This is a genomic window from Leptolyngbya sp. ST-U4 (assembly GCF_039962215.1).
In the GTDB taxonomy this organism is placed as follows: Bacteria; Cyanobacteriota; Cyanobacteriia; order Elainellales; family Elainellaceae; genus Leptolyngbya_A.
Genome location: NZ_JAMPKZ010000001.1, coordinates 1,095,347 through 1,208,155, shown reverse-complemented (window position 1 = coordinate 1,208,155; position 112,809 = coordinate 1,095,347). Strand labels below are relative to the sequence as shown.

Annotated in this window: 113 protein-coding genes, 1 tRNA gene and 3 pseudogenes (2 of these 117 only partly in view); 66 read left to right on the top strand and 51 right to left on the bottom strand. The window is 51.4% G+C overall.

Going from position 1 to position 112,809, the window contains the following annotated elements:
- On the bottom strand, nucleotides 1–422 hold the 5' portion of the coding sequence (locus tag NDA02_RS05320; RefSeq protein ID WP_190793746.1) for a hypothetical protein. The gene continues 31 nt to the left of window position 1, outside the view; only the first 422 of its 453 coding nucleotides appear in the window; it begins with the start codon at nucleotides 420–422; its stop codon lies off the left edge, out of view.
- Nucleotides 423–765: 343 nt separating this feature from the next.
- Between NDA02_RS05320 and NDA02_RS05315 the strand changes: the two genes are divergently transcribed.
- From NDA02_RS05315 to NDA02_RS05295, 5 genes are all read left to right on the top strand, one after another.
- A complete protein-coding gene (locus NDA02_RS05315; RefSeq protein WP_348247978.1) occupies nucleotides 766–1,029 on the top strand; it encodes a YkvA family protein in 264 nt (87 codons plus the stop codon).
- A gap of 69 nt (nucleotides 1,030–1,098) precedes the next feature.
- Nucleotides 1,099–1,665, top strand: coding sequence for a hypothetical protein (locus NDA02_RS05310; RefSeq protein WP_190793748.1), 567 nt, complete (start codon nucleotides 1,099–1,101; stop codon nucleotides 1,663–1,665).
- Nucleotides 1,666–1,713: 48 nt separating this feature from the next.
- Nucleotides 1,714–1,902 (top strand): YqaE/Pmp3 family membrane protein, encoded by a 189-nt coding sequence (locus tag NDA02_RS05305; protein WP_190793749.1) that lies wholly within the window; start codon nucleotides 1,714–1,716, stop codon nucleotides 1,900–1,902.
- A 130-nt stretch (nucleotides 1,903–2,032) separates the two neighbouring features.
- Nucleotides 2,033–2,431: a phage holin family protein gene (locus tag NDA02_RS05300; RefSeq protein ID WP_190793750.1), complete on the top strand. Its 399-nt coding sequence runs from the start codon at nucleotides 2,033–2,035 to the stop codon at nucleotides 2,429–2,431.
- 440 nt (nucleotides 2,432–2,871) lie between these two features.
- A complete protein-coding gene (locus NDA02_RS05295) occupies nucleotides 2,872–6,000 on the top strand; it encodes a response regulator (RefSeq protein WP_348254518.1) in 3,129 nt (1,042 codons plus the stop codon).
- On the opposite strand, the gene NDA02_RS05290 is transcribed toward NDA02_RS05295, so the two are convergent.
- Nucleotides 5,954–6,625 carry a cytochrome b N-terminal domain-containing protein gene (locus NDA02_RS05290; protein WP_348254516.1) on the bottom strand — a complete coding sequence of 224 codons (672 nt, stop codon included), beginning with the start codon at nucleotides 6,623–6,625 and terminating at the stop codon, nucleotides 5,954–5,956. The two genes, NDA02_RS05295 and NDA02_RS05290, sit on opposite strands and share 47 nt — an antisense overlap.
- Before the next feature lie 275 nt (nucleotides 6,626–6,900).
- Here NDA02_RS05290 and NDA02_RS05285 point away from each other — a divergent pair, with 275 nt between their 5' ends.
- From NDA02_RS05285 to ispD, 10 genes and pseudogenes are all read left to right on the top strand, one after another.
- The gene (locus NDA02_RS05285) at nucleotides 6,901–7,722 is read left to right on the top strand and encodes a DUF6671 family protein (RefSeq protein WP_190793472.1); all 822 of its coding nucleotides are present in this window, start codon (nucleotides 6,901–6,903) and stop codon (nucleotides 7,720–7,722) included.
- A gap of 11 nt (nucleotides 7,723–7,733) precedes the next feature.
- Nucleotides 7,734–8,429, top strand: a complete 696-nt coding sequence (locus NDA02_RS05280) for an aspartate/glutamate racemase family protein (RefSeq protein WP_348254515.1) — start codon at nucleotides 7,734–7,736, stop codon at nucleotides 8,427–8,429.
- A 134-nt stretch (nucleotides 8,430–8,563) separates the two neighbouring features.
- Nucleotides 8,564–10,003 carry a TldD/PmbA family protein gene (locus NDA02_RS05275; RefSeq protein WP_348254513.1) on the top strand — a complete coding sequence of 480 codons (1,440 nt, stop codon included), beginning with the start codon at nucleotides 8,564–8,566 and terminating at the stop codon, nucleotides 10,001–10,003.
- A 59-nt stretch (nucleotides 10,004–10,062) separates the two neighbouring features.
- Nucleotides 10,063–11,394: a TldD/PmbA family protein gene (locus NDA02_RS05270; protein ID WP_348254511.1), complete on the top strand. Its 1,332-nt coding sequence runs from the start codon at nucleotides 10,063–10,065 to the stop codon at nucleotides 11,392–11,394.
- Between the two features lie 17 nt (nucleotides 11,395–11,411).
- Nucleotides 11,412–11,552 (top strand): hypothetical protein, encoded by a 141-nt coding sequence (locus NDA02_RS05265; protein WP_348254509.1) that lies wholly within the window; start codon nucleotides 11,412–11,414, stop codon nucleotides 11,550–11,552.
- A gap of 3 nt (nucleotides 11,553–11,555) precedes the next feature.
- A pseudogene (locus NDA02_RS05260) lies at nucleotides 11,556–11,684 on the top strand (DUF29 family protein); the annotation flags it as partial.
- 59 nt (nucleotides 11,685–11,743) lie between these two features.
- Nucleotides 11,744–12,616: an MBL fold metallo-hydrolase gene (locus NDA02_RS05255; RefSeq protein WP_190790730.1), complete on the top strand. Its 873-nt coding sequence runs from the start codon at nucleotides 11,744–11,746 to the stop codon at nucleotides 12,614–12,616.
- The gene (locus tag NDA02_RS05250; RefSeq protein WP_190790731.1) at nucleotides 12,613–12,987 is read left to right on the top strand and encodes a hypothetical protein; all 375 of its coding nucleotides are present in this window, start codon (nucleotides 12,613–12,615) and stop codon (nucleotides 12,985–12,987) included. Before NDA02_RS05255 ends, NDA02_RS05250 begins: the two co-directional genes overlap by 4 nt.
- A gap of 91 nt (nucleotides 12,988–13,078) precedes the next feature.
- Nucleotides 13,079–13,345: a DUF2584 family protein gene (locus NDA02_RS05245; RefSeq protein WP_348247987.1), complete on the top strand. Its 267-nt coding sequence runs from the start codon at nucleotides 13,079–13,081 to the stop codon at nucleotides 13,343–13,345.
- An 80-nt stretch (nucleotides 13,346–13,425) separates the two neighbouring features.
- The gene (gene ispD / locus NDA02_RS05240; protein ID WP_190790733.1) at nucleotides 13,426–14,121 is read left to right on the top strand and encodes a 2-C-methyl-D-erythritol 4-phosphate cytidylyltransferase; all 696 of its coding nucleotides are present in this window, start codon (nucleotides 13,426–13,428) and stop codon (nucleotides 14,119–14,121) included.
- A 146-nt stretch (nucleotides 14,122–14,267) separates the two neighbouring features.
- Here ispD and NDA02_RS05235 read toward each other — a convergent pair whose 3' ends face one another.
- The 9 genes and pseudogenes from NDA02_RS05235 to NDA02_RS05195 all read right to left on the bottom strand — a co-directional run bounded on the left by NDA02_RS05235 (nucleotide 14,268) and on the right by NDA02_RS05195 (nucleotide 22,710).
- Nucleotides 14,268–14,948 (bottom strand): hypothetical protein, encoded by a 681-nt coding sequence (locus NDA02_RS05235; protein ID WP_190790734.1) that lies wholly within the window; start codon nucleotides 14,946–14,948, stop codon nucleotides 14,268–14,270.
- A gap of 287 nt (nucleotides 14,949–15,235) precedes the next feature.
- Nucleotides 15,236–15,760 (bottom strand): GrpB family protein, encoded by a 525-nt coding sequence (locus NDA02_RS05230; RefSeq protein WP_190790735.1) that lies wholly within the window; start codon nucleotides 15,758–15,760, stop codon nucleotides 15,236–15,238.
- A gap of 283 nt (nucleotides 15,761–16,043) precedes the next feature.
- Nucleotides 16,044–16,265, bottom strand: a pseudogene (locus NDA02_RS05225) (hypothetical protein).
- A gap of 128 nt (nucleotides 16,266–16,393) precedes the next feature.
- On the bottom strand, nucleotides 16,394–17,074 hold the full coding sequence (locus tag NDA02_RS05220) for a cold shock and DUF1294 domain-containing protein (protein WP_190790736.1): 681 nt from the start codon (nucleotides 17,072–17,074) through the stop codon (nucleotides 16,394–16,396).
- A gap of 401 nt (nucleotides 17,075–17,475) precedes the next feature.
- Entirely contained in the window at nucleotides 17,476–18,051 is a 576-nt protein-coding gene (locus NDA02_RS05215) for a TMEM175 family protein (RefSeq protein ID WP_348254507.1), read from the bottom strand.
- A gap of 128 nt (nucleotides 18,052–18,179) precedes the next feature.
- Nucleotides 18,180–19,001, bottom strand: coding sequence for an endonuclease VIII (nei, locus tag NDA02_RS05210; RefSeq protein ID WP_348254506.1), 822 nt, complete (start codon nucleotides 18,999–19,001; stop codon nucleotides 18,180–18,182).
- Nucleotides 19,002–19,171: 170 nt separating this feature from the next.
- Nucleotides 19,172–20,077: a hypothetical protein gene (locus tag NDA02_RS05205; RefSeq protein WP_348254504.1), complete on the bottom strand. Its 906-nt coding sequence runs from the start codon at nucleotides 20,075–20,077 to the stop codon at nucleotides 19,172–19,174.
- A 56-nt stretch (nucleotides 20,078–20,133) separates the two neighbouring features.
- Nucleotides 20,134–20,733, bottom strand: coding sequence for a DUF1517 domain-containing protein (locus tag NDA02_RS05200; protein ID WP_348249560.1), 600 nt, complete (start codon nucleotides 20,731–20,733; stop codon nucleotides 20,134–20,136).
- Between the two features lie 396 nt (nucleotides 20,734–21,129).
- Nucleotides 21,130–22,710, bottom strand: coding sequence for a protein kinase (locus NDA02_RS05195; RefSeq protein ID WP_348254502.1), 1,581 nt, complete (start codon nucleotides 22,708–22,710; stop codon nucleotides 21,130–21,132).
- A gap of 691 nt (nucleotides 22,711–23,401) precedes the next feature.
- Between NDA02_RS05195 and NDA02_RS05190 the strand changes: the two genes are divergently transcribed.
- From NDA02_RS05190 to NDA02_RS05180, 3 genes are all read left to right on the top strand, one after another.
- Nucleotides 23,402–24,745: a hypothetical protein gene (locus NDA02_RS05190; RefSeq protein ID WP_348254500.1), complete on the top strand. Its 1,344-nt coding sequence runs from the start codon at nucleotides 23,402–23,404 to the stop codon at nucleotides 24,743–24,745.
- Between the two features lie 136 nt (nucleotides 24,746–24,881).
- Complete coding sequence (locus NDA02_RS05185; RefSeq protein ID WP_348249557.1) at nucleotides 24,882–25,295, top strand: hypothetical protein; 414 nt, start codon at nucleotides 24,882–24,884, stop codon at nucleotides 25,293–25,295.
- 87 nt (nucleotides 25,296–25,382) lie between these two features.
- Nucleotides 25,383–26,540: a hypothetical protein gene (locus NDA02_RS05180; protein ID WP_348254499.1), complete on the top strand. Its 1,158-nt coding sequence runs from the start codon at nucleotides 25,383–25,385 to the stop codon at nucleotides 26,538–26,540.
- An 83-nt stretch (nucleotides 26,541–26,623) separates the two neighbouring features.
- Here the strand turns inward: NDA02_RS05180 and NDA02_RS05175 are convergent, their stop codons facing one another.
- Nucleotides 26,624–27,790 (bottom strand): pyridoxal phosphate-dependent aminotransferase, encoded by a 1,167-nt coding sequence (locus tag NDA02_RS05175; RefSeq protein WP_348249555.1) that lies wholly within the window; start codon nucleotides 27,788–27,790, stop codon nucleotides 26,624–26,626.
- Between the two features lie 371 nt (nucleotides 27,791–28,161).
- On the opposite strand from NDA02_RS05175, the gene NDA02_RS05170 reads away from it, so the two are divergent.
- A complete protein-coding gene (locus tag NDA02_RS05170; protein ID WP_190792382.1) occupies nucleotides 28,162–29,403 on the top strand; it encodes an aspartate aminotransferase family protein in 1,242 nt (413 codons plus the stop codon).
- Between the two features lie 209 nt (nucleotides 29,404–29,612).
- Here the strand turns inward: NDA02_RS05170 and NDA02_RS05165 are convergent, their stop codons facing one another.
- The 4 genes from NDA02_RS05165 to NDA02_RS05150 form a co-directional block, all read right to left on the bottom strand.
- Entirely contained in the window at nucleotides 29,613–30,329 is a 717-nt protein-coding gene (locus NDA02_RS05165; RefSeq protein ID WP_206755076.1) for a hypothetical protein, read from the bottom strand.
- 89 nt (nucleotides 30,330–30,418) lie between these two features.
- Complete coding sequence (locus NDA02_RS05160) at nucleotides 30,419–31,045, bottom strand: hypothetical protein (RefSeq protein WP_199296598.1); 627 nt, start codon at nucleotides 31,043–31,045, stop codon at nucleotides 30,419–30,421.
- A gap of 4 nt (nucleotides 31,046–31,049) precedes the next feature.
- On the bottom strand, nucleotides 31,050–31,841 hold the full coding sequence (locus NDA02_RS05155) for a TIGR04255 family protein (protein WP_190792377.1): 792 nt from the start codon (nucleotides 31,839–31,841) through the stop codon (nucleotides 31,050–31,052).
- A gap of 510 nt (nucleotides 31,842–32,351) precedes the next feature.
- A complete protein-coding gene (locus tag NDA02_RS05150; RefSeq protein WP_242067381.1) occupies nucleotides 32,352–33,344 on the bottom strand; it encodes a peptidoglycan recognition family protein in 993 nt (330 codons plus the stop codon).
- 396 nt (nucleotides 33,345–33,740) lie between these two features.
- Between NDA02_RS05150 and NDA02_RS05145 the strand changes: the two genes are divergently transcribed.
- From NDA02_RS05145 to NDA02_RS05095, 11 genes are all read left to right on the top strand, one after another.
- A complete protein-coding gene (locus tag NDA02_RS05145; RefSeq protein ID WP_190792376.1) occupies nucleotides 33,741–34,724 on the top strand; it encodes an alpha-ketoacid dehydrogenase subunit beta in 984 nt (327 codons plus the stop codon).
- A gap of 20 nt (nucleotides 34,725–34,744) precedes the next feature.
- Nucleotides 34,745–35,119: a GFA family protein gene (locus NDA02_RS05140; RefSeq protein WP_190792375.1), complete on the top strand. Its 375-nt coding sequence runs from the start codon at nucleotides 34,745–34,747 to the stop codon at nucleotides 35,117–35,119.
- A 227-nt stretch (nucleotides 35,120–35,346) separates the two neighbouring features.
- Nucleotides 35,347–37,146 (top strand): ATP-dependent DNA ligase, encoded by a 1,800-nt coding sequence (locus NDA02_RS05135; protein ID WP_190792374.1) that lies wholly within the window; start codon nucleotides 35,347–35,349, stop codon nucleotides 37,144–37,146.
- Nucleotides 37,147–37,703: 557 nt separating this feature from the next.
- Entirely contained in the window at nucleotides 37,704–37,907 is a 204-nt protein-coding gene (locus NDA02_RS05130) for a hypothetical protein (RefSeq protein ID WP_190792373.1), read from the top strand.
- Nucleotides 37,885–38,214 (top strand): type II toxin-antitoxin system PemK/MazF family toxin, encoded by a 330-nt coding sequence (locus NDA02_RS05125; RefSeq protein ID WP_190792372.1) that lies wholly within the window; start codon nucleotides 37,885–37,887, stop codon nucleotides 38,212–38,214. The genes NDA02_RS05130 and NDA02_RS05125 overlap by 23 nt, the downstream gene beginning before the upstream one ends.
- A 342-nt stretch (nucleotides 38,215–38,556) precedes the next feature.
- A complete protein-coding gene (locus tag NDA02_RS05120; protein ID WP_348254497.1) occupies nucleotides 38,557–38,883 on the top strand; it encodes a hypothetical protein in 327 nt (108 codons plus the stop codon).
- Nucleotides 38,884–39,180: 297 nt separating this feature from the next.
- Nucleotides 39,181–39,744 (top strand): Uma2 family endonuclease, encoded by a 564-nt coding sequence (locus NDA02_RS05115; RefSeq protein WP_190794395.1) that lies wholly within the window; start codon nucleotides 39,181–39,183, stop codon nucleotides 39,742–39,744.
- 94 nt (nucleotides 39,745–39,838) lie between these two features.
- Nucleotides 39,839–40,009 (top strand): Rho termination factor N-terminal domain-containing protein, encoded by a 171-nt coding sequence (locus NDA02_RS05110; RefSeq protein WP_199296840.1) that lies wholly within the window; start codon nucleotides 39,839–39,841, stop codon nucleotides 40,007–40,009.
- 269 nt (nucleotides 40,010–40,278) lie between these two features.
- Complete coding sequence (gene miaE / locus NDA02_RS05105) at nucleotides 40,279–40,878, top strand: tRNA isopentenyl-2-thiomethyl-A-37 hydroxylase MiaE (protein ID WP_190794396.1); 600 nt, start codon at nucleotides 40,279–40,281, stop codon at nucleotides 40,876–40,878.
- 126 nt (nucleotides 40,879–41,004) lie between these two features.
- Entirely contained in the window at nucleotides 41,005–41,412 is a 408-nt protein-coding gene (locus NDA02_RS05100) for a hypothetical protein (protein WP_190794397.1), read from the top strand.
- Between the two features lie 19 nt (nucleotides 41,413–41,431).
- On the top strand, nucleotides 41,432–42,064 hold the full coding sequence (locus NDA02_RS05095; RefSeq protein WP_190794398.1) for a GDYXXLXY domain-containing protein: 633 nt from the start codon (nucleotides 41,432–41,434) through the stop codon (nucleotides 42,062–42,064).
- Between the two features lie 49 nt (nucleotides 42,065–42,113).
- Here the strand turns inward: NDA02_RS05095 and NDA02_RS05090 are convergent, their stop codons facing one another.
- Nucleotides 42,114–43,034 (bottom strand): ABC transporter ATP-binding protein, encoded by a 921-nt coding sequence (locus tag NDA02_RS05090; RefSeq protein ID WP_190794399.1) that lies wholly within the window; start codon nucleotides 43,032–43,034, stop codon nucleotides 42,114–42,116.
- 545 nt (nucleotides 43,035–43,579) lie between these two features.
- Between NDA02_RS05090 and NDA02_RS05085 the strand changes: the two genes are divergently transcribed.
- From NDA02_RS05085 to NDA02_RS05075, 3 genes are all read left to right on the top strand, one after another.
- Nucleotides 43,580–44,032 (top strand): DUF2267 domain-containing protein, encoded by a 453-nt coding sequence (locus tag NDA02_RS05085; protein ID WP_190794400.1) that lies wholly within the window; start codon nucleotides 43,580–43,582, stop codon nucleotides 44,030–44,032.
- A 368-nt stretch (nucleotides 44,033–44,400) separates the two neighbouring features.
- Nucleotides 44,401–44,634, top strand: a complete 234-nt coding sequence (locus NDA02_RS05080; protein ID WP_190794401.1) for a DUF433 domain-containing protein — start codon at nucleotides 44,401–44,403, stop codon at nucleotides 44,632–44,634.
- Nucleotides 44,631–44,972, top strand: coding sequence for a DUF5615 family PIN-like protein (locus NDA02_RS05075; RefSeq protein ID WP_190794402.1), 342 nt, complete (start codon nucleotides 44,631–44,633; stop codon nucleotides 44,970–44,972). Before NDA02_RS05080 ends, NDA02_RS05075 begins: the two co-directional genes overlap by 4 nt.
- Before the next feature lie 215 nt (nucleotides 44,973–45,187).
- Here NDA02_RS05075 and NDA02_RS05070 read toward each other — a convergent pair whose 3' ends face one another.
- Both NDA02_RS05070 and NDA02_RS05065 read right to left on the bottom strand, forming a co-directional pair.
- Nucleotides 45,188–45,715: a DUF2867 domain-containing protein gene (locus NDA02_RS05070; RefSeq protein ID WP_190794403.1), complete on the bottom strand. Its 528-nt coding sequence runs from the start codon at nucleotides 45,713–45,715 to the stop codon at nucleotides 45,188–45,190.
- Nucleotides 45,716–45,951: 236 nt separating this feature from the next.
- Nucleotides 45,952–46,281, bottom strand: a complete 330-nt coding sequence (locus NDA02_RS05065; protein ID WP_190794404.1) for a hypothetical protein — start codon at nucleotides 46,279–46,281, stop codon at nucleotides 45,952–45,954.
- Between the two features lie 564 nt (nucleotides 46,282–46,845).
- Between NDA02_RS05065 and NDA02_RS05060 the strand changes: the two genes are divergently transcribed.
- The 3 genes from NDA02_RS05060 (at nucleotide 46,846) to NDA02_RS05050 (ending at nucleotide 49,710) form a co-directional block, all read left to right on the top strand.
- Nucleotides 46,846–47,115: a hypothetical protein gene (locus NDA02_RS05060; RefSeq protein WP_190794405.1), complete on the top strand. Its 270-nt coding sequence runs from the start codon at nucleotides 46,846–46,848 to the stop codon at nucleotides 47,113–47,115.
- Between the two features lie 211 nt (nucleotides 47,116–47,326).
- Entirely contained in the window at nucleotides 47,327–49,021 is a 1,695-nt protein-coding gene (locus tag NDA02_RS05055; RefSeq protein WP_348254496.1) for a transglutaminase family protein, read from the top strand.
- 140 nt (nucleotides 49,022–49,161) lie between these two features.
- Entirely contained in the window at nucleotides 49,162–49,710 is a 549-nt protein-coding gene (locus tag NDA02_RS05050; RefSeq protein ID WP_190794407.1) for a DUF6714 family protein, read from the top strand.
- 74 nt (nucleotides 49,711–49,784) lie between these two features.
- On the opposite strand, the gene NDA02_RS05045 is transcribed toward NDA02_RS05050, so the two are convergent.
- Both NDA02_RS05045 and NDA02_RS05040 read right to left on the bottom strand, forming a co-directional pair.
- Nucleotides 49,785–50,747 (bottom strand): SPFH domain-containing protein, encoded by a 963-nt coding sequence (locus NDA02_RS05045; protein ID WP_190794408.1) that lies wholly within the window; start codon nucleotides 50,745–50,747, stop codon nucleotides 49,785–49,787.
- Between the two features lie 340 nt (nucleotides 50,748–51,087).
- Nucleotides 51,088–51,525, bottom strand: coding sequence for an NfeD family protein (locus NDA02_RS05040; protein ID WP_190794409.1), 438 nt, complete (start codon nucleotides 51,523–51,525; stop codon nucleotides 51,088–51,090).
- Between the two features lie 223 nt (nucleotides 51,526–51,748).
- Between NDA02_RS05040 and NDA02_RS05035 the strand changes: the two genes are divergently transcribed.
- Nucleotides 51,749–53,713 carry a protein phosphatase 2C domain-containing protein gene (locus NDA02_RS05035; protein WP_199296841.1) on the top strand — a complete coding sequence of 655 codons (1,965 nt, stop codon included), beginning with the start codon at nucleotides 51,749–51,751 and terminating at the stop codon, nucleotides 53,711–53,713.
- A gap of 69 nt (nucleotides 53,714–53,782) precedes the next feature.
- Nucleotides 53,783–54,805: a phosphoribosylformylglycinamidine cyclo-ligase gene (gene purM / locus NDA02_RS05030; RefSeq protein ID WP_348254494.1), complete on the top strand. Its 1,023-nt coding sequence runs from the start codon at nucleotides 53,783–53,785 to the stop codon at nucleotides 54,803–54,805.
- A 220-nt stretch (nucleotides 54,806–55,025) separates the two neighbouring features.
- On the opposite strand, the gene NDA02_RS05025 is transcribed toward purM, so the two are convergent.
- The 5 genes from NDA02_RS05025 to NDA02_RS05005 form a co-directional block, all read right to left on the bottom strand.
- Nucleotides 55,026–55,271: a hypothetical protein gene (locus NDA02_RS05025; RefSeq protein WP_348248851.1), complete on the bottom strand. Its 246-nt coding sequence runs from the start codon at nucleotides 55,269–55,271 to the stop codon at nucleotides 55,026–55,028.
- 259 nt (nucleotides 55,272–55,530) lie between these two features.
- Nucleotides 55,531–56,493, bottom strand: a complete 963-nt coding sequence (locus NDA02_RS05020; protein WP_190794412.1) for a pentapeptide repeat-containing protein — start codon at nucleotides 56,491–56,493, stop codon at nucleotides 55,531–55,533.
- 629 nt (nucleotides 56,494–57,122) lie between these two features.
- A complete protein-coding gene (locus NDA02_RS05015; RefSeq protein ID WP_190790155.1) occupies nucleotides 57,123–58,343 on the bottom strand; it encodes a lipid-A-disaccharide synthase-related protein in 1,221 nt (406 codons plus the stop codon).
- Between the two features lie 51 nt (nucleotides 58,344–58,394).
- Nucleotides 58,395–59,480 (bottom strand): hypothetical protein, encoded by a 1,086-nt coding sequence (locus NDA02_RS05010; protein WP_190790154.1) that lies wholly within the window; start codon nucleotides 59,478–59,480, stop codon nucleotides 58,395–58,397.
- Between the two features lie 129 nt (nucleotides 59,481–59,609).
- Nucleotides 59,610–59,906 carry a hypothetical protein gene (locus NDA02_RS05005; RefSeq protein WP_190790153.1) on the bottom strand — a complete coding sequence of 99 codons (297 nt, stop codon included), beginning with the start codon at nucleotides 59,904–59,906 and terminating at the stop codon, nucleotides 59,610–59,612.
- A 240-nt stretch (nucleotides 59,907–60,146) separates the two neighbouring features.
- Here NDA02_RS05005 and NDA02_RS05000 point away from each other — a divergent pair, with 240 nt between their 5' ends.
- The 3 genes from NDA02_RS05000 (at nucleotide 60,147) to NDA02_RS04990 (ending at nucleotide 62,717) form a co-directional block, all read left to right on the top strand.
- On the top strand, nucleotides 60,147–60,941 hold the full coding sequence (locus NDA02_RS05000) for an MlaE family lipid ABC transporter permease subunit (RefSeq protein WP_190790152.1): 795 nt from the start codon (nucleotides 60,147–60,149) through the stop codon (nucleotides 60,939–60,941).
- Between the two features lie 194 nt (nucleotides 60,942–61,135).
- Nucleotides 61,136–61,552 (top strand): DUF3119 family protein, encoded by a 417-nt coding sequence (locus tag NDA02_RS04995; protein WP_190790151.1) that lies wholly within the window; start codon nucleotides 61,136–61,138, stop codon nucleotides 61,550–61,552.
- A gap of 49 nt (nucleotides 61,553–61,601) precedes the next feature.
- Entirely contained in the window at nucleotides 61,602–62,717 is a 1,116-nt protein-coding gene (locus tag NDA02_RS04990) for a DUF3086 domain-containing protein (RefSeq protein ID WP_190790150.1), read from the top strand.
- A gap of 8 nt (nucleotides 62,718–62,725) precedes the next feature.
- Here the strand turns inward: NDA02_RS04990 and NDA02_RS04985 are convergent, their stop codons facing one another.
- The 3 genes from NDA02_RS04985 to NDA02_RS04975 form a co-directional block, all read right to left on the bottom strand.
- Entirely contained in the window at nucleotides 62,726–64,435 is a 1,710-nt protein-coding gene (locus tag NDA02_RS04985; protein WP_348254492.1) for a glycoside hydrolase family 3 N-terminal domain-containing protein, read from the bottom strand.
- Nucleotides 64,432–64,947 carry a 30S ribosome-binding factor RbfA gene (gene rbfA, locus NDA02_RS04980; protein WP_190790719.1) on the bottom strand — a complete coding sequence of 172 codons (516 nt, stop codon included), beginning with the start codon at nucleotides 64,945–64,947 and terminating at the stop codon, nucleotides 64,432–64,434. The genes NDA02_RS04985 and rbfA overlap by 4 nt, the downstream gene beginning before the upstream one ends.
- Before the next feature lie 183 nt (nucleotides 64,948–65,130).
- Nucleotides 65,131–65,334, bottom strand: coding sequence for a DUF751 family protein (locus NDA02_RS04975; RefSeq protein WP_190790718.1), 204 nt, complete (start codon nucleotides 65,332–65,334; stop codon nucleotides 65,131–65,133).
- 250 nt (nucleotides 65,335–65,584) lie between these two features.
- Between NDA02_RS04975 and NDA02_RS04970 the strand changes: the two genes are divergently transcribed.
- Nucleotides 65,585–66,400, top strand: coding sequence for a Dam family site-specific DNA-(adenine-N6)-methyltransferase (locus NDA02_RS04970; RefSeq protein ID WP_190790717.1), 816 nt, complete (start codon nucleotides 65,585–65,587; stop codon nucleotides 66,398–66,400).
- A 190-nt stretch (nucleotides 66,401–66,590) separates the two neighbouring features.
- Complete coding sequence (locus NDA02_RS04965) at nucleotides 66,591–66,848, top strand: hypothetical protein (RefSeq protein WP_190790716.1); 258 nt, start codon at nucleotides 66,591–66,593, stop codon at nucleotides 66,846–66,848.
- Between the two features lie 77 nt (nucleotides 66,849–66,925).
- On the opposite strand, the gene NDA02_RS04960 is transcribed toward NDA02_RS04965, so the two are convergent.
- A complete protein-coding gene (locus tag NDA02_RS04960) occupies nucleotides 66,926–67,147 on the bottom strand; it encodes a hypothetical protein (RefSeq protein ID WP_190790715.1) in 222 nt (73 codons plus the stop codon).
- 125 nt (nucleotides 67,148–67,272) lie between these two features.
- Between NDA02_RS04960 and NDA02_RS04955 the strand changes: the two genes are divergently transcribed.
- From NDA02_RS04955 to NDA02_RS04935, 5 genes are all read left to right on the top strand, one after another.
- Entirely contained in the window at nucleotides 67,273–67,401 is a 129-nt protein-coding gene (locus tag NDA02_RS04955) for a hypothetical protein (protein WP_277879052.1), read from the top strand.
- 276 nt (nucleotides 67,402–67,677) lie between these two features.
- Nucleotides 67,678–68,964 carry a glycoside hydrolase family 10 protein gene (locus NDA02_RS04950; RefSeq protein WP_190790714.1) on the top strand — a complete coding sequence of 429 codons (1,287 nt, stop codon included), beginning with the start codon at nucleotides 67,678–67,680 and terminating at the stop codon, nucleotides 68,962–68,964.
- 151 nt (nucleotides 68,965–69,115) lie between these two features.
- The gene (locus NDA02_RS04945; protein WP_190790713.1) at nucleotides 69,116–69,385 is read left to right on the top strand and encodes a hypothetical protein; all 270 of its coding nucleotides are present in this window, start codon (nucleotides 69,116–69,118) and stop codon (nucleotides 69,383–69,385) included.
- A 4-nt stretch (nucleotides 69,386–69,389) separates the two neighbouring features.
- Complete coding sequence (locus NDA02_RS04940) at nucleotides 69,390–70,613, top strand: sulfite exporter TauE/SafE family protein (protein ID WP_190790712.1); 1,224 nt, start codon at nucleotides 69,390–69,392, stop codon at nucleotides 70,611–70,613.
- Complete coding sequence (locus NDA02_RS04935) at nucleotides 70,588–71,082, top strand: hypothetical protein (RefSeq protein WP_190790711.1); 495 nt, start codon at nucleotides 70,588–70,590, stop codon at nucleotides 71,080–71,082. Before NDA02_RS04940 ends, NDA02_RS04935 begins: the two co-directional genes overlap by 26 nt.
- A 183-nt stretch (nucleotides 71,083–71,265) precedes the next feature.
- Here NDA02_RS04935 and NDA02_RS04930 read toward each other — a convergent pair whose 3' ends face one another.
- Nucleotides 71,266–73,269, bottom strand: a complete 2,004-nt coding sequence (locus NDA02_RS04930) for an FAD-dependent oxidoreductase (protein WP_190790724.1) — start codon at nucleotides 73,267–73,269, stop codon at nucleotides 71,266–71,268.
- Nucleotides 73,270–73,576: 307 nt separating this feature from the next.
- Here NDA02_RS04930 and NDA02_RS04925 point away from each other — a divergent pair, with 307 nt between their 5' ends.
- On the top strand, nucleotides 73,577–74,140 hold the full coding sequence (locus NDA02_RS04925; protein ID WP_242067191.1) for a DM13 domain-containing protein: 564 nt from the start codon (nucleotides 73,577–73,579) through the stop codon (nucleotides 74,138–74,140).
- Nucleotides 74,141–74,199: 59 nt separating this feature from the next.
- Here NDA02_RS04925 and NDA02_RS04920 read toward each other — a convergent pair whose 3' ends face one another.
- From NDA02_RS04920 to NDA02_RS04905, 4 genes are all read right to left on the bottom strand, one after another.
- A complete protein-coding gene (locus NDA02_RS04920; protein WP_190790710.1) occupies nucleotides 74,200–74,625 on the bottom strand; it encodes a biopolymer transporter ExbD in 426 nt (141 codons plus the stop codon).
- 61 nt (nucleotides 74,626–74,686) lie between these two features.
- Complete coding sequence (locus NDA02_RS04915) at nucleotides 74,687–75,094, bottom strand: biopolymer transporter ExbD (RefSeq protein WP_190790709.1); 408 nt, start codon at nucleotides 75,092–75,094, stop codon at nucleotides 74,687–74,689.
- A gap of 15 nt (nucleotides 75,095–75,109) precedes the next feature.
- Nucleotides 75,110–75,811 (bottom strand): MotA/TolQ/ExbB proton channel family protein, encoded by a 702-nt coding sequence (locus NDA02_RS04910; protein ID WP_190790708.1) that lies wholly within the window; start codon nucleotides 75,809–75,811, stop codon nucleotides 75,110–75,112.
- A gap of 164 nt (nucleotides 75,812–75,975) precedes the next feature.
- A complete protein-coding gene (locus tag NDA02_RS04905; RefSeq protein ID WP_190790707.1) occupies nucleotides 75,976–77,253 on the bottom strand; it encodes a GTP cyclohydrolase II in 1,278 nt (425 codons plus the stop codon).
- A gap of 214 nt (nucleotides 77,254–77,467) precedes the next feature.
- On the opposite strand from NDA02_RS04905, the gene upp reads away from it, so the two are divergent.
- Together upp and NDA02_RS04895 are read left to right on the top strand one after the other, a co-directional pair.
- Nucleotides 77,468–78,103: a uracil phosphoribosyltransferase gene (gene upp, locus NDA02_RS04900; RefSeq protein ID WP_190790722.1), complete on the top strand. Its 636-nt coding sequence runs from the start codon at nucleotides 77,468–77,470 to the stop codon at nucleotides 78,101–78,103.
- A 56-nt stretch (nucleotides 78,104–78,159) separates the two neighbouring features.
- Nucleotides 78,160–79,410, top strand: coding sequence for a URC4/urg3 family protein (locus NDA02_RS04895; RefSeq protein WP_190790706.1), 1,251 nt, complete (start codon nucleotides 78,160–78,162; stop codon nucleotides 79,408–79,410).
- On the opposite strand, the gene glyQ is transcribed toward NDA02_RS04895, so the two are convergent.
- The 3 genes from glyQ to NDA02_RS04880 all read right to left on the bottom strand — a co-directional run bounded on the left by glyQ (nucleotide 79,407) and on the right by NDA02_RS04880 (nucleotide 82,412).
- A complete protein-coding gene (gene glyQ / locus NDA02_RS04890; RefSeq protein ID WP_190790721.1) occupies nucleotides 79,407–80,294 on the bottom strand; it encodes a glycine--tRNA ligase subunit alpha in 888 nt (295 codons plus the stop codon). The genes NDA02_RS04895 and glyQ overlap by 4 nt on opposite strands.
- A 247-nt stretch (nucleotides 80,295–80,541) precedes the next feature.
- A complete protein-coding gene (locus NDA02_RS04885) occupies nucleotides 80,542–80,988 on the bottom strand; it encodes a hypothetical protein (RefSeq protein ID WP_190790705.1) in 447 nt (148 codons plus the stop codon).
- Between the two features lie 11 nt (nucleotides 80,989–80,999).
- Entirely contained in the window at nucleotides 81,000–82,412 is a 1,413-nt protein-coding gene (locus NDA02_RS04880; RefSeq protein WP_190790704.1) for an ammonium transporter, read from the bottom strand.
- Nucleotides 82,413–83,287: 875 nt separating this feature from the next.
- On the opposite strand from NDA02_RS04880, the gene NDA02_RS04875 reads away from it, so the two are divergent.
- The 7 genes and pseudogenes from NDA02_RS04875 (at nucleotide 83,288) to NDA02_RS04845 (ending at nucleotide 90,252) form a co-directional block, all read left to right on the top strand.
- A complete protein-coding gene (locus NDA02_RS04875) occupies nucleotides 83,288–84,724 on the top strand; it encodes an acyl-CoA dehydrogenase family protein (RefSeq protein ID WP_190790703.1) in 1,437 nt (478 codons plus the stop codon).
- Between the two features lie 114 nt (nucleotides 84,725–84,838).
- Nucleotides 84,839–85,639: an MOSC domain-containing protein gene (locus NDA02_RS04870; protein WP_190790702.1), complete on the top strand. Its 801-nt coding sequence runs from the start codon at nucleotides 84,839–84,841 to the stop codon at nucleotides 85,637–85,639.
- Nucleotides 85,639–85,789: pseudogene (locus tag NDA02_RS04865) on the top strand (hypothetical protein). Before NDA02_RS04870 ends, NDA02_RS04865 begins: the two are co-directional and overlap by 1 nt.
- A 73-nt stretch (nucleotides 85,790–85,862) precedes the next feature.
- On the top strand, nucleotides 85,863–87,665 hold the full coding sequence (locus NDA02_RS04860; RefSeq protein ID WP_190790701.1) for a DUF1989 domain-containing protein: 1,803 nt from the start codon (nucleotides 85,863–85,865) through the stop codon (nucleotides 87,663–87,665).
- A gap of 8 nt (nucleotides 87,666–87,673) precedes the next feature.
- Complete coding sequence (locus tag NDA02_RS04855) at nucleotides 87,674–88,183, top strand: hypothetical protein (RefSeq protein WP_190790700.1); 510 nt, start codon at nucleotides 87,674–87,676, stop codon at nucleotides 88,181–88,183.
- A 20-nt stretch (nucleotides 88,184–88,203) separates the two neighbouring features.
- Nucleotides 88,204–88,941, top strand: coding sequence for a GntR family transcriptional regulator (locus NDA02_RS04850; RefSeq protein WP_190790699.1), 738 nt, complete (start codon nucleotides 88,204–88,206; stop codon nucleotides 88,939–88,941).
- A 201-nt stretch (nucleotides 88,942–89,142) separates the two neighbouring features.
- Nucleotides 89,143–90,252 carry an S-(hydroxymethyl)glutathione dehydrogenase/class III alcohol dehydrogenase gene (locus NDA02_RS04845; protein WP_190790698.1) on the top strand — a complete coding sequence of 370 codons (1,110 nt, stop codon included), beginning with the start codon at nucleotides 89,143–89,145 and terminating at the stop codon, nucleotides 90,250–90,252.
- Between the two features lie 199 nt (nucleotides 90,253–90,451).
- On the opposite strand, the gene NDA02_RS04840 is transcribed toward NDA02_RS04845, so the two are convergent.
- Both NDA02_RS04840 and NDA02_RS04835 read right to left on the bottom strand, forming a co-directional pair.
- Nucleotides 90,452–91,474, bottom strand: coding sequence for a glutathione S-transferase family protein (locus NDA02_RS04840; RefSeq protein ID WP_190790697.1), 1,023 nt, complete (start codon nucleotides 91,472–91,474; stop codon nucleotides 90,452–90,454).
- Complete coding sequence (locus NDA02_RS04835; protein ID WP_190790696.1) at nucleotides 91,471–92,775, bottom strand: cysteine desulfurase-like protein; 1,305 nt, start codon at nucleotides 92,773–92,775, stop codon at nucleotides 91,471–91,473. The genes NDA02_RS04840 and NDA02_RS04835 overlap by 4 nt, the downstream gene beginning before the upstream one ends.
- Nucleotides 92,776–92,901: 126 nt before the next feature.
- Here NDA02_RS04835 and NDA02_RS04830 point away from each other — a divergent pair, with 126 nt between their 5' ends.
- Both NDA02_RS04830 and NDA02_RS04825 read left to right on the top strand, forming a co-directional pair.
- Complete coding sequence (locus NDA02_RS04830; RefSeq protein ID WP_190790649.1) at nucleotides 92,902–93,534, top strand: rhomboid family intramembrane serine protease; 633 nt, start codon at nucleotides 92,902–92,904, stop codon at nucleotides 93,532–93,534.
- Between the two features lie 504 nt (nucleotides 93,535–94,038).
- Nucleotides 94,039–95,541 carry a helix-turn-helix transcriptional regulator gene (locus NDA02_RS04825; RefSeq protein ID WP_242067186.1) on the top strand — a complete coding sequence of 501 codons (1,503 nt, stop codon included), beginning with the start codon at nucleotides 94,039–94,041 and terminating at the stop codon, nucleotides 95,539–95,541.
- A gap of 184 nt (nucleotides 95,542–95,725) precedes the next feature.
- Here NDA02_RS04825 and NDA02_RS04820 read toward each other — a convergent pair whose 3' ends face one another.
- Both NDA02_RS04820 and moaC read right to left on the bottom strand, forming a co-directional pair.
- Nucleotides 95,726–96,385 (bottom strand): DUF4142 domain-containing protein, encoded by a 660-nt coding sequence (locus NDA02_RS04820; RefSeq protein WP_348254487.1) that lies wholly within the window; start codon nucleotides 96,383–96,385, stop codon nucleotides 95,726–95,728.
- Between the two features lie 251 nt (nucleotides 96,386–96,636).
- Nucleotides 96,637–97,161, bottom strand: a complete 525-nt coding sequence (moaC, locus tag NDA02_RS04815; RefSeq protein WP_190790646.1) for a cyclic pyranopterin monophosphate synthase MoaC — start codon at nucleotides 97,159–97,161, stop codon at nucleotides 96,637–96,639.
- A gap of 34 nt (nucleotides 97,162–97,195) precedes the next feature.
- Here moaC and NDA02_RS04810 point away from each other — a divergent pair.
- Nucleotides 97,196–97,269: transfer RNA gene (locus NDA02_RS04810), tRNA-Arg, on the top strand.
- Nucleotides 97,270–97,343: 74 nt separating this feature from the next.
- Here the strand turns inward: NDA02_RS04810 and NDA02_RS04805 are convergent.
- Nucleotides 97,344–98,591, bottom strand: coding sequence for an MFS transporter (locus NDA02_RS04805; RefSeq protein ID WP_190790645.1), 1,248 nt, complete (start codon nucleotides 98,589–98,591; stop codon nucleotides 97,344–97,346).
- Nucleotides 98,592–99,139: 548 nt separating this feature from the next.
- Here NDA02_RS04805 and NDA02_RS04800 point away from each other — a divergent pair.
- Nucleotides 99,140–100,657: a hypothetical protein gene (locus NDA02_RS04800; protein ID WP_190794287.1), complete on the top strand. Its 1,518-nt coding sequence runs from the start codon at nucleotides 99,140–99,142 to the stop codon at nucleotides 100,655–100,657.
- Here NDA02_RS04800 and NDA02_RS04795 read toward each other — a convergent pair.
- Nucleotides 100,644–101,843: a homocysteine biosynthesis protein gene (locus NDA02_RS04795; RefSeq protein WP_190794286.1), complete on the bottom strand. Its 1,200-nt coding sequence runs from the start codon at nucleotides 101,841–101,843 to the stop codon at nucleotides 100,644–100,646. The genes NDA02_RS04800 and NDA02_RS04795 overlap by 14 nt on opposite strands.
- Before the next feature lie 31 nt (nucleotides 101,844–101,874).
- Nucleotides 101,875–102,075, bottom strand: a complete 201-nt coding sequence (locus NDA02_RS04790; RefSeq protein ID WP_190794285.1) for a hypothetical protein — start codon at nucleotides 102,073–102,075, stop codon at nucleotides 101,875–101,877.
- A 78-nt stretch (nucleotides 102,076–102,153) separates the two neighbouring features.
- Here NDA02_RS04790 and thrB point away from each other — a divergent pair, with 78 nt between their 5' ends.
- Entirely contained in the window at nucleotides 102,154–103,080 is a 927-nt protein-coding gene (gene thrB / locus NDA02_RS04785; RefSeq protein WP_190794284.1) for a homoserine kinase, read from the top strand.
- 196 nt (nucleotides 103,081–103,276) lie between these two features.
- On the opposite strand, the gene NDA02_RS04780 is transcribed toward thrB, so the two are convergent.
- Both NDA02_RS04780 and holA read right to left on the bottom strand, forming a co-directional pair.
- Nucleotides 103,277–103,750 carry a DUF4168 domain-containing protein gene (locus tag NDA02_RS04780; protein WP_190794283.1) on the bottom strand — a complete coding sequence of 158 codons (474 nt, stop codon included), beginning with the start codon at nucleotides 103,748–103,750 and terminating at the stop codon, nucleotides 103,277–103,279.
- A 56-nt stretch (nucleotides 103,751–103,806) separates the two neighbouring features.
- Nucleotides 103,807–104,820: a DNA polymerase III subunit delta gene (gene holA, locus NDA02_RS04775; RefSeq protein ID WP_190794282.1), complete on the bottom strand. Its 1,014-nt coding sequence runs from the start codon at nucleotides 104,818–104,820 to the stop codon at nucleotides 103,807–103,809.
- Between the two features lie 84 nt (nucleotides 104,821–104,904).
- Between holA and NDA02_RS04770 the strand changes: the two genes are divergently transcribed.
- Together NDA02_RS04770 and NDA02_RS04765 are read left to right on the top strand one after the other, a co-directional pair.
- Entirely contained in the window at nucleotides 104,905–105,066 is a 162-nt protein-coding gene (locus NDA02_RS04770) for a hypothetical protein (protein ID WP_190794281.1), read from the top strand.
- Between the two features lies 1 nt (nucleotide 105,067).
- Nucleotides 105,068–105,856, top strand: a complete 789-nt coding sequence (locus NDA02_RS04765) for a DUF1868 domain-containing protein (RefSeq protein WP_190794280.1) — start codon at nucleotides 105,068–105,070, stop codon at nucleotides 105,854–105,856.
- Nucleotides 105,857–105,890: 34 nt separating this feature from the next.
- Here the strand turns inward: NDA02_RS04765 and NDA02_RS04760 are convergent, their stop codons facing one another.
- Genes NDA02_RS04760 through topA form a run of 3 tightly spaced genes read right to left on the bottom strand, consistent with a single transcriptional unit; the run spans nucleotide 105,891 to nucleotide 109,989 of the window.
- Nucleotides 105,891–106,616 carry a gamma-glutamyl-gamma-aminobutyrate hydrolase family protein gene (locus NDA02_RS04760; protein ID WP_347277925.1) on the bottom strand — a complete coding sequence of 242 codons (726 nt, stop codon included), beginning with the start codon at nucleotides 106,614–106,616 and terminating at the stop codon, nucleotides 105,891–105,893.
- A 21-nt stretch (nucleotides 106,617–106,637) separates the two neighbouring features.
- Nucleotides 106,638–107,207, bottom strand: a complete 570-nt coding sequence (locus tag NDA02_RS04755) for a 4a-hydroxytetrahydrobiopterin dehydratase (protein ID WP_348254484.1) — start codon at nucleotides 107,205–107,207, stop codon at nucleotides 106,638–106,640.
- 22 nt (nucleotides 107,208–107,229) lie between these two features.
- Nucleotides 107,230–109,989, bottom strand: a complete 2,760-nt coding sequence (topA, locus tag NDA02_RS04750) for a type I DNA topoisomerase (RefSeq protein WP_190794279.1) — start codon at nucleotides 109,987–109,989, stop codon at nucleotides 107,230–107,232.
- 478 nt (nucleotides 109,990–110,467) lie between these two features.
- On the opposite strand from topA, the gene NDA02_RS04745 reads away from it, so the two are divergent.
- Nucleotides 110,468–112,048, top strand: coding sequence for an NAD(P)H-quinone oxidoreductase subunit N (locus NDA02_RS04745; protein WP_190794278.1), 1,581 nt, complete (start codon nucleotides 110,468–110,470; stop codon nucleotides 112,046–112,048).
- A 440-nt stretch (nucleotides 112,049–112,488) separates the two neighbouring features.
- Here NDA02_RS04745 and NDA02_RS04740 read toward each other — a convergent pair whose 3' ends face one another.
- A protein-coding gene (locus NDA02_RS04740; RefSeq protein ID WP_348247822.1) for a hypothetical protein crosses the window boundary here: on the bottom strand, nucleotides 112,489–112,809 show its 3' portion. It continues 96 nt past the right edge of the window; 321 of the gene's 417 nt are visible here — the last part of the coding sequence; its start codon lies off the right edge, out of view; it ends in the stop codon at nucleotides 112,489–112,491.

Here is a 112,809-nt window from a genome sequence, read left to right as displayed (position 1 = left end):
AGTATCCAGTTAAGACTCAGCGCAACTGCGCCAAACAGCAGCAGACTCTCTGCAACCCAGATGCCCCCAGTCCACAGGGGCATTTTTTTGTCTAAACTTGCCTCAATCTGCGCAAACCCCCGCACCAGCCCAAACGCCCCAACTGCCCCCGACTGAAGCTGCGGATTGTTGTCCTGCCGCACTACGTATCGATACGTTACCCCAAACAGAAACCCTGAGAAGATTGCGATCGCAAACGAAATCAAAGCTTCCTTGTGCAGCAATGTTTCTCGCCAGTTTGCATTTTCAGATTGCAAGTAGTGATTTAGAAAAGCGATCGGCACAAATGCAGTAGCCGCAATTAGTTTACCGACAGTACCCGCTTTGAGCGACTCCAGACGTTCCGCGGTTTGGTTATTTTGATCAAATGAAAAGAGGGACATGAGGCGATTGAATAACTCCTGTTTCGTAGATTAGCCTGTTTCGTAGATCAACCTGAGTTTAGATTCAGGGCATGTTGAAGAACTGATAACTGCGATCGAACTCGTCTCCTATCTTTGGCTGCTGTGTAATGAGCTGAATGAGCTTTGTTGCAGGCTTTGCAGCCTCCTAAATCTCTCAACTCTGGAAAAACTTTGAACGGTTTACCTCACGATCGGTTGGGGATTCCGCACTCCCGTTTTTGAGCCAAAGTGGGACAGACAACACCGATCTATCGGTTCTCCACACCAGAAGTTTTGAGGGGAATTTGCGAGGATCATTGTGTCATCAGAGGATGCCCCGCAAATGAAACTCTTCATCAAGCCGCTCTACAACTGGTATCGCAATCTGCTCCGGAACTCCAAATATCGCTGGGTTGTGATTGCCGCAAGCCTACTTTACATTGTTAGCCCCGTTGATTTTGTCACCGATATGATTCCCATTGTGGGCTGGCTCGACGATGGATTGATTGCCTCGATTCTGGTGACTGAAGCTTCCCAACTTTTGCTGGAGCAGCTTAAAAACCGCAAGGCGAAGAACCAGGCAGAAGTTCAAAAAGCCTTGAGTTAGGCTTTAGCGACCAGAAGTTTTGAGGGAAACGCTCCTCACTCCCCATATTCCTAGATTGGAAGGTGCCCAATGACAGATTCTATGAAAGACCAGCTTGCGACTGACCTGGAAAAGGCAAAGACTGAAAGTGGAATGCGGGCAAATCGCCTCCGAGCAATCGCTAAAGCGGCAGCCGTTGAAGCGATCGCCGAAGTCAAAGCAGGCTCCAAAGAGCTGGGATCGATCGCAAAAAACAGCTTTTCAACCGTTGCAGCAAACTCGAATACTCCTGCTGAGAATCCTGCCGCTCACCCTGAGACAGACTCAACCGCTCAGCAAATAATCCGCTTCAAAACGCTAATCCTGAGCTTGATTAAAGGACTGCGTGAGCGTTTAGACACATTGGATACACAACTCGATGAACGGTATGGCGATCGCTACCAGGCAGCAAAGCGACAGCTTGAGCAAAGTGCAGTCTGGTACAGCACAACTTTGGAAAAGGCAAAAGCATCGCCTGCTGAACCAGCCCTGCTGGAGCAAAAGCAAAGTGAACTCACAGCACGGGCAGAAGCCGCTGGAGTTGTCGTCGCTCAGAAAGAGCAGCAGATCAAACAGCAGATTAAAACCATTCTGAAAACGATCAACTCGACTCGCTGAACTGTTTGCTGAACGATTCGCTGAAATTTCTCACCTTGAGGTGACACGATGAAACTTCTTCGCTACGCATTAGGACTCCTGGTTCCTCCGATCGGCGTTTTTCTGACCTATGGCTTCAGCACCACGCTGCTCGTCAATCTTCTCCTGACGCTGTTGGGGTGGGTTCCTGGAAGCATTCATGCCGTTTGGGCGATCGCCAAGTCTGACGAGAAAGCTAGCAATCGAGGAATTGCTTAGTTTGTTCGATTGTTGTTTGAATAATTGGTTTGCATCATTCGTTTGACTTCTTCATCTATCTCTAAACAATCTTTCATCTATCTCTAAACAATCTGTCTCTAAACACTGTCTCTAAAAAAGGAGAATTTACATGATTGGATATTTATTGAATACGCTGATTACTGCCTTAAGCCTGCTCATTGTTGACATTGTGATTCCGGGTGTCAATTTGGCAAACTTTCCCGCTGCAATGCTGGCAGGGGTGGCGATCGGAATTGTGAATGGAGCCGTCAAGCCTGTGCTGTCGCTGCTCTCACTCCCGGTTAACTTCCTGACGCTTGGAGCTTTCTCGCTCATTGTTAACGGCTTCTGCTTCTGGTTAGCGTCTCTGCTGATTCCTGGCTTCACGGTGTCAGGGCTGCTGGCGTTCGTTCTGGGTCCGGTAGTGCTGTCGCTGGGAACCACGTTCCTCAACAGCTACTTTGCGAACAAGCGTTTGGGCAATGCTGTCGCTGCTGCCAGCCCAACAATGGAAGTGAGCAGCAAATAGCATTCCTTCGACTGGCTTAACTAGCTTAAAAGTTGACTTGAGCCGTGTGAGAGGTTCTACATTGCCTGATCCAGCGGTCAACTCTGGGGGACTTTGAGATTCTAAGGCAAGCGATTCTAAGGCAAGCTAAGTTCCTTCCAGAATTTACCCACCAGGCAGTTAAAGCACAAGCATTACTTCTCAAACAGACTGCTATCAATTTCACCTTCTATAACTTTTATCAAGGGGAGGTAGGGCACGATCGGCTCGACCTCTCTTTACGATCTTGAATCATGGGTACGGTTGGTCTTCAGAAAAAGAATATTTAGGAATGTTACAAAATAAGTATCCCAAAAATTTCAGCCGAAATTGAACGGGCCGCGCTGCAAATAAGGAACGTTAAGGCAGTTCACTTTCCAGAGCGCGAGATCGTATAGCACTGGCTCTCGTTAACCCTCCCAATGACGCAAGCTCCTATCCCCAAGAATGAGTCTGAGCGGCTTCAGGCACTTCTGAATTATCAGATTCTTGATACCGCCGCCGAACCCGCTTTTGACGATCTGACCCGTCTGGCAAGTTTTATTTGTGGAACGCCGATCGCGCTAGTGAGTTTAATCGATTGCGGTCGTCAGTGGTTTAAGTCAAACATAGGGCTGCCTGTATCAGAAACCAATCGAGACATTGCCTTTTGTTCGCATGCCATCTTGCAGTCTGATCTGCTGATTGTGCCCAATGCAACCCTAGACCCCCGCTTTGCGAACAATCCCTTAGTGACTGGAAGTCCTTGCATTCGGTTTTATGCAGGCGCACCGCTGATTAATCCCCAAGGCTACGTGCTGGGAACGCTCTGTGTGATAGATTATAAGCCACGCGACCTGAACCCTCAGCAGCAGGACGCTTTAGCCACCCTTGCGCGTCAGGTGGTGACCCAGCTAGAACTGCGGCGAAACCTGATCGTTTTGCAAAATGCCATTACCGAGCGGCAGCAAACCGAAGCGAGCTACCAAAATTTCTTTGAGAATGCTGCCCTGGGACTTTATAAAACAACGCTGTCGGGCAGATATTTGCAGGCCAACGCTTCGCTGGCTCAGATTTATGGCTATGACTCTTCTGCCGAACTGACTGCTACCATCCAAAATGTTGATCAGCAGCTTTATGTTGATCCGCTTCGCCGACAAGTGTTTATGCAAGAAATTCGATCGCGAGGCGAGGTTTGTGGATTTGAATCTCAGGTTTACCGAAAGGACGGACAAGTCATTTGGATCTCAGAGAGTACCCGTCTTTTGTATGATGCGACCGGAGAGCCGATCGCCCTTGAAGGAAGCATCACCGATATCAGCGATCGAAAACAGATTGAAATCAAGCTGCACAACCAGAACCATCGGGCTTCTTTGCTGAATGCAGTGAGCCAGCGGATTCGCTATTCGCTTCATCTGGAAGACATCCTCAGCACCACGGTTGCCGAAGTGCGGCAATTTTTGGAAGCAGATCGGGTGATGATCTACCGCTTTGATGCTGATTGGAATGGAGATGTCGTCGTGGAGTCGGTTGCACCGGGCTGGCGATCGGCACTGGGCGAAAGGATTGAAGATACCTGTTTTAAAGCAGGGGGATGGTTGCCCTATTACCAGGGCGGAAGTTCCGCGATCGCTGATATCGATCGAGTGACCCTTGAGCCCTGTCACCGCGATTTGTTAACCCGGTTTCAAATTAAAGCCAATCTGGTCGTTCCTATTATTCAATCCACAGGAACGCCCAACGAGCCGACCCTTTGGGGACTGTTGATTGCTCACCAATGCGCCCACCCGCGCCAGTGGCGACCCGACGAAGTCACACTGCTCAGTGAATTGGCAGATCAGGTTGCCATTGCTCTGGCACAGGCGCAGTTGCTCGATCAGGAAACGCAGCAGCGCAAAATGCTGACCGCACAAAACGCCGCACTAGAACAGGCTAAGCAGGCGGCAGATCAGGCAAATCAAGCCAAGAGCAACTTTTTAGCCATGATGAGCCACGAGATTCGTACGCCGATGAACGCGGTGATTGGCATGACCGGACTGCTGCTCGATATGCAGCTTACTCCCCAACAGCGGGAATATGTTGAAATCATTCGCACGAGCGGCGACTCGCTGCTGACGATTATTAACGACATCCTGGACTTCTCAAAGATTGAATCGGGCAAGCTCGAACTTGAACAGCATCCCTTTAATCTTTCAACCTGTATTGAAGACGCACTTGAGTTGCTGGCACCCAAAGCCGCCGAAAAAGAACTTGAACTGACGTATCTCAACAAATCAAAAGTTCCGGAGATGATCCTGGGCGACGTAACCCGACTGCGGCAAATTCTGGTTAATCTGCTCAATAATGCGATCAAATTTACCGAAACAGGAGAAGTGACAGTTTCAGTGAGTTCGCGTCAAATCGCAGCTGCCGAAACTGCACTAAACGCCGCAGCAGAACCCAACGCGCCTGTTTATGAGCTTCAATTTGCAGTGAGAGATACGGGCATCGGCATTCCAAAAGATAAGCTGGGGCGACTGTTTAAAGCGTTTAGCCAGGTCGATGCTTCAACGACGCGCCAGTATGGAGGCACAGGCTTGGGCTTGGTGATTAGCAATCGCTTGAGCGAAATGATGGACGGCAGGATGTGGGTCGAGAGTCAGCCGGGAGTTGGCTCTACGTTTTACTTTACGATTGTTGCCCCCGCTTGCCTTGACCCGATCGCGCCTCAAGGGTTGCCCTCCCTGGCAGCGAGAAAAGTGCTGATTGTCGATGACAACGCCACGAATCGCCAGCTTTTGACCTATCGCACCCAGTCCTGGCAAATGGCCCCTACAGCAGTAGCTTCCGGTGCGGATGCGCTTCGCCTGCTGCAACAGGGAGAGGCGTTTGACCTAGCAATTCTCGATATGCAAATGCCCCAAATGGATGGGCTAACGCTAGCAGAGGCAGTGCGAAACCTCCCAGCGGGTCAGGCGTTGCCGCTCGTGATGCTAACTTCGATCGGTCATAAAGACCTTACCACAACCCAGCGATCGTACTTTGCCGCATTGCTGACTAAACCCATCAAATCAGCTCCGCTCTACCGCATCTTGACCCAGGTCATGAGTGGGCAGCCGCGCCAGATTCAGGCTGTTCGCCCTGCCGAGCCAGAACCCAATTCGGACTCGGAACACAAATCGTCGCTGCGAATTTTGCTGGCGGAAGACCATCTGGTCAATCAAAAGCTAGCTTTGCTTATGCTTCAGCGTTTGGGCTATCGAGCAGATGTGGCAGGTAACGGATTAGAGGTTCTGGAAGCAATCCACCGTCAGTCTTACGATGTCGTGCTGCTGGATGTCCAAATGCCCGAAATGGACGGACTCGAAGCAGCCCGGCGTATTTGTCAGCAGTGGCAGTCAAACCGTCCGCGCCTGATTGCAATGACGGCAAATGCAATGGAGGGCGATCGCGAAACTTGCCTCAATGCGGGCATGGATGATTACATCAGCAAACCGATGCGGCTAGAAGCCCTGGCGCAAGCTCTAGAGAGATCCAAACCCGCGTCTAGCGTGGGGAAGTCGTCTTTGCTGGACCGGGAACCGCAGGCTTAGCTTCGGGAAGATGAGCCGTTTCGTACATCATCCGCAGGGTGCGACGCTGCTCCCATTCCTGCAATAGCAGCGAACCGAGATGAAAGACCGCAATTCCAACGGCGATCGCAGACAAAACATAGCTGTGCAGCGTATAGAAGTGTTCGACGGTGGTGGTATCGATCGATCCTCCGGTCAGCACATCCTTTGCAAATTGACCGACAAAAGGCAACTGCTCGATCGTTTGCAGCTCGATCTTGAGCCGCCAGTAGCCCAACTGATTCCACTTCAGAATCATCGAAGTCCAGGCAAGCCCGATCGCCAATCCCAGCAGCACAAAATCGCTGACCCAGGCAGAAAACCAGCTAATCCGAAACCGCCGACTGAAAAACAGCACAAACAGTTGCAGCAGCGCAACGATAATCATGCCGTTGCCCACGATCTGGTGGATCGAGTAAATGATCGAGCCGCCCGGTAGAGTATCGGCGATATTTTGCACCGATTCGTACGCACCCGCCGCAGACGGATCGTAATAAAACGCGATCAAAATGCCGCTTGCAACCCCAAGCAATGTCAGGGTAAGGGTAACGACAGACAGAATTGTGGCAAAGCGCCGAAGGGAAAAGAACGAGGTGAGGGCGGACATGGTGGGTGGGGAGATAGGGCAATGGAGCTAAAGATAAAATTACTGTAGCGATTGCCGGGTTTTGAGGTGGTCTGTCGGTGTGTAGAAGTTTGGGGAGCATGGTTCAAACCTGCGCGGGAGATTGAATTTGGCATACTAATTTTTAGGGGATAGTTTTTTAGGGGATAGTTTTTTTAGGAAATAGTTTTTTAGGAGATAGGGTCGCTGTGGTTCAAAGTGGGTCTGGACGATTGCCTTTAGAATGGTTTCGCGATCGATTGGCGACGCTGGCAACGATGCACCAGAAAGAAATAGCAATTGCGCCGTTACTGAAGGAAAACTTGGGACTGCAAGTCACTGTGCCGCACGGATTTGACAGCGATCGATTGGGTACATTTACCCGCGAAGTGAAGCGATATGGCACTCAGCTCGAAGCGGCACGACAAAAGGCGATCGTCGGCATGGAATTAACAGGACACGCGATTGGAATTGCCAGTGAAGGCAGTTTTGGGCCGCATCCGGCAATGCCGTTTTTACCGTCTAATCGTGAAATTGTATTGCTGATCGATCGCGGAAATGATTTAGAAGTGATCGGTGAAGCAATTTCAACAGAGACAAACTTTAGCCACAAACAAGTCACTAATTTAGAAGAAGCAAAGACATTTGCTCGAAAAGCAAAATTCCCTCAGCATGGATTAGTCGTGATTGCAAATGCAGATGCAAACGGAATTACCAAAGACAAAGATCTGATCATCAAAGGGATCACTTCAGAAGCACAGTTAATCGATGCCGTGCAGTGGGCACTGAAACAAGCCGATCGCGTCCACATCGAAACCGATATGCGGGCAATGCATAATCCCACGCGCATGAAAATCATCGCGCAAGCCACCGAAGATTTGATTGCCAAACTTCAGAAAACCTGTCCGAACTGCAATACTCCCGGATTCTCAGTAGCCGATCGCCTTCCCGGCTTACCCTGCGGCTTGTGTGGAACGCCAACCGATTTGACGCGCTCGATCGTTTATCGATGTCAGAAGTGCCAGCATCGGGAAGAAGTGCTGTTTCCAAATGGGGTTGAAACCGCTGATCCGGGGCAGTGTCCCTATTGCAATCCTTAAGGAATTTCTGGATGAAAACGATCGGTTTAATTGGCGGCATGAGCTGGGAATCGTCGATCGAGTATTATCGGCTGATTAACGAACTGGCAAAAGCCAGACTGGGCGGACTGCATTCAGCAAAATGTGTGATGTATTCGGTGGATTTTGCCGAAATCGAGACGCTGCAACATCAGGAACGCTGGCAAGAAGCAAGCTTGATCCTAATTGACGCAGCCCAGGCAATCGAGCGAGCCGGAGCGGATTTTGTGGTGCTGTGTACGAATACGATGCACAAGCTAGCAGATGAGATTCAGGCAAATCTTCAAATTCCGTTTTTGCACATTGCAGACGCAACCGCACAGCGCATCCAGGCTGTCAGAATTGACACGATCGGCTTACTGGGAACGCGATATACGATGGAGCAGGATTTTTATCGGGGACGGCTGGAACAGCACGGCATCAAAGTTTTAGTTCCCGATGCAGCAGACCGAGCGATCGTGCATGACGTGATCTACAGCGAACTGTGTCTGGGCATCATTCAGCCTGATTCTCGATCGCGCTATCTTGCCATTATCGATCGGTTAATCAGCGCAGGGGCAGAAGGGATTATTTTAGGCTGTACTGAAATTGAGCTGCTGATTCAGCCGGAAGACTGTGAGATGACGCTTTTTCCAACCACGCGAATTCATGCAGAAGCGGCGATCGATTGGGCACTGGCAAATGCGTGAGGCTCCTCGATTGCTAACTGTTGTTAGATACGGAATAACCCTGAAACTCAGTAAAAATGGCTAGAATTGAAAGCCTGAGCAAAGCGCGCTAAGCCCGTCCAGCCTCTACCCAGCCATTCCTGAGGAAATACGTCATGATTTCTGAACTGCAACAAATCCTCGATCGCCTTGATATCCAGGCCGATTGGGTTGGACTTCGCATGGTGAAAGAGAACGTTAGCTCTCGATCGATGCGGGATGCCATTCCTCAAAGTAATTCCAAATCATCGAGTCAGGGCGTGATGGTGGAAGTGCTGGTCAATGGTCAGATTGGCTACGGCGCGACGAACTCGCTTCAGCTCGAAGATTTGCAGGCGGCAGCACAGGCGGCAGCAGCGCAGGCACAGGCAGCGAGTCGGTGGGCGATTTATCCGATGGCGGCAACGGTGCGTCCTAAAGTGGTCGGAGAGTATAGCTCGCCTTTTGTGAAACCGTTTGATGCGATGACGCCGGGAGAAATTAATCAGCTTTTGGCGCGGCTTTGTCAAACGCTGAAAGTCTCGGATGCGATCGTTCAGACCAGCGCGACGGCGATCACCAACGAAACCGAATCCTGGTTTGTCAGCAGCAGTGGCTCGGAGGTCTATCAAAAATTTATGCTGCTCGAAACGCACTTTGGGGTAACGGCTCAATCGGGCGGTGTCGTGCAGCAGCGCAGCAATAATGGCTATCTGGCACACTGCTATCAGGGCGGCTGGGAGCTGTTTCCGATCGATGATCTGTGGGCAAGGGCAGATCAAATTGGGTCGCAGGCGATCGAGCTTTTGACGGCTGAGGAATGTCCGACGACAAAGACGATGCTGGTACTGGCTCCCGATCAGATGATGCTGCAAATTCATGAAAGCGTCGGGCATCCGCTGGAACTCGATCGCATTTTGGGCGATGAGCGCAACTATGCAGGCGGCAGCTTTGTCAAACCGTCGGATTTCGGCCAATTGTCCTACGGCTCGAAGCTAATGAATATCACCTTTAACCCCACGGTGACGGGTGAGTTTGCTAGCTACGAGTTTGACGATACGGGCACACCTGCCAGCAAAGAATTTTTGATTCAAGACGGCATTTTGCAGCGCGGCTTGGGCAGTCTGGAAAGTCAGGCGCGGCTGGGCGTGGATGGGGTCGCCTGTGCGCGGGCTTCTTCCTGGAATCGTCCGCCGATCGATCGCATGGCAAACCTCAACCTGGAAGCAGGAACCGACAATTTTCCTGATTTGATTCAGGACATTGAATCGGGCGTTTATATGGAATCAAACCGTTCCTGGTCGATCGACGATCAGCGATACAAGTTTCAGTTTGGCTGCGAATATGCCCGCCTGATCGAAAACGGACAGCTCACCAAAACGCTGCGAAATCCAAACTACCGCGCCACTACGCCGGAATTCTGGCATAGCCTGGTCAAAATTGGCGACGAGTCCACTTGGCAAATGTATGGCACACCGATGTGTGGCAAAGGCGAACCCAACCAGGCGATTCGGGTGGGTCACGGCTCTCCGATTTGTGTCTTTCAAGATGTGGAGGTCTTTGGGGGTGGGGCATAACGTCGTTCAGTTGGTCATCCGTCATTTTGCTCGCCATTCATCACCCCGCTTCTAATTCTATGACTCCCCTTGAATCTACCTTCGATCGCCTCGTTACCCAGCTTCGATCGCTCCTGTCATCCGAAGAATCCTTTAAGCTCAGGCTGATGGGCGAACAGAGCCAGTTCATCCGGTTTAATCGCGCTAAGGTTCGGCAAACGGGCAACGTGCGAGATGGCTCGATTTCCCTGACGCTAATGCAAGATCAGCGCACCACTTCGCGATTGTTTCCTTTTACCGGAAATTGGGAAACCGATTGGCATGGGGTAAAAGATGCTCTGGAAGACCTGCGGCAGGAAATCTCCCAGCTTCCTGAAGACCCCTATCTGGTGATTCCAACAGGGGACGCGACTAGCTGTGATGTCCAGACCGGAAAGCTGCTTCCACCCGGGGCGATCGTGGATGCGATTTTGCCGGATGTGGCAGGGCTAGACTTTACAGGCTTTTACAGCGGTGGGTCGATTTTTCGCGGCTATGCCGACTCTGCCGGACAAAAGCACTGGTTTGCCACCGATTCCTTTGCGCTGGACTATTCACTGTTCACGGCAGACGGTCAGGCAGTCAAAGGCACCTTTGCCGGAAATCAGTGGGATCAGGCGGCTTATACTGCCAAGCTGGTCGAGTCCAAACAGCAGCTCGATCGCCTTTCTCAGCCTCCAAAACCGATCGCTCGCGGACAGTACCGCACTTATCTGGCTCCGGCGGCAATGGCAGATCTGGTGAGTATGTTGTCCTGGGGCGGCGTCAGCGAATCGGCAATTCAGCGAGGCGGCAGTGCACTGGGAGTGCTGCAAAGGGGCGAAAAACAGCTCTCTGAACAGTTTTACCTCAGCGAAGACTTCAGCCGGGGACTGGTACCGCGCTTTAACGAATGGGGTGAAGTTGCGCCGATCGATCTCCCCTTAATCCAGGCGGGCAAGCTGGTGAATACGCTGATTAGCTCTCGCTCCGCCAAGGAATTTGGCAAACCCGCAAACGGCGCAAGCGGCGGCGAAGGACTGCGATCGCCCTCGGTTGCACCTGGAACCCTGGCATCGTCTGGCATTCTCACAGCCCTCGACACCGGGCTCTATTTGTCTAACCTGCACTACCTCAACTGGAGCGATCGACCGAGCGGCAGAATTACGGGCATGACTCGCTACGCCTGCTTCTGGGTCGAGAACGGTGAAATCATTGCGCCGATCGAAAATTTGCGCTTCGACGAAACCCTGTATCGCTTCTGGGGCGAAAACCTGCTGGCACTCACCGACACCCAGGAGTTTATCCCGGAAGTGGGAACCTATGGCGGACGCGACGTGGGCGGAACGTGGGTTCCGGGTGCGCTGGTGAAAGGGTTTACCTATACGCTGTAGTTGGCTGTTGTCGTTGCGTGCTGTTGCTGCTCTGGGCGCGATGGGGTGCGATCGTTTCAGCGGCGATCGTTATCATGGAGGCAATCATGGTGTGGCAGAATTGGCCCTCTACTCCTGATTCCGTAACGCCCCATGCTATAACCGCGATCGAGCCGTGACCCATGGACTCCACACCGCTTTACGAAGCCGATTTCTATGCCTGGACGCAGGAGCAGGTCAATCTGCTTAAAACGCAGCAGTGTCACCGGCTTGATGCCGTTCACCTGATCGCGGAAATTGAAGCGCTACACACTGCAACAGGTGATCAGTGCAGACTTTTTACCGGGAATTCCTTTGATTCCTTAAAATCATGGCACATCTTACTGAACGACGATCGGAAAATGTCAGCGGTAACTTCTACGTCGATCGCACCTGTATTGACTGCGATACCTGTCGCTGGATGGCTCCCGAAGTCTTTGCCGATATCGGCGACCAGTCAGCCGTCTATCATCAGCCTATTAGTGAAGCAGAGCATTTGAAGGCAATGCAGGCGTTATTGTCCTGTCCCACAGCGTCGATCGGCACAGTCGAAAAACCAACCGATGTTCTGAAAATTCAGGCAAGTTTTCCGATTCATATCGCTGACAATGTTTATCACTGCGGCTATCACGCCGAGAATTCTTTTGGTGCAGCAAGCTATTTGATTCAACGTTCAGAGGGGAATATCCTGGTGGATTCACCCCGGTTTGCGCCGCCGTTAGTGAAACAGATTGAAAAAATGGGCGGGGTTCGTTATCTGTATCTCACTCATCGCGATGATGTTGCCGATCATCAAAAGTTTCACGATCATTTTGGCTGCGATCGAATCTTGCATCAAGCAGAAATCAGCCGCGGTACGCAAGACGTTGAAATTCAGCTTTCCGGCAGCGAACCTTTTGCGTTAGCCGACGATTTGCTGATTATCCCCGTTCCCGGACATACGCGCGGACACACCGTTTTGCTGTATGACGATCGCTTTTTGTTCACCGGGGACCACCTTGCCTGGTCGAGCGAACTGGGTCATTTGTACGCCTTTCGCCGTGCCTGCTGGTATTCCTGGACAGAGTTGAGGCAATCGATGCAAAATTTAGCAAAATACTCCTTTGAATGGGTGCTTCCTGGTCATGGTCGTCGCTACCATGCCGATCGACAAACAATGCAACATCAGATGCAGCAATGTCTTGAGTGGATGGCAACCCAATGAATGACATCACCGGAACGTGGCTGGGAACCTATTGGCAAGATGGCAACCCGACTCGCTTTGAGGCAACTTTTGTGCAGGGCGGCAATACTCTTTCGGGACGCATTCTGGACGACGGAATGCTGGGAGAAGCGCAGGTGACGGGCGATTTGGTGGGGCGCAGAATTCAGTTCACTAAACAATACCTCACCAGCTCACCGCAGCCGATTCAATACCAGGGCACGCTTTCCGAAGATGGCAACACGATGAGCGGCAAATGGAATATCGGCAGACGCTACTCTGGCTCCTGGGAAGCCCATCGCAATGACAACGATTTGATGGCCTCATTGCAGGCTCGACTCACCAAATCAATTCCGGTGGGAGCCGATCGCTAAATGATCATTCATGCCCAGTGGGGTTGATCCGTGATTCATTAATTCATTCGGCAGTGTTCAAACAGAAGTGTTTCAAAAGTGAGGTGACGTAATGGGAATGCCCTGTGAAGTGAATAGTATTCTCAAGCTCAAGCTCGATGAACTCGATCTCAGTTCACTGAAGTCGGACAGTTTTCGTCACGCCACCAAACAGGGCTATCGCATTCTGCCGATCGACGTACCCATTCCGCTCGTCGATCAAAACTGGCTTGCCCACGCCGATGTAATCATCAGCCAGCTCGTCTGGGAAAATCAAATCACCCGTTTAACCTACAGAGTTCATCGCTGCTACCCAGAGCCTTTTTCGGTCAAGGGTTGACGATCGCCACCCCCAGAGGTGCAAAATCACGAACCAATTCACGGTAAAGTAACAGCAAGTTCCTTACTCGCTCAACTTCCGTGTATCTTCTCATTCCCGCAGCCGGATCGGGTCGGCGCATGGGCAGCAGCCGAAACAAGCTTTTGCTTCCGCTCCTGGGTCAACCCCTGATCGCCTGGACCCTGATCGCCGCCAAACAATCAAGCCACATTCACTGGATTGGCATCGTCTGCCAACCCGACGACTGGCACGACTTCAAAGAAATTGTGTCTGACCTGGAAATGTCGAAGGTGGTGCATTTCATCCAGGGCGGCTCAACGCGCCAGGAGTCAGTTTATCGTGGCTTACAGGCACTACCTGTCGTTGCCGATCGCGTCTTGATCCACGATGGTGCACGCTGCCTTGCCACCCCAGAATTATTCGATCGCTGTGCAGATGCCCTGCAAGACTGTCAGGGTTTGATTGCTGCTGTCGCGGTCAAAGACACGATCAAGGTCGTCAATTCTGCCAGCAAAATTATCGAATCAACGCCCGATCGCGCCAACCTCTGGGCAGCTCAAACGCCACAAGGCTTTGTCGTTGAAGATCTGCTGCGCTGTCACGAAGAAGGCATCCGCCGAGGCTGGGAAGTTACCGACGATGCGGCATTGTTTGAACAGTGCGGGCTTCCGGTACAAATTGTCGAAGGCGAAGAAACGAATTTGAAGGTGACAACTCCGGTTGATTTGACGATCGCCGAATTCATTCTGCGCCAGCGAAGTTCTTCTAGTTCATGATGAGGTGAAGTGAACGTAGCATATTTGCTGCCTAACGGCAAAACGCAGCGGCGGCAGATAACATTGAACTCAATACCAGCCGCTTTCAACCGTCCGCTGCCGTGAAGTGTTGGCTGCTGTGGGGCAAGATTTTGATAAAAATTGACTCACAGCAATCGTTGTGATGAATTATCGATATCATCTTGCTGGTACTGCTCTCTGTAGGCATTGATCCAATCATCCAGTTTCATAAGTTGTGTTTTTTCCTGATGGTAAATACGCTTAAGTACCTCATACTCTGCGCTTAGCTCTCTTTGCAACTGCACCCAAAGCCTAATACCCTCTCGACTCCATATTTTGGCTACTTCTTCGCTAGGGAAGCGAGAATCAGGTGGATAGTCATGATCAAGCGTGTCATCAAAAACATCTTGCCATTTGTTTAATCGCTCAAGAGTTTCTTGGCTAATAGGAAGCTTAACCGGATCAAAACATCCGACATCATCAACATACCAAGTTGCCCAACAGCTATACTCAGCTCCTAGCCTGATCCTTTTCACCATAGGAGCATCAGGATGTTTGAACAATCCTGCTAATCTTGTGCTGTAGTAGAACACGTCATAGTTAGAGGCTAATTCTTGACGTACCTTCTTCCACAGTTCAATGCCTTCTCGGTCAAAGGCTTCATAAGATTCAGGAGTAGGAAACCTTAATAGATTCTTCTTGCCACAAACAGTTTTGAGCGTGTTTAACCATACTTCAAGTTGCACTCTTGTATTAGGATCTAACGGTAATTCGTCTAAGCCAATCAGTTGATGCCAACGTGAAGGCGTGCTGACTGGATCAGTCATAAACGGCTTATCTGTCCTATAGCAGTCAGCATTCAGCACAATCTCACTCTTTTGATTTTGGTTTGTTCTTTCTCTTCTCCACATACGTCATGTTTTGCCTCTATTTTGGTACCGCAGAACTGCTTGCTCTCAGTAATTTCAAAAGAACTTTGCTTTGAACTTAACAGGATATATTCAAGCCAATGCCTTGACCGAATATGTAAAGCCGTCCAACAAGGTGATGAAGCGGACAGGCGAGAGATCTTGATTGGGTTGCTAAAGTTACTTGCCACCGCTTATTTTGGTCGTTAGCTGGCTAGCTGTTGTCGAGCTTTTTGCATAACAGACTCTATGTACTCTGCTTTGCCCACTGTGTATGCTTCTCGATCGCTCGAAAAGCGTTGGGCAAGATGACGCTTCAATTGTGCATACCGTGCCGCTTCGTCTGAATGCTTGCAAAGATAGTCTCGAAATATCAAACGCTCCCACAGTACACTGTCTGGCTCAACCATATGGATATGATGAGTGCGTGGACTGTTAGGTGGTAGACCCTTCACAAAAAACATCCGTTGAGGGTCGGGATTATCGAACCAGTAAGCATAGCTCAAGTGTTCTAGCTGAGAGACAGCAACTTGCTTTGCTTCTGCAAGGGAGCGTACCCCTACCAATAAATCAATAATGGGTTTTGCAGCTAACCCGGGTACTGCCGTGCTGCCAAAATGCTCAATGCGAGTGATGAGATCTCTATCTACAACCGTCCGAATACGTGCAGATTCCTGTTCAAAAAGTAGCACCCAGTTTGGGTCATACTCAGTGATGACAACTTCATCCATTGGTCTACTTCATCCATTGGTCTGCAAATTGTCAAGGTGGACTCAACTAACCTAATAGGTCTAGGAAAATTTTACAGGCTTTATGTAGCATTACATAGCGCTAGATGTCATCTAACTGATAGCAGCTTCTTGTGAAGCCCTATAGGGCTGAATAGTTAGTGCGATCAATGGAGCAAGTTCCTAAGAAACTAAATCTAATCCAGTGTTAAAAGGCTCACTTGTCGCCGATTCGTTGACAGTTTCTTTCACCCTGAAGGTGCCTCAGCGCATAGATTGCTAACTTTTATTTAGAACTTTGATCTGTAACAATCGCCCCAGGCACTGAAACCTGACAACGACCGATCGCCTCCTGAGCAAACGCCTCTAATTTGCCGTCTTCAATGTCTTGCTCTATTTGCTCATCCCAGCGGTCTTAATCTAAATCAAGGAACCACAGCCTTAATTTCTCAAACTCAGCGGATGGCAATGAAAGAATTGCTGCTTCAATTTGCTCAAGGTTTGACATAGCCAGTTGTACCTCTCTAACCCGTGAGAGAATTATAGCTTCGCCGAAAAGGGTAGATACCCTGCATTTGTTGCTGGTAAGCCTTCCGATGAACCCCTCTTGAACATCGATAGATGAACTATTAACTGCTAAAAATAACTGTTAAAAATTGCTGTGATTAGTGTTCTATTCAGAAACAGCCAATCTACCCAAAACGCAAAATGGAGTGCGACGATCGCCCAAAAGACGATCTGATACGAACGCTTAATATTCTTATGGTGCAGTCTACGCTGGGCAATAAAGCCACCCAACCAGCCGCCCATCAGTTCGCACAGGTGCAGTGTCCGCTCTGGAATTCTGCGGTCTCCGCATTTCGCACGCGACTTATCATCGGCGTAGAGGGCATAGGTCACTAGGCTCATGACAGGATAAAGAGCAAGCGGGATGGGGATAGCGGTTGACCACGCAAAATGGAGTGAGCCAATGACGGGTAGACTTGATAGCAGCAATGTCTCTAAAACAGGGAAAGGATAAACAGGGAAAGGATATTTGTTCCCAGCATTGGATGTCGCCCTTCCAATTGAAGATGCGGAGCGGGAATGAGACGTGCGCCTTGCTCCTGCGATGAAAGCATTACAGGCACGAATTTTTCCATCTTCAGTAACAACGTGATAGTAGATTGTGTCACCTACTTTTGGACGACGAGTTGAGTCTTTTAGCGCAGAAATATGCACAAAAACTTCTTGGCTCCCATCAACAGGTTGAATAAAGCCAAATCCTCGATCGTCCTTCCATTTTGTCAATTGACCGCTTTGTAAGCCAGATTTCATCGGGAGTCCTTACGACTGTCTTACAATTTACCCAATTGTTCTAATGACCTATCAAGAAAGTTGATCCTCACTGCCGCTGGCAATTGGGACAGGAATACGGCGACTAACATCTGACATAATTCCTTCCCCAAATTCCTACAAATTGATAGAACAATCAAGCTAGTACAGCAAGCGATTTTTGTCAGTCTAGGAAATTATTGCCATTTTGCTGGTGTATCCTCCTGGTGCTACCCCGACTTGCGTTTTTTCTCAGTTTTGCCAGTGAATAGTAGCTGAGCAGCCGAACTTTTATTTAGAACGTGACTCGCTTTGATTAATGACAATTGCCCCCAATACTGAAACCCGTCAGCGACCGATCGCCTGACGAGCAAGATCTCAGGTTTGAATATTAAGCACTTCTCTCAGGGAGTCAAAACTCGCTCAATGCGGCGATCGGGAATAAGCCACATCCCTGCAACTAAAACATACAGCAGACAGGCAAGCCATGAGTTTAAGAAGGAAAGCGAAATCGCCAGAGCATAGGTCACGATCGATACCTTGCCCTTGAAGTCTTCTCCAATCGCAGTTCCTAGTGGAGAATCTTTGCCGTGGGAAGCAATGAGAATGCGGGTTAGGATGAAGTAAGCGATCGCAGCAAGCAAAAGCACTCCGCCGTAGAAAGCAGACGGCACGGCAGCAAAGTGATTTTCGCCCGCCCAACCTGTGACAAAAGGAAAGAGCGACAACCAGAACAGCAGATGCAGATTTGCCCACAAGGTCTTGCCATTAATGTGCCGAACTGCCTGTAGCAAATGGTGGTGGTTGCTCCAGTAAATTGCGAGATAGATAAAACTCAGGACATAGCTCAGGAACACCGGAACTAAAGGACGCAGCGCAGCTAGATTTGCCTCATGTGGAATTTTTAACTCCAGCACCATGATGGTAATAATGATGGCAATAACACCATCGCTGAATGCTTCTAACCTCCCTTTATTCATGGTTTATGCGCTCCTTTTCTGCTTTTAGCAAAGTGAATTTAGATATCTTGTACCTTACCAGTCTTTTGCGCGTCCTTAAGTGCCCTCAACCACAAGCGGAAAAACCAATTGACCGGGAATGCTTTCCGTCACTGCTGTTGACAATTGGGGCAGTAATACAGCCTTCTTCCCGCTAGCATTTCTTTCAGGATCACCGTCCCGCATCGAAAACAGGGTTTGCCTTCGCGGTTAAAGACCCAATGGCGATATTCAGAGCGTTTTTTGCCTGCGGCTTTGAGCTGATGGACAATTGCTAAATCGTTCGTGATACCTTTGGTGACGTAGGATTGATGCGGCAGATCGATCGCGGCTTGAGCAAGGGCAGCAAGTTGGGTGGGGGAGCAGTCGATTGGGCGGTAGGAAGGCGGCACACGGGCAACAAACAGAATTTCGCTTCGCAGGTAGTTACCCAGACCACAGAGAAAACCCTGGTTCAGCAGCAGTCCGGGCAGATTGCGGCGAGAGAATTGCTTGTCTTTAAAGCGATCGATCACCTGTTCCATGGTGGTATCGGGATCAAGCACATCCACACCAAGGCGCGTCAAGAACGGATGGTACATGACTCCTTCCGGCGTGAGCACTTCGATATCAGATGCGCTGTAAAGCAGGGCGGATTTTTTCGCATTGTGAATCGCCAAACGCAACTGCCGATTGGTTTCGGGATACTGATGAGCACTGCGAATCACCCAGATGCCATAAAGCTGATTGTGGCTGTAGAGCGTTAGATCGTTATCAAATCGGGTCAGCAATGCCTTGCCCTTGGGCAACACCGAGAGAATGCGTCGATCGCGCAAAACTGCTTCGTAAGGCTTGAGATGCTCAAACGCAAAAAATACCTCAGTCACGGGATAAGGGACGATCGCCTTCGCAATCTGATCCGCCGCACGTTTGATTTCTGGTCCTTCTGGCATGGGCGAGCTAACTGCGCTAACGTTTCGATCGTACTGCTTGTCTTAGTTTTTCTGCCGCATTCGCTCACGAACTCATGAAAAAGCCCAGGAGAGTTAGACTGCACAAAGGCAAATCTATTTCTTTCCCAGGCTTTTCGGTTAAACAGAATTAGCTGAATCGAGTGATTGCTTTAGCGTCTTCTGGCACCACCTCTAAATCCACCGGAGCGGCGACCGCTAGTGCCAAAGCCTCGATTTCTGTTAGTGGGTCGCTGGAAGGTTGGCGTTGTGGTTCGGTTCGATCGTCTGAGGTTGCTAGAGCCATAGCCTGAACCTGTCGATCGATTTGCCCGTCTCAGATTGCTAGAGCCAAAACCGCCGCCTGTCGATCCGTTAGCGCGGCTCGTTCCGCGAACAGGAGCTGTCACCGAAGGGGTTCTGAGTTGTCCGGTCGTGCGAAGTGCCTGACGATTGCGAACTTCGATCGGCGGAGCCTGATAGCGGCGTTGATACTGATTGATTGCCGCCCCGTAACTGTTGCCGTAGCCGCCATAGCCCCTTAGCGGAATTCCGGGCTGATAAACGGGTGGGAAATAATAGGTGGGACGGAACAGCAAACTACCGAGAGCCTGTCCGGCTAACGCACCCGCAAAAGGAGTCCAGAAGCTAGATTCCTGACGAACCACGACCACTTCGGACTGCCCAGTTTCCGGGTTAGGCTGGGTTTCCGTCACGTTGTGAACGTACTCGATGCGAAAATCTTCGCTCAGATACAGGGCAGGGGTGCCATTCTCGACCTTGAGAAAGCTTTTTTGTCCTGCTTTAATTTGCTCATCGGTTAGTCGTGCCAGGGGCAAATTAGTGCTTCGGTAAATCGAGGGTTCACCGGCACGAGTGTTAAGCAGCATGACAGAATACTCGCCAATACTGTCGTCATAAGTTGCTTGCTGCACCGGGTACTCTCCGTCAGACAGATTGGTCTGGGGAGAAGCTTGCGGAGAAGCTTGCGGAGAAGTCTGGGTTTGCTGCGGAGCATCTGCCGTTGCATCAAAGGGAGCAGTGCAGGCTGCCGTAGTCCAAGCAAGGCTGAAAGTCATCGAAACGATCAAAAATTTGCGAAGCATACGCCTCAAAAATGAATGCAGGGTAATACTCATAGCGGCACCAGTTCTGGAAAGTTAAGCAGCAGTTGATCGTCAGTCAATTCATCGCCCAGACGCGCAGGCGAGAAGTGAACCTGAATTGCCCTCAATCGTCCAGCATAGTGCAAGTTAATCAGCGTCTTCAATCCGGTTCGGAGTGCAGTCATGTTGCCCAGATCCGTCTCCAGTGCATCTGCGGAGCCTTCATAAGCGACAGTCAGCATCACCACCAGATTTTCGGTGACAGGAATCAGCAAATCATCCTCTTCGGTATCTGTTTCGCTATCCCTTGCCGTGCCATATCGCTGTGCCGAATCCGTAAACAGCTCTGTCACGTAGTCGTCTGCATCACCTTCATCCCAAAACATATCGCCTTCGTTCGCTGCCGACTGCCAGTAGGTGTCATATTGCAGGAGGGATTCGCAAATCTGCACCAATCCTTCTCCCAAAACCTCCATCTCGCCTTCTGAATCCATTGCCTCCTGTGCAGCCTGATTTAACACGCCTAACAGCGGCGCAACTTCGCGTCCCGCCAGATGGATAAAAATCCGACAGACGGTGATTTGCGTTTTACCGCTCATTCGGTTAAGTCGATCGCGCCAGGAAGTCATAAGTCAATTGATGAGGACAGTTTGAGAGGTTGGATCAACCGAGAGAAAACACCATTTGCAGGAAACTCAGAGCTTTTCTAAAGTTCCCTTACGGCTCTTAATTACCGAATCAAATGACAGTGAATTAAATAAAAATGATTGACCCCTAATAACACCAACTTGGACGATAACTATTTCGCTAAATCTAAATCAATTTAATCTGCGAATTGTAAGGAAACCGTCTATCTATGGTTTAACTTGATTGCAATCCTTTGAGGGATACGGGAGCAATACGGATTTCCGCCTGCTTTTGGTTCATTCAGCTGGGATGGGATTGGTTGGCTGGGGTCAGGGAAATTGGGGAAATGGAGGGAGTCGAGGGGATTGAGGAAATCGAGCAAATTGAGGCCAGTTAGGCTACTGCATCTGGGGGAGTTTTGGAGGTGGGGCAGAGATTCTTTCAGGGGAGCGACCTTGGGGTGGGGGCGGTTCGGCGATCGATTCACTGGTCGGCTCACTGGGGCGAATGGGCTTTTCGATCGGGGGCGGTTCATCGATCGGCTGGTTGGAATTGGACTCTGGTGCAGGGGAAGGCGGGGCAGGAGACGCTTCGGGAGCAGGTGCAGGAGCTTCTGGCTCGTCAGGTGCAGGCGGTTCTGGAGGATCTGGCGGGGCAGGAGAGGCAGCCGGAGGTTCTGGATCGAGGGATTCGGTTTGGGACTCGATCGGAGATTCGACTGGGGTGGGGCTTGCCTCAGGCGTGGGGCTGGGGCTTGGGGTAGGGCTTGCCTCAGGCTCAGGCGCTTCTGTGGGCAGCGGAGAGACTTCACGCTCAGGGATTTGCTCAGCGGGTTGCTCTTGTGCGGGGATGGGCGCGGTTTCGATCGTCTCAGTTTGTGATGCAGGCGGAGTCCGCAACACCATTGCCAGGGCTGCCACCATTGTGCCCAAGAGGGCTGCCAATCCCACAATTGCCCAAATCATGCCGCTGGAAAGAGATCGACGCGAAGCATTTGCTCTGGGAACCGGAGTTGCAGCCACCGTCGCTGGACGTTTTGGAGCCACTGCAACCGTCGCTGCTGCCGTCGGAGAAGGAGGCTGAACGGGAGGAGCCGCAATTCGTCTGGGAAGGGCTTGCATGGCTGGATGAGATTCTGCCTGACCCGGAGGAAGCAGCTCAGGTACGGCAGCAGGCAGCAGGGCGAGCCACTGATCGATCGTCTCCGGGCGATATTTCACTTCTACTGCCATGCCGCGCATCACGGCTTGATTGACAGTCGTACTCAGTTCCGGGCGCAGTTCCTGGGGCGCAGGCATCGGCTGCCGATCGCGCAACACCGAGGCAACGGGAACCTGAGCCGTCAGCAGGGCATAGAGCGTCGCTGCTAAACCATAGACATCAGTGGCAGGGGTGCGTTTCTCCTGCGAAAAATATTGCTCGATCGGGGCATAGCCTGAGGACAGGAAGCTGGTGTGGGTCTGGGTGCGATCAGCGTTAAACTCGCGGGCAATGCCAAAGTCGATCAAGATGACCTGCTGCGTTCCTTCTTTCAGGATAATGTTGTCGGGTTTGACATCCCGGTGCAGCAGTCCGTTGGCATGAACGAGCCGCAGCGCGTCGCCGATTTGTCGGATGTAGTGAATGGCGATCGGTTCAGGCAGCGGGCGATCGGGAAAGACCACTTCTTGCAGCGTTTGCCCCGGCACATAATCCATTACCAGATAGGGCAGGCCATCTTCGAGAAAGAAATCGTTGACCCGCACGATATTGGTATGCAGGCAAAGTGCCAGCCGCCGAGCTTCATCCTGGAATCTGCGCCGTAGGGCATCAAACTTCTGCGGGTCGGGTTCCGCCAGCCCATTCAGGGTTTTAATCACTACTGTTTGTCCAAGCAGATGATGGGTTGCTCGAAAGGTAATGCCAAATCCGCCGTGCCCGACCACCTGATCGAGCGTGTATTTGCCGCCTTGCAGCCGTTTGCCAAGCAGTGTGTGCATCGCTTCTCTGTGACCTGACTTCCGCTCTACTGTACCAATCGATCGACCCAGACTAAACCGTACCTGTGAAAATCCTAGCTCTTTGCATCCTGGCTTCTACAGCAAAGCAACTTCCTTTTCCGTAAGAGTCTATAAGACATTGAGAGGAAATTGATCAGGCGCTGCTCAATCCTGCGATGAATTCTCCCCTCGACCCTTCAACTCCCAACCCTTCAACTCCTCAATCCTTCACGGGTGCAAAACCTTTCAACGCTCAAAGCCCCCCCGCATTAATTCCTTGAGGGGGCTGCCCAGCGATGTCAAACTCAACGGTTCATACTCTGATGCAGCTGATTCAGCTACGCCTAAGAAACAATAAAAACTTGTGCGCTGATGGTTTTACCTATTTACTTTTTCCGTTGCATGCAGTACAAAGGTACTATCAATAATGTACTGATGTACTACCACCCCTAGGACTGGATCTTACAGCGTAATTTGCACTGCTGCAAAACAGCTATAGAACCTTCGCAGTTTTATTTCGTGGTTTTGTCCTGTTTCTCTTGTCCTGTCTCTTTTGTTTTATTTTTTCAGCGATTTCGATTTAACGCCTTTTGATGACTGGTTTAATTCCCTATTTTTCTCGATCGCCTTTTGACGCTGCCTATTGCCCTGCTCCAACGTTTCCCTCTCCCAAAACTCCTGGATAAAGCTTATGAACGAATTGCAAGCCAAGATTAAAGCGATTCAAACTGAATTGGAATCGATTTGCGCGGATGTGAACAAGCCCCAGTCACGGTTAGTCGCTCTTGTTGAGTTGCCTGATATCGAGGCTCCGCTTGAACCTGCCACTACCGAACCTTTTGCCAATTCAAACCAACCCAAACGCCCCCCAGCGGCTATCTCTGGGTTTAAACCCGCAGCTCAAGCTGAGTTTAAACCTGAGTTCAAACCACCATCACCCGGAGTATCGCTGCCTCATTCTTCGTTACGTTCTCAATTTGCTCCTCCCGATCGTTCTCCCGTTCAGCCTCCTGTTTCTCAAACTCGTGTCCCTCAAACTCGTTTGCAGCAGACGGGTTTATATGAAACTTCGGTGCATCAAACGCAATTACCCAAAATTCAATCTAGCGTTCAATCCAGCGTTCAGGCTGGCGTTCAATCGGTGGCAGGGCAAAGCCATTCTGCCCAAAGCGATTCCGCTCAAAACGATTCTGTGAATGCAAACCGTTTGCAGCAGCCTGCCCAAACCCGTTTATCTGCCCCCATATTATCTGCCCCCATCAAAGATGCTCAGCCGCTGATTCGTCCCGCGCTTCAAGAGCTAAAAGCACAGGCAGAACAGATCAATCAGCTTTCCCAGACCCAGGAAACCGCCCTTCGCAGGCTCCAATCGATCGCTGCCCAAATCGATCGGGAACGGCGCAAAAGTCAGAGCAATGCAAACCCGGGTTCCTCTGAAGCCAGTCGCCCAACCCCAAGGCTATCTCTGCCGTTAGAGCAGCCCATTTCGCTCCCTTATGTTGAAAATCCGCAGGGACAGGTGAAGCTAGCGATGCGTGAATTGTCCCTTCAATCGGCTGAGCCAATGACACTGCAAATTCATGTCCCGATTGAGGCAAGCGATACGGCCGATGAAACTGCACAAATGCTGCGCCAGCGTCAAGAACGTCGCGAAACGCAGTATCAGGAAACGCAATATCAGGAAACGCAGTATCAGGAATTTCCTCCACGCCGCAGGTCTCGCAGACGCTTACCTTTATTAAAACGGCTCCGACGCTGGCTCTTTGCGAATCGATCGCACTCTGAAATCAACGAAGCTGTTCCTTTCACGCTGCACGAAACGCTGACCCTGTTGTTGGGTGCGGCTCTGACTCGTCTGCTGCTGAACCTGCTGCTAGAAGCCATGCCGCTGCTGGTTGTTCCGGTAATGATTTTGCTTGTGATTCCGGCAGCGATCGCCGTTCATCGAACCACAACCGCTCCGCAATTGGGCATTACCTGGGGCTATCGGCTCTGCATCATTTTGCTCGGTTTGCTGATTGGCGGCAGGCTGTAGCTCATGCAAATCAGTTAATGCAAATCAGTTAATGCAAATCATTTCTCTAGAGGTGCTATGAGTCTTGTCTTAATGGGAGCCGGATGGCTCGTGTTTGTTTTGTCTTGTTTCGTCTTGATGGCACGGGAGAACGGCAATGATGAAATCATCTAGTCGCACGAGAACAGGTTCTTCTGTGATCTCCATGCAGGGAATTGTAATTGCTGGCATGGTAATCGGGCTGGCTGCGTTATTAGTGGATGTGCAGCGCGTGGTTCCGTTCGATCGCCTCGCCCAGCGTCCTGAGAATTGTCAGGGAGAAGTCAATGAGAGCGTGGTGATTTCGAGAGAACAGTTAGCTCAGTTTCTGGCAATTTCTGAACGGGATACTAAAGCAAGAGTTGAGCAGGTTTTGCAGGCTCCCTACTGCCAATTACCTGGTCTTGAAATCCGTGCCGGAGCTGCCGCAGAACGTGCCGTCTATCCCCTTGCGTTCGATCCTCAAACCTGGCTGGTTGTCCTATATGAGGGTGACGAATACGCCGGATATCAGTTCCGGTTTCCGCACTAAATTTTTTTCATTCTCGTCTCATTCCTTTTCTCTGTTTCCTCTCTTTCCTCGCATTGATAATCGATCTTTGCTGATGCTCTCTTTGCTATGAAACACCTGACCTATCTACTGCTCTGGCTCTCTGTTCTTACCTTTGGTCATGCGGCTCATGCCACCGAAGCTAATTTTCTGACTGCAACGCCAGCAATCGCAACTTCTGCAACTGAAACTCCCGTAGCTGCGACTCCTGCAACCATCCTGCCTACAAACGGTGGGGATGCTCCGATCGGCGCACAAGATTCGCCAAGCCAAAATCTACCGTCTCCTCCACCGGCGGTAATTCTGAGTGAGGCAATTCCAGCTGAGGCAATTCCAACTGAGGCGACTTTTACAGATGGAAGCACTCCTGCCGATCGCCCCTTGCAAGAAAAACCAGCTCACAAAGATAACGGAGGAGGAATTGCCTTTGATACCTTTGACTCCCCCTTCAAACCTGCGCCGACTGCGGCTGCACCCACCCCGACTGCGCCTGTTTCTCCTGCTACCCCTGCCGCAACTCTAACGGCTGCGCCTGCTCTCAATGCACTCTTTGCCGGAAACGAAAATTCTCTGGTTGCCAAAGCAGTTGGCTCGGCTGAAGGAACCCGCACCCCTGACGGCTCACGTAACCCGGCTTACTATGGTCACACTGATCCGGGTAACGGAGTTTGGAACTTAGGTTCTTTCTCCTACCAGCACGCTGCCACCTCTCCCGAAGATGCAGATGCCAAACAGCTTGCCCGTCTTCGCAAACAGGCAGACCAAATTCTGCAAAAAGCCAGCGACAAAGGACTCGCTCTCACCCTCAGCGAGAAACTCAACGGTATTGACCTGGCAAATCAGGCTCCGCTTGCCGCACTGGGACAGCAGGGCTATGTGGATTGGCTAGCAGTCGCCAAATCAGAAGGGCAACCAGAAGCAGATGCAGTGCTATCTGCACGAGTCCGATCGTTTATTAATCCTCAAACCCAGCGATGGGATGCACCCGGTTTAGGCAACAACGAGGTGCGCATTACCCAAGATCAGGCACGACGGATGCAGGCGATCGATCGAGCCATTCTCGCGAATCAGCAGCAGATCGCCCAGATGACTCCGGCAAACTCTGGCGAAGACCAGCTCTTTTCCCAGCAAAGCGAATCACCCTTTACCGGGGTCGCACCCACTGTCGAGAATAAAGCGATCGCCGAAGCCCCTAACACCGACGGCATCCTCAACCTTAACCTCTAAAAACACCGATTAGAAGACATCAGAAACTACTCCCCAACTCCTCATCCCTTATTTCTCATCGCCTCATCCACCCATTCACCCCTCTACCCCACCAACTCCCTCACTCCCCGCACCAATCGCTGCATTCCCTCGATCGTCGTTTCCGGTTGCAGTGCGCCATAGCCAATGCGTAAATAACAGCCGTCGGTTAAACCAAAGGCAATTCCTGGCAACCCTGCCACTTGATAGCCACGAATCAGCCGCTCAACGGCAGTCATGGAATCTAGATCGGTGTGGAGTTTGAGCAAAAAGTAAAAGGCTCCCTTTGCCAGGGGCACGGTGCAAAGATCAGAAACGGTGGACAGTTCTTTGAGGCAGAGCTGCCTCACCTGGGCGATCGCCTGACGCTGCTGACGACAGTATTCTGCGCCAGTTTGCATCGCACCCCATGCTGCATATTGCGAAATCACCGGGGCACAGATCGCGATCGTGTCCTGGATTTTTTTGACTGCCGTAAACAGGTGCGCGGGAATCACCATATAGCCAATCCGCCAGCTTGCGAAGCCGTAGGACTTCGAGAGGCTAAACAGAGAAATCGTGTAGGATTCGCTATCGGGAATCGATCCGGGAGAAAAGTGAACGGCATCATCGTAGGTGAAATATTCATAAGCCTCATCGGTGATGTGATAAATGCCGCGATCGCGACACAGGGCATTCACCTGCCGCAAAGTTGCTTCGGGATAAACGACTCCGGTCGGGTTGTTGGGGGAAATCGTGACGATCGCCTTTGTTTTTGGCGTAATTGCTGCCTCGAGCCGAGCGAGATCAATCTGATAATTTGCGTCAGTGGGAACCGTCACGACCGCACAGTTCGCCATCTGAATCGCCATCTCGTGATTGAAATAAAAAGGCGTTTGCAGAATTACTTCATCGCCCGCATCTGCGATCGCCAGCAGCGCATTCACGAAACCCATATTGCTGCCAACCGTCACCACAATTCGATTCGCGTCTGAAGTTTCGATGCCGTTATCAGTTTTCAGCTTGCGGGCGATCGTCTCCAGCAGCGGCGGAATGCCCTCGATTGACTGATAGCGATGATTGTTGGGATTCGCAAGAAACTCGCTGATGCCCTCGATCGCTTGCGGTGGCGGCGGATAAAACACAATCCCTTGCCCCAGCGGAATCGTACCGGGATTGCTGCGAATTAAATCTCCAACGATTGGAATCACCGGAGACTGGACTGCCTGCATTCGCAAGGATTCTGTATTCATATTTTGCGCGGATTAAAACAAGGAGCGATCGTGCGTCAAATCTCTTTTTGACTGTAGCGCAACTGCTGATGGTGTCGGGGGTTGTGTAAAAGGTCGCAAAGGTTCTGGTTACACCGTAGCCCTACTGAAGGAGCTAGGAGCGCAGATCCAAGTCGCAGTCCAGAATGTCAACGATCGGCTAAAAACAATCGATCGTTCCTGGTAATACTAGGAACTGTGGCTTAAGATCAAAGACTTGAGACAGGGAAATTCATTGGTTGCGCTCGCAAGTCACTGAACAAGTCACTGAATCTGTGCAGCGGATGAGCTTCCCAACTGCCCACCCAACTTCTACCTGCAAGGAGCAATTCGTGAGTTCAGATCTCGCCCTGATGCCCAATCCGACAGCAAATTCTACGGCTGCTGACCCGGCAACCTTCGATCGCTATGTGATGGCTACCTATGCCCGCTTTCCGCTGACCCTGGAGCGTGGGGCAGGCTGCCACGTGTGGGACACCGAAGGGCGCGAGTATCTGGATTTTGTCGCCGGAATTGCTACCTGTACCTTAGGACACGCTCACCCCGCAATGGTGAATGCCGTGACGCAGCAAATTCAGAAGCTGCACCATGTTTCTAATCTGTACTACATTCCCGAACAAGGCGAGCTGGCAAACTGGCTGGTCAATCATTCCTGTGCCGATCGCGTGTTTTTCTGCAACTCCGGCGCAGAAGCCAACGAAGGCGCAATCAAGCTCGCCCGCAAATACGCCCATACCGTGCGCGGCATTCAGAACCCTGTCATTCTCACTGCCCACGCCAGCTTCCACGGTCGCACCCTCGCCACCATCACCGCCACCGGGCAGCCGAAATATCAAAAAAACTTTGACCCGCTGATGCCGGGATTCTACTACGTCCCGTACAACGACATTACTGCCCTGGAAGAGGCGATCGCCCTCCTCGATCAGTCCGAAGCGCAGGTCGCCGCCATTATGCTGGAGGCACTGCAAGGCGAAGGCGGTGTGCGTCCCGGTGAAGCTGCCTATTTCCAGCGCATTCGCGAAATCTGCAACGAGAAGGGCATTCTGCTGATCCTTGACGAAGTGCAGGTCGGTATGGGGCGCACGGGTAAATACTGGGGCTATGAGCATCTGGGCATCGAACCAGACATTTTCACTTCTGCGAAAGGACTCGGTGGCGGCATCCCGATCGGCGCAATGCTGTGCAAATCCTTCTGCGATGTCTTCCAGCCCGGAGATCATGCCAGCACCTTTGGCGGCAATCCGTTTGCCTGCGGCGTTGCCCTTGCGGTCTGCCAGACGCTAGAACAGGAAAATTTGCTGGCTCAAGTCCAGGCACGCGGAGAGCAGCTAAGAGCCGGACTGCGATCGATCGCCGCTCAATATTCCACTATCATCAGCGAAGTACGCGGCTGGGGCTTAATTAACGGGATGGTGATCAATTCTGATGCCGAACTAACTGCTCCTCAAATTGTGAATGCTGCGATCGCGGAAGGCTTACTGCTCGTTCCGGCAGGTCCAAAAGTGGTGCGCTTTGTGCCGCCGCTGGTGGTATCAGAGGATGAAGTAGAGCAAGCGATCGGGGCTGTGGCGCGGGCAATGGAGAAGTTGGTGTAGGTGGATAGGTGAGTCGGTGGGTGAAGCGATGCTTTTGTTCTGTAAGTTTTCACCCATCGATCGTTTTTCGCTAACGTTGCCCATCACCCGCCGCAGATAACCTTTGCAACTTACCGATCAACTCTCGGCGGTCGGTGTGCATGGGTGTTGTTATACCTCGATTGCTTTTGCATTTTTGTCAACTTGCGATCCTATTCCTACACAGTTATCTAAATTACTGGTCCCGAAGGCTCAGTGCGATAACTTAAGTGTTCGAGATGGTATTCAACCGTTTCGCGCATATCGCGGAGTGTGAATTCCATTTCAGAGATCGCTTCGCACTTGCGTAAAATCACATTGCCGCAATCCTTTGTCTTTTCTAAAAGCCTTGGAAATTCTGTTTTCAAGCTTTGTGCAACATCTTCAGACATTGGGCGGTAATCATCCTTATCAGTGATATAAACAATGTTGAGCCAGAGTTCATACGGTTCTTCGGGGGGAAGTTCATCTTCGGGATCATAAGAAAGACGGAAAGACAATATTCCAGAAGAATTTTTCTTACCTTTCTTCTCAATGTATGCGAAAACTTCACGAAGCCTATCAACGAGGCTGTTCGGTAGAGCATGGCGACGATATCTAGCAGCCAACCAACTTTGAAGAATTTGCCGAGAATGAGTGAGTTTATAAGTATCATCAGGCTGAACTGCCTCAAGCTTATCTTTCTGTACTATCAATCTTTTTGAAGAGAGCAGTTCGAGGGAAACAGGTTTTTCACCGTCTGTGTAATCTAAGTGTAAAACGCGCGGATTTTTCCCATGTGTGTAATTCCCATTGCTTTGCTCCAAGATACGAGCAAAGATGAATTCTACAGCAGGTTCAGCATCCAGATTGTCATTGGCGATATCACAATCGTGAGATATTGCTATAGCTAGAGCAGTATCAGGCATATCGGTCAAGCCTACTGCCTGAAAGTCTTTCCCAGTCAGGACGCTACCCTGTCGCCATCTGGTGTTTCGGGACCAAGGCATTTCTAACACTAACTCCTCTCATGGATAGCCACAGAAGATTCACCTAACACATCGTCGAGCGATCTCAAGTGTTTGCCAACACCCTTAGGTTCACGACGGGTCTGAGCTTCCTTATCGGCTATTGCCTTGATGGTAGCTAAAGCCTCTACAGGGTCTTCATCTGTTCTAAGTATATCGAGCAAGGAACGTCCGTTTAAAATTGGACGATTTACTAACTTATCTAGACGGATGATGTTTGCTTGATGAAATTTATCAGCAGCGCGGGACAATTGCTGAATACGTATTACTGCTTCTCCCTTTGGCTCTTGTCCTGACAACCAAGCATAGACCGTAGGACGAGTGACCCCTAAAACAGAGGCTAAATCAGACATACTTATAGCAAATACATCACGGATATTAGCAACATGCTCAGCAGGCGATCTCGTATCAATCTGCTTTGCCCTAGAAGGTTCGATATGTATACGTGGATCGTAAAATCGATTTAGTACCTCAGTTGTACCATGTGGCGTCATAACACCACCAGTACCTGCTGTCCAAATCAATATAGGGACGGCAATTACGATAGCTCGATGAGGGCTATTAGTTTTTATAGGATAAAGAGGAGCTTTGGGATATGGTTTTGTCATTGTATTCATATTCTTAAGCCCACTTTTCTCTAGCATAGTCAGTTACCGCAACCCTGAAAGCATTCGTGATAATGCCATGTGCTTTCTGAAGTTGCTCTTCAACTTCTATGAGATTAAAACTGTTTCGCTTAGCAACAAAATAGTCAGTATCTAACACAGCATTCCGACCATTAATTTCTGCAAATCGGGCTTGCAGTTCGAGCTGTAATGGAAACAAGTCAGGTGATAAAGCTAATGCCCCATCTGTAATAACTGCTCTAGCAACTAAGTTACCATCCTCAATAACTGTGACCGTTTCGGTAAAGCTATGACTTAGACGACCCTCTAGATTTGCAGAAAAGCCAAGCAGAGATGGGTTCAAATATTGTTGTAGGGTATCGTTACCTATCGGGGTAACAGCATTAAGATAACGCAGTCCAATCCGTTCAACATAAGCCAACTCAACAATTTCGTGAACTAGTTCTAAACCAGAGAGGGCCTTTTTTAAGAAATCTGCAAAGGTATCGTATGTAGTAGTGTGAAAAACCAAGGCATTCGAGAGTAATAAATATCCTTCAGTGCGTTGAGTATTCGTGAAGCTCCAGCGCATATGCTGCGTAGGCTTAACATCAGGTTCTGCTTCGTCCAGCCGGCGAATTGTGAGTTCAAATTGATTTTCGGCTCGGAAATCAGGAAATCCGCTTCGGCGCAAGTGCTCCTGCAACTTGGCAACATAATCTGACATCTGGGCAATTGGGTTAAATTGTACCTGAGCCAGTGTGTAGAACACGGGCGCAAGACTCATTTTCTGCACTGCTGTTTTCATATATCTATAAGAATGCCCACAATCCCATTTTACACTTCACTTTACACTTTTCAAGAATTTTCCCTGTGTGCTATAAGCAAGTAGCCCAGCGCGACTTCTCAGTTCGATTTCTATGTCGTTCAGTCCTGAACGAAGCAAAATACCTTTGCTTGCCTAATCTCAGCTAAAAACAAACAACTTTAACGAACGTGTCGGGTTAGGTCTAACTCTTGATTAGACTGAGTGTTTCCGTCTAATTCTCTGATATAGATATTAGACCGATTTCTGCCTAAGATCCCTATCGAGTACATTAGGCTGCACAAAGTCGAAATAACAGACCAATTTCGGCAATTAGACTAACACTTCATGCCCAATTCAGGTATCAGAGCAAGTAGACGATCGATCGACCAATCGATATTCCGCATTTTCCCTTGAGTTAGAAATCAAGCAGACTGGAAGAGTTTACTCCGCCTCCATTCTGCTCGACTTCATTTCAGACCTCATTTCAGATTGGCATCCTCACCGACTCACTCATCGATCGCCATACTGCGCTAACAGCCTCAAAAACTTATTGCCATCGAAACTGCGAGGATCCATGCGGGATTCCGATCGATCGACGTCACGGTGAGTGGTGATGCGTTCAACCGGAACCGGAGTGCGGGCGACGAGCCACGCAAGAGATTGATACTGCGCGTCGGTATAGCCGCTGTGGGTGGTCTGGTTGTCTTCTCCGTCTTCGGGGGTTTCGAGGGAAATGTGATAGGCAAAATTATTGACCGAGGGCGCAAACTGGCGATGGGTTTTGACGGCTTCTAGTCCGTTTGGACCTTTGAAGGCTGAGTTTCCGGCTCCAAATGCCCGCTTCTCAGGCGAGACCACATAAACGATCGTGCCATCTAGCCGAATAATGCTGTGATAGCTAGCTTGCCTGGATTCATCGGTGTGAGCGGCGCGGAATAGCTCAAGTGCGCTATCGGCTGATCCCACGGTTTCATGCAGCACAATGATGGGCGCATTGTTCACAGGTCTGCCAAATACATCGTGGCTCACCCGATCGCCATAGTTGGTTGGATTAGCCGGAGCAATCTGCTGGCGGGGTTGGTATCCAGAAATCGCCGGAGCCGCAGGAGCAGGAGTTGCCGGACGAGCTGCCGGAGTTGCCGGACGAGCCGCCGGAGCAGGAGTTGCCGAACGAGCCGCAGGAGTTGCCGGACGAGCCGCAGGAGCAGGAGTTGCCGAACGAGCCGCAGGTCTGGAAGAACGATTGGGCAAACGGTTGGGAGGAGCGGGCACCACCGGGACCGGAGACGGAGCAGGAATTGCGGTAAGTGGCATGAGCTGCCAGGATGACCAAGCTGCCGAATTTTCTCCCGCCTCAACCAGACCCGCACCACCGGAGAGTTGACCACTCGCAAACCCTACTCTGGCGATCGCCTCAATACTGCCAATCACCAGAACTGCCAGTAGTGCCCCCAGTGCTAACGCCACAAACCGCAGCGACAAGACCTGCAAATTAATTCTCATACCCTCACACCACTCGATGAACGTCCCGCGCCATGCAAACTCTATCCCCGACCATAACTCAGATCTAGCCTGGTAGGCATGCCACACTAGAGTTAATTTGCTCAGAAATTTTATCTTCAGCGATCCCAGCGATCCTGTTGAGCAAAGCATGACTTAATCCATAGATTTATCCATAAATAGATTTATCCACAAATCTAAATTTCCCTAGCTTGAGCCACCGCTCCCGGAAGACGGCGAAATCTTTGCTGCTTCTATGCAAGGCTGCCTCAAAAGTTTCTACCTTACCGTTCCTACCGGGATCAGCCAGTATAATGGCTTGCATATCTGTCCCCTTCACCAGATAAGATAGTAGGCTGGATATCGTTTGGCACTTGCACTCTTAGGTAAATTCCGCTCATGGCAGAAACCCTTCTCTTTAATGCCCTCCGGGAAGCGATCGATGAAGAAATGGCACGTGATCCCTCTGTCTTCGTGTTGGGTGAAGATGTGGGTCACTATGGCGGCTCCTATAAAGTGACCAAAGATTTGTACAAGAAATATGGTGATCTGCGCGTGCTGGATACGCCGATCGCCGAAAACAGCTTTACAGGCATGGCAGTGGGAGCCGCAATGACCGGACTCCGCCCCATCATCGAAGGCATGAACATGGGCTTTCTGCTGCTGGCGTTCAACCAGATTGCCAACAACGCCGGAATGCTGCGCTACACTTCTGGCGGCAACTACAAGATCCCGATGGTGATTCGTGGTCCAGGTGGTGTGGGTCGTCAGCTTGGCGCAGAGCACTCGCAGCGGCTTGAGGCTTACTTCCAGGGTGTTCCCGGTCTGAAGCTGGTTGCCTGCTCTACACCTTATAATGCCAAAGGTTTGCTGAAAGCCGCCATTCGGGACGATAACCCGGTGCTGTTCTTTGAGCACGTTCTGCTTTACAACCTGAAAGAAGACCTGCCCGAAGAAGAATACGTCCTGCCGCTAGACAAAGCAGAAATCGTGCGGCGCGGCAAGGATGTCACGATTCTCACTTATTCGCGGATGCGTCACCACGTCATGACTGCGGTGAAAACGCTGGTGCAGCAGGGCTATGACCCGGAAGTGATTGACCTGATTTCGCTGAAGCCGCTGGACTTTGACACGATCGGCGAATCCGTCAGCAAAACCCATCGCGTGATCATCGTCGAGGAATGCATGAAATCGGGTGGGATTGGCGCAGAGCTAACTGCTTCCATTAACGATCGCCTCTTTGACGAACTCGATGCCCCGGTGCTGCGCTTAGCTTCGCAAGATATTCCCACACCTTATAACGGTACGCTGGAGAATTTGACGATCGTGCAGCCGCATCAAGTGGTGGAAGCCGTGCAAAAAATGAAGGCGTTGAGAATCTAGAGAAGCCGTCGAAAAGATAAATGGAGCAATCCAGAGAATTGAGAGAATACGCGGGGAGCTGTCATTGCGGTGCAGTGAAATTTAGCCTGCGATCGGCTGCGATCGATCGGGGGATGCGCTGCACCTGCTCCATCTGCCGCAGAAAAGGAGCCCTGATGTCTGCTGAGGCTTACCCCGCTTCAGAGCTTCAGATTCAGGCAACACCGGATTCGCTCTCGACCTACACCTTCGGTTCAGGAAAGGCAAAACACCAGTTCTGTAAGCACTGTGGGATCTATACGTTTCACGAAACGTTTCGCTTTCCCGGACACTATCGCGTTAATTTGGGCTGTATCGATGAGGTGGATATCCTGAACCTCGACGTTGAGCTTTTTGATGGAAAGTCCCTTCTTTAGAACTCGTTGCAGCGAGCGATTGCAGTGGGTGACTTTTAAGATGCAAAAAAAAGACCCTTGCGGGTCTAAGGTGAATCACTATCTCTGACTTTTGCAGGGTATCAATTTACACCTTGAGAGGGACTGGGTTTTTCTACTGATCTCTCTCAGGCAGGAATGCAAGGTCGGCGGCGATTTCACCGAAAATGAGCGTGCTACGGTGTGGGTAACGGCTTTAATCCAGCACCATGACCTCCTCAAGCATTTCTCCCCAAAACCTGAATTCCTTGCCAAGCGATCGAGCCTTTGTGGAGCAGTCTTCTACCGATGGAGTCGTCGGCTCGTTTTTGCAATTTGCCCAGGTTGCGGAGCAGGTCAACGGCACAGCTAAGCGATTAGAAAAAGCTGCGCTTTTGGGGCAATACTTCAGCAGTCTGGATGATACTGATCTGGAATTGGCGGCGCGTTATTTGGCAGGAACAGTGTTTCCATTGAAAGACCAGCGGACGCTCAATATCGGCGGAGCTACTTTACTGGCTGCTCTGGCGATCGTTACCGGAATCGATGCTGAAACTTTAAAGCCGCAGCTCGTACAGCTTGGTGATTTGGGAGATGTTGCCGCGCAGGTCTGGATCACCCACCAGCCTCCCTCCCTTTCCCTGCAAGATCTGGCGCTGGCACTGGAACAGCTTGTGCAGATCAAAGGCACAAAGCGCAAGCAAGAATGGATCGTGCAGTTGCTCAGCCACGCGACTCGACTCGAAGCCAAATACCTGATCAAGTTGCTTTCTGGTGATCTACGAATTGGTCTACGTGAAGGAGCTGTCGAAGATGCGATCGCCCGCTTAGCAAAGGAACCTGTCGATCGCATTCAGTGGGTCAATATGCTGCTGGGCGACATCGGCAAAACCGCAGTGCTGGCGCGACAGGGACAGCTTGACCAGGCACAAATGGAGCTGTTTCACCCGATCAAATTCATGCTGGCAAGTCCGGCGGAAGACCTAGCAGAAGTCGCACGGCTCTTGCCCGGAGAGTTTGCAGTTGAGGACAAGTATGACGGCATCCGGGCACAGATTCACCTTGCGCCATTGATTTACACCGACGAAGCCTCGCTGCACGGTACGCCCTACGGCGATCTTCGAATTGCTCTCTTTTCTCGCACACTAGACGAGATCACCCAGACCTTCCCTGACTTGCTGCCCCCCATTGCGTCCTTTAGCTTTGCGCTAACCCACGACCCGCAAGCAGGCTTAATTCTAGACGGTGAAATTGTGCCAATCGAGAACGAGCGCATCTTGCCCTTCCAGGTCTTGCAAAAGCGACTCGGCAGAAAAACGCTGACCGAAGACCTGCTGACTAAGATCCCCGTCGCATTTGTCGCTTACGATGTGCTGTACCAAAACGGCGCAATTTTAATTAACGAACCTTACACTAAGCGGCTGCAAATCCTGGACAACCTCGGCTTAAACACCTTCCACCTGCGACGTGCCCTCAACAAACGCTGTGCTGATGTGACCGCACTAGATGCAGAATTTTTGGCGGCACGCGATCGCGGCAACGAAGGCTTGATGGTAAAAGCACTGGACGCGCCTTACAAACCCGGCCGTCGCGGCAAAGACTGGCTGAAGATTAAACGGGCGATCGCCACGCTTGATGTGGTCGTCACTGCTGCCGAAGTCGGAACCGGACGGCGCAGCCGCTTTCTCTCCGATTTCACCTTTGCCGTCCGCGCCAGCGAAACCGATCCCACCTTACTCAATGTCGGCAAGGCATATTCTGGACTCACCGATGCAGAAGTGCAGCAGTTGTCTGACTGGTTCAAAGCGCACACTATTCAGGAATTCGCTCACGGCAAAGTGCGAACCGTCGAACCCAAGATCGTGCTGGAAGTGACGTTCGATCGCGTGCAGCCCTCTAAACGACACAAAGGCGGCTACGCCCTCCGCTTTCCCCGCATCCTACGAATTCGTGACGATAAACCTGTGTCTGAAATTGACACGCTGGACACCGTAAAGCGACTTGCGGAACTAGGGGAACATGAGAGCTAGTTGTTGACGCAACCTAGAGCAGAATGCGCTGTCCCGTTGGCGGATACCAAAGTTTTTCTTCGATCGCAATACTGAGGTTTGGGGCGATGCGAAGCAGTTCCCCCTTCAGGGTAATCGTGATTGATTAGAAACAGCCGTGGTCTAGGCTGTAATTCGATCGAAATACCCTTGATTTGGGCTAATTTCCTTTTTAGGATCTTAGGCAGAATAAAAGGCAAAAACAGACCGAAGAAACGCTCTCAGGATTCGGGCTAATGGCTGGAATCAGGAGGATTATACGGAAACCATGTCGGGCTAATGTCCGATTGGAGTGATTAGACGGAATTCATTCAGCCTAATTGCCTCTATAGGGTAGATAGCCCGAACTAATTCTGTCTAATTACATAGTTGACCTGCTTCATATCATGGTGGGGACGGTACAGCAATATTATTTGTGAGTATCAAAGGCTAATCTACTTTGAGATTGTCTATGTAGCATCAATTTGAGGGTATTAGCGAGGCGATCGCACAAATAGGAATTACGGCATAAAATCAAGGCATGGTCTCATGCAAAAGATATGCTAAAAACGATTTGGGCTACGGTTCGGCAAGGAAAAATTGAGCTGCTGGAATCAGCAGAACTCCCAGAAGGGGTAAGGGTGCTGGTAACAGTTTTACCTGACGATGAGGCTGGATTTTGGCTACAAGCAAGCCAAACATCCCTTGATGTGGTTTGGGACAATGCTGAGGATGATGTGTATGCCCAGCTACTCCAAGCATGATGTGATACTGGTGCGCTATCCCTTCTCAGACTTATCGAATTCAAAGGTAAGACCTGCTGTTGTAGTTAGCACATCGCATTCGTCTCAAGGCATGCTCATTACTCCTTTGACAAGCAAAACAGGTTCACTAATAGCAGGTGAGTTTGTGTTGTCTGAGTGGGCAGCAGCAGGATTGAACGTAGTAACCGCAGTCAAAAGAGGCGTGTACACAGTACATGAAAGTTTGGTGATCAAAGTGATCGGTCAGTTGGCTAGGGTTGATGCTGACCAGCTTGAGCAATCCCTGCGAGATTGGTTAGGTTTGTAGATTGATTTAGCAGACACAGCCCAACACTTCGTTGGTGCGGACGGCACAGAGGTTATCGGTGAGAGTTCGAGGTTATCTGCCGCCGCACAACTTTGACGTTAGCAAACCATGTGCTTCGCCCCTTCAGTGTGAAAGTAACTGTCAACCGAATGGTGACAATCAGCAGCTTGAGAGGTGAATTGTATTTAGTTATTTAGGAGCGGGCTCCGCACAAAGCCTTTACACTCGTTTTTGGAGATTGCCGCTGAGTCCGAAAGCACTGAAAAGGCGATCGCTTATCGCAATAGTCAGGAGGTGACAACTGCTGGCTTTTGTCGTTGGGTGACTTAGATAGATAACACTATGAAATTCCAAGTTGATGCCGTTGATGGATCTGGAAGAATAGTGGGAAGAAACATCGGTGAGGACATTCCTATCGGTTCTATATTTACAAGGATCACCAAAACTCAATTCGAGGGTCACAGTCCTCATATAACGTCTACTGATTTAGGCATTGTTGCAAGTATCCGATTGACGTTGAAGAAGGTAGAGTGGTACGGCAGGAGCATAGATATAATTCCAGGTGGTCATTCAGCAGGTCTACTGGTTGATGGAGCTGGCATGAGCATCCTGAATTCTGTGTTAGAGAATCGAAAACAAAGAGAATACGTTTATATCGTAGTGCAGTGAATCAAAGGGATAGAAGGGAGTGCGAATAAGTGCGATCGGCAGTGATATCCAGCTAACCCTGCAATGCAGACGGACTGCTGGCTCAAGCGTCGGCATTGCGTTTTAGGGTACTTGCAGCCGCTGATTTTTACCGTCGGATGGCTTGGGTTACTGACTGGGGTAGAGTAGTTAACTTGTCTTACTAGTTTTTAAGATTAAGTAGCTGTAACTCTTCTGTAGACCAGCACTATGCCTCATCCAGTTTCTAGATAGAATAGAGATTAGTTTCTGATCTGGCAGATGGAGAGGTAAACCCAAATGGTACAAACACCATCTAAAACACTGACATTGGCAGAGTTTTTACAATTACCAGACACGAAACCTGCAAGTGAATATATTGATGGTCAAATTATTCAGAAACCAATGCCCCAAGGGAAACACAGTGTTATTCAAGGGGAACTTGTACCTGCTATCAATGGAGTAGTTAAGTCTAAGCGTATTGCTCGTGCATTTCCTGAGTTACGCTGCACCTTTGGTGGTCGTTCAACTGTTCCTGACATTGCAGTTTTTCTTTGGAACCGGATTCCCCGTGATGAGAATGGAGAGGTTGCCAACACGTTTCCTGCTGCGCCAGATTGGACAATTGAAATCTTGTCTCCTGATCAAAACCAAACAAAAGTAACGAAGAATATCCTTCATTGTCTGCGGTATGGAACCCAAGTGGGTTGGTTAATTGATCCAGATGAACAAACCGTGTTTGTCTATCGCTCAAAACAAGAACCTGAAGTGTTGGATGAGCCAGATGAAGTTATTCCGATACCATCGTTTGCAAGTGAGCTACAGCTTACAATCAAAGATTTGTTTGCTTGGTTATTGGAGTAGGACTTGAGTAGTTTCCAGCTAGCTAACACTGCCTTGGTACGGACGGAACAGAGGTTAACGGTGAGAATTCAAAGTTATCTGCCGCCGCACAACTTTGCCCTTATCTGTCTTCTCAGCCGATGTAGATACAGTCACTGATGCTGGCATTCTCGAAATAATGGCAACGGCTGACTTAAAGGCAATGGCGAAGAAACGAGGAATTGCTGGTATCAGCCAAATGAAAAAGGATGATTTTGTTGAGGCGTTGAGTATTCCCTTGAAATAGCTAGATTATGAATACTTGAGTTTAGATTACTGGCCCGATCGCCCATCTCACAGCCTAGCAAGCGCGTTCCAGCAGAATAAAAGAAGTCCTCGGTGCTGAGTTTAATGTTACTTCCTACCGCTGAGCGCAACCGTTATACTCCTGTATTCCCTTAAGGAATCTATCCAGAGGGAAAACTGTCTCATGTCGCGTCGGCTGTTACGATCGCTACTTTTAAAGTAGCCATAGATAAAATAGGCATAGATCCATCACCGCATGAATAGAACTCGATGACCGCTTCTTCGCTGACGACAATCAAGTTTTTGCAGCATCCCACCTCTGAGGCGTGGATTCAGCAGGCGATCGATCACCTGGACGTGATTTTGCTGGATCATTCCCATTGTGAGCGCAAAGCGGCGGGCGTGGCATTGAATTTGATGTTTCGCTATCCGTCGAGCCACAAGCTGGTGAGAGCGTTGACTGCCATTGCTCAGGAAGAGCTAGAGCATTTTGAACAGGTAAATCAGTGGCTCGATCGTCGTCAGATTGCCCTTGCCCCCTTATCTGCTCCGCCCTATGCGGCTGGGCTGAAAGCTGAGATTCGGAAAGCTGAACCCGATCGAATGCTCGATTCGCTGCTGATTTCCGGGCTGATTGAGGCACGTAGCCATGAGCGATTGGGTTTGCTAGGGCTGCACTGTCCTGAGCCAGAACTCGCCAAATTTTATCGGGGACTGATGGCATCCGAGGCACGGCACTACGGCGCATACTGGACGCTGGCAATCACCTATTTCGATCGCGACCTTGTGAATCAGCGCCTGGAGGAACTGGCGATCGTTGAAAGTCGTCTGCTGGAAACCCTTCATCCCGAACCGCGAATTCATAGCTAGCCCAACCTCAAGCAGTCTTAAAACTGGCACTCCTCCCGGTTCAGCAGGAATGCGAAACGTTAGGATGCAGGTAGAAACCTTCCCGATCGCCGCGAATTTATCTGTATTGGTGAGGGAGGAGAACTTATGAAACGACCTGTTCGATGGCTTGCAATTCCCGCAGCACTGGCAGCACTGTTTAGCCTGGTTCCTGCTGCTCACAGTAATCCTGTGCGAACTCCCCTGGCTGCGCCCGTTACCGTGACTGGAAGTTCGGGCGGTTCGCAGTCGAGTCAGTGTGGGTTTATTCCCGGTAGTCCAAACCAGGTGGTGGTGGTCAACCAACCCACATCGCTTCGTTTTAAGCTGCAAGGACAAGGACAGCCCACTCTGCTAATTCAAGGTCCGGTCAATCGCTGCGTGATGGCAGATCAATTTTCGGGCGGCATGATTGATGTGCCGGGTGTGTGGCAACAGGGAACCTACTCGGTATTTGTGGGCGATCGCGCTCAGACAAGCCACCCCTACACCCTCTCGATTACGCAGATCAACTAGTTCGTTTCATTGGTTTGAAATGTACACTGCTGAGAGAATCGTAAGCATTAGAAAGTCGATCCCGCTGCGGTTTGCCGCAACGCTGCTGATCCAGGCGGGGTTGATTGCGACGATTCCGGCTCAGGCAGTCTACACGCATCTGACGGGAAAGCCGATCGTTCTGCAAACCCTGCCCGTCGATCCCTACAACTTGCTGCAAGGCTATCACCTCACCTTCAGCTATCAAATTGCGAATTTACAAACGCTGGAAAAGCTTCCCGGTTGGGAGACGATCGCCCCGCAGCTCAACCCCCAGCCCAAAGCCGGAGATAGCTCCTCGACGCTAGATTTGCCCAGCACAAGCTTTTATGTGATTTTGCAGTCGCCCGATCAGATTACTCAGCCGCCTCAGCCCTGGAAACCCGTTGCCGTGTCCGATCGCTATCCCACTCGGCTTGAGCCAAATCAAACTGCGATCCAGGGTATTTATCAGCAGGGAACGGTGCGCTATGGGCTAGAAACGTATTACATCCCGGAAGATCAGCAGGTTGATCTGAATCAGCAGCTTCAACAAGTTGGGCAGGCATCGATTCAGGTTGAGGCAAAGGTGGGTACAGACGGGCATTCTGTGCCGCTTGGCTTTTGGGTCGATCAAGAGCGGTATCAGTTCTAGCCGCTCAACTCTTCTTTAGGGATTGCAAAGTTATTCAGTTGAGATTCTTCTAAGCGGCTTTGCTTTGCCGCAAAAACTTGAGGAAGATCTCAGTCAGGTTTGCCTCATCTCGCTCTAGCCGTACGATCGCCGCAGGTTTCAGGATATCGAGCACCGGGTAAAGCAACTGCGAATCTCGCACATAGACAAAGCGATCGTCCATTGTGCCGCCCAACGCTTCGATTTTGCTGATTTGAGTCGGGGTTAAATTTTCGGCTAGCTCGATTGTGTATGCCGTGCCAGAAAACTGCCGGATTAGCTCCGCTGTTGGCTCCTCGACAACGATTTCGCCCCGGTTGATGATTGCCACGCGATCGGACAGTTCCTCGGCAATATCAAGCTGGTGGGTGGTAAGCAGAATCGCTCGCCCTTCCTGGGCAATTTCGCGCACGAGCTGTTTGACTGCCTGGGTTGCTTCCACATCCAATCCTAGAGTTGGCTCATCAAGCAAGAGCAACTGCGGATCGTGAATCAGGGCAACGGCGATCGCCAGCTTTTGCTGCATCCCCCGCGATAGGGTTTGTACCAGTGCTCGTCGTTTTTCGACCAGATCAAACCGCTCTAGCAGTTCTTTACCGCGCTGTCGGGCAACCTTACGACTCAAACCGCGCAATACGCCAAAATACTCCAGATTTTCCTGAGGGGTAAGCCGCCAATAAACGTTGCGATTGCCTTCCAGCACTGCCCCGATCGATCGCAAAGCCCACGGATCACGGTGAGGATCGCGCCCAACAATTCGCACTTGTCCGGCATCAGGCAAAATCAGCCCGGCAATCATTTTGATCGTTGTTGTTTTGCCTGCCCCATTCGGACCCAGAAATGCCAGCACTTCCCGTGAGGCGATCGAGAGAGACACATCCTGCACTGCAACGGTCGGTTTTTTACGGTCTGGATAGGCTTTTCGCAGGTGGTGCGCCTCAAGGATGTTCATCAGGTTCAGCAAAGATTGAAAGATTCTCAGAATTTGCAGTATAGCGAGGGCGATCGAGCGTTAACAACCTCCACAAGGGTAGCTTCCGGCTATCACAACAAAAAATTAGGGCTGTCGCTAAGGCTGGATTCCGCATTTTTGTTGGCATTTCAACAGTTTTAATGCGATCGCCCTCCTTTGCTACTGCGACCGCTCACAGTCCTTCTGTCGTTCTACAGTCGAATTGCAACCTAATTCTGTGTTAATGCGATCGCTTGCAATTAGATTGCGACTCGATACATTGCCATTGCGAGCACTCACAGTTCTTCTGTCCGCTCTACAGACGAATTGCAACTCAATCCAGTGTTAATGTGATTGCTTGCAATTGGATTGCGACTCGATACATTGCCATTGCGATCGCTTGACTCCACTCATGCTCCAAACAACTCTGTCAGAAGATTGATGGGGCATTCCTTTTTAACTTGCAACCTGTAATAGGAACCTTACAAATTAGCTCACACCAGATTGAACTAATTTGATTCTTTTTCAAATTGTAGTGAGAGATTATGACACAGCAAACACACCGACAACAGCATGCATTTCTTGAAAAAGTATTAGAGCGGAGTAGTTTGGAAACGATTAATGATGCTCAACGGGCGACAAATATAGTCTTCCGAATTTTGCGAGACATGATGTTAAATAAAACAAGTGACAAGATTGAAAAGGAACTCGAAGAAAGAGCACCTGAATCCGAGCATGAAGTGGTAGACCTTTGGCAGGATCCTAACGTGATGGTTGCTTTCTTCAGTCGGATCAGTCCTGCACAAGACCTACATATTAAGCCAAAAACTTTCATGTTGCGCCTCAGAGAAGAAGGTACTTTACCAGAAGGGGTTCCTCCAGAGGAGGTTACAGCGGCAGTGTTCTCAGCTACGAAAGAAATCTTATCTGAAGAACGGAACCAAGAGATTGCTGCATTACTTCCAGGTGAAATTCGACAAATTTGGGAGCGTTCCTAATTAATTTTAGGTAGCAGTTCTCAGTACAGGACAAAAAAATAAGAGTTCTGGTTTTTGTCCTGTACCTAGGTAGCAGTTAGTAATGACGCATCAATCGCTTTGACTTCAATGGTGCTGGTAAGCGATCGCGCTCATAACAACTGTTGGGAAACACTGCACAATCGTTGAACTAGATTGGCTTTATCACAGAAGTACCACCCTCGCTAATAACGCAGAGGGCTAACGTTGTCCATCACCCGCCGCAAACAACCTCAAACGCACAACGAATACCCTCTCGACGATCGGTGTGCATGGGCATTGTGAGGTGACGAACGTTGCATCACTAATCGGTAAGATAGAGATAAACGAAGTAACCTGCAGGCACCCTCATGAATTCAACGACTGGATTGCTAACCCGCATTACCCAAACCCCTGGTCAATGTGGTGGTCGTCCATGTATTCGAGGGATGCGAATTCGAGTCACCGATATTTTAGAAATGTTAGCCGAAAATGTTAGTGTTGCTGAAATCTTAGAAGACTTCCCCGACTTGGAACTGGCAGATATTCAAGCATGCTTGCTCTTCGCTGCACGACGCACTGACTTTCCTAGATTGACGGCATGAAAATTTGGGTTGATGCTCAACTGCCTCCAACACTAGCAAATTGGCTGACGAACACCTTTGGCTTAGAAGCTGCTGCCCTGCGGGACTTGTCACTTCGAGATGCTCAAGATATCAAAATTTTTGAAGCAGCACGAGCTGAAAACGCTGTGATTATGACAAAAGACAGCGACTTCATCGACCTGGTATGTCGCTTAGGAACACCTCCCCAGATTTTGTGGCTAACCTGTGGCAATGTCACGAATCGCTATCTGCAACAATTGCTGACCGCTACTTTGCCTGATGCGTTAGAACAACTACGGCAAGGAGAAATGATTGTGGAAATCAGCAATGCTCCTTAAATCACTCATCGGCAAAGCCAAAACATCACCCTACAGATAACACTCTGATAACTTGACCTCGGATACTGACAAGTAGCATTGGAGTACTTTCATGACTGAGAACTCAAGCTACCTAACGACGCCTATCACCCGCCGCAGATAACCTCGGATACTTCACAGATACCTTCTCAACGGTCGACGTGCATTGGGATTGTTATGCCGTTTCGCCTAATGCATCACTTAATTGAACGCTCCAATCCATATCTCATCATGACTGGAACAATGATCTTATGTACTGGTCTAACCGGAACAAAGTAAGCTCGACCCAGCCAGTTATTGAACTTGACCACAGTTGAAACAACAACCCAGCATTTTTTCTCCTCACGCTCTAATTGGATCGAAACCCGGTAATCTAGATGCTTATCATCTTCGCCGAGCATAATCTCTTCGTTCTGCCTACGATCGAGTATCTCGAATGCGCCGACTGCTGTTCCTGGTTGAAGTTCTTCCTGACTAATGGATGGAATTGCATCAATCGATGTCTTTAGACCAAACGGGCGAACAATAACATTGCGGAGTTCCAATAATTGCGCGACCCACTGCGGCATTGTCAAGAAGATTGCTCGTGTCACTGAATCTATGTTTTGAGGTTGATCTTCTGGAAGCTGACATCTAAACGCATCAGCAAAATCGAGGCGTGGTAGCGATCGCACAGCTAGACTGGTGCTGGGAAGATCGATTTCTTGGACAACGATTTTTTCCATTTGTTCGCCTCCTCAACCTGGAAGATTGCTTCAACGATACTCTTCGGATTACCACCCCAGCCCTGAACTCAAGCAAGTTAATTTTGAGTACCAACCGATAGCGTCTTAACTGCGTGCCCGCTCAAAACTTGCGGCATAACAACTATGGTCAGCGGCGGCAAAAAGATAGGTCGTATGCGAGAGGTCTTCGTGCTGTGCGCTATACCAACGTGTTAGGCAAGACAGACTTGACTTTATTATGATGCATCAATTAGCCGACGCAGCCTTTCCTTTTCTGCCTTTAGGTCATTTTTCAATTTTGCTATTGCTTGCTCAGTTTCCTCTAACTTTGATAGTGAATCATCTATCATTTTTGAGGATTGTTGCAGAGCTTTTGGAACTTCTTGACTTTTTCGCATCGATTCTTCCAAGTACTCAGAATCAGAAGCATCAATGTCTAAAGAAGAACCTATTTGCTGAAACATAATAGGATCTATAAAGTCAGAGCGAGATTTGATACGTTCAAGTACCTGTATTACGTCATCAAGGTCTGTCCGAAATCTATCTAGAAAACCTCCTGAATTCATTCCTTAATCTCCTTGCTATAAGTTACGATGAATTGATGGCCGAAGCTAATTCTACCGGTAGCAAACAAATATGATCGTCTTGGCTCTGAGCCTAACAATTTATTATAGGGACCCTATCTGTCTATCTCCCCGTATTGAGTAAATCAACAGATTCTCTGCTGGATGTTCCCCCTAAATCCGGGTTTAAGCAGCAAGGCTGCTAGATATCTTGCTCAGTTGGGTTGGATAAACAGCAAAGTTCTGGATATCTGTCTTTGATCAATCACGATCGCCCGAAAGACCAGTATTGCGACCAAAGAAAAACTTTGATACGGTTGGGATGGCTCTTTTATTGCAACGAGTGAGCCACCATCCTCTAGAGATTGACTGAGGGAGTTTAGATTACCACACAGGGTAAATTCGATCGCTGACTAAGAGTGCTACCAACACTCAAAGCCAGCTAACCTCCCGGACTGGTATAGGCAGTCTGAAAGGCTAGAACGATTATAAGTTCTGGCTGCTTCAGTCATGTTTGAAAGTCTTCAAGTTAGTCTCTAGGGTTTCTTTACCCTAGGAGATCTGAATATGACGTATCCCACCGAGCCGCAAACGGCTGTCGGTCAAATTTTGCCCGCGCGATTTGAGCGAGAAGCGGTCAACATTCTGCTGATTGGCAATCCTGCTGCCGTGGAACAGTGTGTGATTGAGCTGGAGCGCAAAGGCTTTTGTGACAGCTATGCCTGGAGTCCGGCTTTGCCTTTACCCGAAAATGCTTCTGTCATCAAACCGCAACCTGGAGCCGTAATGCGAGTGTATAAACGCTGGTATCCGCCTGCACAGCGCATTCCGTTATAGGGGCGATTTTTACATTAAGGGCGATCGTTTATAGATAGGGGCGATCGTTCTTTGTGGCAGGGATTGTTTTTTAGAGCACTCTGCCACCACTCATCCCCAGTCAGATCGAATCGCTTCTATCTAATGACAGAGACAGACTGTATCCGTAAGTGCCTGTTCAATAGCAGAGATTTGTTTATGATTGGGGGAATCACCGATCGCCCTCGATGCTATGCTGCTGGACTCTAGTTTTTCGACTCGTCAATTTGCTTCTACCCGCCCAGTCGATTATCTGCGGCGAACCGTGCGTCCGATCGGCGTATATGCGTTGCGGGGGTTAGCGTCAGACGGAAAGCGGTTGCTTGCGCTGGATACGGTGCGCGGCTATGTGGTGGAAATAGACTGCGGTAGCGATAATACTGCGGTCGTGAATTCGCTGAAAGTGAAGGATTTTCAAGATGCTGCAGGGCTGGCACTGACAGACGATCGCCTCTGGTTCACTCAGAAGAATGACGTTTACTGGTGCAGTTTGACCGATTTTGAGCCGCAGCATTTTGTCAGTTTGCCCTACGATGCGAATGGGGTTGCAGTTTGGCAATCGACAGTTTATGTCACCTGTCAGAGGGCAGGCTACCTGATGATCTTCGATCGCAAAACGGCACGCCAAATCACCAAGTTTCCGCTGCCGGGGGTTGGGGCAGAAAACATCACGGTTCGAGATGAGGAACTGTGGCTGTGCGACGACGAGGAACGTACGGTGTACTGCCTGGATCGGGCAACGGGCGAGGTGCAGTTTAGCGTTTTAACGCCCTACGATAAGCCGTCTGCCCTGTCGTTTCATCCCCATCCGCAAACCGGGGAACCCATTCTCTATGTGGCTTATGCGGGAGAGGAAATGTACATTCGCGACAATCCCAACGATGCTGAAAGCCCACAAGAGCTAGCCGTTCGCGATCGCACCTTTATTCATCCGCTTCATTTTTGCTATTACCCCGATCGCAACTTTGCCCTGTCGAATGGCTATCTGGTGGAAATGGCATATGTCGAAGAGCTGTCGCCCCTGGAAGAAGTGACACTGACCAATCTCGAATGGCGAATTGCCATGCCTGCGACGACCGATCGCCAGAAGGTGTTGAGCGTGGAACCCGTTGGGATGCCCTTTACAGAGGAAATCGAGAACGGACAGCACGTTGCGGTGTTTCGGTTCGATCGGCTGGCGGCTAACGAAGGGCGCATTTTTGGCTGGAAGGCGTTGCTGGAAGTGCGGGGAATCAAATACCAAGTCACGCCGCGCCAGGTGGAGAAAAGTCAGCCCCTGTCTCAGGAGTTGGCCGATCGCTATCTGGTCGATGATGATGACCTGGCAATGGATACACCCATGATTCAGCAGGCAGCCCGAGAGGCGATCGGCAGTGAAACCAATCTGCTGCGAAAAACGCTGAAGATTCGGAACTATGTGTACGATCGGATGTCCTACGGCATCAAGCCGCATATCGACACGCCGGATGTCGCCCTGGAGCGAGGAGTGGGTTCCTGCGGTGAATATGTAGGAGTTCTGCTGGCTCTGGCACGGCTCAACGGCATTGCCTGTCGCACGGTGGGTCGCTATAAGTGTCCGCCCGACCCCGATAAGCGGAATGTTTCCCTGGAACCGGACTTCAACCACGTTTGGGTCGAGTTTTACATTCCCGGCTTTGGCTGGCTCCCTATGGAATCGAACGTGGATGATGTGAACGAAGGTGGCCCTTATCCGACTCGATTCTTTATGGGACTACCCTGGTATCACGCTGAGATTGCTAAAGGCATTACGTTTGAATGGATCACGGCAGCAGACTTGCCCGATAATGTGTCGATCGGCGATCTATCCCTGAATCACGTTCGGTTCACCATCCTGGAAGAACTGCCCCCACCCGAAAAAAACGATTAAGAGAGAGGATAGGTTAGCGCAGCGCACGCATCAGCTTTAGAAAATGGTGAACCTTCAAAGTCATTAAGGAGAACAATCCTGAAGCAATTCGTGCGCTTTTTGGTGTTGAATTTGGGATTGAGAAACTGTTTGTTTCAAGTATGCAAAATACGGAGAAAGTTAAAGCTCAAATTCGAGCCGCCTTTGCTCAGGTTGAATATCCCGGTGATTGGTGTCTGAGGAGAAGCAATGAAGGCGACGAACCATTTTTGCTGGAACAGGAGTTTAAAGGAAAAGATAAATGGGAAGTTCTTGATCCCAAATTTATTGATCAGGCTCCGGGTGGTTTTGCCTCGGCATTAAGCTTCTTCTCGGAGGAGGCATTTCGCTTTTACATTCCCGCTTATCTGATTGCCGATATTGATGAATGTTTGCAATACAGCAACCCAATTTTTCACCTGACCCACGGTCTTACGAATTCCTCTCGAAACGATCGCATTAATCCAAGACGTTATGGAGATCGAACCTGGTTTGACCACGCCCAGCACCGATTTTCGGTTTTTACTCGTGAGCAAGCAGCGGCGATCGTGGCTTACTTAACCTTAAAGCGAAACGCAGAGAACATTATTGAATTTGAGCAACAGCAAATTGATGAAGCCCTCAAAAACTACTGGTATCAGAGGGCTCCGACTTTGGAGAATTTTGAATGAATCGGAAGTCTTCCACGCATGAAGGGTTGGGGGACTGCAAGGCAGGTTGGAGCGCGGGGATTGCTTCTCTCAGTTCAGCCTTTGCCGTTCGATCGATCGTCTGAAATCATGGCGCGGATGCTTTCCACCGAGGCGGTGATGCTGCGCGGGTCAATAAACATGACTTTGCTGCTGTCGCTGGTTCCGATCGTCTTGCCCATGTCCATGTAGTTCTGCGTCATCAAGAATTGCAGAGCCTCGCGGGCATTGGGGTCAGATTGCAGCGTTTTGCCGATAATTTGCAGGGCTTCAGCCGTTGCCTGGGCTTTGAGGACTTGCTCTTGACGGGCAGCCTGGGCACGCAGAACGGTTGCTTTTTGTTCGGCTTCCGCCCGCAGCAGCAGGGATTTTTGCTGTGCTTCGGCATCCAGGATTTGCGCTTCGGCTTTGCCTTTGGCGGAGTTGACCGACGACTCGCGATCGCCCTCCGAAGTCAGGATTGCTGCCCGTTTGCGACGCTCTGCTGACATTTGCAGTTCCATCGACTCCTGCACCGCCTTCGAGGGAATGATATCGCGCAGTTCCACCCGAGTAACTTTCACGCCCCAGGGATCAGTAGCAATATCTAAATCGCGCAGCAGCAGTTCGTTAATTTCAGAGCGAGCCGTAAAGGTTTCGTCGAGTTCGAGTCTGCCCATCTCCGATCGAATTTGGGTCAGCACCAGATTTACCATCGCCGATTGCAGATTTTCCACCTTATAAAAGGCGCGTTCCATATCGACAATTCGCCAGTAAACTACCGCGTCCACGGTAATCGAAACGTTATCGCGGGTAATGCAAGTTTGGGGCGGAATATCCAGCACTTTTTCCCGAATTGTTTCCTGGTAGGCAATGCGATCGATAAACGGAGCCGTCAAGTTAAATCCGGGAGTCAGTTTGCGGTTATAGCTGCCCAATCGCTCGACCAGAGCTTCATTTCCCTGGTTCACAATTCGCACGGAACCTGCAATGCCTGCGCCGCCCAGTGCCAGTGCGATAAAGGCGAGAAAAGCTTCCATTTTTAATACTCCTTATCCAGATGGATTGAAATTGAATAATTCGAATTGAGGTCAGTCGGAAGATGAGGGGATGGGGAGGGGCAAGTGAAACTTGTTTGCCGTTGCAACCGAGCGAAGCAGTTCTCTCTACGGGGTAATCGCCCTGAGTAACTTCTTAAAAAAGAACTTGCTGCGTAACTTCTGAGGGCAGCGAAGAACCCCTTTTTCCAATCGCCAGGCAACTTTGTTCAAGCTGCAAGGCAACTCCCCTCTAAGAGAATCAAATGTTTATCCCTAAATTCCCAATCGCCCTGCTTCATTCTTCTCAAAAAAGATTCTTAACTCCCATTTCCCCATCTCCTCACAGCCCCGATCGCAGCAAATTCTCAGGCATCACAATCAGCGTCGTACCGCGTCGCTCGACCACATAAACCTTCTGGTTTGCAGGAATGGTTAACCCTTCGTCGTCGCAGCGTGCCTGCCAGGAATTGCCTTCGTAGATGACCCGTCCGGTTTGACCGGGCAGGATAGGGGTGAGGGTTTGAGCCTCGCGGGTGTCCTGGATTAAGTGATGGGTTTTGCGGGGCAGCAGGCGACGAGTCAGCAGCGTTAGCACAACTGAGAGAATCAGCCATAGCCCGACCTGAATTCCCAGACTGGGCACAAATTGAGCCACGATCGCCACCAGGATCGCGCTGATGCCCATTGTTAATTCCACAAACGCAGTCGGCAGGATAAATTCCAGCACACACAGAATTACGCCTGCAATCAGCCACAGCATCGGAAGACTGAGCGACATATCCCCAAAATTCCCTTAGGTAAGGCGATCGTTCAACCCCGCTTCTGACAGAAAGATCAAGAATTATTTCGGAAGAAGCTTGCCAGAGTAGAGATCACACGATATACAAGAACGAATCTATCCTAGCTTGTCCGTTCTTTTGCTGCCCAGTCAGCTTACCCTTAGGGGGGAGTCAGGATTCAGTTTCAGGGTTTCAGTTCGTGTCGCCGTGAGCAGTGCTGTTATGCAGACGATTATGCAGACCATGCAAATTCAGTGTCCAAATCCAGAGTGCCGTCATCCTGCAAAGCTCACCGATCGGCAATGCGAGCAGTGCAATGCGCCAATAGTGCGTCAGTATCTCTGGGCAGTGGGCGCAAACGCAGATCAAATTCCGGTGGGAGCGATCGTGGGCGGTCGATATGCAGTGATCAGTCCCCGAATCTGGCTCGATACTCAGCCTGCTCAGTTGCCGGATGCGTCCTTGAATTTGCCGGATGCGGCTCTGCCCTACCTGCACCTCTATACCGATCGCCTGCATCTGCCCGGGCTGTATGACTTGTATGCTCAGGGTCAAACCGCGCCGCCGATTTTGCTGCTAGAGAATGCGCCAATGACGGCAGATGGCGTACTGCTGCCTACTTTGGCATCTCTCTGGTCGAGTGCAAGTCCGGTGCGTCAGTTGTACTGGCTCTGGCAGTTATTGGATCTGTGGCAGCCGCTCCAGCGCGAGGGCATGACGCGCAGTTTGCTGATGGTGGAAAATTTGCGAGTTGAGGGTTGGCGAGTTCGGCTGAGAGAGCTAATTGCGGATGAGATTGCCCTTGCCGTCACCGAATCCCCGGATATTGAATCCCCGGATTTAGATTCTCCCTTAAACGCTCCAATCCATGCGCCCACTCTGGTAGATTTGGGACAGTTCTGGCAGCCCTGGGCAGACGCGGCACAGCCAGAAATCAGGGAATTCCTACAGGCGCTCTGTCAGCAAATGCAGACCCTGGCCACTCCGGCAGAGCAGCATGAATTTCAGACGATCGCCCATCAGCTCAACACCCTCTTGCTGGAACAGGCGGCGCAACTTCCGCTTAAACTGACGATCGCCGGAGCCACCCATACCGGACCTCAGCGCACCCACAACGAAGATACCTGCTATCCCGATCAGTTTCAGTTGCTCACCAACGATGGACTGATGCCTTATACGGCGATCGTCTGTGACGGGGTAGGCGGACACGAAGGCGGTGAGGTTGCCAGCCAGCTTGCCTTACGATCGCTCAAGTCTCTGCTACGGGCGTTCTTTGCCGAAATTGCCGAACAAACAGAAGTCGTGTCGCCCACGGTGATCGCTCAGCAGCTTATCGAAGTGGTGCGAATCGTGAACAACCAGATTGCTGCCCAAAACGACGTTCAGGGGCGATCGATGCGGCAGCGCATGGGTACAACGCTGGTGATGGCACTGCAAGTTCCGCAAAAGCTTCCCACCGGCAGTAATTCCCATGAGCTTTATATCGTTCATGTGGGGGATAGCCGCGCCTATTGGCTGAATTCGCAGTCCTGTTTGCGGTTGACCACGGATGATGATGTGGCGGTGCGAGAGGTTCGCCTGGGGCGCAGTCTTTATCGAGAAGCACGGCAGCGATCGGATGCAGCAGCCTTGGTTCAGGCGATCGGCACACGCGGCGCAGATACGCTGCAAATTACCGTCCGGCGATTTGTGGTGGAAGAAGACAGCCTGCTGCTGCTGTGTTCCGATGGGCTGAGCGATCATCAGCGAGTTGAGCAATCCTGGAACGCGATTACTCAAGAAGTGATGCGCGGCAAAATGACCCTCGAATCTGCCGTCGAATCCTGGATCACGATCGCTAATGAGCAAAACGGACACGACAATGCCTCGATCGTTTTAATGCACTGTCAGATCAATCCTGCGATTCAGCTCTACGAACCGCGTCCTGCGATCGAGCCTCAGCCTGTCACTTCAGACGCTACACCCGAAACTGACTTAACCGAATCCTCTAGGGCACTGCTCTACGACGAATATGCTGACCCGGCTCCTTCGTCAGAAAAATCTGCTCCCCGTCCCTGGGCGATTGCGATCGGGCTGGTGGCTACCCTGGTGACTGCGGCGGCAATCGGGGTCGGAATCTGGCGCACGGCTGATCCAATCGGATTCCAGCAGACGATCGAGCGGGTCATTCCTACCAATCGGGAATGAGTCACCGATCGCCAGTACAATATCTTCTGCAAGATAGGATCTTCTGCAAGACAGGCGAGCAAGTAAATAATGGACTATCGACAGGCAGGGGTTGACGTAGAAGCAGGGCGGGCATTTGTGCAGCAGATTCGCACAATGGTCGAGCGCACCTTTCGCCCCGAAGTGCTCAGTGGCTTGGGCGGGTTTAGCGGCTTTTTCGAGCTGCCCAGCGGCTATCAGCAGCCCGTCTTAGTCTCTGGAACCGACGGTGTGGGCACAAAGCTTAAACTGGCGCAGCAGGGCGATCGTCACAACACGGTCGGGATCGATCTGGTAGCAATGTGCGTGAACGACGTGCTTACTTCTGGCGCAGAACCGCTGTTTTTCCTCGACTATTTGGCGACCGGAAAGCTGAACGGCGACCAGTTGGCAGAAGTCGTCGCGGGAATCACCGAAGGCTGTCAGCAGGCGGGGTGTGCGCTGTTGGGGGGCGAAACGGCAGAAATGCCAGGGTTTTATCAGCCGGGGGAATATGACCTGGCAGGCTTTTGTGTGGGCATTGTGGAGAAAAGTCGAATTTTGAACGGGTCGCAGGTTCAGGTCGGTGATATCGCGATCGGTCTAGCCAGCCAAGGGGTTCACAGCAACGGCTTCAGTTTGGTGCGAAAAATTATTGAAACGAGCGGACAATCGCTGGTCGATCGCCCCGCCATTCTGCAAGGCAAAACCCTCGGCGAGGAACTGCTGACCCCCACCCAGATATATGTCAAGCCCGTTTTAGCTGCGCTGCGATCGGGTCTGGAGATTCACGGCATGGCGCATATCACGGGTGGCGGGCTGCCGGAAAATTTACCGCGCTGCCTGGGAGCCAATCAGTCGATCCAGGTGAATGCTCAGAGTTGGACGGTTCCGCCGATTTTTGAATGGCTGGCAACGCAGGGGCAGGTCGATCGCCTGGAAATGTTTAACACGTTCAATATGGGAATTGGCTTTGTGGTACTGGTATTGCCCGATCAAGTCGATCGCACTTTGGAGCATTTTCACGCGCAGCAGGTGTCTGCCTGGGCGATCGGCGAAGTGGTTTCTGGAACCGGAGAACTGTTGCTAAAGTAGCATTCTCTCTAATAGCATTCTCTCTAAATTGTTGCTGATTTCTCTGTAATCCTATTAATTTCTCTATCTGCCATAAAATCTGCAACAAAAAGAAGGAAACGGTTTGCAGAACGGTAAGTGAATTCAAGCACAAACCGGGCTATTCCTCGCTCGCCGCGCTGCTTTTACCAAAAATGTAGCCTACTACAGCCGTCAACGTTGCTGTCAAGGTCGATCGCGCTCAGTCCTGCCATTCCTGAGAATATTCCTTGTTAAGGAAAACCGTCACACTAATAATCATTAGTGCCGCCACTAAAAGAACTCCTACCGCGTACAGCAGAAGCTCTTTGATTAAATCAGCCTGTGCCTTGCGCTCTTCTCGTCGCAGGCGCGATCGACGCTCTTCTGGCGTTTCGGACTGAATATCAATTTTGATGTTTGCAGGATTGATCCCTAATTGCCGCAGGTAGTCGTCTGTGGATTCCACCGGAATCTGAGGATGCGCTGCCTGGGGTGGAACACGTAATGGTGACCAATTCCCATAATCGATAGCCGTAACTAATCTAATGATGGAAATCGATTAATGGCGGTCGTTACTCCTACCCACAATGATTTTGTGCTGAGGTTTATCCAGCTATAGCTGAATCTAAGCTCATTATAGGCGCGTTAATTAAACAAAGAGTAAACAATTAATGCACAAAATTTATGTAGAAGTTCCGCTAGAAAGAGTAAAGTTCGCGTTCTGCCTAGCCCAGGAAGGCAAAAGGACTGCCGATCGCGTGGATAGATGCGGTGCGTGCCCCATTTGCCCAGCAGGTGCGCGTCAGAATGGCATTATCGAAGTTTGCGTTGTGCAATCGGGTTCCGGTGAAACTGGCATCGGTGAGATCAGCAGATTGAAAGCTTGTTCCCCACTGAACCGTCAGAGCTGTTACGGCTTGGCGAATCATTGAATGTTGTCCGTCACCCTTCAGAGCACGCCAGCACTGATAGCCTGTCAGCATTAGAACGCAAGGCACAACCGCCACGATCGAGGCAACGATGTGAGTGATAGCAACGGTAGAGGCAAACCCCAGGATAAACACCGCAATAATCAGAGCCGCAGACCCCATCCCGATCGCCGCCCATCCCCCAGTCGCTAGCACCGTTGCCGTCACAGTTGCGGCTAAGACGGTGAGAACGATCGTGATCGCGTTTGCAATCGCAAAGGCAATCGAGAAGGCGATTGGGTTGATCAGAGTTGCGATCAGGGGTCCAGTCGCCGCCACCGAAACCGCCACCGCAAAGGCAATCAGAAACAGACTGAAGCCTGCCTTTAACCCGTGCCGCGTTGAAACAAACGTATAGCCAATCAGCAGCAGCAGCGTTGTCCAACCTGCAATGATTTCTTCAAATCGGGTCGTATGAACACGGATCTCGAGATTGACGATCGTTCCCATAATGCCTGCTCCAATGCCTAGCAGAGCTGCTAGCACCAGCAAACCCAGCGTCAGTAAGATTTTGCCGCGCAACCGTAACCCGATTCTGGCTCCTGCAAAATTGGCGCCCCGCAGCACTGATCGCCGAAAAGTGGTGCCGCGTAAGTTTGCCTGAGTGAAATCTGCGCCCGACAAATCCTGTCCCTGGAACGACAGTCCACTCAGATTGAGCCTGCTAAAGTTGCGTTCGCCCTGCTGATATAGTCTTACAATTTCATCTGCTTCTACCATGTGACTCACCTCATGGATAAACTTGATGCATCCTGACTGGCGCAGGTAGTTCTACCAAATCCTGCCAGCCTTGATTGCTCGCTGCTCAATCGATGCTCAATACTCAATCTCAATTGATCATTACCCTGACTAATGCTTGTCACGTCAGCGATAGTATGCTTTGCCGCTAGCCTCTGGAACGGGTAGATGAGCAAGGAGGTAGGTGCACGACATCGAAGCCTAACATATTGGCAAAGCATGGGTTGCGTTGAACTTCCAGTGAAGCTATTCTCTCAACCGTCTCTTAATAGATTAACAAAGAGATTATCCGTTTCCTAAACACCCTTTTGCTGATGCCGATCGCTGCGAGGCTGATGCAGTTTATGATTTAAGCCGCTCTTCAGGAAAGGCAAAACTCTGGTACAGGATCACTACCCCGTACCTCTCTGTCCTAACCTGAGTTTATCTTGATCTGAATTTGTCTTGACTTGAATTGTCCTAATTTTGTGCCCTCACTGGGAGAAGCAATATCAGGAGCCTTATTGATCATGAAACCTTTTGATCATGAAACCTTTTGACTATAAGTTAAAGCTGTGTAACTATCCCTGAACGTAATGATTTTTAGGGATTGTAGCCAGGACTACTTTCCGCTAAAACGCGTTCAGAAGATGGGCTGCGATTCGCTGAGCTGCTCCACTCGTTCCCATGCGCTGCTGCCCGTTTTGCTGAATCTGATACAGGCGATCGGGGTCATTGAGCAACGCCTTGACCGCAGATGGAACGAGGTGCGGCTGGTTGACCAGCGTAACCGAGCAGCCCAGCAATCGGGTTTGAGCTTCGGCAAAGGCAGGTGTGAACTGGGGTCCCTTTCCGGGCAGCGTAATCACGGGTTTACCCAAGCCTGCAAGCTGTTCAGTTCCCGTTCCTGCCATTGCGATGCCTAAATCTGCCTGATGCAGGCAGTTGTTAAACGCAGGGGTTAGCACCAGCCGCGCATTGGTTTGTCCATAAGATTCATCTGTTTGCTGCCGCCAGCCCTGGACGCGGAGCGTTTGCTGAAACTGGGTCAGATCTAGCCCCGGAGCGATCGCCGCCACAAATAGCAGGGATCGATCGGGCATCATCTTTTGCAGGGCAGTCGCAGACTCCACAATCAGATTCCAGTTGTCATACGCTTCAGGAATCCGTGAGCCGGGCAGCAGGGCAACGGTCATCGGCGGCGGCTCCATCGACGGCTCCATTGACGGCAGAAAGGAATCACCGCTCGGCTCCAGGCCATCCATCATTGGATTGCCCATATCGAAGGCGCGAATCTGCCATTGCTGCAAAAAGTTCGTCGTGATTCGATCGCGGGGAAACACAGCCCGACAGCGCGGACGGCTCATCAGCCATCGTTCCCAGGGCAAGTACACCGACCCCGACCAGCTTTCGAGCTGCTCAAACCACGATCGCCGGGGCAGCAACCCATGTTCATCCCGCAAATAGTATTCAGATTTCGCCGTGCCCACGAAAGCATAGGGCGCACCACTCCACCAGGCAAACAAGAGGGGCACAATGTCTCCTACTGCCAGAATGACGCCGCCCTGTTTTGCCCACGATCGCACGGTCTGAAGTTGAGTGCGGGTGAGCTGTACCAGTCCGCCTCGTAAATCCCTTACGAGCTGCCGCCCATCCATGTAGACAAATCCGCCTGAGGGCATCGGCTTCACGGCTCCCACAATCGGAATGCCCTGCTGCTGGTAGGCTCGTCCTGCTCCGACGATCGGCAGTGCGGCTATTTCGATCGCGGTGCACTGCTGCTGGAGTGCTTGCACAATTCGCAGCGCGATCGTGTCTTCCCCGTGTCCGTTACTAATACAAAGGAGACGCATGGCAAAGAAGGCGCAGGGTTAAAAGAATTTGCTGAATCAGGTGAACCCAGCCTAAAGCTCACTCACCTGGACGGCATCAAATTCGGCAATCAGATCGTCTACAAGCCGCATTACCTCATAAAGAAAAAGGTATTTATCTGAATTGCCATAGCGGTTGCGGTAGATGACCGTTTCCAGGTCGCGCACCCCCGAAGTAAAGCGGTTTTTGACCCAGGAGAGCGTCGCTGCGGGAACTTGTAATTCCGAGTTTCGTACCAGTTTCTCACAAATTGAGATTGCATCAGATTGCCGGATGAGTCTCACAAATCGCATCTGTACGCCCATCCCTGTGGGTAGCTCAACGCTATGATCGGGATGCAAAATGGTTTCTGGCTCCTGAAGCTTTTGTCTCAAAATCTGAAGTACATAAACTTCCTCAGATACATAGGCTCCTGCTCGCGACGGGAGAACTGGCTGTAGGCTATCAGTAAAGCGGCAGTTGAGATCTTGAATGGCTGCTTCGGTGTGAATCAACCGGGAGCTTAGCTCGTTGATAGTCTCGTTTAAGGATTGTTCCGGGAACTGGCTGAGCTGGTGTTTCAGTGCTTCAAGCTCTTCGCCGATCGCCGCTGGCGCAAAATGCTGCGAAAAATAGTTCAAATGTGCCTGAAGCTGGTGCAAATACTGCTCAATGTGCTGCACCCGATCGAGCAACTGCGGCAGTTCATCCAGCCTTTGCTGAAGGGTCTCGTAGTCCGATCGCAAACTGGAGACATCCTGCCGTAAACTGTTGACTTCGCCTGTCTCCAGCGCAATCAGACGATTCTGAGTTTTCGCGTAGGATTCTGCCATTGCCCGCCGCATCCGCATCAAAATTGCTTCCTGACCCGGCACGGTTGGGGCTGCTCCTGCAAGGCGATTAACAAATGCCGTTTGGTCAGCGCAGGCCTGCTCAAGGCGGTTGATCCGAAGCTGACTTTGTGTCCTGGAGACTTCAATCTGGCGACGATGCCGACTGTTTAAACCCACTGCAATCACAAGGGGCAGCATTCCCAGCACTGCCGGAATCACTGCTTGAGTAAATAGCGCAATCAGCAAACAGACCACCGAGATTGCGATTGCCAGGATTTCTACCGACCCTGTCCAGTCCTTTGACACATTCCTCACCCTGATGCAACTTAATACTAGATAGAACCTAAGCCGAAATGCGGGTTCTATCAAGCTAATCAGAAACTTTCTTCTAAGAATAATGCAGCGGAACAGTCAATCGCAGGCGATTTGGGGCTGCTATTCGTAATTCCCGAGGTTCTGATATCGGTATTGGGTGTAAGCATTAAATAGGACACCCACCAGGCTACAAACAGTACCAATCAATACAACACCCTGGACTTGGCTGCCGCTTCCAAAAATACTCAAAAAGTAGGCAATTTGAGCAATTGCGAACTGGCTTAACGACTCCTGCTGGGGCAAGTATGCCCACCCGCGTGCGATCGCAAACAGAACGATTGTAAGAACAACAGGCGCGATAAAGCTAAAGATTGCAGTAAGCACCAAGGAGCGAAAAAGATGAGTGATGTTAGTCATAGCGGCAGAAGGGGTGGCGGACAACGGGAAGGTTCTGCATTCAATGTTCAATTTCTTAAGTTCTAAGATAGTCGCCGATCGCCGATGTTCCGAGCACCTGTCAGAAATCTTAAATGGTTATTAAGAAACGCTGTCCACACAGACATAGGTTATGTTTAAGATGACAATTTTTTACAGTCTGTTTTTTTATAGTCTGTAAGAATTAGCTCGATCGGTGGCTCTGTACAGGAATTAAGAAGATTGACTCAAACGGGACAAACAACAGATCTGGGACGATGGCTCCAACGTCTGCTGGCTGCAACCCTCTTGGGCGGGCAGGTGGTGGTTCATTTGCTGAAAGGCAAAGTCCAGCGGCGTAATACGATCGATCAAATGGTGGCAGTCGGTCCGGCTTCGGTACTGGTCGCGCTGCTGACGGCGGCCTTTGTCGGTATGGTGTTTACGATTCAGGTATCTCGCGAGTTTATTCGCTTTGGGGCAGGGTCGGCGATCGGAGGCGTGTTGGCGATCGCGCTGGCGCGAGAACTGGCTCCGGTACTGACTGCTGTGATTCTGGCGGGTCGGGTGGGGTCTGCCTTTGCGGCTGAAATTGGCGCAATGCAGGTAACAGAGCAAATCGACGCGCTGTATATGCTCAAAACTGACCCGATCGACTATCTGGTGATTCCCAGAGTCGTCGCCTGCTGCCTGATGCTGCCAATCCTCACCATTCTTTCGTTTATGACAGGTCTGATTGGCGGATTGCTGGTTGCTGATACGCTTTACAACATCTCGAACGAAGTTTTTCTCAACTCGGTGCGCGACTTTTTGACCCCATGGGATCTGGTGAGCGGCATGATCAAAGGCGGCGTCTTTGGTTCGCTGATTGCCGTGATTGGCTCAAGCTGGGGACTCACGACTTCGGGCGGCGCAAAGGGGGTAGGGCAATCGACCACAACGGCAGTCGTCACGGCACTGCTCACGATCTTTATTACAAACTTTTTCCTTTCCTGGCTGATGTTTCAGGGTCCGGGTAGCGAGCTGTTTAATCTATAACGGTTTAATTTGTAGCGGTTAATTTACAACGGTTCAATTTGTAAGGTTAATCGGTGGAGTTGCTGAGGCGGTGACAAGCGGTTTTCCTCTGGGGGCATCAGGCTGAGCAGGTAAAACCACATTCAGCGTCGCAGATTAAGCCTGTCCCTTAAAATAGAAAAGGCTTTGTTTAACGTTTGAGGGATGCGATCGCCATGACTACCTCACCCACCGCTTCGACTCCACCTGCTGCCACTGAGACAGTTCAGCTTGAACCCAGCTACGCAATTCCGATCGTGCTGGTGCTGGCGGCGATTCCCCTCTGGTTTGTTAATTCCTGGGTGAGTGGGACGATCGCCCTTTTGGGTTTGTTTCTTCTCATTCAGGCAGCAACATTGCGGCTGCGATTTACGCCCGTCGCCCTGGAGGTGTATCGAGGAGAAAAGATGATTCGCTGCTTTCCCTATCAGGAATGGCAAAACTGGCGCATTTTCTGGGTTAACGTTCCGATTTTGCTGTACTTCAAGGAAGTGAAGAGCATTCACTTTTTGCCTGTGCTGTTTGATGCGAAACTGCTGCGAATTTGCCTGGAGCAACGCTGTCCCCGCATTGATTCAGTGAGCGATCGATAATTTTGTACAGCCTTCAGGCTGTGATTCATTAAACTGCGAATTAAGCATTATGAATTCTGATTCGTCTTTTCCTTCAGACTCAACTGGAAGACCTCCCATTCCTCTCAATCTCGGCTCTAGCAGCGTTCCTCCCAGCGCGGCAGCGTCTTCGGCATCTGCGGCAGAAGTAAACGACTTGGAGCGGCGGGTCGCGGATCTGCGCCAGCAAGAGAAAAAGCTTCAGCAGGAAATTGCATCGCTGCAAACTTCCTATAATGCAATGCTGCAACGGCAAGTCACCGAAGCTCAAACAGCGATCGGGCGACTGGTAAAGGAAAGCTTGGGCGATCTGGAACAGCGCAAACAGGCACTTCAGCTATCGATTGAGCAGCTAGAGCGGCGGCAGGAGCGGATTAAAAATGAGATGAGAACTACCTTTGCCGGAGCGTCGCAGGATTTAGCCATTCGTGTGCAGGGCTTCAAAGATTATCTGGTGGGCAGTTTGCAAGATCTGGCAGCCGCCGCCGAGCAGCTTCAGCTCACGCCGCCGATCGAGGAAATCCAGCAGCGTCCGGTAGCCGCTAAAGCCCCAACCAGTGCCCCAGCAGGCGGACAACCGCCGCAGCCCGAAGCTGCAACGCCTCAGTTCGCCGAGAAGAAGTTTCAGGACGAAACAAAAATCATTCGCAAACTGCTGGATCAGTATCGCACCATGCCCGATTACTATGGTCCTCCCTGGCAGTTGCGCCGCACCTTTGAGCCGATTCACGCCGAGCGAGTGGCAAACTGGTTCTTTACGCAGGGTGGGCGGGGCGCAATTCGATCGATGGGGTCACGCCTGCAAAACATTCTGATTGCCTCAGCCGTGATCTCGATTCTGAACGAGCTATACGGAGAGCGGCTGCGCCCGCTAATTCTGGGCAATTCTCCTGAACGGCTGGGGGAGTGGCGGCGCGGCTTGCAGGACTGTCTCGGCATTTCTCGCGGCGATTTTGGCACAGAGGAAGGCATTGTGCTGTTTGAAGCTCCCGAACCGCTTGTGCAGCGAGCCGATCGGCTGGTGAAGCAAAAGCAACTGCCGCTGATTCTGGTCGATGAGTCCGAAGAAATGATCAGCCTATCGCTGCTGCAGTTTCCGCTGTGGCTTGCCTTTGCACCCGACCCCATGAATCCGGTGATGTATTAAGAGTTCGTTCAGTCGGTGAAGGGTTGATTCTGTTTTTGCTGCCCATTCCCGAACAAGCGGTTGAGGACGATCGTCTGAGCCGCTGGCATTTGTCCGTATGAAAATCCATAGGGCAGATCGGGCGGAAGCTGGGTAGTCAGGGATTCCAGTGCGTAGGGACTGCCATACACCACCAGGGCAAACAAGCCCAACGAAGCAGAATCCTCACGAATTAAGCGGCTCACCAACTCCTGTACGGTCTGAGTCAGTCCTGCACTGCCGCGAAATGGATTACCCCGAATAAAAAGCTGAAGCAGCGTAGGGGGAGGATTGGTCTCAGCCGTCAGCAAGCCGATCGTATTTCGATCGAGCACTTGTAATGAGCAGCCCAACTCGGCAGGAAGGGTGACTGCTGGGGCCGATCGCGCTAGAAAACCACAATTTAAGGCATCATCTACCAGAATCAGATTGCGTGGTGCAAGACGATCGGCAAGGGCTGCGATCAGGCGCTGGCTCAAGAACTGCTCTAGCCTGTCCCCGTTAGAGCGATAGATTTGCGTCGAGTGCTGCAAAATCACATTGGCAGTTTCGATCGCTTCGGGCTGAGCAAGTTGGGTGAGATCGATCGGGGGCGGCGTGTGTCTTTCCCAGTCATGGGTGCTACTGCCCGTAATTGGCATATCGCTGACCTTCTGTTTTGCTTTCCAGATGCGATCGAGCGATGCTTGGATTTGCGTTAGCGGAATTCGTCCGGTTTCAACGGCTTCACAAATCGCGTCGATCGCTCCTTCCGGATCCGCAGGCATTAGCACGATATCTGCCCCTGCTTCGACTGCCATGACTGGGGCTGCGGTTGCCCCATAGCGGTCGAGAATCGCGCCCATAATCAGGGCATCGGTGACAATCAGCCCGTCAAAGTTCATTTGTTGGCGCAGCAGCCCCGTGAGGATTGATCGCGACAGGGTTGCTGGATGGATGGGATCGAGGGCAGGCAGACGAATATGAGCCGTCATTATTGCATCGACTTGAGCCCCGATCGACTGCTGAAACGGCGGCAGTTCAATTTGCTGTAAGCGGGTTAAATCGTGATCGATCACGGGCAGTTCCAGATGGGAATCGATCGCTGTATCGCCATGCCCCGGAAAGTGCTTCGCCGTGGTTAAAATCGAAACCGACTGCGCCCCCTGGAAGAATGCCGCCCCCAGTCGTCCGACCAGCTCTGACGTATCGCCCCACGATCGCACATTAATTACCGGATTCGCTGGATTATTATTTACATCTACCACCGGAGCCAGCACCCAGTTTAAGCCGATCGCCTTTGCTTCCTGAGCAGTGATTTTGCCCATTTGCAAGGCAAGATTGACTGCCAATGCTGCGTCCTCACGGGCAATTTGACCCAATGCCATCGGCGGCGGAAACCAGGTTGCCCCGGCAAAGCGCTGTCCAACCCCTTCTTCAATGTCTGCCGCAATCACTAAAGGAATCTCTGCCCAGTCCTGAAGCTGCTGAGTTCGCAAGCCGATTTCTGCCGCACTGCCGCCCAGCAAAATCACGCCGCCCACGCCCAACTCTTGAATCGATCGCTGTAGCACCGCATGCGGAGCTTCCCATTGAGGATATTCAATCTGATGGTCAAACAAATGCCCAGAAGCGCGAACGACAATCATCTGGGCGATTTGCTGCCGCAGTGATAAAGTTTCCCAGTCGGGCAGAGCCGACAGTAGACCTGTTTTTGTCAAGGCTGGCTGTCCTTGTCTTCGAGTTCGTCTTCGTCGTCGAATTCGCCGTCTTCAAGATCGTCGTCGAGTTCTAGATCCGCGTCGTATTGCGCGTCGAGTTCGTCGTTAAGAGCGACGGCTTGATCATCAACCCCGATCGCCTCCTCATCGTCTGGTTTGCGCTCCTGGCTGAGCTGATTCAGCAGCGACAGCACTTTCGTTCCCCGCTCGATCGAGCGATCTTCGACAAAGATGACTTCAGGGGTGCGTCTTAGGCTCAGCCGTTGTCCCAACTCACTGCGGACATAGCCTGTTGCCGACTTTAGCCCTGCCATTGCTGCGGTTCGCGCTTCGTCCGATCCGTAGATGCTGACAAAGATTTTGGCGTGCTGCAAGTCGCCCGATACATCGACATCTGTAACGCTGACCATGCCGAGCCCGACGCGATCGTCCTTAATTCCGTTAAAGAGTAGCTGGCTGACCTCCCGCTTAATCAGTTCCGACACGCGGGCAACCCGACGACCAGTAGCCATAGTTCTCCTCCCAATAGTTCGCGACAGTCAGTTTTGCCCTGCACGGCTCAGGCTCTGCTCAAGATTAGCGGATGCCAGTTGCGATCGTGATGCCTCTTTGGGCAAATGTATTTTGGCTTCAAGAAATAATCTGCTTTTCCCTGGAGCGGCTCAGGATACTTCAAGACATCAAGCATCAGGACATTAAGCAGGACTCAATCCCAGCATGGCACGTAAAGTCAAGCCAAGAAACGTCAGGGCAGCCAACAGAAAAAGAACTGTTGCCACGGCAGTGACCGGACGCTTAAACAGAGGAACCAGCGGACTGAACATCGTCAGCAGCACGCCCAGCGAAAATGAAATGAGATAGCGGGGATAGCGAGAAACGTTATTTAAAAAGTCTTGCATGGAACAAATAATAATCGGGCAATGGACTTTGTTTATTGTACAAAACAAGGCTGAGGGTTTGATGAATGCAGATAAACTGCGCGATCGAATCTATCCGAAATGATCGATGAAGCGTTTTCGTTCAATTTCTCCCGGATGACTGAATTTCAGGCTTTGCTATACAATTTGAGTAGATCTGTCGTACTGATCCCCTGATTTTGTTTAGACAATTGATTCGATTGACGCGATCGATTAAGGAGCATCAGCATTCGTGAAGACTGCAAACGCCAGTCCAGCATTCCTCAATCCCCCACTCCTGAATCCTCCACTGAAGTGGGCTGGCGGTAAACGATGGCTTGTGCCGATGCTAATGGATTTCTGGCAACCCTATTCGCATCAGCGACTTGTAGAACCGTTTGTGGGAGGGATGGCAGTTGCGCTGGGTTTGCAACCCCGGCAGGCCGTGTTAAATGACCACAATCTGCATTTGATTAACTTTTATCGCTGGCTGCAAAAGGGACTTTGTATTGATATTCCATTAGAAAACAGCGCGGAGTATTACTACGGATGTCGAGAACGGTTTAATCAATTGATTCGAGACGGTCAGGCAAACAGTTCAGAGTCAGCAAAGCTGTTCTACTTCATGAATCGTACGGGATACAACGGCTTGTGCCGCTTCAATAATGGCAATCAGTTTAACGTTCCGTTCGGACGCTACAAAACCATTAACTACATCAGGGATTTCACAAGTTACGCTTCTGTTTTAAGAAGCTGGCAGTTTACCAGCAGCGATTTTTCTGCAATTCCCATTCTTCCAGGCGATTTTATCTATTCTGACCCGCCCTACGACGTAAAATTTACTCGCTACAGTGCTCAGGATTTTAAGTGGCAGGATCAGGTCAGATTAGCCGAATGGTTAGCGGCTCATCCTGGACCTGTAGTTGCCTCCAACCAGGCGACCGATCGCATTCTGAATCTCTATCAAAGCCTCGGTTTTGAAATCATATTCATTAATGCCCCCAGACGCATTTCCTGTACGGGCGATCGATCTCCTGCTAAAGAGGTTTTAGCCTACAAAGGAATCTGAGCGTAACTCTGATAGCAAGGGAAATTAGAAAGGGCAATAACAAGAAAGGGAAATAACGGAGGCAGTGCAGGACGCTACGACTGCTCAAACTCCCTCTAGCTTCTCCCTCTAGCTCCGCTTGAGACAGGGATATAATCGGCTTATTATCAATCGGAAGAATCGATCGCGTTTACCCTCGACAGGATATTGGATGTTCAAGGTTGTTACACCCCGCTACTCTCAGGAATTTGAGCGGTGGACTGATGCTCTCGAAACGGCAACGTCGCTCATGCCTCAGTGCAAAAAATGGACAGAAGATGTCAGAATCTACCTGCTTGGTGAACTGGTCTGGGTCTATAGCCGATCGCACAAATACCCGATGTATATTGGGGCAGGAATATACGATCGCTTGGCTCAGCTTTACCTTCAGGAAACCCTGGAAGCAGAGGCAGCAAAGGAAGAATCCTAGAAACTGTTTTTGCTGCATGTCCTAGATGCCTTTGCGGGATGGGTCTTTGCTAGATGTTTTCGAAGATTCCTGTGTATTTAGTCACACAGCTCATGAATCGCGTCGATCGCTTTTTGAATTAGGGCAACTAGCTCAGCTTCAGAGCCGTCAGAATGGAAAAGCTGCTGTGTTTCTTCGAGCAAAGTCTGTCCGGCAGTGTGCTGTTCCTCAGTGCGTTTCGTAGCGTGTTCCTCATGCAGTTTCTCATGCAATTCTTCAATAAGAGAAGTATCAAACAGGCGGAGAATTTGCTGCACCATGGGCTTAAAGTGGCTCAAGAACCACAAATAAGAACCATACAAATGTACTATAATCCTGCCAGGAATCAAGCTTCTGTACAGAAAAATTTACGCTTCCCTTCCTTCTCTCCCTTACCCCCGCTCCTATGAACCCTAAACTCGATCGTCCCCTCTGGAAAAATCGCTGGCTCAAATTCTCCTACGGTGCGCTGACCGGAATGGCGATCGTCCTCATCCTGGGGATCTTGCTCCTATCCACTTCGCAGAATGTTTAAGCAGTATGAAGCTAGACTTGGACAGCATTCTCCTTCATCTACCTAAAGAAGGCTGAAGCTTAAGCCAGTCCTGCCATTAAAGCAGTTCAGATACCATCTGACTATCAACGGTAATGGGAGGAACTTGACCAGTGATCAACGGCGATCGCATTTTTCAGGGGCAATGGTGAGAGTAGCGCAACTGCGAGTAAACTATAGGGCTAGTCAAGCTGACCAGCAGATAAATCTGTTGTAGATGTATCTGTGTATTTGACTCGCTCACTCCAGGTTCGACTGATGAAAGTACGTTTAATCCCTGACCACTGGCGACACCTGCTTGCCTTACAGTCAATCGCCCGGCAGTTTCCCAAAAGGGTAATCGCTTTACGGTATAAGGCATACGGCAACGGCGCGACCCGATCGAGGCTTCGGGTATTGCCTGCCCTGCTCTTTGTGGTGTCATTGGTGACCGTGCTGCTGGTGAGTACCGTTCCGGGGGCAACCGTTCAACCGCTTCGTTCAGAAATTCGTGGAGTTTGGCTCACGACCAACGATACGATCGTCCTTCGCGATCGAGCCAAAGTTCAAGATGCGATGGCGCAACTGCGGCGGTTAAACTTTAACACTGTCTATCCAGTTGTCTGGAATGCGGGTTATGCATTGTATCCCAGTGCGGTGGTCAGGCAGGCAGGCATTCAAAATTTTGTTTACCGGGGATTGCAGGGACAGGATATTCTTGCAGATTTGATTGCTCAGGGACACCAAAAAGGGTTACTGGTTGTTCCCTGGTTTGAGTTTGGCTTCATGGCTCCTCCCACCTCAGAGCTGGCATTACAGCATCCCGACTGGCTGACCCAGAAGCGAGATGGGGGTCAAACTTCGATCAGTGCGGCGGGTGAAGTGGTCTGGCTCAATCCGTTTCGTCCAGAGGTGCAGCAGTTCATTACCAGTCTGGTGCTGGAAATTATTACCCAATATGATGCCGATGGCATTCAGTTTGATGACCACATGAGCTTGCCTGCTGAGTTTGGGTATGACGATTACACGATCGCCCTCTACACTCAGGAAACAAAGAAGGCTCCTCCAAGTAATCCTCAAGATGCGGCATGGGTTCGCTGGCGAGCAGATAAGATTACGGCATTCATGACCAGACTGCACAAAGCCGTGAAAGAGCGGAACCCTCAGGCAGTGTTTTCGGTTTCTCCGAATTATTATGATTTTGCTTATCGGCTCCACTTACAGGATTGGCTCGCGTGGGTGCGGCAAAATTTGGTGGATGAACTGATTGTGCAGGTGTATCGATCGGACTTACAAAGTTTTCTGGAGCAAATTAACCGTTCCGAAATCCAGGAAACCCAGCGAAAAGTTCCTACAGGAATTGGCATTTTAACTGGGCTGAGGAATAATCCAGTCTCGATGCAGCGAATCCAGGCGCAGGTGCGGGCATCGCAGAGCCGCGGCTTGGGCGTATCGTTTTTCTATTACGAAAGCCTGTGGAATTACGCCTCAGAGCCAATCGCCGATCGACAGTCTGGGTTTCAAGCCCTCTTTCCATATCCGGCACTCCGCTCTGCGATTGAGTAAACTCTTGTTGCTTTCGCTGCTACCCAAAAATCTGCAATTCGGTTTCGCCCTTGTGCAAAGTCCCCGATAAGTTTTACAGCCTGTCTTTTGACAATCGGGTTTACGCTCCACGAGGATAGGGGAGTGCAACTTTTGGGCGAGAGGTCGATTGGTGAAGCGTGATTTCGCGTTGACGGCATTTTCTCTAATGTTCCTGCTCTGGTTTGTAATCAATCTGGCTCCTGGCCCTGCTCAGGCGTTGCTTAGTCGGGGGTTGCTTAGTCAGGGCATGATTCATCACGATTTGGGTGGGACGATCGCCGCCATCCAGGATGTTCAGCGGGCTGCCGACTGTTTTTGTCATCAGGGCATGATGCTGACGTATCAGAAAACCCCGGAATTGCTGGATCAGATTTGCGTTGTTGGGATGGCAGTGGGTTAAATCCATGCTCGATTTACTTTTGCTTGCCAGCCTTGGATTTCTCGGCAGTTTCGGACACTGTGCTGGGATGTGTGGTCCGATCGCGGCAGCGTTTTCCCTTTCAGATACAGCTCGAACCTCGCGGGGAGCAAAGCTGCGCTATCACCTGCTGCTCAACCTGGGACGCATTCTCAGCTATGCCCTGGTTGGCGGGGCGATCGGCGCATTGGGGTCGGTCTTGATTGCGGGCGGACAGATGGCTGGTGTAGGCAGTCTGCTGCGGCGTGGCATGGCGTTGCTGACTGGAAGTTTACTGATCTGGTTTGGCTTGGGTCAGGTAGCTCCGGGACTGCTGCCCAAACTGCCGTTTCTGCATCCTTTGCTTCAGGGAAAATGGCACGATCGCCTCAGCCAGAGCATGGTGAAGCTGTCGTTTGGCTCGCACTGGGGTACACCGTTTTTGCTGGGCAGCGTGTGGGGGCTGATTCCCTGCGGGTTTTTGTATGCAGCGCAAATCAAAGCAGCGGAAACCGGCAACCTCTGGTACGGCATGGCAAGTCTGTTGGCATTTGGAGTGGGGACAATGCCGATGATGGTGGGTGTGGGGGTGTCGATCGGATCAATCAGTGCCAATCGCCGCAGTCAGCTATTTCGGTTGGGTGGCTGGATTACGCTGCTGATTGGTATTCTCACCCTGATGCGAACAGGTGATATCATGACCGACTACACCGGGTATGGCGCGATCGTCTGTTTGATGCTGGCGTTGGCGGCGCGTCCGCTCGCTCGGCTCTGGGGAACGCTGTTGCGCTATCGGCGTGTCTTGGGCGTGAGTGCATTTCTGCTGGCGTTGGCGCATAGCCTGCACATGATCGAGCATTCCTGGCAGTGGAATTTTGACGCGCTGTTTTTTATGCCCGTTCCGTATCAAATTGGCATTGTCCTGGGCGGGATTGCGCTGCTGCTGATGTTACCTGCTGCCATAACCAGCTTCGATCGTGCCCAGCAAAAACTGGGGAAACTGTGGCGATCGATTCATCTGCTGTCGATTCCGGCGTTGATTCTGGTAGCCGTTCATACGATTACCGTCGGCTCTGAGTTTCTGGGTGCAATGCAGCCAACCGCCTGGAACTGGGGCTGGACGATTGGACTGGGAGCCACGGTGGCGCTCGTGCTGCTGCTGCGCTGCTCCTGGCTGTGGTCTATTTTTGCGTTAGAGAAGTTTTATGTTCCACCCGATCCAACCAAATAGTTTTTCCTTAAACCGTTCCTCAAAGCGGGTCTTCGCGATTCTGGGACTGGCATTGACGGTTACTCCTGCTTTGTATGGCGCGATCGGCTTTCAGCCCGTGACGGCTCATCAAGTCGAAACCTCCGGAAACGTAGGCGCGACGATTCACATTGAACCGAACGATCGCCCTCGTGCAGGTACGCCCAGCCTGGTCTGGTTTGCCTTAGTCAAACGCGGCGGACAGGCAATCCCGCTTTCGGACTGCAACTGTGCCCTGTCGATTTACACGCAGCCCCAACAATCAGGCGATCGACCAATTCAGCAGCCTGCTCTACGGGCGACCTCTGCCGCCGGGCGAGACAATCTTCCCAGCGCAACCGTGACCTTTCCCCGTGCTGGAACCTATGAGGTGGTGCTGCGCGGTAGTCCGAAGACGCCTGGCACGTTTAATCCGTTTCAGTTGAGCTATACGGTGACGATCGCCCAATAATCGCCCAATAATTCCTGAAATTTTTGGCGTGGCTGAATCGAAATATGAAGAACCCAAGTGAGCTCCTGCATCGCCCCCTAAATCCCCCAATGCTGGGGACTTGAGGAGTAGTTCCCCCCAAAGTTGGGGGGCTAGGGGGGCGAATCATACTCAAATTCAGCAACGCCAAATTTTTGACCCCATTTACCAGACGCGCCACTCGTCCCAATCCAAATTAAAGATCGAGGTATCTGGAAAGGCGATCGGGTTTTGGCGTGCCCGCAGGCGGGTTTGCAGTTCCGCAAGCTGGGGTTCGGGCAGGGGCAGATTGTCTACCAGCTCGTAAGGAAAGAGATTTTTTTCCAGGGCATAAGCGGCAGTTTCTCCGGCGGCGGCTCCGGCAGACCACTCAAAGGAATGGACGCGATAGGCAGCGGCAGCAATAAAGCTGGTGGCAATGCTCTTGCCTGTGACGATCAGGTTATCGATTTTCTGCGGAATCATTGCTCGCAGCGGAATTTGTGCCGGATAAGCTGAACCGTGTGCCCGCCGCATTCCTTCGCGTTCGGTGTTGCCGGGGGTTTCGGGCGGCGAAAGCGTCATGCAGGGGTGAAAGTCGATCGCATACTGAGCGATGCCCACCGCATCAGGATAAATGGTCGATCGCGTCCGGCGTGGAATCTGGTTCGCAGGAGTATCTTCCACGATCGCGTTGGTGGCTCCCAGGCCTGCCAGGGCAATCCGCAACTGTCGATACATCGCGTCCGGTAGGGTTTGCTGATAGTAGGAATCGTTGTAGTCTACCTGAGAGATATCAATTTCTGAAATCATAAAGCCGTTTTCGTCTCCGTAGGACGGACGACCCACAATCCGGCGCGACTCGCGGATATAGGGATATTTCGACAGTCCGTGCGCTGTTCCCATCGGAGCATCGAAGCCCTTCAGGTAGCGGTGATTGGGTGCGGGCTGCTTCTTGCCATTCCCCAACTGAGAATCTGTTGTGCCCTCGACCAACCAGTAATAGTAACCGAGCGCATTCTCCTCGCCCTTTCGCAGCGTGTCCGATCGCAGTCCGCCCATCCAGCCACCGGGTTGAAGCTGTCCGGTTTGCTGAAGCTGATCGCGGCTCAAAATCAAATTATCCGCAGCCGTTCCCGGACGGTAATCGTTGCCCCACGTCCAGTTCTGCATGGAAATATCGCCCGGTTTTGGATTTGATACACCGTTGCGACCTTTTTCCCTACGTGGTTTCGGGCTGAGAATGCGCCGATAGGTAAACACATAATCAAAGTTGGCGTTATCTCGCTCGTAGCTGTAATAAGGGGCATACTGCGGATAAAACGATGGCATCTCCTGGGGCTGCGGATTCTCAGTTTGCTCCATTGCAAAGGTATAGGTAAAGCCTTGGGTGCAGTACGGATCGCTTGTTTCACTGGGTGAGGAAGGATTGCGGTACGATCGCGGATCAATTCCCAGTCGGTAAGGCACATCTGCCAGAGCCACCAGTTCTCCGGTTTCCGTCGCGTCGATCACAAACCAGCGATTTTGATTTGCCAAAGGCACAAAGGAAATCACTGTTTTCTGAAACCGATCGGAATCCTCGTAGCGATAGGCATCCTCGATTGTCTGCGAAAGGGTTGCAGTATTGAGCGGCGGCTGACCGGGGGCAGGACGGTGTTGGAGGGCGATCGCCTGCTCGATCTGCTTGCCATTTGCACTCAGCTTCAAATCCTTTACCACGGTGGCAGGAAACCATTTCAGCTCTCCTTTGCCCTGCCGCTCGGCCTCCTTCAGCATCGACTGCAAAATTTCTGCCGCGTCTTCGGGCAAAAAACAGGATTCGCTCACCCAGCAGTCCCCCGGATTGAGCGTGCCGTATTTTTGCTCGATGCGCTGCCGTAGTTCCAGATAGCCGCGTGGATAGAACAAGAGCGATCGCTGTCGCTGTGCCTCATCCAGGGCAGAAGTGCCTTGAGCAGTGAGCTGTCCGCCCAGCCAGTCGGTAATTTCAGTCAGACATACGGTTTTGCCGTCTGATAAAGCTTCATAGGCAGCCGCAGTTCCGGCTAGTCCGCCGCCCACAATCAAAATTTCACAGTTTACGGTTTGGTCGGGCGTGGAAAGGCTGGGCTGAGCTTGCGCGAGAGCCAATGACACTAGGCTGGGATGGGAGACGATCGCCAGAAGCGTACCGAAAAAGGCAACCATCCGAACTTTAAGCCGGGAAAATTTGAGTCGAAACAAGGTTGGTCGAGAAAAGCGCATTATGAATACCGTATCTCGCTCTGTTGATCGAATGGACTCTCCTCGGATAGGTTCCCTGAAGGGCTGTCCTAAACGAGGTTTGACCCTGGGGGCGAATGTAGCACATCGGATCAAAATATTCTCTGAGAGCGTTTACGGAGTATAGGTGGTGCTGACTGTAGACCCTTTTGACAGACCCTTTTGGCTGCTACCGATCGTTTGTGCAGTTACGTTAATTAATTCCTTGTTGAGAACAAAAGCAGGAAGCAATATGAAATCTCGTCGCTTTGTCCTGGCTGCTGGCTCAAGTTTTATGGCAGTTTTGGCTACAGGCTGTGCCAGCAAATCAGTTTCTCAAAAATCTGCTCCTGCCCCGACCTCAGAGCGCCTGAATCAAAACGGTTCTCCTGGCGGGGAGGCAGCTTCTTCTCCAGCAAATCCTCCTAGCCCAACCCCTGAGGCAAGCGAGGAATTAATCCTGAGTTCTGGCAGTTTTGTTGCTGGCGAACATCCTACCCAGGGCACTGTTCGCATTACAAACCAGAGCGGCAAACGAGTTCTAGAGCTGGATCAAGCGTTTAAAACTTCAACTTTTGGACCCGATTTATTCGTTGTTTTGCATCGATCGCCCGATGTGATTGGTTCTACCGTTCCGCCTGCTTTTCCAATTAATGAAGGGGATTACGTTCTGTTGGCTCCGCTCAAAAGCTATAGCGGCGCGCAAAGCTATGACATTCCCGATAACGTAAAGCTTGATGAGTTTAAATCTGCGGCGATTTGGTGTCGTCTATTCAACGCGACATTTGGAGCAGCAACGCTAAAACCATCTGTTTAATTTGTTCGATGAATTGGTCTGGATTGGTCTGAATTGGGGATTCATTTGTGCGAATTGGGCTAATTTGGCCTCCGCTCGATCGCCAAAGAAACACGATCGCCGCCAATTCCTTGCATTGTTTTGAGCAGTTGAGCAACTGCATTGTACGTTAGTTCGCGATCGGCTTTCAGCAGCACTACTCCGTTTGGGTTTTCAGAGAGAAACTGCTGCATTTGTTGAGCAAGCTGATCGGAACTCACAGGTTGATTATTGATAATTGTTTGGCGATCGGCGTTCAGTCCAACCACCAGGGTCTTTAGCTTGGCAGATTCTCCGTCTGCCCCGGCTCCGCTCGTTCGCGGTAGATTTAGATTGAGAATTTGCTGTCCGGTCAGCGTCATCGACACGATGATAAAGAACGTCAGCACGGTCATCAGCACGTCCATCATCGGCACAAGGTTAACTTCTGGAAGTGGTGCCCCCGATCGTTTGTTTTTAAACCGCATCGTTTTGCCTGGAGTTTTTGCCTGAAGTTTTTGCCTGGAGTTTTGCCTGGGTAAGATTCTGCTACTCGATCGCCAGCGACACGCGATCGCCGCCTACATCCTTCATTTCGCCCAGTATTTGAATCACCTGCTCGTACGACAACTTCTGATCTGCCTGGAGCACGATCGCGCCTTTGGGCGTTTTCTCTAGATAGGCTTGGATGTTGGGCAGTAGCTCTGCTTTGGCGATCGGCTGATTGTTTAACAAAAGCTGATTCTCGGCTTGCATCTGGACGATGAGCGGTTCGGGCTGGGGTTCCGCAGGCGTGGCGGGCTGATTGGATGGAAGCTGAACCTGTACGCCCTGCTGGGTGGCTAACGTCATCGACACGATGATAAAGAATGTCAGCACGGTCATCAGCACATCCAGCATCGGCACAAGATTAACTTCTGGAAGCGAGCCGCTGCGGTGCTTTCGTTTAAATCGCATATCTGCTTAGTTCGATCATCTTCCGTCGTTGGGCAAAGCAGGAGCCGAGTGAGCCGCAGGCAGCAAATACGGAGCGTTTGCCTGGGAAGGCTCGTACCAGATCTGCCGATAAATGAGTTCCAGTTCGGTTCCCACTTCGGTGAAATAATCGACCTGATGCGTCTGGAAACTGGCCATCACTCGGTAGATCAGCAGCGCAATAATGGCGACAATCATCCCGGCTGCGGTCGTGATCAGTGCCTCGCCAATTCCACCTGCGGCTTTGGTTGCCTGTTCTGTCCCGCCTCCGCCACCAATATTCAGGTTATCAAAGGTAACGATCAGACCCGTCACGGTTCCCAGTAGCCCCAGCAAAGGCGCAACTGCCACCGTCGTTTCCAGCAGTTTGTCTCCTTTTCGCATCTGGGCAAATTCTTTCTCGCCTGCCGCTTCCATTGCCAGCCGGAAGGTTTCGGGGGTGGGTTGCTTTAGCCGCAGCGGAGCAAGCAGAAATCGACCGATCGGCAAATTCTGTGTTCTTTCAGCAATCCCTCGCGCATCATCCAGGCTAGATTTTGCGGCTGTCAGCACGTCATGCACTACCCGGTCTTCTTTGCTTTGAAGCTGATACCAAAACAAAGCCCGCTCCAGTGCGCAGGCGATCGTCGCCACTGAAAATCCCATCAATGGGATCATCACCGGACCGCCTTTTACCATCAGATCAAAAAAAGTAGCCATAGAGAAAAGCCAAAGGAACAAATCAATCGACGGTCAAAAGCAACTCCCAGATTAGGCATGAGAATCCCTAACGCTAGGATAACAGAGTCCCTGGCTGGAATTCGCTCTGCAAGCCGCGTTTAACTGCCAGGCCATCCGCGCCCGATAAAGATTTTGAGTTCCAATTAATACGATCGCCCCTTAATCTCCGCCAGTTCTTCTTCAGTCAGCACTTCATCCTTTGCAAAGTAGCCAGATGCTTTCTTTGCCTCGATTTCGACCTGGGCATCGGCGGGAATCAGTTCGGGCGGAATCGGGACGCGTTCCACGACCTCAATGCCGGAATGGGTAATGGCGTTGTATTTCATGTTGCTCATCGAGACGAGGCGATCGATCCGCGTAACGCCCAGCCAGTGCAGCACATCGGGCATTAATTCCTGGAAGCGCATATCCTGCACTCCGGCGACACACTCGGTTCGCATAAAGTAGGCATCTGCTCGATCGCCGCCTTCCTGACGTTTGCGGGCGTTGTACACTAGAAATTTCGTTACCTCGCCCAGTGCCCGCCCTTCTTTGCGGCAATAAACGATCACGCCTGCGCCGCCTTCCTGTGCTGTTTGAATGCAAACTTCGATGCCGTGAACCAGATAAGGACGACAGGTGCAAATATCCGAGCCGAACACATCCGAGCCGTTGCACTCGTCATGCACCCGCACCGCGAGAGGACAATCGGGATTGGTCACTGCTGTCGGATCACCAATGATATACACGGTCGTTCCGCCGATCGGCGGCAGAAAAACGTGCAGATCAGGACGGGTAACAAGTTCAGGAAACATTCCGCCCGTTTGCTGAAACAGCACTCGCCGCAGATCCCATTCGTCGATGTTTAGCCGCTTCGCAATGCCCGGCAGATACCACACGGGATCGAGCGCCGCTTTTGTCACCAGCAGGCTGGCATCGGCTTTGAGGATCTGACCGTCTGCCTGCAACCGTCCCTGAGCCATTTCTTCTTTGAGTTCAGGAATGTTGATATGTGCCTTGGTGATGGCGATCGTCGGCAGAATATCGTATTCATCAGAGCCAAAATTGCCAAATGCTTCTCCGGCAAGTGCCCCAAACGGATCGATCGACACAATTTTGTCAGGATTGCTCCAGCTTGGAAACGGGCCAATCTCCATTGTGGGAGCCGTATTGGTTAAGTCTGCTTTGTGCATCGGGTCAAGCACGCCACTTGCGACCGCCAGGGCACGATAAACACCATAAGAGCCTGCGTGGGAACCAATCACGTTGCGATATTTCTGGCTTCTAATTGAGCCAATGATGGGACCGCGTTCTTGAGGGGTTGCTGCTCCCCAGCGAATCGGGGCGACAGAGGTATTCTGAGCCTGATGCGAAGTCAGAATAATATGCTTGGATTTGCGAGATGACGGATTAGAGTTGGGTTGGGTTGGGCGATCGGTCATGGCTGCGCGTAATACCCCCTAGAGAGATGTATCGTATTGTAGTATCCGAAACCGCTCGATTTCTATCCGTTCAAAGACTCCAAATCTTTTCAAAAACTTTGCTTTCAGGAATTTTGGCAAGAATTGGCAAGAAAAAGAGCAGGGTTGAGTTGCCTGGTAAATAAACGCGATGAGTTCTAACGCGATGAGTGCAGACGCGATGAGTGCAAACGCGATGAGTGCAAACGTGACTGTGATTAGCCATCCGCTGGTGCAGCATAAGTTGAGCCTGATGCGCCGAGCCGATACCCACACTCAAGATTTCCGTCGCTTGCTGAAGGAAATTGCAATGCTGCTTGCCTACGAAGTGACGCGAGATCTCCCTCTGAAAAAAGAGGAAATCCAAACCCCACTGGCAACCATGCAGGCCCCGATGCTGGCAGCAGACAAAAAAATGGTGCTAGTTTCGATTATGCGGGCAGGTCAGGGCTTGCTCGACGGCATGATCGAGCTGATTCCTACCGCAAAAGTGGGACATATTGGACTTTATCGCCAACCCTCAACGCTGATGGTCGTCGAGTACTACCTGAAGCTGCCGCCCGATGTTGAACAGCGCGATATGCTCGTGGTCGATCCGATGCTGGCAACCGGAAACTCTGCCGTTGCTGCTGTCGATCGCCTCAAAGAAGCCAACCCCGCCTCGATCAAGTTTGTTTGTTTGCTGGCAGCCCCGGAAGGCCTTCAACATTTCCACGAACAGCACCCTGACGTACCGGTCTTTACCGCCTCGATCGATGAACGCTTAGATGAACACGGGTACATTATTCCAGGTCTGGGCGATGCAGGTGATCGGCTCTACGGCACAAAATAATCCTCGAACTCGTTGCACCCGAACCCCCACCCCCTAAGGCTGAAGGAAAAGGCTTGATGATCGGACTAGAGCAACTTCCCCCCACCGAACAAACCGTCATTCAATATTTACGATCGACTCAGGCAATCCGCGATCGATGCGGTACTCTATTCAATCTGGCAACTCAAGACCAGCTCGACCATTTTCGCTGCGATTTGACTCAGCTCGATTCTGCCGCAGACTATGTGATTCGAGTGATGCAAGCCAACTATCCCGACCTTAATGTGCCGTTCCACAGTCGCTGGCGACATTTTGAAGCAGGGGGCGTTGCGCGATCGGCAATTCTCGATCGTCTGCTGACCGATGCAACTCCTCTGGAACGCGCAAAAGCAAAGTTTGATCTGGCAATTACCAGCGTTTTGCTTGATGCCGGCGCAGGAGCCGACTGGCGCTATCGCGAAGCAGAAACCGGTCAGGATTTTCAGCGATCGGAAGGGCTAGCAGTCGCCAGCTTTCACTTATTCACATCGGGTGGCTTTTCCAGCGATCCTGCCCATCCACTTCAGGCAGATGCGATCGGTCTGCAAAATTTGAGCGAATCCCAATTTGCGGCAGGATTTCAAATCAGCGCAGATAACCCGCTCGTCGGGGTTGAGGGACGGCTTGCCCTCATGCACCAGCTCGGCAATGCTCTTCACCAGGCTCCGAGTTTATTTGGCACAGAAACGCCGCGCCCTGGCAATCTGGTCGATTATTTGCTTCAGACCTCCCAGCCCCCACTTTCGGCTCATCGCGTCTTTGAGGCAGTCTTAGCGGGCTTCAGCGAAATCTGGGCTGGCAGACAAACGATCGCAGGCGTTAATCTGGGCGATGTCTGGATTCACCCCGCCTTGCCTGATCGGGGAATTGGCTCTCAGCTCGTTCCTTTTCATAAGCTTTCCCAGTGGCTCACCTATTCGCTGCTGGAACCCTTGCAAGAGCTGGGCATTCTCATCACCGACCTCGACCAGCTCACCGGACTTCCCGAATATCGCAACGGGGGACTATGCCTTGATTGTGGCTTGCTTCAGCCCAAGCACGAAACGATCTTCAAAACCGCCTATTCCCCAGACTCGGAAGTCATTGTCGAATGGCGTGCCCTCACCGTCATCCTGCTTGATCGCATTGCCGATCGCATTCGCACAACGCTCAACCTTGATCAGCAAAGCCTCCCCCTGGCAAAAGTCTTGGAAGGTGGAACCTGGGCAGCCGGACGACAAATTGCCAAAGAAAAACGATCGGGCGGCATTCCCCCGATTCAAATCGTCAGCGACGGCACGGTTTTTTAAGCGGCTTGCGCTAGCTCACCCTTTAGCAGCGGAAAGCCCATTTCCTCGCGCTGCTTCAAATAAAGCTGTGCCACCTGTCTTGCTAAATTCCGAATCCGCAGAATGTACCGCGTCCGCTCCGTGACCGAGATAACGCCCCGCGCATCCAGTAGATTAAACGTGTGTGAACACTTCAGCACATGGTCAAATGCTGGTGCAACCAGTTCAAGCTTCATCAGCCGCTCTGCTTCCTTCTCGTACAGCCCAAACAGGGTGAACAGCAGCTCCGGGTCAGATGCCTCAAAGTTATAGCCGGAATTTTCGATCTCACTCTGCAAATGCACGTCTCCGTAGGTGAGGCGATCGTTCCACTGAATCTCAAAAATCGAATCGACTCCCTGCAAATACATCGTGAGCCGCTCCAGCCCGTAGGTGATTTCAACCGAAACCGGACGACAATCAATTCCGCCACACTGCTGGAAATAAGTAAACTGCGTCACCTCCATTCCGTCCAGCCAGACTTCCCAGCCTACCCCCCAGGCTCCAACGGCTGCGTCTTCCCAGTTGTCTTCGACAAAGCGAATATCGTGGTCTTCAGGCTGAATGCCCAATGCGCGCAGCGAATCCAGATAAACTTCCAGAATATTATCCGGCGATGGCTTGATTAAAACCTGGTACTGGTAATAGTGCTGCACCCGATTCGGGTTTTCTCCATACCGTCCATCTGCCGGACGGCGACAGGGTTCTACATACGCCACTGACCACGGTTCTGGACCAATCGCCCTCAAAAACGTGTGTGGACTCTTCGTGCCTGCTCCTTTTTCGGTGTCGTAAGGCTGAACGATTAAGCAGCCTCGATCGCTCCAAAACTGATGCAGCGTTGCAATCACTGACTGAAAATTCACGGCAGTCTCTTCCCCCAAACTCGCTTCAACCGAATTCATTGTGCCTCAAATCCGGCACGGGATGCTGCCCTCGCCACTGATATCGCTAGATGAATGACTGGATGAATGAACGGACAAATGAAACAAAGCTCGTCTTGCCTGCCCAAGTTTTGCCTGCCCAAGTTTTGCCTGCCCAAGTTTTGTCTATCGAAAAAAAGGAGGCAATGCCTCCTCGATCTATACCCAGCTGAAAGTCTGAAACTTGAATTTATCGGATCGATCGCCCTCTCGATCCAGCACGGGTCGATTGCTTGGCAGTTCCCTGAAGGGACGATCGCTTCACTTTGCGACGAGTTTTGCGTCCCAGCGATGTGCTGCCGATGCCCATCAGACCGAGCGCAACAAAAGGTTGCCAGGAGGGGCGATTAGAACGGGCTTCGTAGCGAGTAGAGCGCGTGGAATCCGGCTGTTTTTGTGGCTGCGACAGCGTGCTGAACAGCGACATTCCTCCGGCAAGCAGCAAAGCCCCAAGCGTTTTGGCAGTTTGAGAAGGAGATTGCTCCTGTTTCAAGCCAAACGACGCATAAAAGAAATAAACGCTAATCGCGAGAGAGACGAGCAGAAAAAAGCCGATTGCAGCGGAGCTATTAGCAAAGGTATAAATTGGTCCTTTTGCCTCGGAGAATTCCTGAAACGTGGAAAATGGACTGGTCATGGATTGCCTCCCTATTCCGGTGCAAGTTCAGTAGAGCTGTGTGGAGTTGGCACAGTTGCGCCATCGTTGCGGCTGAAGTGCGACACAAAGGTCGTAGTGGCATATTCGGGATAGCCCTCAACGCCCAGATCCGCAATATCCAAGCCCTTGATTTCCTCTTCGGGCGGAACGCGTAACAGGTTAAATTTCTTCAGCACCCAGCTTGAAACATAGCCCGGGATAAAGCCCAGCAGAATGACGCAGACCAGCGCACCGACAAGCTGACCGACCAGATTGATCGAAGGAATGCCGTCGCCCTGGGGGTAGCCTGCTGCTGCAATACCGACCACCACTGAGCCAAAGAGTCCAGAGAAGCCGTGAACGCCCACTGCCCCCACTGCATCGTCAATCCCTGCTTTCTCGATCGCCACAATCACCTTGGGCATGATGAAAGCCGCGATAAACGCCAGCACAATCACGACCGAGGGATGGTACAGATCCATGCCGCCACCCGTCGCAATAATGCCTGCCAGTCCGCCAGAGATGGTAAAGAACGGATCGCCCTTAGAAGACAGGTAAGCTCCCACTAGTCCGGCAGCGAGTGCCATTGTGGTATTTACTCCGATCGATGCCAGCGTCATCGGCGTACCGTAGATCGTCGTCTCTCCATCGTAGCCCGGCAAGAAAATCATGCAGGCAGCCAGAAACGCATAAAAGCCCACAAAGATCAGCATCAGCCCCACCATTGTTAGCGGCAGGTTGTGCGGCAGAATTGGACGCGGGTTGCCGTTCTCGTCATATTTGCCAATCCGGGGACCCAGATTCATCAGCACGCCCAGCGTGAAAAAGCCAGAGATGCCGTGGACGATCGCCGCGCAGCCAAAATCGTGATACCCCAGGCGGGTAAACATCCAGCCAAACGCACTCCAGCCCCAGGCAGCTCCAATCAGCCAGGTAAATGAACCAAGGATGATCGACAGAATCAGATATGCGCCGATTTTGACTCGCTCAATCAAAGCTCCCGAGAGAATCGAGGCGGTCGTCATAGCAAACAGTGCGAACGCAAAGAAGAACACGCCCGTAATGTGATCAGCAGTATTTGGACCTAGCGCAGGCGACCAGGGATAGGACGCATCCACATAGGTCATTGCGGTCTTGATCGTTTCGCTCTGTTCGGGGTTAGTCCACGGTCCCAAAATGCCACCCGTAAATGGGAAAAATGGAAACGCATTGTATACCCACCAGCCAAAGAAGAAAAAAGCGAGTCCGACACTGGCAAGCGTTAGCAGGTTTTTGACCATCGTTGCCAGCACGTTCTTTGTGCGCGATGCGCCGCCCTCGTAGGCAAGAAAGCCTGCGTGGATCAGCAACATGAACACCGAAGACCAGTAGTAAAAAGACTCTGAAGTGAATGTGCCGAGAAATTCTTGCGCTTCAGGAGACATGGTTGATGGAGGATAAACGACTATCGTTGCAAGACACCACAATTCGCACGGCGTAACCAGGGAATCCTGTCACTCTTTCTTGCTGTCACGCTCTTTAAGTGATAGGCACGATAAATCAGGCTGAACGAACAGCCCTCGATTCGCTAAACAAAAAACTCAGATGAAAGTGTTAATTACGCGATCGCAAAATCGCAAACTAGAAAAATCCGAACGCTGCAAGCCCAGACATTAAAAGCCCGAACATTAAAAGTTCAGACATTAAAAGTCCGAACGCGACAAGCTCAAACCCAAGCGTTTTGAATCAGCAAAATCTTGAGTTAAAGATGAACATACCGCAGGAACGATAAATCCTGAACCAAATGTTAAACCTAACTTGTTATAACAAATGGTATTCTAATTAACCATCTGGGAGATTAGAGCAGTTTATGCTACATGACTAAGCCCTTGTCCTGAATCCTTGAGTAACTTTGGCAATCTGTCAGGAATGAACTTCAGGCAATGACTTTTTGTAAGACGTGTGAGCGATCGCGTAGTACCCCTGAAAGCTTATAGATTGCAGCATCTGTGTTCCTTTATCCTGCCTGAACCGATCGTTCATCAAATTAATTCTCAAATCATCACTCCAATTATTCATTCTCTGTTCGATCGTCTTTCACGTCCTCGGCCGTCGCATTGTTCGAGTGGTTCAACGATGTTCAGCAGGATAATCTTCGATCAATAGTCGAATCGTTAATTGTTCTAAATAGTTGATTGTTCTGACCTGTTATGATTGCTCCGACTTCTCGCTCTTCGGTCGTGTATCGTTCAGAAGCCTTGCATTGGGGTAATTGACAGGATCAATCGTGCAGTCTGCGTTTGTTAAAAGGTGAAAAATTATGGTGAGAACAAAGGTTTGGCAGGGAGAACCCTTCTGGGGATTAGATTATGACTTTGACCCCCAATGGCTGCTCACACCTGCCCAGCAGGAGCTTCAGGCAAAGCTAATCGACTTGTGTGCTACCGTACTGCGTCCCAACGCCATCGATTCCGATCGCAATCTGGTTTACCCGCGCAAAAACTTTGAGGCATTGGCATCGCTCGGTTTATTGGGGCTATTTGTGCCGAAAGCGTGGGGCGGATTGGGCGAAAATCATGTCTGTGCGGCAATGATTGTAGAAACGATCGCCCGCTATGGCTGTCCCAGTACAGCAATGTGCTACACAATGCACCTGGGCGCAGTCGCCGCCGCTCTGTTTCGTGCCCATGAAAATTCCCAATTGCAGCAGTTGCTTCAACGCCTCGATCGCGATGTCTTGATTGGGACACTGTCCTACTCTGACCCAGAAACCGGATCGCACTTCTGGTATCCTGTTTCCTCGAAAGCAGAAGCGTCTGAAGCAGGCTGGAACGTCACCAAAAAAGCCTCCTGGACGACTTCGGCAGGCTTTGCTGACTGGTACATTGTCCAGACTACCAGCCCCGATTTTGACGGCAACTACGCGGATTTGTCCTGCTTTTTGATCTACGGCGATGAAGTCAAAGCAGAACCGCACAAATGGGATGCGCTGGGTTTGCGCGGCAACCAGTCGGGAACGCTGTTAGTCGATGGGGTCACGGTTCCGATCGATCGCCTGGTCGGACCCAAAGGAGACGGTACCGCTTCTAACGACGAAATTGTCGATCCGTTTTTCCTGCTCTGTTCGTCGGCTTGCTGGAACGGTATCGCCATGGGGGCGATCGATATTGCCAAGCGGCACGTCACTCGCAAAAAGCACGTTGATGTGGGAATGCGTGTCGCAGATTATCCAACGATTCAGGATTATTTTGGCGAAGCGATTATTGATACCAACACCTGTCGATCGTTTACCTTCACCATGGGCAAACTGATGGATGATCTGACGAACGGGTGCGACTGGTCAATCCACGCGGATCTGACGGCTTTGCCGCGATCGGCTTATCTGCCCTGGTACTGGCAAATCAAGTTTGCAGCAGCTAAAAATGTAGCCCACGTCTGCGACAAGATGCTGCACGCCTGCGGCGGTTCAGGGTTCAAGAAAGACATGGAAATCGAACGCTATCTGCGCGATGGTAAAGCGGGCTGGGTGATGGGTCCGACGAACGAAGTGCTGCGGCAATTTGTAGGCAAACTGGCTCTTTTAGGGTTCGATTCTCTGGACTACTGGAATCAAAACGTGAACGAGCGCGTGCTGCACAACGAAGTCAAAAAATTAGACGCAGCAGGCAAGCGCAAACTGGCAGAACAGCTTTTAGCCGAAGCGGATGCCGCCGAAGCGCAAGCTTTATCAAAGTCCTTTGCCGCGAGCATTGCCTGAGAATACATTCGGCTCAGTGTGAGCGATCGTCCAACCCCTGAAAAACCCGATCGCCCATACCGTTCTACGATCGCAATGAGATTTGATAAGGGGATTTAACAATGAGACTTAATAATGAACAATGAATCTGTGGTTGGGTCGATCGTCTCGATGTGGCGATATCCGGTTAAATCGATGCTGGGCGAGGAGTTAAACGCAACGGAAGTGATGGAGCGTGGCTTGATGGGCGATCGTGCCTATGCGCTGGTGGATGCAGAAACAGGAGCAATTATTAGCGCAAAGCTGCCGCGCAAGTGGGGCATATTATTTGACTGTCGCGCTGCTCTCAATTCGCCGGAACAGGTGAAAATTACGCTGCCGGATGGGTCGATCGTGATGGGCGATCGATCAGACATAAACGAAATTCTCTCTCAGGCATTTGGGCGCAAAGTCAGGCTAGAAACCGCCGCGCCAGCAGCCCCCAGCATTGAGATGTATACACCCGATATTGAAGACATTACAGATGCAGGCTGCGAAACGAATGCTGCTATTCGTCCAAATACGTTTTTTGATGCAGCAACCGTGCATTTGCTCACGACGGCAACACTCGATCAGTTTCAATCGATCACGCCGACTTCACGCTTTGAGCCGCGCCGCTTTCGCCCAAATTTTGTGGTTAAACCGCTCGAGGGCGCAACGGGATTTGTCGAAAATGACTGGGTGGGCAAAACGCTTGCGATCGGCGATGAAGTCCGGCTCAGCATTACCGAACCTTGCCCGCGCTGTGTAATGACCACGCTGCCGCAGGGCGAACTGTCCAACGATGTGAATGTGCTGAGAACAATCGTGAAACACAACAGCGGTCATGTAGGCATTTATGCCAGTGTCAGGCAGGGCGGTACGATTCGATGCGGCGATCGGGTGGCGATCGTCTAATGGCTCAATCGCTGTTTTATTTTCTGTTGGCAGGTCTGTGTGAGATTGGGGGCGGCTATCTTGTTTGGCTAGCCGGATCGCTTTGATTGGTTGGGAAGCTGGATTGCATTGCTTGGTGTAATGGTAATGATGTATGCGCCTCGAAACTAAAGATAGTTCTGAAGATAATTCTAAGAACACGATAAAATCTGATTTTGCAATCAGCTCTGATGTTCCGCAGCCGATGGGACGTGTCATTGCAGACTATCGAATTGAACCCGGAACGGCGATCGCCTACAGGGTGCAGGCAGGACAGTATATTCAAATCATTGACGTGGAAGGATCGCAGTGTTCGGACTTTCTGGCGTTCGCGGGCATCGATGATGCGGAAGAACTGGACAGCACTGCGACTCGCACCCTGAATGGCTTGGCAATGCCTCAGGCTGGACTGCTGGGCAAATATTTTTCGCAAACGCTCCAGCCGCTGTTTGAAGTGATTCAGGACACCTGCGGACGACACGACAGCTTCCTGCTTGCCTGCACCAACCAATACTACGAAGACGCAGGCTATCCGGGACATCCAAGCTGTAGCGATAACTTTAATCGAGTTTTGCAGCCGTATGGCATTGCGGCCCGATCGGGCTGGGCGGCGGTAAATTTCTTTTTTAATACTGCCGTAGATTGCAGCGGGGCGATCGTCTCAGCCGAATCGTGGTCGCGTCCGGGAGACTATGTGCTGTTGCGGGCAAGTCGCGATTTGCTCTGCGCCAGTTCCTCCTGTCCAGACGATATCGATCCGGCAAATGGCTGGCATCCCACGCCGATTCAGGTGCGAATTTATGACAGGAGCGAAACTTTTGCGCGATCAGTTGGGCGACGAGCTTCCCCCACGCTGCCCCTGCGACAAACCCAACCCAGCGCATTCACCGATCGCATTGAGACGCTCACCGATCATTTGGCAGAATACAACGGCTTCTGGGTTCCTCAAACCTTTGCCCACCACGGCATTCAAGACGAATATTGGGCACTGCGCGATCGAGCCGTTTTGCTGGATCTCTCCGCACTGCGAAAGTTTGAGATCTGCGGCGACGATGCCTTGAATCTGCTTCAGTATGCCTTTTCGCGAGATGTGACCAAACTGCAAGTCGGGCAGTCTGCCTACGGCTGTTTGCTCAATCCCCACGGTGGCATTGTGGATGATGGGATTGTGTTTCGACTGGCAGCGCAGGTGTTTCGCTATGTGGGCAACTGCGACTCTGACGGGGAATGGCTGGCACGGCTGGCACAGCAACAAAGTTTCTCGGTGACGATCGATCCCAGCAGCGATCGACTTCACAATCTGGCACTTCAGGGTCCGCTCTCCCGACAAATTCTGCGATCGATCACCCAGTTTGATTCAAAATTCACCCCCTACACGATCGACGATCTGCCTTATTTTCATTTTGCGATCGGCACGATTGCCAACGTTCCCGTTCTGATTTCGCGCACCGGATATACCGGAGAACTGGGCTACGAATTATTTGTGCATCCTCGTGATGGGTCTGCCCTTTGGGATGCGCTAATGGCTGTCGGAAAACCGTTTGGACTGCAGCCGATGGGAATGTTTGCCCTCGATCGCGCCCGAATTGAAGCCGGATTGCTGAGTGCCGGACGAGAGTTTGACGATTTAACATCGCCCTATCAGGCGGGAATCGGCTGGTCAGTGGCACTGAAGAAACCCGATTTTATTGGCAAAGCCGCCCTGGAAGCAATCAAGCCACACCCACCTAAAGTCGCTGTTGGACTGGTGCTAGACGGCAATGAAGTCGCAGAACCCGGACACCCTATTTATGCGATCGGGGAACGCTGGCGCGTCGGTATGATTACGAGTGCAACCTTTTCACCAATTCTAAATCGCAGTATTGCTCTGGCTCAAGTGGCTCCTGAATACAGCACGATCGGCACTGAGTTGGAAGTCGGCGTGATGGATGGAATGAAGCGACGAATCAAGGCGATCGTGGGAACGCTGGCAGCTTATGATCCAACCAAGAGCAGAGTACGAGCGTGAGAACGAAAATGGGAACGAAAGAGAGAACAGAAACGGAGATCAAAACCTACCTCTGGGATATCGCAGGCGTTGATGGTCTGCAAGCAATGAAAAGTATCGTAGGTGAAGCGATCGATCGAATTGCGCCGTTTCGATCTCTTGAATCTCAGCTTGGCGGCGAGCATTGCTCAATTCTGCGGCTCTGTGAAAACAACTTTCGGATTTCCTGTTGCGGAGACAATGCCCCCATTGCTCAGGTTTTGAATACTTTGTCCACTCAGCATGTCTGGATCAAAAAATTTAACTGGCTGGGGTCGTTGATTCTGCCTGAAGCCGCCTTATCTCAACTGTTGCTGATTGCGATTTCTAAACCGCCTCACCGACTGGAAAATCTGCCGCTGCACTGTGCTGCCCCTGCTCGCATCAACGGAATTTCTGTGCTAATCTGGCGACACCCAATTGCTGGAAAACCCGCCCTTGAACTACACGCCGCTCAGAAAGATTTGCCTCAACTTCAAGCAAAGCTTCAGCCTCTTTAACTCACCCGATCGCCCTCTCAATGCCGATTCCCCTTCACCTGGCAATTTCTGAGCAGCTTCGTCATCAAATCACAAACGGCGAGTTTAAACCGGGCGAACAGTTGCCCAGCGAACACCAGCTCATGCTGCAGTTTGCAGTCAGCCGCATTACTGCCCGACGAGCGATCGCCAATCTGGTCAACCAGGGCTTAGTCGTTTCTCAGCGCGGCAAGGGCGTGTTTGTCAAAGAACAGCGCAAAGTCACTTATTCGCTGTCCAGCCCGATGATTTTTTTTGAAGCGGATATGCTTCGTCAGGGTGTCACCAGTTCCATTCGCAATCTTGTGTTTAAATCGGTTTCTCCTCCGTCTACCATTCGTCAAACACTGCAACTTTCGCCCAATCAATCCGAAGTCTATCTGCAAAAAAAACTGCTGCTGCTGAACGACGTTCCCGTTGCCATTGATATTACCTACATCCTGGCAAACCTGGGCAAAACCTACGCTAAAGACCTGAAGCAGCACATGACCTTTCCCACCCTAGAGCAAAATGGCGTTCTGATCGATCGCATTACCGCCACCCTCGAATCTACTCGTGCCAACCCTGAAACCAGCGAATATCTAGGCGTTCCCCTTGGGGAGCCGCTGATCGTCTACTGCTACACTGCCTACACCCCCGCTCATCAGCCGATCGTCACCGGAGAAGCCCTCTCGCGAGGCGATCGATTGGCATACTCAGTGGAGATTAGAAAACAGGACTTGCAGAGGCGATCGGAATAGGAGACCAACGGTTCAGCCCAAGCCTTCAGACCAATATTCACGAATCAGCACATGGAATTGATGCGGTCTGATTTTCTAGACCTTAATTTCTAGCCAGACCTTAATTTTTAGAACGATATGTCATAGTCAAAGAATGGTTTAACCACCCATCATGCAAGAAGCTTAAACAAGCTTTACCGAAACGATCGCAGGAGAAAATTTATGGATGTGAAAGCAGCCGTAGCCTTGGAAGCAGGCAAACCTTTGAGTATTGAAACCGTGCAGCTTGAAGGACCAAAAGCAGGCGAAGTGCTGGTCGAAATCAAAGCGACAGGCGTTTGCCACACCGATGCTTTCACGCTGTCTGGGTCAGACCCCGAAGGGCTATTTCCGGCGATTCTAGGTCACGAGGGCGCCGGGGTTGTCGTTGAAGTGGGCGCAGGCGTAACTTCAGTGAAACCCGGAGATCATGTGATTCCGCTCTACACGCCAGAGTGCCGCAACTGCGAATACTGCCTCAGCCGCAAAACAAATCTCTGTCAGGCAATTCGATCGACTCAGGGCAAAGGACTGATGCCCGATGGAACGAGCCGTTTTTCGATCGATGGTCAGATGATCCATCACTACATGGGCACATCTACCTTTGCCAATTACACCGTGCTGCCCGAAATCGCCGTTGCCAAAATCCGGGAAGATGCCCTGTTTGAAAAAGTTTGCTACATCGGCTGTGGTGTGACGACAGGCGTGGGAGCCGTAATTTACACCGCAAAGGTGCAGCCCGGTTCAAACGTAGTCGTCTTTGGGTTGGGCGGCATCGGACTCAATGTGATTCAAGGCTGCCGCATGGTCGGGGCGAATATGATTGTCGGTGTGGATCTGAATCCGCAGAAGCGCGAACTGGCAGAAAAGCTGGGCATGACTCACTTTGTCAATCCCAAGGAAGTTGAAGGCGATCTGGTTGCCCATCTGGTAGAACTGACGAAAGGCGGTGCGGACTATAGCTTTGAGTGCATCGGCAATGTGAATGTAATGCGGCAGGCGTTGGAGTGCTGTCATAAAGGCTGGGGCGAAAGTACGATCATCGGCGTAGCGGGAGCCGGACAGGAAATTAGCACTCGTCCGTTTCAGTTGGTGACAGGTCGGGTCTGGAGAGGCAGCGCGTTTGGTGGCGCAAGAGGACGCACCGACGTTCCCAAGATTGTGGACTGGTACATGGACGGCAAAATCAACATTGATGATCTGATCACGAACGTGATGCCGATCGAGCAAGTGAACGAAGCCTTTGATCTAATGCACCGGGGTGACGCAATCCGAACGGTTCTAACTTTCTAGAATTTGTCGCTTAAAGAATAGTGGGTCAGTGGGAGAGGTTGTGCGCTGTCCCCTAAATCCCCCAATCCTGGGGGACTTTGAGATTTATCGTCAAATATTCTTTCTCGATCGCTTCAGTACAGGCGACTAAACGATTCGCACTCTCACTGACTAAAGGCTCTTTCGATGGTTTCGCAATCTATTATCCTCAAGACCCTCCCTAAAACAAGTCCTTAAGCTTTGCTCGATCGTGCGGTGCAAGCAAAGTGTCCAGACTGGAACCTGTGGGAATAATGCCGCCCGGATTCAGCGGAAACAAATTGCCGTAGTAGTCGCGTTTAATCACTTCCAGATCACAAGTGCTTGCCACGCCTGGGAGCTGATACAAATCGCGCAGATAGCCTGCCAGATTTGGGTAGTCCTGAATCCGGCGACGATCGCACTTAAACAATCCATAGTAAACCGCATCAAAGCGGATCAGAGTTGTAAACAGGCGCACGTCTGCCAGCGTTAAGCGATTCCCGCACAAATATCGCTGATGTTCCAGAGCCACATCAATCTCGTTCAGAACAGTAAAAAGCTCATTCACGGCAGTATCATAGGCTGCTTGCGTCTGGGCGAATCCGCAACGATATACGCCGTTATTCACTGCGTCATAAATTTTTTCGTTCCAGGAATCGATCGCTTCTCGTAGCTCAGCAGGATACAAATTGAGTTCAGGATACTGAGAAAATTCATTCAATCGATCGTTCAGCATCACGATGATTTCTGCGCTTTCGTTATTCACGATCGTTTGTGTTTGTGTATCCCAAAGTACGGGAACAGTCGATCGCCCGGTATATCCCGGTTTAGCTTGCTGATATAATTCCGCTAACGTCTGCAAGCCATTCTCTGGAGTATCAAATATCCATCCTCCTGCTTCTGGCGAAGGAGAAACGATCGTTACCGAAATTGCATCTTCTAATCCCTTCAGGGCACGGACAACCAGCGTTCGATGTGCCCATGGGCAACCCAATCCTACATAGAGCCGATAGCGTCCTGTGGCTGGCAGATAAGGGCGATTAGAATCTGTATCAATCGCGTTTCTAAACTCGCTGGCTGGACGAATGTAAGCCCCCGACGCATCGCGTGGCGCAAGCCGAGACATCATTAAATGCCACATTGTTGTCCAGGCAAATCGACCCAATCGGATAATGGATTTGGCAGGTAAGGTTGCTTTCGCTTTTCGGGTAGGCTGAGTCATGGTGATTCACTTTTTGCAAGCTGATGCAAAACCTCCAGCATTCGATCGATTTCCTCGGTCGTGTTGTAATGGGCTAAGCCAATTCGCACCATGCCGCCCTGATCTTCGACGCCGAGCCGTTCACTCAAATTCAGCGCGTAGTAGTTGCCCGACCAGGTAAAAATGCCGCGATCGCTCAACGCCTGAGCAACCTGCTTTGGATGATAGCCCTTTAGCCGAATTGAGACCGTGGGTGTGCGCCACTGAATGCGATCGAAATCGGTGATGCCGTAAAACTGTAAACCCGGAATTTGCAGCAGTTCGGCGATGAGATATTTTGCTAAATCGGCTTCGTATTGCTGAATCGCGTTCATTGCCGCTACCAGTGCAGCCCGTCGATCGGCACTTTGAGGGTCAACTTTTCTGCCCAGATCTGCTAAATACTCGATCGCCGCCGTTACGCCCGCCATTGCTTCATGATTTTGGGTTCCGGTTTCCCAGCGATCGGGCGAGGTATTCGCTGCCGGACGGACTTTGTAGGGATACAGCCGATTTAGCAATTCTGCTTTGCCGTACAGCACACCCGCATGAGGTGCAAAAAATTTGTAGGGCGAACAGGCGAGAAAGTCACAGTCCAACGCCTTGACATCGATCGACCCATGAGGCGCGTAATGAACCGCATCGATATACACCCAGGCTCCTACTTGGTGAGCCAGCTCAACCGCTTTTGCCACATCGCTAATTGTTCCAACCGCATTCGAGGCATAGCCGATCGCTACTAGCTTTGTTTTCTCAGTGATCTGACGCTGCAAATCTTCATAATCTAGCGTGCAGTCTTCGGGGTGAAAATCAACCCAGCGAATCGTCACGCCGATCTCAGCTAACGCCGTCCAGGGAGACACATTGGCATCGTGATCCAGCCGCGTCACTACAATCTCATCTCCGGGCTTCAGTTCACGGGCGATCGATCGGCTGAGGGCAAACGTCAGCGTCGTCATATTCGCGCCAAATACCACTTCTTGCGGGGCACAGTGCAAAAAATCTGCCATTGCTGCATGGGCAGACTCGATCGTGCGATCGGTGCGCTGGCTGGTGAGAAAAACGCCGTGGGTGTTGGCATTGGCAAAAGTCAGGTAATGGGTCATCGCCTGGATGACTCGCTGCGAAACCTGTGTGCCACCGGGACCATCAAAAAACACGGCAGGTTCTCCGTTCACGGTTTGCGCCAGAGCCGGAAACTGGGCACGCACCCAGCCCAGGTCGATCGCAGGTTGGGACACAGTGAAAGAATCAATCACGGTAGAGAGGAACAAAAGGGGCATCTCCACGGTATCAAACTTGCAATTTATCAAACTTGCAATTTACCGTTTGGCTTTGTGAAGTCACTGGAAACCCACGACAAATCTCGTATGATGCTTCAGGGCGTATTTCAAAAATTTGATATCAGAATGCAGCCGATTGCTTCGCAGTTCCCCGAAGGGGTAATCGCACTTGATCCAACAATTCAGCTTCAGCTTGAGATTTTGGGAGGATTTATCGTCCTGCTCTGGGTACTGGAAACCGTGGATCAGCTTTTGCTGCGAAATCGGCTTAACGCGCTGGGCATTCGTCCGTGCACTCAGATTGGACTGCGGGGCATTCTCTTCGCGCCTTTGCTGCATGGCTCCTGGGCACATTTGGCGGCAAATACTGTTCCGTTTCTGGTGCTGGGCTGGCTGGTCTTGCTCAATGGGTTCAATCAGTTTGCGATCGTGACTGCTGTCGTCTGGATTGTGAGCGGCTTAGGAGTCTGGCTGTTCGCGTCCCGAAATTCGCTACATATTGGGGCAAGCGGCGTCGTTTTTGGCTATCTGGGCTTTTTGCTGGCGCGTGGCTATTTCAGGCAGGACTTTGGATCGATCGCGATCGCTGTCGTCGTCCTGGCACTCTATGGACCGCTGATCTGGGGAATATTACCCTTCCGGCGCGGCATCTCCTGGCAGGGGCATTTGTTTGGCATGGTGGGCGGGGTGCTGGCGGCTCGTTATATGCCTCAGCTACAGCAGGGGTTTGCGACAATCGAGCGGATGCTGCAACGGTAAAAGTATTTCGGCTTGTTTTAATTCCAACTCCAATTCAAGGGGAGTCGATCGCGCCTGGAATCTGGAGCCAGCGTGAAATTTCTGGTGCCGCTCGAAAGGCACGACCTCAGGGGCTTGACTTTATCTAGCCCTATCTAGCCCTAAATTGGGCATAACGGGCGAGCACCCTACTCTATCTATATAAACAAATCGGCAACTACCAGCTTGCTAAACGCTATATATGGAGTAACCTATGTAGAAAGCAACCCCTGGAGAGGTCTGAAAAGTGCTAGCCGTTGTCCGAACTGCCTCCTCAATCCTGAATCCTGCTCTCAATTCTGCCAGGAATCTAGCTCGCTCTCAGAGTTTTAAGTCCCCGGTTAGAGGGGATTTAGGGAGCAATGCGGCATCTTCGCCACTCCTCAGCCCACCTCCACAAACTTAATCTCTCTACTAAACAAAAGACGATCGAGTTTTAGTCCCGTTAAGCCACCTTAGCAGCAAGCAGGATTTCCCATGGTGTACATGAGTCAACCCAAGGATTTGTTTCGCCTCCCAGTTCAACCCGTGGGGGCTAAATCTCAAATGGCTTCTGACTCTGCTGCTGTTCGCTTGAAGCAGGCAACGCAAGCTCGGTCGCGTAGTGTTCCCGAAACGATGTTGCCCACCGCCGCTCGCCAAAGTCAAAAATCCGCTCGATCAGGAAACGATCGACCCACCGAGCGACTTCACCTTAACCCTGACCTCTTTGCTCATGGCTCATCGACTCGCATGGCTTCGGCTCTGCCCATTTGGGAGGCAAGCAATATTTTGACGCAGCGCGGTCATCTCCCCTGGCAAAACGATCCCGATGGCAAGCTCCACTACGCCAAAGACATTGATAACGGGCAGGGAGCAATTCACTTCTGGGTGACAGAAGACCTGGAAAATGATTACCCAGTCTCCCTGGCAGGGGCAGCCGCACTCGCCGTCGTGGATACCTTTGATATTCGGGCAGCCTGTATGCACCTGATTTATGCTGCCTGCGCGACTCAGTTTGCCAAGCCCTGGGAGCAGGAACTCGTAATTGACGATCGCCAGATCGAATCTTATCTTGGCTTAAAAAAACGGACTGACCTAAATCGACAGCAAAAGCTAGCCCTGATCGAAGAGATCGCCAAACAGCCCTGCAAAATCACAACCTTCATTTCCTACCCCAATCAGGGCAAGGTCAAAGGTTTCACCCTAGAAGAAGGACGGCTCTGGCACTTGCTGGGCACTCGCTACCACTATCAGCACGACCTCCTGAGCAACAAAGAACTCGTCGGCATTACCTTTGTGATTCGAGCCGGGCTTTGGGCAAAGTATTTTCTCAACGAAGAGGGACGACGCAAGCAAATTGCTCACTATCAGCACGGCATTCTTTCCAAGACGCTGCTGGAAAGTATCATGAGCCTCTGGCAGCATCGCGAAGGGGCTGCGCGTCTCATGGTCTGGCTATTGTTTAAGACTCAGTTCGATCGCCGCCATCCGCTCACGGTGCAAACCCTGATGGAGGTTGCCTACGGTCAAGAAAAAGTTCAGCAAGCGCGACTCAACAGCGAAGCCCGGAAGCGACTTTCCGCCAACTGGGACGAAGACCTCCTAACGCTGCACGAGCGGGGCTGGAAACTTCAGTTCGACCCAGAATCCTACCCGATCGAAATTCAACCCCCAGCATTTGGGCGAATGACCGCTCGCAAACCCAGAGGTTTCTTTGACAAGCTGCTGGCAGCCCGCCTGTGGATTACGGCTGAAGCAGGGACGATCGATCAAATCACTCCCTCTGAAGACGAAAACACCAACGCAGCTTTGCAAATCGAAGAAATCTCCAATCCCGTTGAACTAAGTGGATCACAGGTAAAGGATCTGCGCATCAAAAAGGGCTGGAGCCAAAGAAAACTCGCATCAATGACAGGAATCAGTCAGGGACTTATCTCACTGATTGAAAATGGAGAGCGGAATATTACCCCTGAGAATGCAGCAATCCTGCAACAGGTTTTGAGTTAGGAAGTTGTTCGAGCAGTCGCGACAATTACGCTGGACTGTCCCCTGGTTCCGAAATTGGGCGGAACCTTGCTTTAAGGATTCAAAGTCCCTCAGGACTGGGAATTTAGGGGGCAATGCAGGATCTCTGCAACTGCTCAAACAACCTCAAACAACATCACACAAAACCACGATCGCGCCAAAACTACTACTGAACCGAGGTTGTACCCGATTGTGGTGCAATCGCTCCAGCCGAGTTAACGCTGTTAAACCGCTGAGGAACCCGAGCAAACTGATAGTTCGTCAGACCAGATGCAGCCGTGAAGTGCTGGTTAATGATGGGCAAACCGCGATCGGCAAGCGCAACCAGATCAGGATTTTGACCAAAGGCAGCTTCGCGCTGATAAAGTGCTGCACTTTCCAGGTGAGCGTTAATGCCGCCCTCACTCAGAAATGCCTGGTCGAACTGCGCGCCTAAAAGCTGAGAGAGCTGTGCCATTGCCGCTTGGTATTTCGGAGCAGGTTCAGTGGGCAGCGTTACACCCACGGTCGGCGCGATCCGGGTTAGCTCTTGCTTCACCAGATTTTGCTCGTCGATCTCTGCCTGAGCAAACTGCTTCACTGCATCGCTGGTTGCCTTTTGCAGCGCAAGCTGAGAAATCATGATATTGCCGTTGCCAGCCTGAGCCGCTTCCAACATAAACTGCTGATCGATCGGGCCAAGCTGACTGGCGGGTTGAGCAGTGGTCGTCGCAGGGGCAGTTTCAGTGGGGGCAGTCGAAGTGGAAGGGGTTTGTGCCACAGAGCAGCCCACGGCGGCAAATAAGCCAATCAGGGCAAGGGCAAAGGACATGAAAACTTTTCTCATGACGGGTGAGGCTCCTAAACTTTAGAAAATTGAATCTGCTTTTCGAGATGGGGGTTGCCGGAAAGCATTTGTCTATTGTCTGTTTCCAATGTTTAGATTCCGATACAAAAACCCCTCTTTCCTTAGATGGGTTTCAGGTTTAATTGGCAGTGTTTGACCAGTACTTGCTTTGCTACGCTACTCCTATTGCTTGCTCCTGCACCTCCCTATTGCCGGCAGGGCACCACCGCAGCTCTCGCTCCAAATGTCCGTTAAACCACTGTGTCTAATCGGTAATCCCCAGATTTACCGCCCGTTTTCTCAAGAAGCTGGATAGACTCGATCGCGATCGACTTCTCCAATGCCTTTGCCATGTCATAGAGGGTTAGTGCTGTGACGGAAACTGCGGTAAGAGCCTCCATTTCAACGCCTGTTTCAGCTTTGGTTTTCACCGTTGCCTGAATCTGAAATCCGGGTAGGTCGGCATCGGGAATAATTTGCACCTCGACTTTTTGAATTGGTAAGGGATGGCAGAGCGGAATCAGGTTTGACGTTTGTTTCGCTGCCATAATGCCTGCAATCCGCGCTGTGGCTAACACATCTCCTTTCGGAGTATTGCCTGCCTGAATCGCTGCCAGGGTTTCCGGCTGCATTCTGACTCGCCCGATCGCAATCGCAGTCCGCACGGTTTGCGTCTTTGCAGAAACGTCAACCATTTGTGCCTGTCCCTGCTGATCCAGGTGAGTCAGCGAATTTGGCGAATGATTCAGATCATCTGAAAAGTTGGCGTTTGACATTTCTGCTGATTGTGTTACTATGAATTCTTGGCAAGGGCGTGTAGCTCAGTGGACTAGAGCACGTGGCTACGGACCACGGTGTCGGGGGTTCGAATCCCTCCTCGCCCGTAGGTGAATGACTGGATGAGGTGGACAAGTTAATGCCACCTCTTTTTATTATTCCTGGTTTTGTCCAGGGATGATTATTCCTGGTTTTGCCCAGGGAAATCCACTGCATAAAAATCCCCACCTCGACCCAGCCCAAACTGCAGCGAGTGGCGCAGATCTTTGCTCGATTGGGTCAGGAAAATCACCATGCTTAGCAGTGACAGTCCAGCGCAAACCGCGAAAACGCCTCGATAGCCACTGTTTGTCGCCAGCAGTCCAAACAAAGGTCCAGCGATCGCGATGCCTGCGTCAAAGCCTACCATGCAGAGTCCAAAGGTGCGTCCGCGCTCGTCTGGCTGGGATCGATCTGCCATTAAAGCCGCCATCATGGGAATCAGCGTTCCGGCAGCGGCTCCTTCCACGGCTCCCGCTAGCAAAAACATAGTGACGCTATTGGCTCGCCACAGCATCAGCATCGATAGCGTGTACAGCACCAGACTCATGCTGATAAATACGCCGCGCCCGTAGCGATCGGAGGCAGGACCAACCAGAAAGCGAATCGCAAAGCCGGTAACCGCTGTTGCGGTGTAAAACAGTCCGGCATTGAGGCTCACGCCGACTTCGCGAATATAGAGCGGTGTAAAGGTGCTGAGCGCGCCAAACGATAAACCGATCAGCAGCAGAACGATCGCCGGAATCCGAATGCGTGGCGTGAGCAGCAGTTGCCAAAACTGTTTGGGCTTGCCGGAGGGATCGGGTTTGATTTCTGATCGAGGTTCTCGTACCTGAGTTGTGCAGACTAGCCCCAAAATGCCTAAGCCACTGGTCAGGAGGAACGTTAGAGAAAAGCCCAGCCCCTCGTAGAGCAATCCCCCAAATGCCGGACCGAGTGCCATGCCGATCGGGTTGACCAGGCTCATGTAGCCAATCAGTTCTCCGCGATGCTGAGGGGGCGATAGGTCTATGACCAGGGCACTGTATGCCAGCGCAAAGGCAGCAATGCTGATGCCGTGAAACGCCCGAATGCCCATTAACAGCGGAATCGAATTCGCGATCACGTAGCCGATCGGCGCAAGGGTAACTGCCGCCATGCCAATCAGCAAAACGATTTTGCGTCCGCGACTGTCTGCTAAACGCGCCATCCATTCCCGGCTTGCCAGCAGTCCCACCGCAAAGCACCCCATCACAATGCCTACCGTTTGAGGCGTTGCGCCGAGTGATTCTATATACAGTGGCAGGGTCGGCAGATGGGAGGCTAACCCTGACCAGAAGAGAAGTCCGGCAACAAACAGCACCAGCAAATCGCGCCGAACCGAAGGATTGAGCTTGGTAAAAACGTTCAAGGCAGATTGATCTCGATCGTGTCTTTAAGAAATGTTGCTGTTTTCAATCATGCCGCGATCGAGCCAGTTTGACTAATGTACAGAGAAGGATTCCCTGGAGCCTTAGTAGCGGCACAGTAGCGGCGGATTAGCCGATCGGATCGAAAGCAAGTAAAACTTCCCGAAAACTAAAACAATGTTGCTGCTTTTTCAAGTTTTTGCGATCAAATCACTACAGCTTAAAAATTCAGATTACAATGAATCCTGTACGCAATAATACGGATACCCTCACGTATTTTTTCGTACTTGGCTCTTGTGGTTGCAGTGCTGGCAGTGCCCCTCTGCATCGCGCTGCAACTTGCCATAATTCACGGTTTTTGCTTAATCTTTTTGCCCCATCTTTGCTTGCTTCCTGGATTCAGGTTGCGATTCATCTCACGTCTTTCTCAGCGTACTCACTCTCAGCGTACTCACTGGAGAATTGCTGTCGGTTTTGAGCCGCTTTGATTTTCAGCAGCGTTGAGAGTACGGCAAGTATCAGAGCATTTTATTTTCTGCAATTCCTGCGCTTGACTTCCATGATTGGAGAATCTTCTAATTCCCCGTTGGCTGCGGTTTCTGTTAGCCATCGCTCAGCATCGCCACACTCAGAAATATCTCGTTCTGAATCCTCGCATACGGTTCAGCAGGCACAGCAGATCGTTTATGACTATCTGCTAAACATTGTGAAGAGCTGGATGCCGGGTGATGTTCTAACCGAGTTTAAGCATCTTTTTATTCATCATTCCCAGGCAGCGAACACTGAAGTTTTAATCTGCCTGCATAAGATTATTTTTTTGAACGCTAAGCAGGAATTTTGCTATACGCTCAAGCGAGCGTGCTACATCTTGATTAATAACTGGGATGTGCGCCGTAATCATGAACTGATTCAACAGTTGATTGAACTCTTTTCTGATTCCATTCTCGATCGCCCCTCGATCTCACCAACGCTCAAGCGGCTGCACCAATGGCTGCGCGAGTTTGCCGCCAGTACCGATTTCCAGGAACTAAAGCTTTATGTAGAGCGATACGATCAGCAAAAACAAAATTGGACTCATCACTTTGCGTCTTACTTACTGGCTTCTCAATTTGCCAATCTGAATAACTCGATCGAACAGCGGCAGGCAGCCTGTAAACTCTCCAGACAGCTTCGAGAGCAGTTTAAGTTTGATCTGGCACGCTATACTGCGCTGTCGCAAAGTTCTATCAGTGTGCAAAGACTTAAAAATCCAACGGGATTAGGCGATCGAGTTCTGCATTTGATTAAGCGCATTGTGCTGCGACGTGGCTCTTTTAGTTACTCGAATATTGCCCGGATTTTTATTGGGCAAATTCAGGGTTTAAGCTATCAGGAATTCAAGCAAAGTTTGCTGGAGTATCTGACGTTTTCGCTCGATCATCCTCAGTTCGTACAAACCCTTCAGGAGCATCTTGCGGAAAAGCTGGTGCCGCTATACGGCGATCGCGATAATCAGCCTATTACCTCTGCGCTGCTTATGCGAACAGCGAATCGAATGATTGATTATTTGTTAACCGAAAACGGCGAAGAACCTTCTGCTCTGTTCATTCTGCTGCTGTCTAGGGGAAACGCGCTGCTGCTGGTGATTGTGCTGCTGAAAATTGTGCTGGTTTGTCGTTATGTTCGCGTTCACTTGGAAACTCGAATTGCTGAGATTATTCGATACTACAAGCAGTACCCAGAAGAAGAGTGCCGCCAGGTGATTGACTTCCTGGAAATTCTGCACATCACGCTCACAATTTATACCGAGAACGTACAGTATACTCTTGTGAATATGAACCAGGCCCAGCGTTATACCGGGCGTTATTCTGTGCCGCAGCCCAACTTGGAAACCTACCGCATTTTTTCGCAGATGTGCTCAACCCAGGCTCGGTTAAACCTAGTGCAAAGCAGCTTTTCCCAGGTCACAATGACTCCTGCCCAATCTGCTGAAGTAGGAACTGCTGGCTCAGTTGAAGTAGGAACTGCTGGCTCATCCAGTCATCCTGCGGTTTCGTCGTCTGCTGATCAGGAAATTACTCCAGTGTAAGCTGACTACCCCAGCGATCCTGCGCTAGAAACGCCCGATCCATCGGAATCGAGGCAACGGGTTCGGTCAGGGTGAATTGCCCAGAGGTAATCCACTGCTTTAGCTCCAGCGCGATCTGACGGGCAAGATAGAGGCTCGACAGCGAAGCCACCCGCACTGTTTTGCCGTCGATCGTAATTCGACCCGACTTAAGCTGGGCATAGCTGACCAATCCAAAGGTCGGACGTACCCGACGCGGAATCGAAAAATCCACCACGGGAACCACCAAATCCTGGTCGCGGACAGACGATCGCAAAACGACTTCCTCATTTAGCACAGGCAGCGGAATTCCCACCCCCAGCATCAGCGAAGGACCATAGCCACGAAAGTAGCAGCCGCGCACCCACTGGGACTGCATTTGCTTGGCATCGCCGATCAGGGCAAGAGTTGCACCGGGTCCAACCGGAGTATGATTCGGCAATCGTTTTTGCAGCGGAAAATGCTGGGTTCCTTCCCACGCCACATAGCCCACACCGCCCCCCAGAAAGATGCGTGTCCCAATGCCCACCACCTGCAAATCGGGATCGTTCATGAGCGGCGACATTGCGCCCGGATTGGAGTACACCGCATTGCCCAGGTGGGGCTGAAGCGGTCCCAGATAGGTGTAGAGCGGTCGATCGCCTCCATTGACGCCCACAATGAAATTTTGATAGGCATTGCGCGGGTTGAAGAGATAGAACTGGTTGATCGTGTCGCGGGTAATCGTCGTTTCAAACGAAGCCCGTGAATAACAGTCCGTTGATTGACCGCTTGCCCGCAGATGGACTGCCTTACCCGCAATCAAATCGGCAATTACATGACCGCCGCCCCGCTCTCGTTGCTCATCTCCGTCTGGTCCATCACTTTTGCCCGGGAATTCGGTCATCTGCGTCGCGCCCAGGTATAAATCGACTGCGCCAAATCCGGCGTATGCCGCGACCCCATCCAGCCAGCACTGACGAATTTTGATCGGCGGATCGGTCTGTCCCAGATTCAAAATCGCGCCGGAGGACTCCATCGGCTCAAATGCACCTGTAGTGATCACATCGACCTGTTTAGTCGCCTGGGTCACGCCAATTTCCTGCACCCGTGCTTTTAGTTCCTCCGCCGTCCAGACGATCGCTTTCCCAGCTTGAATCTTGTCGTTGATTTCTGCGATCGATCGCATTCTAAATTCCTCTTAGGGTTGCCTTTTGCGATTATTCCTGGACTTTTTTCGATCGCCAAGCCAGCAGCCCCGCCATCAGGATCGAGGGACTCAGCACGAGAGCTAGGGCAAGGCTAGACGTTTCTGGAATCTTTTCCAGGAAAGGCAAGAATTTGATGGCGATCGAAATTGCTGCCGACAGTAGCCCGATTTTGAGCAAAACGCTGAGTGAGTCGTTCAGAGAGCCATTCATGCCAGGGATTCCTTTCGGGCGGGGTACGGGGAATAGTAAACTGATTCTGCCTGATTGCTGACTATCTTCATTTTGCTCATGGCTGTTTCAACTGTGACGGTTACGGTTCCTGCAACGACTGCGAATCTGGGTCCCGGCTTTGACTGCATCGGGGCAGCATTCACGCTTTACAATCGGTTTCAGTTTACTGCTTTGCCGGACACAGAATCGCCGCTTACGATCGCAGCCACCGGACTCGAAGCTGATCGCGTTGCCACAGACGATCGCAATCTCGCCTATCACGCCTTTGAGCATTTTTATCAAACCTTAGGCAAAACCCCGCCTCCGCTGCATCTGGCGATCGATCTTCAGGTTCCACTGGCGCGAGGGTTAGGCAGCTCTGCCACCGCGATCGTAGGTGGACTGGTCGGCGCAAATGCCCTTGCCGGATCGCCCCTGTCTCGCGAACAGATCATGAAGCTGGCGATCGAACTGGAAGGACATCCCGATAACGTTGTGCCTGCTTTGCTAGGTGGCTGTCGGCTTGCGGCAACTCAGCTAGACGGCGGCTGGGCAATTTGTGAAGTTGGGTGGCATCAAGACATTGTGCCGATCGTTGCCATTCCTGATTTTGAGCTGTCTACCGCGGAAGCGCGGCGCGTGTTGCCTGCTCAATATAGCCGTCAGGATGCGATTTTTAATATTGCCCATCTGGGCTTGCTGATTCGGGCATTAGAAAGCGGGCGATCGGATTGGCTCCAGACCGCCCTTCAAGACAAGATTCATCAGCCCTATCGTCAATCCCTGATTCACGGTTACTCCTCGGTTGAGGAAGCGGTGATAGCGGCGGGAGCGGATGGATTAGTGATTAGCGGAGCCGGACCCACCTTGCTGGCACTGACTCGCCCCGATCGCGCTGCTGCGGTCGAATCTGCGTTAACCCAAGCCTGGACAGCCGCCGGAGTCACCGTGCAAACCCAGCGGGTGCAGATTGACACCCAGGGGGCGACGATCGCTTTTCCTTAAGAACGTGGATTTACCTTAAGAGCATGGATTTAAGCGTCGATTTAAGAGATCTGCTGTAAGAATCGAAAATTCCCCCTTGATCCCCTAACCCCTGCTTCCACCAGAGGCAAAGGGGAGCCGAAGCTGCAATCAGAGCGTGAGTTGAATTCAAACTCCCTCGCCCTTCCTGAGAGAGGAATTTAGGGTGGGGGTTTCCCTACTGAAGCTGTAGGATTGCCTGCTGGATCCGCTCTGCCAGAGTCGGATCATTCTCGTGGGCAGCGGTGATTTGATTAAAGCGGGTAATGCTCAACTGGTTTCGATCGGCGATCTGAATTGCGCTATTGCAAAATTCGATCGCGTTCTGGCGAATGCCGGAATCGAGTTCTTGCAGGCTGCTAGGGACATCGCAGCGAATCGCGGGCACATAGCCGACCCGATTTTTGATCGTGTTGTAGGTGCTTTGCCGCAGGGGTTCAATCGACAGCACCGCACGGGCATAGCGTTGAATTTCGTCGCTGCTGACCGATTGCGCCTGGGCACTGCTGCTAAAGCTCAGAGACGCCGTAGGCGCGTGGTAGCTGGGAACCCAGCCCACTAGCACACCCACAGCCGAAGCTGTCGCAATTAAACCAAATTGCAATTGGCGATTCCATTTCAGACGAGACAAGGGACGTAGCGCGGAGATCATAGTTAACGGTTACTAAAGTCGTAACGATTCAGGTATTCTGAATGCCTTGAATTATTTTAGGGGCGAGATGTTCCAGGCTGATGCTGCCGGACAAACAGTTGGCACAGTTCAATCACTTTTGTTTGAAGCACTGCCATTGGATCGCCGCCCTGGCTTTTAAGGCTAAACTCTAGCTCCAGCAGCAGCGGCAACGTTTGTCTCAGGCTATCCAGGGGAAGCGATCGCACTTCCTGCTTCAGAAAATAAATCCGCTTCGGATTACTCACTTCTGCCATTCGAGCAATTTCGCGATCGTCACGTTCACCCGACTCCACCATCAGCTTGATCCACAGCCAGGTGCGAAACTGTCCTACCAGCGTGGACACAATGCGAAGCGGTGGCTCGTTTTGCTTAAACAGGTCAGCCACCAGGGTCAGGGCTTTTCCCGTATCTCCCTGCTGAATTGCGCTGGCAAGCTGGAGGCTATTTTGCGTGTAGTTGGTGACGAGGCTGGCAACGATCGCTTCATCCAGGGGTTCCGACTGAGATTTGCTATGGAGCGACAGTTTCTCTAGCTCTAGATACAGCTGCCGCGACTGATTGCCTACCGAGTCTGCTAAAAGCTGCACCGCATCACGGGTTAACTTCACGCCCATTTCCTGAGCCGATCGCCGCACCTGCTCGATGATCTGGTCGGTCTTCCAGGGGGGAATCAAGGCAAACTCGCGGATTTCGGCGTATTTTTGCAGCAGTTTGGTCGATTTAATCCGTCCGTCAGGTTTACTGCTGGAGGTTAGTAGGAGTACGTTAGTATCTGGAATCGCCGGAAGCGTTCGGTCAAGCTCGCTCAGAAGTTCCTCAGAACATCGCTGAGCCAGAGAAGTCTCAACTAGCCAAACGAGTCTGCTGCCCGTCCCAAAGGGTGCAGTCATCACTTGATTGAGTGCTTGGGTAATGCCATCGCTTTGTTCGGGGGGAATCTTGTCATAGTTAAAGCTTGCCCAGTCGGGGTCAAGGGTGCGATCGCGCAACGCTTCCACTGCCCGATTTAAGGCAAAATCATCATCGCCCCAGTAAAAGTAAATTGGCATGAATGCGACCTCGACTGCGTGATCCCCGCCCTCCATTTTGGAGCAGATTCCCGGTAGAGTAGGGAAAGTATTAGATGAACCTTTTTGTTTACCATTCTCGATCGAGGATTGGGATTAGATTTCAGAAAGCAGGTTTCAAACCTTCTGGATCACTCCTGGATCGCGGTGAAGCAGTTTCCCCTGTGGGACGATCGCCCATCCTATCGAGGATACCGATTCCTATCAGTTAAGCGCGAGGCAAGTTAGCTTGGACGATACCTATCAGATTTATATCAATCGAGTGGCACGCCTGACCCTGCCAGAGGTTTTCCAGTCGCAGGTGCAGCATATTCAGCCGTCTCCTAAGTTTGTTCGTCAGCCCGATGGCACAATCCACCCCGCTCCGTTTCCGGGCTATACGATTATTTCTCCGCCCTGGGAAGACGACCCGCAAAATGAGTCGTTTTACAATGTTCTGCGCGATTATCAGCAGCGATCGGCTCAAACCCTGGAACCTGGGCTGCTGCTCCCGGTGCCGCCGGAGAGCTTCCATTTCACCCTGGCAGATTTAATTTGGGCAAGTGCCTACCACCATGCGATCGAAGACCCTGCCTTTGAGCCGCAGCTTCACGAGCGAGTTGGGCAAAGCTTTGATAAATGCCGCTTTTTGATGGAGGCACAGCAGCCGATTCGCTGGCAGGTCATGGGCTTATTCCTCAGAACTCGCGCTTTGGGCGTGTGTCTTGCGCCTCGCGATGAAGAGTCCTATGAGCGGGTGATTGAACTGCGTCGGACAATTTATCAAAATCCCGACGTGATCGCGCTGGGTATTGAGCAGCAGTACAATTTCACGGCGCACATCACGCTAGGATACTTCGGCGAAGCGGCAGCCACCACCGATCGCGATCGGCTTGCTCAGCAGCTCATCGACTTGAACCAGTACTGGTACGATATTGACGCGCCTCAGGAAATCAGCGTGCGGCGAGCAGACCTGCGAAAGTTTGACGATATGACGCGCTATTATCGGCAGCCGGATTGGGCAATGCTGGAATTTTGATGAGGAGATGAAGGGATGAGGAGACGGGGTAAGGTTATGCGCCTAACGCTAACTCTTCGTCCTGGAGCCAGTGGCGCAGAAATTGTCTCAGCCATCGCTCGACGGCAGCTCCGTGGCGATCGAATCCGGCAATGTGCTGTTCGTAGGGCTGTGCGCCGGGGAGGACAAGCTGTTCGCCTGCCTTAGAAACCCACAGGTCGATCATCGATCGCGTAATTTCGGGATGGAACTGCACTCCGTAAGCGTTTTCTCCATAGCGATAAGCCTGATTTTTGAAGGTTTCGCCTGTTGCCAGCAGTTCTGCTCCGTTGGGTAGCTCGAAGCCTTCTCTGTGCCAGTGGTAGACGTGGGTAAGCCCAATCAAGGGGTTTGGTTCGCTCGGGCCTTGCCTGGTTAAAACGGGCTGGATCGGCATAAAGCCAATTTCGCGCATCTCTTCGACGTGGGGAGCAACCTTTGCCCCTAACACTCTGGCAAGCATCTGTGCGCCTAGACAAATTCCAAGATAGGGCTTGCCAGAATCGAGGGCGACCGAAATCCAGTCCAGTTCGGTACGGATAAAGGGCAGCGTTTCATCGTCGTTCGCACTCATTGGACCGCCAAAGATAATAGCTCCAGCATGGTGATCCATCGTTTGTGGAAGTGTGTCACCAACTGCCGGACAGCGAATATCTAGCTCATACCCCATCTGTCGTAGCACTTGTTCAACCAGGCCGGGGTCAGAGGTTTCCTGGTGAACAACGACGAGTATTTTTTCCACGCTGATTCTCGTTGAGGGAATTTAGCCTGCCAGTTCACTCATTCTGCGGGCAAGCTGGATATCTTTCATCGTAATGCCGCCTGCATCGTGGGTCGTGAGGTCAACCGTAACGCGATTGTAGACATTAAACCACTCTGGATGATGCCCGATCGCTTCGGCAACCAGGGCAACGCTCGACATAAAGCCAAACGCCTCAACAAACGAAGGAAACTGAAACTGGCGATGCAGCTTACCGTTTTCGATCTGCCAGCCGGGAAGTTCACGCAGCATAGCATCGAGATCTTGAGGAGACAGCAGCGAAGTAGACATAGAAGTAGACATCGGCGAAGGGTCCTCAGCTTCAGCAAGCTGATGCACAGTGGGTTCAGAGGTTTGGGCAAGGCTTGAGGCAAAGGACTTCCCCGTGAGGAGTAATCGCGCCTCAAAGACGTGACCGAATACGCCCAAAATCAATAAAGCCAATGCTAGCGCAAGGGCAATTTGTCGGGAAAGCGATCGTCTTAGCCAGGTTTGCAACCGTCGGCTCCTAAGCTTTTGCAAGGGCAATCCCAAATTGTAGCCTGAGCGATGCTTGAACTCACGATCCTTCACCGTTTCAAGGCGCAAACTCCTGCTAGGACGAAGCCTTAGACTTTGCACTAGATTTCGTGGTTTTCGCTGCTGACTTTGTCGTTTTCTTGGCGGCAGTTTTAGTGCTGGTCGTCTTGGTCGTCTTTTTGGCTTTGGTCGTTTTGCTCTCTTCTGGGTCGCTTTCTGCCGACTTGCTGGTCGATTTGCGGGTCGAAGCCTTACTGGTCGTGGACTTGGTAGTCGATCGCCCTTTCTTCTTCGTGCCTGCCTTTTCCGTAAGAGCCTGCACCGCTTTGTCGAGCGTCAGCCCTTCGACGGTTTCGCCTTCGGGCAGCGAAGCATTGACCTTGCCGTGCTTCACATAGGGGCCATAGGGACCGCTATAGATATTTACAGGTTCGCCGTCTTCAGGGTGTGCGCCCAGTTCGCGAATTGGCTTGGCAGATTTGCTGCGTCCCCGTCCGGCTTTGGGTTCAGAGAGCAGTTGTAGGGCACGATCGAGGGTAATGGTCAGCACGTTGTCGTCGCCTTTAAGCGATCGATAGTCCTTGCCTTCTTTGCCCTGATCATGCACTACATAAGGACCAAACCGCCCCAGGTTTGCCTGAATCTTGCCGCCTGTCTCCGCGTGAACTCCGAGCGTGCGCGGCAGAGCCAGCAGCCCCACAGCAGTTTCTAGCGTCATTTGCTGCGGATTCATGCCTTTGGGCAGCGATGCCCGCTTTGGCTTTGGATTGGCTTCGCTTTCGTCACCGAGCTGGACGTAGTGACCGTAGGGACCAATTCGTAGATAAATCGGTTCGCCCGTTTCGGGATGAAAGCCCACCTTATCTGGACCTTCAGTTTTCTGGCGCAGCAGCACTTCCACCTGCTCCGGGTCGAGATCGGCAGGGGTCAGGTCTTGCGGAATCGAAGCTTTTACGGCTCCCTCATCACCATCGACTTCCAGATAGGCCCCGTATTTGCCGATGCGAACTTTTGCTTCCAGCCCCTCTAAATCTAGGGTGCGGGCTTCGGTGGGGTCAATCTGGCTCTCTCGCTGCTTCACCTGGTTTTCTAAGCCCTGCTCGCCCCGGTAGAACTGTTGTAGATAGGGCAACCACTGCGCTTCTCCAGTCGAGATTTCGTCCAGAGTCTGCTCCATTCGTGCCGTAAAGCTAGTATCAACCAGATCAGGGAAATGCTTTTCCAGCAGTCCGGTCACGGCGAAGGCGGTGAAGGTGGGAATCAAGGCATTATTCACCATCTGGGCATAGCCCCGATCGATAATCGTGCCAATAATGCTGGCATAGGTACTTGGACGCCCAATGCCTTCACTTTCCAGCGTTTTCACCAGCGAAGCTTCTGTGAACCGTGCGGGAGGCTGGGTCTCATGCCCGATCGCCTCTAGATCCTGACAGTTAGGACGATCGCCCGTTCGCAGTGAAGGCAGGATCACCTCTTGGCTTTCGATCGCTGCATCCGGGTCGTCTGATCCCTCCACGTAGGCGCGGAAGAATCCAGGAAAAACAATTCGCTTGCCTGTCGCCCGAAATCCGGCATCCTCAACCTGAAGCTGCACCGTAATGTTGAGCTGCTGTACTTCTGCCATCTGGGTGGCGACCGTCCGCTTCCAGATCAGGTCATAAAGCTGAAGCTCTCGCCCAGAAAGTCCGGTTTCCTGGGGCGTGCGGAAGGTGCTGCCTGCGGGACGGATGGCTTCGTGTGCCTCCTGTGCGCCCTTGCTTTTGGTGGAATAACGGCGCGGCTCTGGGCTGAGGTATTCTTTGCCGTACATCTGCTCCACACAGCTTCGGGCAGCAACGATCGCCTGCTGCGATAGGTTCACCGAGTCCGTTCGCATGTACGTAATGTAGCCCTGCTCGTAGAGGCTCTGAGCTACGCGCATGGTGTCACGGGCAGAGAGCTTCAGCTTGCGGTTTGATTCCTGTTGCAGGGTGGAAGTCGTGAAGGGTGGAGACGGCTTGCGGGTAGAAGCGCGTTCCTCCAGATTGGTGACTTGCCACGGCTGAGACTGAAGACGATCGACGAGCGATCGAGCTTCGGCTTCTTCTAGTAATAAAACGTTACGTCCAGCAATAATTTGTCCGCTGTTTTCGTCAAAGTCGCTGCCGTTGGCGATCCGGGTTCCGCGCAAGCTGACCAATCGCGCTTCGAACGGCGTATTGTCCTTGCTAAGGGTGGATTTCAGATCCCAGTAGGAGCCTTTGCGGAAGGCGCGACGCTGCCGTTCCCGTTTTACCAGTAACCGCACAGCAACGGATTGAACCCGACCTGCCGATAAGCCCCAGGCAATTTTTTTCCAGAGCAGGGGTGAAAGGGTGTATCCCACGAGGCGATCGAGGATGCGGCGGGTTTCCTGTGCCCGAACAAGCTGTTCATCGACGGTGCGGCAGTTTTTCAGAGCTTCCTGGATTGCCTCTTCAGTAATTTCGTGGAAGACCATCCGTTTGATCGGAACCTTGGGCTGAAGCACCTGGAGCAAATGCCAGCTAATGCTTTCACCTTCTCGGTCTTCGTCAGTTGCTAGGACAAGTTCGTCGGCGTTTTTTAGCGCATCTTTGAGTGCCTTGACGACTTTCTTTTTATCCTGGGGAATCACGTAGAGCGGTTCAAAGTTCCCATCTACATTCACACCAATCTTCGCCCACTCTTCGGATTTGACCGTTTCTGGAATCTCTTTCGCAGTCTGAGGCAGATCGCGAACGTGCCCCATCGATGCCTCGACCTGATAGCCGCGAGGCAGGAAGCCGCGGATCGTCTTTGCTTTAGTGGGAGATTCAACAATAACCAGGGTTGACATGGCAACAATTGCTCTTCCAGGGAGTGTGATGCGGGTGAACAGGGGGCGGCGAACCTATCTGGAATCCTAAAATAACGTTCTTCTGGGAAGACTGCCAACGGTGCGAAGGACGGTTTGCCGAAGTCCGACTGGGGAGAAACTGCGCTGGAACGGGCAATACGAGGCGGTTTTTCCTACGAGGTAATCGGGCATTAGTGCATCATCCTAACAACATCTTGAGCAGATTCGCCTCTCCTTATCATTAATATCAGCAGAATCAGGGGTTAAACCTGCCGATTTCCTCATCATGACATCGGGAACGTTCAACCTCTACACGATATGATCCACTATGAAGGATTGTTTAAGATTCTCGGAGGCATCAGTCCGGTTCGATCACCCTCGGTTCGATTCACGATTAGAGGGAACTGCCCCGTATCGACTGGCGTTCTCTGCTCTCACTGATCCTTCTTGTTGATTCTCCGCAGACAGCCAGAATCCTATGGACTTTGCCAATCTTGCCTCCCAGCTTAATGCTGGCACCATTCTTCCAGAAGGAATCGTGATTATTACGCTGATGGTCGTCCTGCTCGGCGACATCATTGGCGGACGATCCGCGACCCGCTGGACTCCCTACTTCGCGATCGGCGGACTCTTGAGTGCGATCGTGGCTCTTTTTTACCAGTGGGATATCGCTAGCCCGATCGCCTTTCTTGGATCATTTAACTCCGATGCCCTCAGTATTGTGTTTCGCGGAATTATCGCCCTTTCGGCTGCGGTGACAATCCTGATTACGGTGCGCTATATCGAGCAGTCGGGCACGCCCCTGGGCGAGTTTTTGGTGATTCTGCTGACCGCAACCGTAGGTGGGATGCTGTTGTCTGGCTCTGATGAGCTGATCATGATCTACGTTGCGCTAGAAACCCTCAGTATCTCTTCCTATCTGCTGACGGGCTACATGAAGCGTGACCCGCGATCTAACGAAGCTGCCCTCAAGTATTTGCTAATCGGCGCGACCAGTTCTGCCATCTTCCTGTACGGCGTTTCGCTGCTCTATGGACTGTCGGGTGGTCAAACTCGCCTCACGGCTATCACAGCAAACGTGGTTGGCGGCGAACAGTCGCTCGGTATTGTGATCGCACTGGTGTTTGTGATCGCCGGAATTGCGTTCAAAATCGCGGCTGTGCCCTTCCACCAGTGGACGCCTGACGTTTACGAAGGTTCTCCGACTCCTGTCGTAGCGTTCCTGTCGGTTGGTTCCAAGGCGGCTGGATTTGCCCTAGCGATTCGCCTGCTAGTAACTGCCTTCCCTGCTGTGTCGGAGCAGTGGCACTTTGTGATGGCAGCCCTGGCGATTCTCAGTATGGTACTGGGCAATGTGGTTGCGCTGGCGCAGTCGAGCATGAAGCGGATGCTGGCCTATTCGTCGATCGCCCAGGCAGGCTTTGTCATGATCGGTCTGATTGTTGGTACGGATGCAGGCTATTCCAGCATGATCTTCTACCTGATGGTCTACCTGTTCATGAACCTGGGCGGCTTTGCCTGCGTGATTCTCTTCACCCTCAGAACGGGAACCGACGAAATCAGCGAATACAGCGGTCTGTATCAGAAAGACCCGCTGCTCACGCTTTGCCTCAGCCTGTGTCTCTTGTCTCTGGGCGGTATTCCGCCGTTAGCAGGCTTTTTCGGGAAGGTCTACCTGTTTTGGGCAGGCTGGCAGGCTGGAGCTTATGGACTGGTGCTCATCGGTCTGCTAACCAGCGTTATCTCGATTTATTACTACATCCGTGTGGTGAAAATGATGGTGGTGAAAGAGCCGGAGGAAATGTCCGACGCGGTGAAAAACTACCCCGAAATTCGCTGGAATCTGCCGGGAATGCGTCCGCTTCAGGTTGGCTTGATCGTCTGTCTGGTGTTTACGGCGATCGGCGGCATCCTCTCCAATCCGCTCTTTGGTCTGGCAGACAGCTCGGTTACCCGCACGCCGCTGCTTCAACCCGCAGGTTTAGCTCAAGAGCAGCCTACCCCGGTTGGAATCCAGGATGTTGCTGAAGTGATTGTTCCGCAAATTGAGAAGCTCTAGGCAGTCACACCAGATGTCAGTTTGAATATTGAAGACGAAGGACACAGGGGTTGTGTCCTTTTTTTCGTTGTGGGAATTGGGAAGGATGGCTGTATTTACCTACCTCTCCTTCTAAAGACCGACATTCACAAAATAGCAATTTTTGTCATATCAGAAACAAATTTTAGAATTTGGCACTCTACCCTGGAGATATCCTGCAACCAGGGAGATCGATTATGGGCTGGTTTGTCAGGTTGAAGTACGCCGATTAGATTCGATGAGAAGCGGCATGGTGGAGTTTTACACGCCGCAGTCCAGACGAAGGCAACGACTGGAAAAACCGAGCGAGCCATGCTCAGAGTCTTGCGTCCTGCTGCAAAAAGTAATGAGGGGGAGCACAGTCCCCCTGTTCATGACATCGTTTGGTTCATGACATCGTTTAGTTAGAACGACGCTGCCAATTACACCATTCCAGGTCCTCTGCCGCGTTTGTCGCCCTCAATCGTCAAATCTCCAGCACTGTCTTCATTCACTTCTGCTCGTTCTTCAGCCTGTTCAGCCTCTCTTGCTTCTTCAGCCTGACGTGCATCGCCTGGGACTTCGTAGTACATCTCTGGCTCGATCGCGTAGTTGTTCAGCAATCCTTCTTTATCAACGGTGTAGCCGTCTGTGGTGTGGATGCTCTGTGCGTCAGTCTGCTCATTGGTGGGGGCAGTGGCTTCCTGTTCTTCAGTGGGATGAGTCTTAAACCGATCGCCTTCTCGCTCCATGCGGGCACCCGT

Excerpts from the sequence above, each read along its gene's own strand:
- NDA02_RS05315 (WP_348247978.1), top strand. The coding sequence starts at position 766 with ATGAAACTCTTCATCAAGCCGCTCTACAACTGGTATCGCAATCTGCTC.
- NDA02_RS05310 (WP_190793748.1), top strand. The coding sequence starts at position 1,099 with ATGACAGATTCTATGAAAGACCAGCTTGCGACTGACCTGGAAAAGGCA.
- NDA02_RS05305 (WP_190793749.1), top strand. The coding sequence starts at position 1,714 with ATGAAACTTCTTCGCTACGCATTAGGACTCCTGGTTCCTCCGATCGGC.
- NDA02_RS05300 (WP_190793750.1), top strand. The coding sequence starts at position 2,033 with ATGATTGGATATTTATTGAATACGCTGATTACTGCCTTAAGCCTGCTC.
- NDA02_RS05295 (WP_348254518.1), top strand. The coding sequence starts at position 2,872 with ATGACGCAAGCTCCTATCCCCAAGAATGAGTCTGAGCGGCTTCAGGCA.
- NDA02_RS05290 (WP_348254516.1), bottom strand. The coding sequence starts at position 6,625 with ATGTCCGCCCTCACCTCGTTCTTTTCCCTTCGGCGCTTTGCCACAATT.
- NDA02_RS05285 (WP_190793472.1), top strand. The coding sequence starts at position 6,901 with ATGCACCAGAAAGAAATAGCAATTGCGCCGTTACTGAAGGAAAACTTG.
- NDA02_RS05280 (WP_348254515.1), top strand. The coding sequence starts at position 7,734 with ATGAAAACGATCGGTTTAATTGGCGGCATGAGCTGGGAATCGTCGATC.
- NDA02_RS05275 (WP_348254513.1), top strand. The coding sequence starts at position 8,564 with ATGATTTCTGAACTGCAACAAATCCTCGATCGCCTTGATATCCAGGCC.
- NDA02_RS05270 (WP_348254511.1), top strand. The coding sequence starts at position 10,063 with ATGACTCCCCTTGAATCTACCTTCGATCGCCTCGTTACCCAGCTTCGA.
- NDA02_RS05255 (WP_190790730.1), top strand. The coding sequence starts at position 11,744 with ATGGCACATCTTACTGAACGACGATCGGAAAATGTCAGCGGTAACTTC.
- NDA02_RS05250 (WP_190790731.1), top strand. The coding sequence starts at position 12,613 with ATGAATGACATCACCGGAACGTGGCTGGGAACCTATTGGCAAGATGGC.
- NDA02_RS05245 (WP_348247987.1), top strand. The coding sequence starts at position 13,079 with ATGGGAATGCCCTGTGAAGTGAATAGTATTCTCAAGCTCAAGCTCGAT.
- NDA02_RS05235 (WP_190790734.1), bottom strand. The coding sequence starts at position 14,948 with ATGACTGATCCAGTCAGCACGCCTTCACGTTGGCATCAACTGATTGGC.
- NDA02_RS05230 (WP_190790735.1), bottom strand. The coding sequence starts at position 15,760 with ATGGATGAAGTTGTCATCACTGAGTATGACCCAAACTGGGTGCTACTT.
- NDA02_RS05220 (WP_190790736.1), bottom strand. The coding sequence starts at position 17,074 with ATGAAATCTGGCTTACAAAGCGGTCAATTGACAAAATGGAAGGACGAT.
- NDA02_RS05215 (WP_348254507.1), bottom strand. The coding sequence starts at position 18,051 with ATGAATAAAGGGAGGTTAGAAGCATTCAGCGATGGTGTTATTGCCATC.
- nei (WP_348254506.1), bottom strand. The coding sequence starts at position 19,001 with ATGCCAGAAGGACCAGAAATCAAACGTGCGGCGGATCAGATTGCGAAG.
- NDA02_RS05205 (WP_348254504.1), bottom strand. The coding sequence starts at position 20,077 with ATGACTTTCAGCCTTGCTTGGACTACGGCAGCCTGCACTGCTCCCTTT.
- NDA02_RS05200 (WP_348249560.1), bottom strand. The coding sequence starts at position 20,733 with ATGACTTCCTGGCGCGATCGACTTAACCGAATGAGCGGTAAAACGCAA.
- NDA02_RS05195 (WP_348254502.1), bottom strand. The coding sequence starts at position 22,710 with ATGCACACACTGCTTGGCAAACGGCTGCAAGGCGGCAAATACACGCTC.
- NDA02_RS05190 (WP_348254500.1), top strand. The coding sequence starts at position 23,402 with ATGAACGAATTGCAAGCCAAGATTAAAGCGATTCAAACTGAATTGGAA.
- NDA02_RS05185 (WP_348249557.1), top strand. The coding sequence starts at position 24,882 with ATGATGAAATCATCTAGTCGCACGAGAACAGGTTCTTCTGTGATCTCC.
- NDA02_RS05180 (WP_348254499.1), top strand. The coding sequence starts at position 25,383 with ATGAAACACCTGACCTATCTACTGCTCTGGCTCTCTGTTCTTACCTTT.
- NDA02_RS05175 (WP_348249555.1), bottom strand. The coding sequence starts at position 27,790 with ATGAATACAGAATCCTTGCGAATGCAGGCAGTCCAGTCTCCGGTGATT.
- NDA02_RS05170 (WP_190792382.1), top strand. The coding sequence starts at position 28,162 with ATGCCCAATCCGACAGCAAATTCTACGGCTGCTGACCCGGCAACCTTC.
- NDA02_RS05165 (WP_206755076.1), bottom strand. The coding sequence starts at position 30,329 with ATGCCTGATACTGCTCTAGCTATAGCAATATCTCACGATTGTGATATC.
- NDA02_RS05160 (WP_199296598.1), bottom strand. The coding sequence starts at position 31,045 with ATGAATACAATGACAAAACCATATCCCAAAGCTCCTCTTTATCCTATA.
- NDA02_RS05155 (WP_190792377.1), bottom strand. The coding sequence starts at position 31,841 with ATGAAAACAGCAGTGCAGAAAATGAGTCTTGCGCCCGTGTTCTACACA.
- NDA02_RS05150 (WP_242067381.1), bottom strand. The coding sequence starts at position 33,344 with ATGAGAATTAATTTGCAGGTCTTGTCGCTGCGGTTTGTGGCGTTAGCA.
- NDA02_RS05145 (WP_190792376.1), top strand. The coding sequence starts at position 33,741 with ATGGCAGAAACCCTTCTCTTTAATGCCCTCCGGGAAGCGATCGATGAA.
- NDA02_RS05140 (WP_190792375.1), top strand. The coding sequence starts at position 34,745 with ATGGAGCAATCCAGAGAATTGAGAGAATACGCGGGGAGCTGTCATTGC.
- NDA02_RS05135 (WP_190792374.1), top strand. The coding sequence starts at position 35,347 with ATGACCTCCTCAAGCATTTCTCCCCAAAACCTGAATTCCTTGCCAAGC.
- NDA02_RS05130 (WP_190792373.1), top strand. The coding sequence starts at position 37,704 with ATGCTAAAAACGATTTGGGCTACGGTTCGGCAAGGAAAAATTGAGCTG.
- NDA02_RS05125 (WP_190792372.1), top strand. The coding sequence starts at position 37,885 with ATGCCCAGCTACTCCAAGCATGATGTGATACTGGTGCGCTATCCCTTC.
- NDA02_RS05120 (WP_348254497.1), top strand. The coding sequence starts at position 38,557 with ATGAAATTCCAAGTTGATGCCGTTGATGGATCTGGAAGAATAGTGGGA.
- NDA02_RS05115 (WP_190794395.1), top strand. The coding sequence starts at position 39,181 with ATGGTACAAACACCATCTAAAACACTGACATTGGCAGAGTTTTTACAA.
- miaE (WP_190794396.1), top strand. The coding sequence starts at position 40,279 with ATGACCGCTTCTTCGCTGACGACAATCAAGTTTTTGCAGCATCCCACC.
- NDA02_RS05100 (WP_190794397.1), top strand. The coding sequence starts at position 41,005 with ATGAAACGACCTGTTCGATGGCTTGCAATTCCCGCAGCACTGGCAGCA.
- NDA02_RS05095 (WP_190794398.1), top strand. The coding sequence starts at position 41,432 with ATGTACACTGCTGAGAGAATCGTAAGCATTAGAAAGTCGATCCCGCTG.
- NDA02_RS05090 (WP_190794399.1), bottom strand. The coding sequence starts at position 43,034 with ATGAACATCCTTGAGGCGCACCACCTGCGAAAAGCCTATCCAGACCGT.
- NDA02_RS05085 (WP_190794400.1), top strand. The coding sequence starts at position 43,580 with ATGACACAGCAAACACACCGACAACAGCATGCATTTCTTGAAAAAGTA.
- NDA02_RS05080 (WP_190794401.1), top strand. The coding sequence starts at position 44,401 with ATGAATTCAACGACTGGATTGCTAACCCGCATTACCCAAACCCCTGGT.
- NDA02_RS05075 (WP_190794402.1), top strand. The coding sequence starts at position 44,631 with ATGAAAATTTGGGTTGATGCTCAACTGCCTCCAACACTAGCAAATTGG.
- NDA02_RS05070 (WP_190794403.1), bottom strand. The coding sequence starts at position 45,715 with ATGGAAAAAATCGTTGTCCAAGAAATCGATCTTCCCAGCACCAGTCTA.
- NDA02_RS05065 (WP_190794404.1), bottom strand. The coding sequence starts at position 46,281 with ATGAATTCAGGAGGTTTTCTAGATAGATTTCGGACAGACCTTGATGAC.
- NDA02_RS05060 (WP_190794405.1), top strand. The coding sequence starts at position 46,846 with ATGACGTATCCCACCGAGCCGCAAACGGCTGTCGGTCAAATTTTGCCC.
- NDA02_RS05055 (WP_348254496.1), top strand. The coding sequence starts at position 47,327 with ATGCTGCTGGACTCTAGTTTTTCGACTCGTCAATTTGCTTCTACCCGC.
- NDA02_RS05050 (WP_190794407.1), top strand. The coding sequence starts at position 49,162 with ATGCAAAATACGGAGAAAGTTAAAGCTCAAATTCGAGCCGCCTTTGCT.
- NDA02_RS05045 (WP_190794408.1), bottom strand. The coding sequence starts at position 50,747 with ATGGAAGCTTTTCTCGCCTTTATCGCACTGGCACTGGGCGGCGCAGGC.
- NDA02_RS05040 (WP_190794409.1), bottom strand. The coding sequence starts at position 51,525 with ATGTCGCTCAGTCTTCCGATGCTGTGGCTGATTGCAGGCGTAATTCTG.
- NDA02_RS05035 (WP_199296841.1), top strand. The coding sequence starts at position 51,749 with ATGCAGACGATTATGCAGACCATGCAAATTCAGTGTCCAAATCCAGAG.
- purM (WP_348254494.1), top strand. The coding sequence starts at position 53,783 with ATGGACTATCGACAGGCAGGGGTTGACGTAGAAGCAGGGCGGGCATTT.
- NDA02_RS05020 (WP_190794412.1), bottom strand. The coding sequence starts at position 56,493 with ATGGTAGAAGCAGATGAAATTGTAAGACTATATCAGCAGGGCGAACGC.
- NDA02_RS05015 (WP_190790155.1), bottom strand. The coding sequence starts at position 58,343 with ATGCGTCTCCTTTGTATTAGTAACGGACACGGGGAAGACACGATCGCG.
- NDA02_RS05005 (WP_190790153.1), bottom strand. The coding sequence starts at position 59,906 with ATGACTAACATCACTCATCTTTTTCGCTCCTTGGTGCTTACTGCAATC.
- NDA02_RS04995 (WP_190790151.1), top strand. The coding sequence starts at position 61,136 with ATGACTACCTCACCCACCGCTTCGACTCCACCTGCTGCCACTGAGACA.
- NDA02_RS04990 (WP_190790150.1), top strand. The coding sequence starts at position 61,602 with ATGAATTCTGATTCGTCTTTTCCTTCAGACTCAACTGGAAGACCTCCC.
- rbfA (WP_190790719.1), bottom strand. The coding sequence starts at position 64,947 with ATGGCTACTGGTCGTCGGGTTGCCCGCGTGTCGGAACTGATTAAGCGG.
- NDA02_RS04975 (WP_190790718.1), bottom strand. The coding sequence starts at position 65,334 with ATGCAAGACTTTTTAAATAACGTTTCTCGCTATCCCCGCTATCTCATT.
- NDA02_RS04965 (WP_190790716.1), top strand. The coding sequence starts at position 66,591 with ATGTTCAAGGTTGTTACACCCCGCTACTCTCAGGAATTTGAGCGGTGG.
- NDA02_RS04960 (WP_190790715.1), bottom strand. The coding sequence starts at position 67,147 with ATGGTGCAGCAAATTCTCCGCCTGTTTGATACTTCTCTTATTGAAGAA.
- NDA02_RS04955 (WP_277879052.1), top strand. The coding sequence starts at position 67,273 with ATGAACCCTAAACTCGATCGTCCCCTCTGGAAAAATCGCTGGCTCAAA.
- NDA02_RS04950 (WP_190790714.1), top strand. The coding sequence starts at position 67,678 with ATGAAAGTACGTTTAATCCCTGACCACTGGCGACACCTGCTTGCCTTA.
- NDA02_RS04940 (WP_190790712.1), top strand. The coding sequence starts at position 69,390 with ATGCTCGATTTACTTTTGCTTGCCAGCCTTGGATTTCTCGGCAGTTTC.
- NDA02_RS04935 (WP_190790711.1), top strand. The coding sequence starts at position 70,588 with ATGTTCCACCCGATCCAACCAAATAGTTTTTCCTTAAACCGTTCCTCA.
- NDA02_RS04930 (WP_190790724.1), bottom strand. The coding sequence starts at position 73,269 with ATGGTTGCCTTTTTCGGTACGCTTCTGGCGATCGTCTCCCATCCCAGC.
- NDA02_RS04925 (WP_242067191.1), top strand. The coding sequence starts at position 73,577 with ATGAAATCTCGTCGCTTTGTCCTGGCTGCTGGCTCAAGTTTTATGGCA.
- NDA02_RS04920 (WP_190790710.1), bottom strand. The coding sequence starts at position 74,625 with ATGCGGTTTAAAAACAAACGATCGGGGGCACCACTTCCAGAAGTTAAC.
- NDA02_RS04915 (WP_190790709.1), bottom strand. The coding sequence starts at position 75,094 with ATGCGATTTAAACGAAAGCACCGCAGCGGCTCGCTTCCAGAAGTTAAT.
- NDA02_RS04910 (WP_190790708.1), bottom strand. The coding sequence starts at position 75,811 with ATGGCTACTTTTTTTGATCTGATGGTAAAAGGCGGTCCGGTGATGATC.
- NDA02_RS04905 (WP_190790707.1), bottom strand. The coding sequence starts at position 77,253 with ATGACCGATCGCCCAACCCAACCCAACTCTAATCCGTCATCTCGCAAA.
- upp (WP_190790722.1), top strand. The coding sequence starts at position 77,468 with ATGAGTGCAAACGTGACTGTGATTAGCCATCCGCTGGTGCAGCATAAG.
- NDA02_RS04895 (WP_190790706.1), top strand. The coding sequence starts at position 78,160 with ATGATCGGACTAGAGCAACTTCCCCCCACCGAACAAACCGTCATTCAA.
- NDA02_RS04885 (WP_190790705.1), bottom strand. The coding sequence starts at position 80,988 with ATGACCAGTCCATTTTCCACGTTTCAGGAATTCTCCGAGGCAAAAGGA.
- NDA02_RS04880 (WP_190790704.1), bottom strand. The coding sequence starts at position 82,412 with ATGTCTCCTGAAGCGCAAGAATTTCTCGGCACATTCACTTCAGAGTCT.
- NDA02_RS04875 (WP_190790703.1), top strand. The coding sequence starts at position 83,288 with ATGGTGAGAACAAAGGTTTGGCAGGGAGAACCCTTCTGGGGATTAGAT.
- NDA02_RS04870 (WP_190790702.1), top strand. The coding sequence starts at position 84,839 with ATGAACAATGAATCTGTGGTTGGGTCGATCGTCTCGATGTGGCGATAT.
- NDA02_RS04860 (WP_190790701.1), top strand. The coding sequence starts at position 85,863 with ATGGGACGTGTCATTGCAGACTATCGAATTGAACCCGGAACGGCGATC.
- NDA02_RS04855 (WP_190790700.1), top strand. The coding sequence starts at position 87,674 with ATGGGAACGAAAGAGAGAACAGAAACGGAGATCAAAACCTACCTCTGG.
- NDA02_RS04850 (WP_190790699.1), top strand. The coding sequence starts at position 88,204 with ATGCCGATTCCCCTTCACCTGGCAATTTCTGAGCAGCTTCGTCATCAA.
- NDA02_RS04845 (WP_190790698.1), top strand. The coding sequence starts at position 89,143 with ATGGATGTGAAAGCAGCCGTAGCCTTGGAAGCAGGCAAACCTTTGAGT.
- NDA02_RS04840 (WP_190790697.1), bottom strand. The coding sequence starts at position 91,474 with ATGACTCAGCCTACCCGAAAAGCGAAAGCAACCTTACCTGCCAAATCC.
- NDA02_RS04835 (WP_190790696.1), bottom strand. The coding sequence starts at position 92,775 with ATGCCCCTTTTGTTCCTCTCTACCGTGATTGATTCTTTCACTGTGTCC.
- NDA02_RS04830 (WP_190790649.1), top strand. The coding sequence starts at position 92,902 with ATGCAGCCGATTGCTTCGCAGTTCCCCGAAGGGGTAATCGCACTTGAT.
- NDA02_RS04825 (WP_242067186.1), top strand. The coding sequence starts at position 94,039 with ATGAGTCAACCCAAGGATTTGTTTCGCCTCCCAGTTCAACCCGTGGGG.
- NDA02_RS04820 (WP_348254487.1), bottom strand. The coding sequence starts at position 96,385 with ATGAGAAAAGTTTTCATGTCCTTTGCCCTTGCCCTGATTGGCTTATTT.
- moaC (WP_190790646.1), bottom strand. The coding sequence starts at position 97,161 with ATGTCAAACGCCAACTTTTCAGATGATCTGAATCATTCGCCAAATTCG.
- NDA02_RS04795 (WP_190794286.1), bottom strand. The coding sequence starts at position 101,843 with ATGCGATCGATCGCAGAAATCAACGACAAGATTCAAGCTGGGAAAGCG.
- NDA02_RS04790 (WP_190794285.1), bottom strand. The coding sequence starts at position 102,075 with ATGAATGGCTCTCTGAACGACTCACTCAGCGTTTTGCTCAAAATCGGG.
- thrB (WP_190794284.1), top strand. The coding sequence starts at position 102,154 with ATGGCTGTTTCAACTGTGACGGTTACGGTTCCTGCAACGACTGCGAAT.
- NDA02_RS04780 (WP_190794283.1), bottom strand. The coding sequence starts at position 103,750 with ATGATCTCCGCGCTACGTCCCTTGTCTCGTCTGAAATGGAATCGCCAA.
- holA (WP_190794282.1), bottom strand. The coding sequence starts at position 104,820 with ATGCCAATTTACTTTTACTGGGGCGATGATGATTTTGCCTTAAATCGG.
- topA (WP_190794279.1), bottom strand. The coding sequence starts at position 109,989 with ATGTCAACCCTGGTTATTGTTGAATCTCCCACTAAAGCAAAGACGATC.
- NDA02_RS04745 (WP_190794278.1), top strand. The coding sequence starts at position 110,468 with ATGGACTTTGCCAATCTTGCCTCCCAGCTTAATGCTGGCACCATTCTT.